Here is a 110,509-nt window from a genome sequence, read left to right as displayed (position 1 = left end):
GCTGCGCAAGACGCTCGAGCGCGAGTTCACGGCCGAGGAAAAGGCCAAGATCGAGAAGATGGGCTGGGACGAGCTCATGGAGACGCTGAAGAAGCGCTTCGAAGAGCAGAAGGACCGCCACGAAGGCGGCAACAAGTGGATCGGCACTGGCGGCACCTCGCCTTTCGGCCACGGCGGCTACAACCCGCAGGGCGTGCGGATCGGCGGCGCCGGCAAGAACAAGAGCGCGGTCAAGGTCTGGGACCAGCGCGCCTACAAGGACTACGACGACAGCCAGGAACTGGGCACCCGCAACATCAAGATCGCGCTGCGCCGGTTGCGCAAGTTCGCGCGCGAGGGCCACGAGGAAGAGCTGGATCTCGACGACACCATCCACTCGACCGCGGCCAATGCCGGCTACCTCGACATCAAGATGCGGCCCGAGCGCCACAACAACGTCAAGGTGCTGCTGCTGATGGACGTGGGCGGCACGATGGACGAGCACATCCAGCGCGTCGAGGAGCTGTTCTCGGCCGTCAAGACCGAGTTCAAGCACCTCGAGTTCTATTACTTCCACAACTGCGTCTACGACTTCATGTGGAAGAACAACCGGCGCCGCTTCTCCGAGAAGTTCGCGACCTGGGATATCATCCGCAAGTACAACAAGGACTACAAGCTGATCTTCGTCGGCGACGCCACGATGAGCCCGTACGAGATCCTGCAGCCGGGCGGCAGCGTCGAATACAACAACGAGGAGGCCGGCGCCGAGTGGATGCAGCGCCTCACGCACGCGTTCCCGAAGTTCGCCTGGATCAACCCCGAGCCGCAGGGTGTCTGGCAGTACCGCCAGAGCATCGCGGTGATCCAGCAGCTGGTGTCGCACCGGATGTACCCGCTGACCTTGCGCGGCCTCGAAGACGCGATGCGGATGCTCTCGAAGTAGCCCGCCCGCCGGTGCACCCCGCCGCCGGGGGGCCTCTGCGCATGCTGTCAAAATCCCCGCATGCTTAGGGTGGTCCGTCTTCATGCGCCGGCGTGGTGGCCGGCGTTTTTATTTGCAGCCGCTCTTCTACTGTCGGGTTGCAGCCTGTTGCCCCAGAAGGACGCAGCAGAATCGGACGCGACCCCGGGGGCCGTGGCGAGCGCAGGCGGCACTGCCGGCACGGCATTCACGGTCGATGTCCAGGCCGAGCCGGCCACGGTGCGCGAGTTCCTCGAACGCCACCTCGAGATCCAGCGCTTTCGCGAGCTCGACGACCTCGGGGCGGTCGAGATCTCGCGGCTGATGGTGGCGGCCGAGGCCAATGCGCGCGAACTGCTCAACACCCTGGGCTACTTCACGCCCACCCTGACGCTGGAGCTGCGCGAGACGCCCGGCGGCAAGGCGCCGCGGGAGGTCAGGATCACGGTCGAGCCCGGCCCGCTGACGCGTGTGAGCAGCGTGCAGATCGACTTCAGCGGGCCGATCGCCGAGAACCCCGCCGCCGAGGCGCAGCGCGACGCCATCCGCACCGGCTGGGCGCTGCGCGCCGGCCAGCCTTTCAACCAGCAGGCCTGGGACGCCGCCAAGACCGGGGCGCTGCGCACCCTCACGGCCCGGCGCTATCCGACCGGCAGCATCCTCGCCAGCAAGGCCGAGATCGACGCCGACCGCAGCGAAGCCAGGCTCGGCGCGACCTATGAATCCGGCCCGGCGTACCGCTTCGGGCCGCTGGTCGTGAACGGCAGCCAGCGCTATCCGGTCGACAGCGTGCGCCGGCTGGCGCGGGTGCCGACCGGCGCCGAATACGACCAGCAGCTGCTGCTCGATGCCCAGCAGCGGCTGGCCAGCAGCGGCTACTTCAACTCGGTGTTCCTGACGCTGGACACCACGACCGATCCGCATGCCGCCCCGGTGGTCGCCCAGCTGACCGAGGCGCCGCTGCAGCGCGTGGTGCTCGGCGTCGGCTTCACCACCGACAGCGGCGCCCGGCTGTCGATCGACCATTCGCACAACGACATGCCGCTGCTCGGCTGGCGCGCGGTGTCCAAGCTCACCATCGACCGCGACCTGCAATCGCTGGGCACCGAATGGACCGCGATCCCCGACGACAGCGGCTGGCGCTCCTTTGCATCGGGCCAGTTGAAGAGCGAAGTCTCGGGCAGCTTCACTGTCGACAGCGGTCGCCTGCGCGGCGGCCGCAGCCAGGGCGGCGACCACATCGACCGCAGCATCTTCCTGCAGTACGACTATGCGGTGAATCGAGGCTTCAACCCGCCGCCATCGGCCTCGGCCCTGTCCCTCAACTGGGGCTGGACCGGCCGCTACTTCGACAACGCGGCGGCGCCGACCCGCGGCCAGGGGGTCGCGCTCGAACTGGCCGGCGGCTACACGCTGTCGGGCGAGCAGCTGCCCTTCACCCGGACCTACGTGCGCTGGATCGGCTTCGTCCCGGCCGGCACCGTGAGCAACGACGACGACACGCAGCGGCGCAACGCCCGCATCCAGCTGCGCGCCGAGGCCGGCGTGGTGAGCGCGGCGGACCGGGCCCAGATACCGTCGACCTTGAACTTCCTCACCGGCGGCGACACCACGGTGCGGGGCTACGGCTACCGCTCGATCGGCGCGGTCAAGCCCGACGGCCAAGTCATCGCCGGGCGCTACCTCGGCGTGGCGAGCATCGAATGGCAGCGCCCCTTCGTCTACCAGGGCCAGCTGACCGCCTGGGACAGCACGGTCTTCATCGATGTCGGCGCGGTGGCCGACCGGCCGGCCGACATGAGCGCCAAGGTCGGGGTCGGCGTCGGCGCGCGCTGGGCCAGCCCGATCGGCCCGGTCCAGATGGACCTGGCCTACGGCATCGCCGTCCATGCGTTCCGCTTTCACCTCCGACTCGGATTCACTTTCTAGATGAGCGCCGACCACGCCACCGCCGCCGCAACCGCTGCGCCGCCGCCGCCGCCGCCGCCGCGCTCGCGCGGGCGACGTGCGCTGCGCGCATTCGCGTGGGGCCTGACCGGCCTGGTGGCGCTGGTGCTGCTGCTGGGCGCGGGCGCCTGGTGGTGGCTGGGGTCCGACCAGTCGCTGGCCTTCGCGCTGGCGCGCACGGCGCGCTACCTCCCGGCCGGTCAGACCCTGGAGAGCCGCGACGTGAGCGGGTCGCTGCGCGCCGGTGGCCGCATCGGCTGGCTGCGCTGGGAGAGCGAGAGCCTGGCGGTCGAGGTCCGGGATGCCCGCATCGGCTGGCAGCTGGCACCCCTGCTGCGGCGCCGGGTGCAGCTCGGCGAAGTCCACGCTGCGCAGCTGCTGATCGAGCGCCGCGCGCCGGCCGAAAGCAAGCCGGTCGAGCCGCTCGAGCAGCTGGTGCTGCCGGTGGAGATCGAGCTGCCCTTCACCATCGACGACCTGCGCTGGGCCGGGCCGCCGGCGCTGCAGGCGACCGGGCTGGCAGGCAGCTACCGCTATCGTGACGACCACCATCAGCTCGAGATCACCGCGGTCGACATCGCCGACGGCCACTACGGCGCCCAGCTGCGCCTGCAGGGGCCGGCGCCGATGGCGCTCGACGCCACGCTGAACGGCCGGGTGCGCGCGCTGCTGGCGCAGGACCGCAGCCTCGACGTGCGGGCCGAGGCGACCATCCAGGGCCAGCTCGCCGGCCCCGATGCACGCCTCGCGGTGACGGCCGATCTCCATCCGGTCGACGCCAGCGCCGACCAGCCCATGCAGGCGCAGCTGCAGGCCACCCTGGCACCCTGGCAGCCGCAGCCCGTGATCGACGCCAAGGCCGCGCTGCAGAACATCGACCTGGCCACCCTCTGGCCCGAAGCGCCCGCCACCCTGCTGAGCGGCGAGATCGAGGCCGGTCCCGACGCGACGGCCGCGCCCGGCGAGTCACTTTGGCAGGCCAGCGCGCAGGTTCGCAATGCGCTGCCGGGCCCCTGGGACGAGGCCAAGCTGCCGGTCGAGCAGCTGGACGCCCGGGCCCGTTTCGACGGCAGCACCTGGACGCTGCCGCAGCTCAGCGTGCGCGCCGGCGGCGGCCGCATCGACGCCGAGGGCAGCTGGGGCCCCGCGCCGGCGCCCTGGCAAGTCGACGCCACCGTGCGCGGCGTCAGTCCCGGCGCACTCCATACCCGGCTCGATGGTGCGCCGGTCAACGGCCGCATCCAGGCCGGCCAGACCGGCGATGCCTTGCAGTTCGACGTCGCGCTGCAGGCCGAGGGCGGCGCCGGCGGGACGGGCGAGCTGCAGGGCCTGCGGCTCGAACGGGCGCTCGCCAAGGGCCAGTGGCAGGACCAGGTGCTCGACCTGCGAAGCCTGCGCGTCGAGGCCCGGGGCGCCAGCATCGAAGGCCGGCTGCAGCTGCGGGTCGACGATCAAGCGGCGAGCGGCCGGCTGAACCTGGCCGTTCCCGGCGCCACGGCGCTGGTCGACGGCCGGATCGCGCCGAACACGGGCGGCGGCGACGTCCAGGCCCGGATCGACGACGCGGCGGCGCTGCAGGGCTGGATCGAAGGGCTGCCCGAACTCGGCCGCCTCTTCGGCGGCACCGCGCTCCAGGGCAGCGCCCGGCTGGACGCCAGCTGGAGGGGCGGCTGGCAGGCGGTCCAGCGCCGGCTGCAGGCCGTAAACGAACCCGCGCCGCGCGGCACCGCCGAACCCACGCTGCAGGCCACGCTGGCCATTCCAAGGCTCGAGGTCAAGCTGCCGCCCTCCGAGGCGGCGGCGCCGAGTCCGATCGTGCTCAACGGCGTGCGTGCCGAGCTGGCCGGCAGCCTCGCCCAGGCGACGCTGGCCCTGAAGGGCGAAGCCGTGACGGGCACCCGAAAGATCACGCTCGACACCCGGGCCAGCGCCGGCATCGAGCGCCGGGACCAGTGGGGTGCGGCGCTCGCCAGCCTGCGCGTGCAGGCATTCGACAGCGCGCGGCCGGATGTCGCCCCCTGGATGCTGGAACTCGGCAGCCCCGTCAGCGTGAAGGTGCGGACGGCTTCCGGCGCCAACCCGCGGCTCGACCTCGAAGCCTCCGCCGCGGCCGCGACCCTCAAGGGACCGGCGCCGGGCACGGTCAGGATCGACTGGCAGCCGCTGCGCTTCAGCCGCACCGGCACCGAGGTGGGGCGGGCCTTCCGGCTGCAGTCCAAGGGCCGGCTGCAGGGCCTGCCGATGGCCTGGGCCGAGCTGCTCGGCAACGGCGAGACGCTGGCCCAGGTCGGCTTCAGCGGCGACCTGCTGTTCAACGGCGACTGGGACATCGACGCCGGCGACACGCTGCGCGCCAAGGCCCGCCTGATTCGCGAAAGCGGCGACCTGCGGGTGCAGGCCGGGGAGGCCGCGCTGGTCACGCGCATCCGCAGCCATGGCACGGGCACCGCCAGCGAACGCACCATGGATGCCGCAGGCCCCGGCGCCAGCACGCCGGCCGGACTGAAGCGCGCCGAGTTCGTCCTCGACGCCGAAGGCGACACGGTGCGCGCCAACCTGGCCTGGGACAGCGAGCGGGCGGGCGAGATCCGGGTCGAGGCCAGCACCCGGGTGCAGCAGCGCCAGGGCGGCTGGCACTGGGCCGACGACGCCCCGCTGGCCGGCCGCGTCACGGCGCGGATGCCGAACCTGGGCGTCTGGTCGATGCTGGCGCCGCCGGGCTGGCGGATGGCCGGCACGCTCGACGCCGATGCCACGCTGGCCGGCAACCGCAGCGAGCCGCGCTGGAACGGCACCCTGGCCGCCGACAAGCTGGCGATGCGGGCGCTGGTCGAAGGGCTGGACCTGCGCGACGGCCGGCTCCGCGCCACCTTGGCGGGCAACCGGGTCGAGATCACCGAATTCACGCTCAAGGGCGGGGCCGGCGCGCAGACGCGCATCCCGGGCCAGAGCGGCAACCTCAGCACCGCGGCCAGCGAGGCCGCGCGCGACGGCGGCACCCTGTCGGCGCGCGGTGAACTGGGCTGGGGCGCGGCACCGGTGGCCGGCGCCGGCAGCGGCATCCGGATGTCGATCCAGGCCGATCTGCGGGCGCTGCGCGTGCTGGTCCGCGCCGATCGACAGCTCACGCTGTCGGGCAGCCTGCAGGCCCGGCTCGCAAGCGGCCAGTTCACGGTGCGGGGCGACATCAAGACCGACCGCGCGGTCATCATCCTGCCCGACGAGACCGCGCCCAGCCTGGGCAGCGACGTCGTGGTCCGCTCGGCGGCGATCGATCGCGAAGCCGCCGAGGAGGCGAAGCGCCGGGCCGCCGAAAACCAGAGCGAAGTCGCCCGGGCGGAGACCGCCAAGCCACCGGACATCGCGGTGAGCTTCGACCTCGGCGCCGACTTCGCGGTCCAGGGCCGCGGCATCACGACCCGGCTGGCCGGCAAGCTGGACATCCGCAGCACCGCCCTGAACGCACCGCCGCGCATCACCGGCGAGGTCCGGACCGTCGCCGGCCAGTACCGCGCCTACGGGCAGGCGCTCAACATCGAGACCGGGATCGCGCGCTTCAACGGCCCCTTCGACAACCCGCAGCTCGACATCCTGGCGATCCGTCCCAACATCTCGCAGCGCGCCGGCGTCGCCATCACCGGCACCGCGCTGTCGCCGCGCGTGCGGTTGTACTCGGAGCCGCAGTTGTCGGACCAGGAAACCCTCAGCTGGCTGGTGCTGGGCCGGGCGTCGGCCACCAGCGGCGGCGAATCGGTGCTGCTGCAGCAGGCCGCGCTGGCGCTGCTGGGAGGCCTTGGCGGCAGCGGCGGCGGTGGGTTGGCAAGCCGCTTCGGGCTCGACGAGATCGGCTTCAAGGGTCCGGGCAGCGGCGGCGACGTCCGCGACTCGACAGTCACCGTCGGCAAGCGCATCGCGCGGGACTTCTACGTCACCTACGAGCGCGGCCTGGGCGGCACGCTGGGCACGCTGTTCATCTTCTACGACCTGACCCGCCGGCTGACCTTGCGGGCACAGGCGGGGCAGCAAAGCGCCGTCGACCTGATCTTCACGGTGCAGTTCGACTAGCCGAACTGTTAAAGTTCGGGCGCGCTCGTCCTCGTAGTTCAATGGATAGAACGGGGTCCTCCTAAGACTCAGATACAGGTTCGATTCCTGTCGAGGGCACCAGCCAGTCACCGATTCGCAGTCACCGTTCCAGCATGCAGGACCTGATCAACCAAGCGACCGTGGTGGCCTACAGGTTCGCCGGCTATGCGCTGCTGAACTGGGCGGACGATGCCGCCATCCTGGCATTCATGTTCTGTTGACGCGCCGCCGGCCGGGCTGCGCCGTTCCCCAATTCAAGGCCATCTGTGCACACTCTCAAGCCATCGGACGCCGCGGTCGTCATTGGCCGCTTCCAGCCCTTCCACTGCGGCCATCTGTCGCTGGTCGAGCGGGCACTCGAAGCCGCGCCGGGCGTGGTCGTGGTGATCGGCTCGGCGTTCCAGGCCCGCTCGCCCAAGCATCCCTTCACCTGGCTGGAACGCGCCGAGATGATCCGCCTCGCGCTCCCCGAAGCGCAACGCCTGCGGCTGCACTGCGTGCCGGTGCGCGATCGTTTCGACGAGATCCGCTGGCTGGCGGACGTGCACCATGCGGTCGCGGATGCGCTGGGGAGCACCGAAGCGGCCCCGGCGCCCAGACTGACGCTGGTCGGCCACGCCCGCGATGCCACCCGCGACTACCTCGACGCGTTCCCGGCATGGACGCTGCTGCGGGCGGACGAAGTGCCGGTGCGCCGTACCAGCCGCATGCGCGACGCGCTGTTCGCCTCGCCGGACGAGGCACTGGCCACGCTCGCAGGCGAACTACCGCCTCGCACCATCGACTTCCTGCGTGCCTGGACCCACGGGCCGCATTTCGAGGCCCTGGCGCAGGAAGCGGCGCTGTTGAGAGCGTACGAGTCGTCCTGGGCCTCGGCGCCCTACCCTCCGGTCCTCGTGACGGTCGACTGCGTCGTCCGGTGCGCCGGCCACGTGCTCCTGATCCGCCGTGGGCAGGCGCCCGGCAAGGGCCTGCTCGCGATGCCCGGCGGTTTCCTCGAACAGCGCGAGACCACGAGGCAGGCGGCCCTGCGGGAGCTCGAGGAAGAGACCCATCTGGCGCTGCCTCCGGCGACCCTGCGCGCCTGCCTGAGGGCCACCGACGTGTTCGACCGCCCGGACCGCAGCGCACGCGGCCGCACCATCACCCATGGTCACTTCTTCGACCTCGGAGAGCGTGAGCTGCCGGGGCTGCGGGCCGACGACGACGCCGCCGCCGCGCACTGGACGCCGATCGGAGCGCTGGCCGCGCTGGAAGACCAGTTCCTGGACGACCACTTCCAGATGCTCGACCACTACCTGGACCTGTTGCCTGCCCTGTAGGCAAGCACCCACGCACGCCAATTGCTTTTTCCGGCACCCGATGCGCAGGCGCCGACCTAAGGTGCAAGCACTGACACCAACTGGAGACCCTCATGAAAAGCATCGTCCTCTGGCTCTGCGGCGTGCCGCTTGTCGTGATCATCGGATTGAAGGTTTTCGGGGTTCTCTGAACGACGATTCCTCCTCCCGGCGCCCTCGGCGCCGTTGCGCAGCACCCCTCGGGGTGCTGCTTTTTTTGGGCGGTGCGCCCTGGTCTATCTGAGTTCGCGGCGCAACGACTGGACGTCGGCATGCAGGGACTTCGCCCACCCCCGGCGATCGCGCCCCGTCGATGGCTGGGGCTCGCCGAAATGCACGATCGCCAAGAGCGGCGGGGCCTTCAGCGTGTTCCACAGCGAAGCCAGCAGGTTGTCGTCGTCCACATAGCGTGGCGCATCGCTGTTCTGGCCACTGGCCGCATCGGCGAAGCGCAGCGCCGCCGGCTGCACCGGCGCCCCCGACGAGATGGCCGCCTGCAACAGGTTGGCATGGAAGGGCAGCAGGCCGTGGCCGTCGCTTGTCGTGCCTTCGGGGAAGACCGCAATGATGTCGCCCGCGCGCAGCGCCTCGGTCATGTGGTGCACCACCCGCACCGCGTCGCGCCGGCGCTCGCGTTCGATGTAGAGCGTGCCGGCACCGGTCGACAGCGTGCCAATCACCGGCCAGTGCCGGACGCTGGCCTTGGAGACGAAGCGAACGTGCCGCGCGGCATGGATCGCCACGATGTCGAGCCACGACAGGTGGTTGCACACCACCAGCACCGGCCCGTGCGCGGGCGGCGTGCCGTGCACCGTGAGCCGGATGCCCATGATGTTGAGCAGGCGCTCGGCCCATTGCTGGACGCACTGGGCACGCTCGGCCGGCGACAGGCGCTCGAACCGGAAGCGGATCGTCCACCACCCTGAAAGCATGTGCGCGATCGCACGCAGCAGCCTCCAGCTGGCGGAGAGCGACTGCATCAGCCGTGCACCACCCGGCCGCCGACGAGCGTGAAGCGAGCCCGTCCGCGCATGGCGTAGTCGCCGAAGGGCGTGTGCTTGCCCTGACTCTTCAGCGCTTCGGGGGTGACCTGCCACTCGTGCACCGGGTCGACCACGCAGAGGTCCGCGGCACCGCCTGCGGCCAGGCTGCCGACGCCCGGAGCAGCCAGCAGCCGCGCCGGTGCCGCCGTGACGACCTCGATCGCGCGCATCAGTCCGGCGCCGCTCTGCTCGCCCCACTTGAGCGCCAGCGGCAGCAGCAGCTCGAGGCCGGTGGCCCCGGCCTCGCTCTCGGCGAACGGCAGCGTCTTGGCATCGGCCTCGACCGGCGTGTGGTCGGACACCAGCGCGTCGATGGTGCCGTCGGCCAGCCCGGCCGACAGCGCATCACGGTCGCGTTGCTGGCGCAGCGGCGGGTTGAGGCGGGCGCGGCTGTCGAAGAAGCCGATGTCGGTGTCGGCCAGGTGCAGCGAATTGATGCTGACGTCGCAAGTGAGCGGCAGGCCCTCGGCCTTGGCTGCTCGCACCTGCGCCACCCCGGCCGCACTCGACAACCGGCACAGGTGGACCCGCGCGCCGGTGCTTCGCATCAGCTCGACGATGGTGAAGATCGCGATGGTCTCGGCCGCCACCGGCACGCCCGCCAGGCCGAGCCGGGTCGCCAGCGGCCCGCTGGCGGCGACGCCGCGGCCGAGGTCGCGCTCTTGCGGGCGCAGCCAGACGGTGTAGCCGAAGGTGCTGGCGTACAGCAGCGCGCGCTGCAGCACCTGCGTGTTGCCGAGCGGCACCTCGGCCTGGCCGAAGCCGATGCAGCCGGCCTCGGTCAGCTCGGCCATCTCGGTCAGCACCTCGCCGGACAGCCCGCGGGTCAGCGCGCCGAGCGGGAACAGGCGCGCGCGCTGCATCTTCTCGGCCCGGAACTTGAGCATCTCGACCAGGCCGGGCTCGTCGAGCACCGGGTCGGTGTCGGGCGGGCAGACCAGGCTGGTGACGCCGCCGGCCACGGCCGCGCCCATCTCGCTCTCGAGCATGCCCTCGTGCTCGTAGCCCGGCTCGCGCAAGCGCGCCGCCAGGTCGACCAGGCCGGGCATCACGAGGCAGCCCTGCGCATCGAGCGTGCGCTCGGCCCGGAACTCGGGCGAGACCTCGCCGATGGACTGCACCCGGCCGTCGGCGATCGCGATGTCGGCCTGGCGGTCGAGGCCGGAGGCCGGGTCCAGCACCCGGCCGTTGATGATCAGGATGTTGCTCATGCTTCGTTACCCGCGACGATGCTCATGACGGCCATGCGGACCGCGATACCGAAAGTGACCTGCGGCAGGATCACGCTCTGCCGGCCGTCGACCACCGCCGAGTCGATCTCGACGCCGCGGTTGATCGGCCCCGGATGCATCACGATCGCATCCGGCTTGGCGAGCTGCAGCTTCTCGGGCGTGAGGCCGAAGGTCTTGAAGAACTCCTGCGACGACGGCAGCAGTGCGCCGCTCATGCGCTCGTTCTGCAAGCGCAGCATGATGATCACGTCGCAGTCCTTGATGCCCTCTTCGAGCGTGTGGCAGACGCGTACGCCCATCTGCGCCATGTCGCTCGGCACCAGCGTCTTGGGGCCGACCACGCGCACCTCGGCGCAGCCCAGCGTGGTGAGCCCGTGGATGTCGGAGCGCGCCACACGCGAATGCAGCACGTCGCCGACGATCGCCACCGTGAGGTTAGAAAAGTCCTTCTTGTATTGCCGGATCGTGTACATGTCGAGCAGGCCCTGCGTCGGGTGCGCATGCCGGCCGTCGCCCGCGTTCACCACGTGCACGTGCGGCGCGACGTGCTGCGCGATCAGGTAGGGTGCGCCCGACTCGCTGTGACGCACCACGAACAGGTCGGCCGCCATCGCGCTCAGGTTGGCGATGGTGTCGAGCAGCGACTCGCCCTTGGTGGCCGACGAGCGCGCGATGTCGAGGTTGATGACGTCGGCCGACAGCCGCTTGGCCGCGATCTCGAAGGTGGTGCGGGTGCGGGTCGAGTTCTCGAAGAACAGGTTGAACACGCTCTTGCCGCGCAACAGCGGCACCTTTTTGACCTCGCGGTCGCTGACGCTCGTGAAGTTGGCCGCGGTGTCGAGGATGTGGGTGACGATGTCCTTCGGCAGGCCCTCGATCGACAGCAGGTGGATCAGTTCGCCGTTCTTGTTGAGCTGGGGGTTTCGCTTGTAGAGCATCAGGTGTTTTCCTCCACTTTGAAGCTGAAGGCGCCGGTGTCGCCGCGGGCCAGGGCCAGCAGCTGGGTGGCGGGCAGTTCGAGCTTCTGGGCCGCGAAGTCGGCCGCCACCGGCAGCTGGCGGCCGCCGCGGTCGATCATCACCGCCAGCCGCACGCAGGCCGGACGGCCGAAATCGAACAGCTCGTTGAGCACGGCGCGGATGGTGCGGCCGGTGTAGAGCACGTCGTCGAGCAGCAGCACGTCGGCGCCATTGACGTCGAAAGGCAGCGTGGTCTGCGCGCTGGCGGCCAGGCCGCGGCGGGCGAAATCGTCGCGGTGCATGGCCGAGGAGATGATGCCGGGCGCGCCGGCCAGGCCCAGGTCCTTTTGCAGCCGCTCGACCAGCCAGGCGCCGCCCGAGGTGATGCCGACCAGGCGGGTGTCGGGTCGCAGCAGGGATTTCACGCCGCGCAGCAGCTCGATATAGAGCGCCTCGGCGTCGGGGATTGCGTTCACGGGAGACTCCTCAGGAACTGTTCAAGGATGATGCAGGCCGAGGCGGCATCGGCGTCGCGCGCGCCGCCAGCCAGCGCCTCGGTGGTGCTGTAGCGCTCGTCGACCTCGTACACCGGCAGGCGAAAGCGGCCGCGCAGCTGGCGGGCGAAGCGCTGCGCGGCCCGGGTGTTGTCGTGCGGCGCGCCGTCGGGGTGGTAGGGCACGCCGACCACCAGCGCATCGGGCTGCCACTCGCGGATCCGGGCCTCGACCTGGGCGAAGCGGGCGTCGCCCTCGGCCTTGATGGTGGCCTGCGGCGTGGCGCTGCGCAGCAGCCGGTTGCCGCTGGCGACGCCGGTGCGCTTCTGGCCGTAGTCGAAGGCCAGGAAACTTTGGAAATGGGCGGGAACGGGCGGGGAAGGCATGTTGCGGTCGGGCATCGCCGGATCGCTCATGCATGCCCCGCATCGGGCGACAAGGTCCAGGCCTCCAGGCCCAGCAGCGACAGGGCCTTGTCGTAGCGCTGCTCGACCGGGGTGTCGAAGATCACGGCCGGGTCGGCGCCGACCGTGAGCCAGCTGTTCTCGGCCAGTTCGGATTCGAGCTGGCCCTCGCCCCAGGCCGCGTAGCCGAGCGACACCAGCACCCTGCGCGGGCCGGCGCCAGTGGCCATGGCCTCCAGCACGTCCTTGGAGGTGGTCATCTCGAGGCCGCCGGGGATCGTCATGGTCGACGCGTAGACCGATTCGTTGGGCTTGTCGGCATCGGAGAAGACCGGCTCGTGCAGCACGAAACCACGCTCGGTCTGCACCGGCCCGCCCTGGAACACCGGCGCGTTGCCGAGTTCGGGACGCGACAGGTGGAGCTCGATCTTCTCGAACAGCACGCCCAGGTTGATGTCGCTGGGCTTGTTGATCACCAGCCCGAGCGCGCCGCGCTCGCTGTGCTCGCACAGGTAGACCACGCTGCGATTGAAGGCCTTGTCTTCCAGACCCGGCATCGCGATCAGAAAATGATGCGTGAGGTTCATCGGTGCAGAATCAAGGGCCATGCCGCCCATTTTACTGGCCGTCGACAAGATCTATCCCAAGGGCCTCATGTGGTTTCGCCGCGACCTGCGTGTGGACGACAACGCGGCCCTCTACCAGGCGCTGCGGGCATGCCGCCAGGTGGTGTGCGTGTTCGTGTTCGACCGCGCCATTCTCGACCCCTTGCCGCGCATCGACCGGCGGGTGGAATTCATCCGGGAGTCGCTGGTGGAGCTCGACGCCGAATTGCGCGCCCTCGGCGGCGGGCTGGTGGTGCGGCATGCCGTCGCCGAGGATGAGATCGCCTTGCTTGCGCGCCAACTCGACGTCCAGGCGGTGTTCGCGAACCGCGATGACGAGCCCGCGGCCCTGGCCCGCGACGCCCGGGTGCTCGGGGCGCTGGCCAATGCCGGCGTGGCCTTCCACAGCTACAAGGACCAGACCATCTTCGAGCGCGACGAGGTGCTGACGCAGACCGGCCAGCCCTACAGCGTGTTCACGCCTTACAAGCGCGCCTGGCTGGCCAAGGTCGACGCCTTCCACCTGAAGCCCTACCCGGTGCGCCGCCACGCCGATGCGCTGGCGCCGCCGCCCGACCCGCTGCGGGCGCCGGTGCCGGCGCTGGCCGACATCGGCTTCGAGAAGAGCAACCTGTCCGAGCTCGACATCCCGACCGGCAGCCAGGGCGGCGCCGCCCTGTTCGACGACTTCTTCCAGCGCATCGACCGCTACGACGCCGCCCGCGACTATCCGTCGGTGCGCGGCCCGAGCTACCTGGGGGTCCACCTGCGCTTCGGCACCGTGTCGATCCGCCAGCTGGCGGGCGTGGCGCACCAGCTGTCACTGCAAGGGGACGCCGGCGCGGCGACCTGGCTCAGCGAGCTGATCTGGCGCGATTTCTATTTCCAGATCCTGGCCCACCACCCACACGTGGCCGAAGGCGGCGAGTCACGCAGCTTCAAGCCCGAATACGACCGCATCCAGTGGCACCACGGCAAGCATGCCGACCAGCTGTTCGACGCCTGGTGCCAGGGCAAGACCGGTTATCCGCTGGTCGACGCCGCCATGGCGCAGATCAACCAGACCGGCTACATGCACAACCGCCTGCGGATGGTGGTGGCGAGCTTTCTCTGCAAGGACCTGGGGCTGGACTGGCGCCGCGGCGAGCGCTACTTCGCCCTGCATCTCAACGACTTCGAGCTGGCTTCGAACAACGGCGGCTGGCAGTGGGCGAGCTCCAGCGGCTGCGACGCGCAGCCCTACTTCCGGATCTTCAACCCGACCACGCAGAGCGAGCGCTTCGACCCCGAAGGCAAGTTCATCCGGCGCTACCTCCCGCAGCTGGCGAAGCTGTCGAATGCGGCGATCCACGCGCCCTGGACCGCCAGCCCGGTGGAGCTCGTGGCCGCCGGCGTCGAGCTCGGGCGGAACTACCCGAAGCCGGTGGTCGACCATGCCGAGGCCCGCGAGCGGACGCTGCAGCGCTATGCGGTGGTCAAGGCGCAGGCGCCGCGCCAGAAGCGCTGACGCCCTCCTCGGCCGACAAGATCAGGCCGCCAGCACGGCCGGCAGGTCGACCCCGGTATAGCTCCGCACCAGCCGCAGCAGTTCGTCTTCCGAGTACGGCTTGCCCAGGTAGTGGTTGACGCCCAGCGCCCGTGCATGGTCGTGGTGCTTCTCGGCGATGCGCGAGGTGATCATGATGATCGGCAGGTCGGCCAGCGACTGGTCGGCACGGATGTTGCGCGCCAGATCGAAGCCGTCCATGCGCGGCATCTCGATGTCGGACAGCACGACCGCCGGGCGCTCCTGCTGCAGCCGCTCGAGCGCCTGCAGGCCATCGGCCGCCAGCGCCACGCGGTAGCCTTCGCGCTGCAGCAGGCGCTGGGTGACGCGTCGCACCGTGATCGAGTCGTCCACCACCAGCACCAGCGGCACCTGCGGCACCACCGCCGCCTGCACGGCCACCGGCTCGGCACCTCGCAGCGCCGGCTGGCGGCGGGCGGCGGCCTGGAATTCGCGCGCCTGCTCGCCATGCACCGCGGCCAGTGCCACCGGGTTGTAGATCAGCGCGACCGCACCCGAGGCCAGGACCGAGATCGCCGCCATGCCGGGCAGCCGCGACAGCTGAGGCCCGAGGTTCTTGACCACCACTTCCTGGTTGCCCAGCACTTCGTCCACGTGCAGTGCGACACGCTGCGCCGCGCTGCGCACGACCACGATCGTGTTGGCCTTGGCCGGCGCACGCTCGCTGCGCGCCGAGGACTGCAACAGCGCGCCGGCCCAGTAGAACGGCACCTGCTCGCCGCCGAAGGGGTAGCGCTGCTCGATGTAGGCGGATTCGAGGTCCGAGGCGCTCGCGCGCAACACCAGTTCGACCAGGTTGGACGGCACGCCGATCGAGGTGCCGCCGGCGCGCAGCATGACCACGTGCGTCACGGCGGTGGTCAGCGGCAGCACCAGCTTGAAGACGGTGCCCTGGCCCGGTTGGCTGTGGGTCTCGATGCGGCCGCCGAGGGCGGCGACTTCGGCCCGCACGACGTCCATGCCGATCCCGCGGCCAGCCAGCTCGGAAACCTGATCCGCGGTCGAGAAGCCCGGCTGGAAGATCAGTTCGGCCGCTTCGGCGGGACTGAGCGACTGGCCTTGGGCCACCAGGCCGAGCGCCTGCGCGCGTTCGACGATGCGTGCATGGTTCAGGCCGGCGCCGTCGTCGCGGAAGCTCACCGAGACGTCGTTGCCTTCGTGGTGCAGCTCGATCGCGATCAGGCCGCTGGCCTCCTTGCCGGCCCGCTCGCGCGTGGCGGCGTCCTCGATGCCATGCGCCACGCAGTTGCGCAGCAGATGCTCGAAGGCAGGCGTCATGCGGTCCAGCACGCCGCGGTCCATTTCGATCGAGCCGCCGGTGATGTCCAGCCGCACCTGCTTGCCGGTGTCCTTGGAAGCCTGGCGCACCACGCGGTAGAGCCGCTCGGAGATGCCTTCGAACTCCACCATGCGGGTGCGCAGCAGGCCGCGCTGCAGTTCGCGCGTCTGGCGCGCCTGGGCGCTGAGGTCATCCTCGGTCGCCTGCACGGTCTTCTGCAGCGTGCGCTGCACGGTCGCCACGTCGTTGACCGACTCGGCCATCATCCGGGTCAGTTCCTGCACCCGGGTGAAGCGGTCGAACTCGAGCGGATCGAAGCCCTGCTGCGAATCCTTGGCCTGCGCCAGTCGCGACTGCATCTGGCTTTCGGCCTGGACCTCGATGTCGCGCAGCTGCTGGCGCAGGCGGTCGAGGTTGCCGGTCAGGTCGCTGAGCGAGCTGCGCAGCTGGCCGATCTCGGCTTCGAGCCGCGAGCGGGTGATGATGACTTCGCCGGCCTGCGCCACCAGCCGGTCGAGCAGGTGGGTGCGGATGCGCACCGCCTGGCTCGACACGCCGCGCAGCGGCGTCAGGGCCGACGGCGAAGGCAGCGCCACCGCGGCGCGGTCGGCCGCGGGTGCGGCCACGGCAGCCGGCGCTTCGGCCACGGCCACGGCCGCGAGCGGCGGCGGCTCGACCGGCTGAGGCGAGGCCGGCGCGGCCACCGCGCGCTGCACCAGTTCGGTCTGGATCGCATCGTCGGCGGCACGCAGCCCGTCGAAGGTGGCCTGCAAGGCGTCGAAGCGCACCAGCAGTTTCTCGATCGAGTCGCGGTCGACGCCCGCGGAACCGAGCATCTCGATCTCGGATTCCATGCGGTGCGCACGCTCGCCCAGGCGCATCGCGCCCGCGAGCCGGGCACTGCCCTTGAGCGTGTGCAGGGTGCGCAGCGTCGACGAACGCGGCGCCGTGTCCTCGGGGCGCTGCGCCCAGTCGCGCAGGGCGGCGCCGAGCTGCGGCAGCAGTTCGGCCGCTTCTTCCTCGAAGATCGGGAACAGGTCGACGTCGACCGCGTCGGCCAGGTCGATGGCGTCCTCTGAATCGTCGAGCGCCACGTCGGCCATGGCGTCGCGCACCAGGTGCGGATAGACCGGACGGGTGTCGAGCGGCTCGGCCGGCAGCACCGAAGCCGCCACTTCGCGCAGCGCGCGCAGCGTGCCTTCGACCGGATCCTTGAGGACGCCGGCGGCGAACTGGTGCAGCAGGCGGCGCAGCTCTTCGGCAGCGCCGACCAGCACCGCGCCCTGCTGGGGCGTGCCGCGGCCCTGCATCTGCAGATGCTGCAAGGCCGCCTCGAGCAGGCGCGCCATGCCCGACAGGCTCTGGAAGCCGACTGTTGCCGAGCTGCCGGCCAGCGAATGCGCGAGGCCGATCGTCGAGTCGGCGACCCGCTGGTGCGACTCGAGCGCCCATTCGCCGACTTCGGTGGCCAGTTGCCGCGACCACTCGTCGGCTTCGTTGAGATAGACGTTGTAGAGCGCGATGCCGATACGCAGCGGCCCGATGACCTTGACCTGCTCCTCGGCGCTAGGCAGGGCCGGGCGCTCGGGTTCGATCTCGATCGGCGGCGCGGCCGCGGGCGCTTCGACCTCGGCCGCCGCGGCTTGGACGACGGGCTCGGGCTCGGGCTCCGGTTGCGGTTCGGGCTCGACTTCCGTCTCGGCGGCTTGCGCCACCGGCGCCAGTGACAGCGGTTCGATCACGGGCTCGACCTCGAGCACCGGCTCGGGTTCCGGCTCCGGCATCGGTTCCGGTTCGGCCTCGGGCTCGGGCGCCGTTTCGACGGCCTGCGGCGGCTCGGCCGGCGCTTCGGGCTCCAACCTCAATTCGAAGGACAGCGCCGGTTCTGCTTCGGACTCGACCGGGGCCGGGCGTGCCACGGGCTCGAGCGAAGTATGGACGGTCTCCAGGAAATCAACGTCCTCCAGCGTGCCCAGGTCGAGCGGCGCCTCGGGCGCCGGCGTACCGTCGAAATCCAGAAAGTCGGTCGAGGCGAAATCGTCCGGGACCCGCGGCGCATCCTCTTCACGGGAGGCCTCCTGCAGGCCCGACCAGACGGTGGGCACTTCGGCGTCCGGCGCAGGCTCGACGGGCGCCGCCGCGACCGGCTGCTCGACCGCGGGCAGGTCGAGCTCGATCGGCCCGAGTTCGAGATCGGGAAGCTCTGGAAGCTCGAGCAGCGGCAGCGGTGCCTCGGGCACGACTGCGGGCGGCGCCGCCTCGGTCAGCGAATCGGCCGCGATGTGGCGCGCGGCGGCCACCAGCGCGTCGGCATCGGCCACGCGCGGCGTGGGCGCCAGCGGCTCGCCGGAGCGCAGGGCCTCGGCCATGCTGCGGAACGGCGCCGATTGCCAGCCGTGCGGCTGGTTGGCGGCGATGGCCTCGACCCACTTGGCGAAATCGGTCAGTGCGCTGCGCGTGCCGGCAATCAGTTCCGGCGTCGCCGGGCGCTGGTCGGCCAGCCAGGTGTTGAGTACCTGCTCGAACGACCAGGCGGCCTCGCCGAAGTCCATCAGCCCGACCATCCGCGAGCTGCCCTTGAGGGTGTGGAAGGCGCGGCGCAGCACGGTCAGCTCGCCATCGTCGTCCGGGCGCGACGAAAGCGCGGACACCGCGGCCAGGCCGTTGTGCAGCACTTCGCGCGCCTCGTCGAGGAAGATGTTCTGGAGGTCGTCTTCCTCGAGCTCCGTGACTTCGGTGTCGGGCATCAGCCCGTCGAGCGGTGCCGGTCCGGTGATCTTCGCGGTCCAGCTGGCGGTCGCGCGGCTGAACTCCTCGATCGGCGACGGCGCCGGCTTGCTGCGCCCGCCCGGGGCGGCGAGCGCCGCCAGCTTGGCCGCGATCTGCGCGTCGACTTCCTCGACGCTCAGTACGGTGTCGGTCACGGCGACCGGCCCGGAGGCCGATGCGAAGGACGGCGCCGGCGCCGCGGCCTCCGGCGCGCCGGCTTCGGCGGCTTGCCGGCCCATCAGGGGCTTGAGCTCGCCGAGTTCGGCATCGAACACGAACAGGCGCTTGGCCAGTGCCGGCTGGTAGCTCAGCATGTCGATCAGGAAGCCCAGCGCGCCCAGGTTGTTGCCGAGCGAATCGAAAGCGCGGATCTCGTCGGCGGGCGACTCCTCGGCCATCAGCTGGTCGACGTTCTCGCGCATGCGCTGCACGGTCTGCGCGGCCTGGTCGAGGCCGAGCACCGAAAACACGCCGCGCATCTGCAGCAGCTGGTTCGGCACGGTGCGCAGCAGGCTTTTTTCGGTCGGCCGGCGGAAGAACTGGTCGAGCGACTTCTCGAGCTCGCTCAGGTGGCTGCGCAGTTCCCCGACCACGGTGCCCATGGTCTGGCGGTCGCTGACGCGGCGGTAGAGCTCCTCCATCCAGGGCTCGAGCGGCTCCGAACGGCCGCCGTCGCGCGCTCGCTCGATGCGGCCCGCGAGCTGGACGGTGCGCGCCGTAAGCTGGCGATCGTGCGGATCCAGGTCTTCGAAGGCGGCCTCGAGGTAGAGCACCGAGGTCGCGACTTCCATCGCCAGCTCGGTCGCCGGCGGCTGGCCCGAACGCAGCGAAGCCTCGACCGCATTGTTGAGCGCCTGCACCATCGGCGCGCTCGGCGGATGCAGCTTCTGCAGCGATTCACCCAGCTGCACGAAGGTGTCGGCCACCTGCCGCGTGCGGCTCACGTCTCCGCCCGAGAGCGCCGACCACATTTCCTTGGCCGACTCGATGCGCTTGCGCGCCTGCGCCAGCACCAGCGGGTCGAAGCGGCCGAACTGTTCGATCGTGTAGTCGACGGTCTGCTCGTTGGCCACGCCCCAGGCGATGCGCACTGCGCGCAAGGTGGCGGCTTCGTCGCGCGGACCGGGCACGGCCTGGGCGCAGAAGAACAGCAGGTCCTGGCCCAGCCGGTCGGAGACCGTGTTGTCGCCGCGCGCCAGCGTGGCGTACTGCAGCAGCACGCGCGAGGCCGCCCGCTTCACGTGGGCATCGGCCGGGATCAGCGCCAGCGCCAGGGCCTCGAAGAAACCGGCCGCCAGGGTCCAGAAGCTTGCGACCCGCGGCACCGAGGCGCCGCGTCCGAGACCGAGGCACAGCGCCTGCAGCCGGCGGGCGGCGTGATCGTCGCCGCTCTTGACGACCTTGAGCACTTCGCGGTCGAGCTTGGAGCGCACCGCCGGGTCATAGACCAGCGCGGTTTGCGTGGGCGCCGGCTTGATCTCGACCCAGCGCCAGGTCATGCTCCAGAGGTCGGCCGGGTGGACCCGCTCGTTGCCGACCAGTTCGAGCACCTCGCGGTACTGCGGGAACAGCGCCACCGACGAGACCACCTTGCCGGCGATCATCGCGTTGAGGAAATCGGCGACCGCGAAGCCGGCGCGGTCGATCTTCTGGACCGCGGCCTCGTTGCAGCGCAAAGGCTCGCTGGCAAAGCTCTGGACCGCGAACTCCATCGCCCCCAGCACCAGGGCCGGCGCCGTATGGCCCACCATCTGGAGCGCGCCGACCGCCTGGTGCAGTTGCAGGCGCGCCTGACGCAGCGGCGCGGTGTCGAGCTCGGAACCCGGCAACGCCGTGGCCGCCTCGCGGGCGAAGCGGCGCAGCGTTTTGCCTACCCCGTCGAGCGTCTTCTGGATTTCTCCCAATACCCAGGCCAGCGGCCCAAGATCCTCGGTGGCCGGCGCGTTGCCGGCTGTGTGGGCGGTGGCGGGGCTTTGGATCGACACGTTGGGCGCTCGGCGTTCAGGCAATCTTGAAACGAGACACGGACTGGCGCAACTCTTCGGCCATGTGCGAGAGCTCGCGCACTTGCTGCGCGGTGGTCCGCGTGCCTTCGCCGGTCTGTTCCGTCACGGCGAAGATGTGCTGGATGTTGGCCGCCACCACGTTGGCCGAATCGGCTTCGCGGGAGGCCGACTGCGAAATCTGCTCGATCAGGTCGGCAAGGCGGCGCGACACGCGGTCGATCTCGGACAGCGCGGTGCCGGCATTGTCGGACAGCTTCGCGCCTTCGACCACGCCCTGGGTCGAGCGCTCCATGGCGCCGACCGCGTCCTGGGTGTCGGTCTGGATCGCCTTCACCAGCGCCGAGATCTGGCGCGTGGCGTCGGCGGAGCGTTCGGCCAGCCGCTGCACTTCTTCCGCCACCACCGAGAAGCCGCGACCGGCTTCACCGGCCGACGCGGCCTGGATGGCGGCGTTGAGCGCCAGCACGTTGGTCTGTTCGGTAATGTCCGAGATCAGCTCGGTGATTTCGCCGATCTCCTGCGAGGATTCGCCGAGGCGCTTGATCCGCTTGGAGGTTTCCTGGATCTGGTCGCGGATCGAGTTCATGCCGCCGATCGCGTTCTGCACCGCCTGCAGGCCCGACGAAGCGGCTTGCAGCGATTGCCGCGCCACCGTTGCCGATTCCTGTGCCTGCGAGGACACGCCGTTGATCCGCTCGGCCATGGTCAGCACCGACTGGCCGGTTTCGCGGATCTCGCGCAGCTGTTCGGTCGAGGCCGCCAGCAGCTCGGTCGAGGTGCTTTCCACCTGCGAGGTGGTCTGCGCCACGCGGGTCGCCGTGTTCTGCACGTTGCCCACCAGCAGGCGGAGTTCTTCCACCGTGTAGTTCACCGAGTCGGCGATCGCGCCGGTGATGTCCTCGGTCACGGTGGCTTCCTGCGTCAGGTCGCCTTCGGCCACCGTCTGCAGTTCGTTCATCAGCCGCAGAATGGCGGCCTGGTTGGCGGCGTTGACGCGGCTCGCGTCCTCGCTCACGCGCTCGGCCTCGACCCGGTCGCGTTCCGCCGCGGCGGCACGTTCGCGGCCTTCGCGCACCTGCACGAAACCGATCGCGCCGGCCAGTGCCAGGGCGGCCAGCGACAGCACGAACAGCATCACGACCGTGCCCGCGCCCAGGCCGGTGCGGGCCGAGAGCTTGTCCTGCAGGTCGCCGAGCGAGGTGCGCAGCGGTTCGCTGTCGGTCAGGATCGCGGCCTGCGCTTCGCGCGCGGCGACCAGGCCCTGCAGGTTGCCCAGGATGGCGCCGGCCTGCGTGCGGGTCGTTTCGTAGGTCTTCAGGATCGCTTCGAGCTGCTGGCGGGTCTGCGCGTCGCGGGTGCCCGGCAGGCGCTGCTGCGGGCTGCCGTCGAGCAGGCCGCGGGTGATTTCCTGGAAGCTGTTCAGGTCCTTGCCGAGCAGGAACACGGCGTCGGGGCTCACGCCTTCGACCGTCAGGAACTCGTTGGCCGACTTGCCGATGCGCTGGGTCAGCATCACGAGCTGGCCGGCGGCCGAGATCTCCGGGATCGTCGCGTTCTGCTGCATCTTGAGCGACGCCACGGTCTCGGCCATCTCGAGCAGGTCCGACGACTGGCGGTTGATGTCGCGCAGCGCGGTGCCGACCTGCGTCAGGATCTTCTGCTGCGCCAGCACGGCCTTGGCGCTCTTGTCGGCGCGCTCGACCAGCGGGTTGATCTTGCCGAGCTCGGTGTCGTACTGGCTGCCCACGCGCTCCAGCTTGAGCGCGTCGTCGCCGTTCGTCAGGCCCTGCACGCGTCGCGTCAGGTCGTCGGCGCTGTCGCGCACTTCGGTGAAGGCGCCGACGTTGCCGACCAGCGCCTGCGACACCGACTTGGCGAGCCGCTGCGACTGCATCAGCGACTGGCCGGTGGCGGCCACCTGCTGGGCCAGCCGTTCGGCGCGCAGGATGGCGGAGCCGGCCACAAGCAGCAGCAGCAGCACCACGCCGGCCAGGGCCAGCGCCAGGATCCGCTGCTGGCGCGCCGGGCTGGCGCGCTGCGAGCGCCTGGAGCGCGCGGCCGGCGGCCGCTCGGCACCGGTGCTCTCGACCGGCGCCGCCACCTCTTCGCTCTGCACCACCGTGTCCTCCAGCTGCATCGGCTCGGGCTCGGGCGCCGCGTCGCGTCGCACGTGCTCGACCCTGTCCTCGGCCGTCTGCACGGTTTCGATGCTGTCCAGCGACAGGGTGGCGGCGCTGTCGCCGCCCACCGCCACCGGGTTGCCGCCCTGCGGCATGAATTTCTTGAACTTGTCGGCGATCGAGCTCACGGTCGGTCCTTCAGGTTGTAAACGTGCACGGCTGGCCGCTCAGGCGCCAATGCTCAGGAACTGGGGTTGCTGGGACAGCGCCTGCAGGTTGATCTCCTGCCAGCGGCCTCCGGCGGCGTCTGTGTACGAATGTCCGAGCCAGGGCGGGGACTCTTCCTGCGGTGCCTCGGAGGCCACGAAGGCGTCCACGCCGCGCAGGCCGACCAGGCGGTCGATCAGCAGGGCGCAGTTGACTTCCAGCAGCTCGTTGAGCGCCACCAGCCGGGACTGCGCGCGGGTCGTCTCGTTCAGCACCGGTGGTGCGGCGGCGCCGGTGGCGAAGGTCGACAGCTGCACGACCCCGAACAGGCCGCCGCGCAGATTGGCCACGCCGAGAAACCAGGGCGCGGTGTAGGGCACGGACTGCGGCGCCACCCAGGGAAAGATCTCGCCGGCATGCCCGAGCGGGAACAGGTACTTCGCTTCACCGGCCTCGACGGCCAGCCACGAGGCGGAAACGTCCGAGGTGCGCGCGGCCTGCAGGCGGCTGGCGAGCCGGGACTGGAAAGCACGGAGAGCGTCGCGGTTGGCCATGGGCGGGTTGGATGGACGAGGGTTTCGATCGATCAGGCCAAGGCGCTGATCTTGGCCATGAGCTCGGTGGCATTCACCGGCTTGACGATGTAGTCGCGGGCGCCCTGGCGCATGCCCCAGACGCGGTCGGTTTCCTGGTTCTTGCTGGTGCAGAGAATGATCGGCACCGCAGCGTACTGCGGATTGCGGGCGATGGCACGGGTGAGCTGGAAGCCGTTCTGGCCCGGCATCACGACGTCCATCAGGATCAGGTCGGGCTGTTCTTCCTCGAGCCGACGCATCGCGTCGTCCGCGTTCTCGGCCGTCTTGACCGAGAAGCCGTTCTTCTGGAGCAGGTCGGTGAGGAACAAGAGTTCCGTCTTCGAGTCGTCGACCACGAGCACTTTGCGAATCGCCATTACGGGGTTTCCTGAACGAGACCGAACTGCTGCACGGCATGCAGCAGCTGGTCCTTGGTGAATGGTTTGGTGAGGTAGTCCTGCGAGCCGACCATGCGGCCGCGCGCCTTGTCGAAGACGCCGTCCTTGGAGGACAGCATGACGACCGGGACGTTGGAGAAAGTCGCGTTGCGCTTGATGATGGCGCAGGTCTGATAGCCGTCGAGGCGCGGCATCAGGATGTCGCAGAAAATCAGGTGGGGCTTGTGGTCGTTGACCTTCGAGAGGGCGTCGAAGCCGTCCTCGGCGAGCAGCACTTCATGGCCGCCCTGCTTCAGGAAGATCTCGGCGCTGCGCCGAATGGTGTTGCTGTCGTCGATGACGAGCACCTTGTAGCCGGATCCATTCGCGCTCATTCGCACCGCTCCTGTATGACACCTTGCAGACCGCTGCGCCCCCTCTCAGGATCGCAGGAAGCGCGGCCCTATGCCATGCTTCAGATCTCAACCATCTCGAAATCTTCCTTGCGTGCCCCGCATTCCGGGCAGGTCCAGTTCATCGGAACATCCGCCCATGCCGTGCCGGCCGCAATACCATCCTCTGGCACGCCGACCGCCTCGTCATAGATCCACCCACAAATCAGGCACATCCAGGTTTTCGTATTCATCGCAGCTTAAGGTCCCTGTTCATCAAATGCAACGATCGTATCCAAACGTATCAACAATTCGCGTGACAAGCGTCTCAGTTATGCCACCATCTGTTGAGCCCTGATTTGAGTATGAAAACTTATCTACTACCACCAGAGCACGACCGCAAAGTGAGCGATCTTACCGACCCCTCGGACGACACCGAAACCGACGACGCCGATTCGAACCCACCCTGCGTGCTGGTGTTCAATGCCAGCGACCCGAGCGGGGCCGGCGGCCTGGGCGGCGACGCCCTGGCCATGGCCTCGGTCGGCGCCCACATGCTGGCGGTGGTGACGGGTGCCTACGCGCGCGACACGGCCGAGATCTTCGACCACTTCGCCTTCGAGGAAGAGGCGGTGGCCGAGCAGGCGCGCTCGATCCTCGAGGATGTCGAGGTGCAGCTGATCAAGGTCGGCTTCGTCGGATCGCCCGAAAACCTCAGCACCGTGGCCGAGACCGCGACCGACTACCCCGAGGTGCCGGTGGTCGCCTACATGCCGAATCTCTCATGGTGGGAAGACGCCCAGATCGAGGCCTACCTCGATGCCTTCCGCGACCTGGTGCTGCCGCAGACCACGGTGCTGGTCGGCAACCACAGCACGCTGTGGCGCTGGCTGCTGCCCGACTGGAGCGGCGAGCGGCCGCCGACGGCACGCGACATCGCGATGGCGGCCGGGGAATTCGGCGTGCCCTACACACTGGTCACGGGGCTGATGCTGCCGGACCAGTTCATCGACAACGTGCTGGCCTCGCCGCAAGCGGTGCTCGCGAGCGAGAAGTACGAGCGGCTGGACGCCGTGTTCGCCGGCGCCGGCGACACCTTGTCGGCCGCGCTGGCGGCGCTGCTCGCCAGCGGCACCGACCTGGTCGCGGCCACCGCCGAGGCGCTCAGCTACATGGACCGCTGCCTCGACGCCGGTTTCCGCCCCGGCATGGGGCACGTGCTTCCCGACCGCCTGTTCTGGGCCCAGCCCGAGGAGGACGAGGACGAGGACAATGACGACCTCGCGTCCCCCACGGACTTCGCCCTTCCCCCGCACGACACCCGACACTGATGCCTGCCACCACCGACCAGAACGAGATCCTCTTCGAGCGCGCCCGCGCCGTCATCCCCGGAGGCGTCAATTCGCCGGTGCGGGCCTTCAAGGCGGTGGGCGGCACGCCCCGCTTCGTGAAGCGCGCCCAGGGCGCCTACTTCTGGGACGCCGACGACAAGCGCTACATCGACTACATCGGCTCCTGGGGCCCGATGATCCTCGGCCATGGGCATCCGGCCGTGGTCGAGGCAGTGCAGCGCGCCGTCATCGAAGGTTTCTCGTTCGGCGCCCCGACCGAGCGCGAGATCGAGCTGGCCGAAGCCATCCTGGCGCTGGTGCCGTCGATGGAGATGGTGCGCCTCGTGAGCTCGGGCACCGAAGCCGCGATGAGCGCGCTGCGCCTGGCCCGTGGCGCCACCGGCCGCAAATACATCATCAAGTTCGAAGGCTGCTACCACGGCCATGCCGACGCCCTGCTGGTCAAGGCCGGCTCCGGCCTCGCGACCTTCGGCAACCCGACCTCGGCCGGCGTGCCGCCCGAGGTGGTGCAGCACACGCTGGTGCTCGAGTACAACAACCTGGCCCAGCTCGAGGAAGCCTTCGCGCTGCACGGCCACGAGATCGCCTGCCTGATGATCGAGGCGATCGCCGGCAACATGAATTTCGTCCGCACCAGCGCGGCCTTCGCCAAGCGCTGCCGCGAACTGTGCACGCAGTACGGTGCACTGCTGGTGTTCGACGAAGTGATGACCGGGTTCCGCGTCGGCCTGCGCGGCGCCCAGGGCGTGCTCGGCGTCACGCCCGACCTCACGGTGCTGGGCAAGGTGATCGGCGGCGGCATGCCGCTGGCGGCCTTCGGCGGACCGCGCGCGATCATGGAACAGCTGGCGCCGATGGGGCCCGTGTACCAGGCCGGCACGCTGTCGGGCAACCCGGTGGCGACCGCCTGCGGACTGGCCACCCTCAAGGAGATCGCCAAGCCGGGCTTCTACGAAGCGCTGTCGACCAAGACCCGGTCGCTGGTCGATGGCCTGAAGGCCGCCGCAGCCGCCGAGCGCGTGCCCTTCAGCGCCGACAGCGAAGGCGGCATGTTCGGTTTCTTCCTGCTCGACGCGCTGCCGCAGAACTACACGGCGGTGATGAAGAGCGACGGCACGAAATTCAACACGCTGTTCCACGGCCTGCTGGAGCGCGGCGTCTACATCGCTCCGGCGCTCTACGAGGCCGGCTTCGTGAGCGCCGCGCACAGCGACGACGACATCGCCGCCAGCATCGAGGCGGCGCGCCAGATCTTCAAGACGCTGTAGGCGCCGTGAAGCTGCCATCGCTCCTGGCAGGCGCGTGCCTGCTGCTGCCCGGCCTTGCGCTGGCCCAGGCCGACATCAGCCAGGTCTGGATCAACCCGGGCTTCTATTCGCTGCATTTCGATCGCAACAAGGGGTTGGAAGACGCCAACCCGGGGATCGGCATCGAGTGGCCGATCGACAAGACCTTCTCGGCCACCGCTGGCCGGTTCCGCAACAGCGACCGCGACTACTCGAACTACATCGGCTTGTACGTGATGCCCTTCGAGTTCCACGGCGTGAAGCTGGGCGCCGTGGTGGGCGGCTTCGACGGCTACCAGATGACCAACAACGGCGGCTGGTTCCCGGCGCTGATCCCGACCGCGGCGATCGAGGGCAAGCACTGGGGATTGAACATCGCGATCATCCCCAGCATCAAGGACAAGCTCTACGGCGCCATCAGCTTCCAGCTGAAGTACCGCTTCTCCGACGGCAGCGATTAATGCCGGAAGTGGCGCACGCCCGATAGCACCATGACCACGCCGCGCTCGTCGGCGGCGTCGATCACTTCCTGGTCGCGCATCGAGCCGCCGGGCTGGATCACCGAGGTCGCACCGGCGTCCACCACTACGTCGAGCCCGTCGCGGAACGGGAAGAAGGCATCGCTCGCGACCGCGGTGCCGGCCAGCGACAGGTTCGCGTGCTGGGCCTTGATGCTGGCGATGCGCGCCGAATCGAGACGGCTCATCTGGCCGGCGCCGACGCCCATCGTCATGCCGTCGGCACAGAACACGATCGCGTTGCTCTTGACGAACTTGGCGACTTTCCAGGCGAACAGCAGGTCCTGCAGCTGCTGCGGGGTCGGCTGCTTCTTGCTCACGACCTTGAGCTCGCCGATCGACAGCTCGCGATTGTCGGCGGTCTGCATCAGCAGGCCAGAACCGATGCGCTTGACGTCGACCGCGTTGCGGCCGTTGTCCCAGTCGCTCTTGCCTCCCGGCGGCAGCGCGATCTCGAGGATGCGCACGTTGACCTTGCTCTTGAAGACTTCCAGCGCCTCGGCCGAGTAGCCCGGCGCCATCAGCACTTCGACGAACTGCTTGCTGACCGCTTCGGCCGCGGCCCGGTCCATCGGCCGGTTGAAGGCGATGATGCCGCCGAAGGCCGAGGTCGGATCGGTCTTGAAGGCCTTGCTGTAGGACTCGAGGGCATCCGTGCCGGTGGCGACGCCGCAGGGGTTGGCGTGCTTGACGATCACGCAGGCCGGCGTGTCGAAGCTCTTCACGCATTCCCATGCCGCGTCGGCATCGGCGATGTTGTTGTAGCTGAGTTCCTTGCCCTGCAGTTGCTTCGCCGTCACCAGCGAACCGGGCGCCGGGTACAGGTCGCGATAGAAAGCGGCCTGCTGGTGCGGGTTCTCGCCATAGCGCAGGTCTTGCAGCTTGACGAAGCGGCCGTTGCTCTGGGCCGGGAACAGCGCGTGGGCGCCGTCTTGCTGGATGCTGGAGAGGTAGTCGCTGATTGCGCCGTCGTACTGGCTGATGCGGTTGAAGGCAGCCACCGAGAAGGCGAACTTGGTCTTGTCGCTGAGCTTGCCGTCGGCCTTGAGTTCGGCCAGCGCCAGCGGGTACTGGGAGGCATCGGTCAGCACGCCGACATCCTTCCAGTTCTTGGCCGCGCTGCGCACCATCGCCGGACCGCCGATGTCGATGTTTTCGATCGCGTCCTCGAGCGTGCAGCCGGGCTTGGCGACCGTGGCCTCGAAGGGGTAGAGGTTGACCACCAGCAGGTCGATGGTGGCGATGCCGTGTTCCTTCAAGGCAGCCATGTGCGCCGGCACATCGCGCCGCGCCAGCAGGCCGCCGTGCACCTTCGGGTGCAGCGTCTTGACCCGGCCGTCGAGCATCTCGGGAAAGCCGGTGTGGTCGGCCACTTCGGTGACCGGCAGACCGGCGTCGGCCAGCAGCTTGGCGGTGCCGCCGGTGGACAGCAGATGGATGCCGAACGCATGCAGCGCCTGGGCGAATTCGAGGATGCCGGTCTTGTCGGATACGGAGATCAGTGCGTTCATCGGGAATTACTTCAAGAGTTTGTGTTCGACCAGCTTCTTGCGCAGCGTGTTTCGGTTGAGGCCGAGCCATTGCGCGGCCTTGGATTGGTTGCCCTCGGCGCGCGTCATGACGACGTCGAGCAGGGGTTTCTCGACCACCCGCACCAGCATCTCGTACATGCCGTCGGGTTCGGTGCCGCGGAGGTCGCGGAAATAGCTGTCCAGACTGCTGCGTACGCAGTCTTCGATGTGTTTCTTGCTCATGGCCTTCTCTTCTTCTCCTCTTGTTCTGCTTTTCTTACGCCAATGCGTCGGCCGCCTGTTCGTCCAGCTGATCGAGTTCGCCCTCGGCTGCGGCAGGAATGCGGTCCATCTGCCCCGCGAGCGTGTCGAAGAACCCGGCCACGGCGCGCCATTGCGCATCGCAATCCTCGATCGCGTTCATCGCAGTGCGGAACGCCTCGCCGCCGGGAAGCGCGCGCACATACCAGCCGATGTGCTTGCGCGCCGTTCGCACGCCGCTGTAGTCGCCGTAGAGGGCGTAGTGCTCCTTCAGGTGGTCCAGCATCAGTCGACGCACTTCGGCCACCAGCGGCGGGGCCCGATGCGTACCTGTATCGAGGAAGTGGGCGATCTCGCGGAAGATCCACGGCCGGCCCTGCGCAGCACGGCCGATCATGATGGCGTCCGCGCCGGTCAGCGCCAGAACGTCGCGCGCTTTCTCTGGTGAAGTGATGTCGCCGTTGGCGACAACCGGAATGCGCACCGCGGCCTTGACCGCCGCGATGGTGTCGTATTCGGCCAGGCCCTTGTAGCCCTGCTCGCGCGTGCGGCCGTGCACGGTCAGCATCTGGACGCCGGCCTGCTCGAAGCGGCGCGCCAGTGTCACGGCGTTGCGACTGTCGTCGCTCCAGCCGGTGCGCATCTTGAGCGTGACCGGCACGCCGTGCGGCAGCGCGGCACGGACCACCGCCTCGGCGATCTCGAGCGCCAGCGGCTCATCGCGCATCAACGCCGAGCCGGCCCACTTGTTGCAGACCTTCTTGGCCGGGCATCCCATGTTGATGTCGATGATCTGCGCACCGCGGTCGATGTTGTATTGCGCGGCCTCGAACATCATGTCGGCATCGGTGCCGGCGATCTGCACCGAGATGGGGCCGGGTTCGCCGTCGTGGTTGGCGCGGCGCGAGGTCTTCAGCGTGCCCCAGAGTTCCTTGCGCGAGGTGACCATCTCGCTGACCGCGTAGCCGGCGCCGAGCTCGCGGCACAGCATGCGGAACGGCCGGTCCGTGACGCCCGCCATGGGGGCGACGAACAGGCTGTTTTCCAGCGCGATATGGCCGATCTGCAGGGTCATGGAGGAGGTTGGCGCGCGCTGGGCTGCTGAAAAATGAGGCACGATTGTAGCGGCGCGGCGCTGCTTCGGCTGAAACGATTTGCACCCTCGCCGCGCAGGCGGGGCCCCTGAGATGAGGGTTCTCGCCTACGCCCGGGCCGGCCCGCGCCTTTCTATACTGCGCGCACACCTATGCAAGCATGGCTCGACTCCCTCCTGGCGCTCCTGGCGCTTCCTCAGTACGGGCTCAGTACGGTGTTCATCGCCGCCTTCGTGTCGGCGACGCTGCTGCCGGTGGGATCGGAGCCGGTGCTGTTCGGCCTGCTCAAGCTCAACCCGGACATGTTCTGGGAGGCCATCGCGGTCGCCACAATCGGCAACACCTTGGGCGGCGTCGTCGACTGGTGGATGGGCTACGGCGCCCACAAGGTCGCGGACAAGTATTCGCATTCGAAGCACCACCTGCGGGTGCTGGGCTGGCTGGAGCGGCTCGGCCCCAAGGCCTGCCTGCTGGCTTGGCTGCCGATCGTCGGCGATCCGCTGTGCGCGGTCGCCGGCTGGCTCAAGCTGTCGTTCTGGCCCTGCGTGTTCTATATGGCGGTCGGCAAGTTCGCACGCTACCTCACGATGACCGTGGCGCTGCTCTACATCTGGCCGAACAATTGAGTCGGCGTCAGCTCAACAGGCCGTAGGGGCCGCCGCGCTCCAGCGCCCGCTGGTAGGCCGGGCGCGCATGGATGCGTTCGAGCCAGGCCATCAGCTTCGGCCGCGAGGCATCGAGGCCGCCGCGGGCCCGCGCGGCCTCGACCGGAAAGCTCATCTGGATGTCGGCGCCGGTGAAGGCGTCGCCGGCGAACCACTCGCTCTTGCCGAGTTCGCCCTCCATGAAGTCGAGGTGGGTCTTGAGGCTCGGCAGGATGAAGGCCGCGCGGGCCTTGTCGGCGATGCCCTTGGCGATCGGCCTGGCGAAGAACGGCATCTTCGCCTTCTCGACCCGGTCGAACATCAGCTTGAGCAGCAGCGGCGGCATGGCCGAGCCTTCGGCGTAGTGCAGCCAGTAGCGGTAGCGCAGGGCCTCCGGCGTGCCGGCCACGGGCGACAGCCGGCCATCGCCATAGTGCTCGACCAGGGTCTCGATGATGGCGCCCGACTCGGCCAGCGTCATGCCCTCGTCGGTGGTGACCACCGGCGACTTGCCCAGCGGATGAACTTTCTTGAGCTCGGGCGGCGCGAGCATGGTCTTGGCGTCGCGCTGGTAGCGCACCACCTCGTATGGAAGCTCGAGTTCCTCGAGCAGCCAGAGCACGCGCTGCGAGCGCGAATTGTTGAGGTGGTGGACCGTGATCATGCAGGCGCTCAGGAGCTGAACAGGAAGTTCATCACGTCGCCATCCTTGACGACGTAGTCCTTGCCTTCGGCGCGCATCTTGCCCGCGTCCTTGGCACCTTGCTCGCCCTTGAAGGCGATGAAGTCGTTGAAGGCGATGGTCTGGGCGCGGATGTAGCCCTTCTCGAAATCGGTGTGGATCACGCCGGCCGCCTGCGGGCCGGTGTCGCCGATGTGGATGGTCCAGGCGCGCACTTCCTTGACGCCGGCCGTGAAGTAGGTCTGCAGGCCCAGCAGCGTGTAGGCGGCGCGGATCAGGCGGTTCAGGCCGGGCTCCTCCTGGCCGATCTCGGCCAGGAACATCTTGCGGTCCTCGTCGTCCATGTCGGCCAGGTCGGCTTCGATCTTGGCGCAGATCGCCACCACCGGCGCGTTCTGCGCCGCCGCGTATTCGCGCAGGCGGTCCAGGAAGGGGTTGTTCTCGAAGCCGTCCTCGGACACGTTGCCGACGAACATCGCCGGCTTGGCGGTGATCAGCGAGAACTGCTTGACCAGCGGCTTGTCTTCCTTGCTGAACTCGATCGAGCGCACCGGCTTGTTCTCGTTCAGCGCCGCCTGGCACTTCTCGAGCAGCGCCACCAGCTTGATGGCTTCCTTGTCGCCCGAGCGGGCGGTCTTGGTGTGGCGGTGCAGCGCCTTCTCGACTGTCGACAAGTCGGCCAGGCAGAGCTCGGTCTGGATCACCTCGATGTCGGAGATCGGGTCGACCTTGCCGGCCACGTGGATCACGTTGTCGTCCTCGAAGCAGCGCACCACGTTGACGATGGCGTCGGTCTCGCGGATGTGGGCCAGGAACTGGTTGCCAAGGCCTTCGCCCTGGCTGGCACCGGCGACCAGGCCCGCGATGTCGACGAACTCGACGATCGCCGGCACCACGCGCTCGGGCTGGACGATGTCGCTCAACTGGGCCAGCCGCGGATCGGGCACTTCGACCACGCCCACATTGGGCTCGATGGTGCAGAAGGGGTAGTTCTCGGCCGCGATGCCTGCCTTGGTCAAGGCATTGAAGAGGGTGGACTTGCCGACGTTGGGCAGGCCGACGATGCCGCACTGGAGGCTCATGGCGGGTGCTTTCAGAATTCTGGGGGTAACCGGGTATTTTAGGCGCCCGGCATGGGGCAGGTGCCGGGCGCTACTCGAAGCGCAGGTTGCCGCCGACCGGCTGGCCGACCCGCAGGGCATGCTCCAGCCCCACCAGCACGATCGCATTCATGCCGAAAGTGATCGCGCCATCGACCCGCGGGTCCGAGCGGTAGGTTCGCAGCATGTCGCCCACTTCGGGGCTGCGGACGGCGGTCTGGGGATCGATGTCGGGGATCGGGCACCGCGCGCAGGGCTTGACCGGCCGCATCAGCACCTCGCCCTCGGCAGTCGCGATGTGCAGGGTCTCGACGCGGTCCTCGTCGTGTGCTTCGACGCCCGCCAGCACGATGTTGGGCCGGAACCGCTCGATACCGACCGCCGGATGGCCGGCGGCCGCCAGCTTCGCGTTCAGCTCCGCCAGTGAGCCCTCGCTTGCGACAAGCAACGGGAAGCCGTCCGCGAACTGGTTCAGGGCCTCGACGCCCTCCGTCCATTTCAGGCTCGACAGGCGCCGCTGCTCGGGATCGAAGCGCACCATGCGCAGCTTCTGCGGCCGCCCGGGTTCCGACAGGAAGTCACTGAACCACTGGGCCGCGATGTCGCCCATGTCGTAGGCCGCCACCTCGTCCTTCCAGACCTTGACGCGGACCGGCTGCTCGACCCGGTCGAAGGCGATGTGCAGCGCCAGCATGCCGGGGGCGCGCAGCACCATCTCGGAGTGCTTGAGCTGCGGGCGGACCAGCGCCATGCGCGGCAGTTCGCGCTGGCTGACGAATTCGCCCTGGGCGTCCACCACCATCCAGGCGCGGTCGAATTCCAGCCCGGTCTCGATCAGCAGGGCTTCGTCCAGCTCGACCCCGGCGCAGGACTTGACCGGGTAGACGAACAGGCGGGCGATGGTGGCTTGGAGATCGAAATCGGCAGCATTCACGACAACGGGTCCTTTTTCAAGAACCGCGATTGTCCACCGACCCCGACGTCGGCAAAGGCTCCTCCTACAATCTGCCGATGGCTCTTCCCCCCGAAGTTTGCATTCGCGGCGCCGGCATCGTCGGCCGGACGCTGGCGCTGCTGCTGGCCCGCGAACGCGTCCGCGTGGCGCTGGTCGTGCCCGCCGCGCCGCCGGCCGGCCAGGATGTTCGCGCCTATGCGCTGAACAGTGCCTCGAAGACCCTGCTCGAATCGCTGCGCGCCTGGCCCGCCGCGGCCCATGCCACCCCGGTGCGCGAAATGCAGGTGCACGGCGACGAAGGCGGACGGGTGCAATTCTCCGCCGCCCGCCAGAAGGTCGATGCGCTGGCCTGGATCGTCGACGTGCCCGCGCTCGAGCAGCAGCTGAGCGACGCGGTGCGCTTCCAGCCCCGCGTCGAGGTCGTCGCCGCGCCGGTGGCCGCCCCCCTGACCGTGGTCTGCGAAGGCCGCATCAGCGCCACCCGCGAAGCGCTCGGCGTGGGCTACGAGGTCACGCGCTATCCCCAGCATGCGATCGCCGCCCGGCTCGAAGCCGAGCAGGCGCACGACGGCATCGCGCGCCAGTGGTTCAACGACAAGGGCGAGGTGCTGGCGCTGCTGCCGCTCGGTGACACCGACCGCTCGCTGGCGCTGGTCTGGTCGGTCGACCAGTTCCACGCCCCGACCTTGCTGGCGCAACCGGCCGATGTCTTCACCGCCGCCCTGCGCGAAGCCAGCCACGACGCGCTCGGCGCGTTCCGGCTCACCAGCGAGCGCACCGCCTGGCCGCTGCAGCGGGCCATCGCCGATCGCTGGACCGGCGCCTTCGGCGACGGCGGCGCCTGGGCACTGGCCGGCGACGCCGCCCACACGGTGCATCCGCTGGCCGGCCAGGGACTGAACCTGGGGCTGGGCGATGCCGCCGCGCTGGCCGAGGTGATCCGCTCCCGCGACTACTGGCGCAGCGTGGGCGACGCCCGGCTGCTGCGCCGCTACGAGCGCGCACGCCGCACCGACGTGCTGTCGATGAGCCTCGCCACCGACGGCCTGCAGCAACTCTTCGCCCACAGCGCCGACCCCCTGCCGGCGCTGCGCAACTGGGGCATGCGCGGTTTCGACCGCACACGGCTCGTCAAGAACTGGATCGCCCGCCAGGCCATGGGCCTGCAGTGATCCCCGGAACATCACCATGAAGCACCCTGTCCGCCCCCTGTTCGCCGCCCTGGCGGCCCTGATGTTCGGCATGGCGCTGAACGCCACCGCCGGCGAGGCCGAGATCCGAAAGAATCTCGCTGCGCGGATCCCGCAGTTCGCCAAGATCGACGAGGTCACGAAGGCGCCGATCCCCGGCCTCTACGAGGTGCGGGTCAACGGCTTCGAGATCTTCTACACCGACGAACAGGGCAACTACCTGCTGCAGGGCAACCTGATCGACGTCAAGGAACGCAAGAACCTCACCGAAGAACGCGTCGAGAAGCTCAGCCAGGTGGCCTTCGACAAGCTGCCCGGCAAGGACGCCATCAAGATCGTGCGCGGCAACGGCAAGCGCCGGCTGGCGGTGTTCGCCGACCCGAACTGCGGCTACTGCAAGCAGTTCGAGCGCGACCTCACCAAGGTCGACAACGTCACGATCCAGCTCTTCCTCTATCCGGTGCTCGGACCCGACTCGGTGGTCAAGTCGCGCAACATCTGGTGCGCCAAGGACAAGGCCAAGTCGTGGGACGACTGGATGCAGCGCGGCGTCGCGCCGGCGGCTGCCGAATGCGACACCACTGCCCTCACGCGCAACCGCGAGTTCGGCCAGAAATACAACATCACCGGCACGCCGACCTTGATCTTCAGCGACGGCACGCGCGCACCGGGCGCGATCCCCGCCGCGCAGGTCGAGAAGCAACTCGCTGCGCTCAATTGATGGCCACGCCGGCCGTCCACTGCCGCGTCGAGTGCGCGGATCGCAAGGCGCATCTGTTCGCCATCACGCTCACCGTCGCCGAGCCGGCCGCGCTGCAGCGCCTGGCGCTCGCGGCCTGGATTCCCGGCAGCTACCTGCTGCGCGAGTTCTCGAAGAACCTGCAGCAGCTGCGCGCCCAGCAGGGGCGCCGCAAGCTGGTCGTGCGCCAGCTCGACAAGGCCGGCTGGGAAGTCGACTGCACGCCGGGCAAGCCGCTGGTGCTGCGCTACGAGGTCTGCGCCTACGACAACTCGGTGCGCACCGCCTGGCTGGACGCCGACCGCGGCTTCTTCAACGCCACCAGCGTCTGCCTGCAGGTCGAAGACCAGGTCGACGCGCCGCATGCGCTCGAGGTGGTGGCGCCGCCCGCCGCCGCCGACGGCGCGCGCTGGTCCTGCGCCACCGCCTTGCGGCCGACCCGCGTCGACCGCCAGGGCTTCGGCAGCTACCTGGCCGCGAACTTCGACGAACTGGCCGACAGCCCGGTCGAGATGGGCCCCTTCTGGAGCGCCGAATTCGAGGCCTGCGGCGTGCCGCACCGCTTCGTGGTCGCCGGCGCCCCGGCCTCCTTCGACGGCGAGCGGCTGATCGCCGACACGCAGGCGATCTGCGAGACGCAGATGCGCTTCTGGCATGGCGACAGGGTCGGCAAGCGCGGCGGCCCGAAGCCGCCGCACGACCGCTACGTGTTCATGCTCAACGCCGTCGACGACGGCTACGGCGGTCTCGAGCACCGCCATTCGACGGTGCTGATCTGCACCCGGCGCGACCTGCCGCAGCTCGGTGTCCGCAAGCAGCCCGAGGGCTATACCACCTTGCTCGGCCTGGTCAGCCACGAGTACTTCCACACCTGGAACGTGAAGCGCCTGCGGCCGGTGGAGTTCGCCCGCTACGACTACGGCCGCGAGAACTACACCGAGCTGCTGTGGCTGTTCGAGGGTTTCACCAGCTACTACGACGACCTGCTGCTGCGCCGTGCTGGGCGCATCGACGACGCCACCTATTTGCGCCTCGTCAACAAGACGGTCAACCAGGTCCTGCAGACGCCGGGCCGGCTGGTGCAGTCGGTGGCCCAGGCCAGCTTCGACGCCTGGATCAAGTACTACCGCCAGGACGAGCAGACGCCCAACACCACGGTGAGCTACTACACCAAGGGCGCCCTGGTCGCCATGTGCTTCGACCTCACGCTGCGCGCCGAAGGCAAGGGCACGCTCGACGACGTGATGCGGCTGCTGTGGAAGCAGACCGACGGCGGCCCGATCGCCGAGTCCGACGTCGCCGCCGCGCTGGAGACCGTCGGCGGCCGGTCGTACGCGGCCGAACTCGCGCGCTGGGTCCACACCACCGACGAGCTGCCCCTGGCCGACCTGCTGCGCGCCCACGGCGTGGCCGCGCTCGACGACCCGGCGCAGCGGGCGCAGGAGCTCGGCCTGCGCGTCACCGAGACCGGCGGCAGCATCCAGGTCAAGGTGGTGCTGCGCGGCGGCGCCGCCGAACAGGCCGGCTTCTCGGCCAACGACGAATGGATCGGCATCGAGCTGCCGGCGGCCAAGGGCCGGCCGGCGCAGGGCTGGCGCCTGGCGCGGCTCGACGACCTCGCGCTCTACCTCGGGCCGCTGCGCAAGGCGACGGCCCTGGTCGCCCGCGATCGCCGCCTGCTGCGCCTGCCGCTCACGCTGCCCGCCGGCGTCACGACCTGGCGCCTGTTCGCGCAGGATCCGGCCCGGATGGCCGCCTGGCTGCATCCGCAGTAACCGCCGGGCCGCCTCAGATTGTTCGTTTCAAGGAGACACCCATGAGCTACGAGAACATCGAAGTGCGCGTCGAGGCCGAGAAGGTCGGCATCGTCACGCTGAACCGCCCGAAGGCGTTGAACGCCCTCAACGACGCGCTGATGACCGAGCTGGGGCAGGCGCTGAAGGCCTTCGACGCCGACCCGGCCATCGGCTGCATCATCCTGACCGGCAGCGAGCGCGCCTTTGCCGCCGGCGCCGACATCGCGGCGATGGCCAAGTACAGCTTCCAGGATGTCTACAAGGGCGAGTACATCACGCGGAACTGGGAGACCATCCGCCAGATCCGCAAGCCGGTGATCGCCGCGGTGAGCGGCTTCGCGCTCGGCGGCGGCTGCGAGCTGGCGATGATGTGCGACTTCATCATCGCGGCCGACAACGCGAAGTTCGGCCAGCCCGAGATCAAGATCGGCGTCATTCCCGGGGCCGGCGGCACCCAGCGGCTGCCGCGCGCGGTCGGCAAGTCCAAGGCCATGGACATGGCGCTGACGGCCCGCATGATGGACGCCACCGAGGCCGAGCGTGCCGGACTGGTGAGCCGCATCGTGCCGTACGAGAAGCTGGCCGAGGAGGCCCTCGGCGCGGCCCTGACGATCGCGAGCTTCTCGCAGATCGCGGTGATGGCGGCCAAGGAATCGGTCAACCGGGCCTTCGAGGGCGGGCTGTCCGACGGCGTGATGTTCGAACGCCGGCTGTTCCACGCGCTGTTCGCGACCGCCGACCAGAAGGAAGGCATGGACGCCTTCCTGACCAAGCGCACGCCCGACTTCAAGAACGAGTAGGCGTCAGGGATTGCGCGGCGGCTCCGGTGCGGCGGCCGCTTCGGGTGCCTTCACTGCCTCCTGCAGCGCCTGGCGCAGCGCCGCCAGCGCTTGCGGCGATGGCGCCCCCGTGGCTGGCGGCGCCCGGCCTTCGCGCCAGCGCACCTGGGCGCCGGAAATCTCGAACACGGCCAGCGAGTCCGGGCCGCGCTCCAGCGTGACCCGCCATTCGGGCGTGCCGCCGAGCGGCCGGGGTCCGACGGCTGACAGCGCGGCAGATCCCAGCAGCGCGTTGAGTTCGCGCGCCTCGGGCCGCGACAGGCTGCGGCTCTCGCCGCCGCGCCGGCTGATCGTGATGCGGCTCCAGGTCGCCAGCGCGTCGAAAGTCGGGGGGTCGGTCTCGTCGGTGCGGACGGTGGGCGGCGTCTTGCGGGCCGGATTGGGCGGCAGCGCGGCGGCGACGCCCGGGGCGACCTGCCCCGGCGCACGCTCGTCGATCGAGGGAAGCGTTGCAGGGCCGCGCGGCGGTGGCGGGATGGCGACTGGGGGCGCGACCCGGGCCGGCGGCAGCGTTCGCAGCGGCGCTGTTGCTGGCGGTGGTGGTGGTGGCGCTGGCGCTGGCGGCGGTGGCATAGGGATCGGCTCCAGCGACGGCAACAGCGAGGCGACCGGCCCGTCTGCAGGTGCAGATGCTGGCGCAGGCGGCTTCGGTGGCGCAGGCCGGGGTACATCTTTCGCGATCTCGGCATCGAGCTTTGGACCGGGCGGCTGGCGCTGCCAGAGCACGCCCGCGACGAGCGCCGCCAGGGCGATGGCGAAGACCGCGCCCCATCGTTTGCCGCGCCGACCGCGCCCTGTCGATTGCCACCACGGGCGGGCGGCACGCTCCAGTTCGGCGGCGTCGGTGGCCGGGTCGGTCGCGCCGACGGCATCGTGAGCGTCGCGCAGGATCGCCTTGCGCAGCCGCCAGTCGGGCGCCGCGTTCTGGTCAGGCGCGTGAAGCAGCGCCTTGCGCAGGCGGTCGTCGCGCAGGTCGTCGGGCGCGTCGTTGGCGGCACTCATGCGTGGGACACCCATACGGAAAGATAGCGCTCCATGCAGCCGCGCAATTTCTTCAAGGCGCGGCCCTGGTGGCCGCGAACGGTCTCGGCGCCGATGTCGAGGGTGGCCGCCATCGCCTCCAGCGTGAAGCCCTCCTCCTGGTGCAGCAGGAAGGCGGCGCGCTGGTCGTCCGGCAGTTCGTCGAGGCAGGCGAGCAGACGCCGCCCGGCCGCCTGCCAGAAGGCCAGTTCCTCCGGCGACGGCTGCGCGCCATCGTTGGCGGCGGCGGCGCCGTCGCGCAGCAGGCCGCGGCTGAAGAGCTGCGCCGCCTCCAGGCCATCGCCGTCCTCGTCATGGGCATAGAACGCGACCTCGCGGCCGCTGACCCGCAGCCGCTCGTTCGCCATGCGATAGGCGATCGTGAAGGCCCAGATACGCCAACTCGACTGCTTGGGCGAAAAACTGTCCCGCGCCGACACGATCCGCGACCAGGTCTCCTCGAACACCTCCCCCACCTCGGCCGCCAGCCGCAGGCCCAGCAGGCGGCGCACGAAGCGGAACAAGGCGCTCTCATGGCGCTCGTAGAGGGCGTCGAAGGCGTGGACGTTGCCGCCGGCGTAGGCCAGCATCAACTGGTCGTCGCTGAGGGCGTCGAAGGGGTCGGGGATCGCGGCGGCGGGCGAAGGCATCGGCGGATTTTGACCTGATGCGCTGCGGCCTGCGAAATCGCCGCCGCTCATAAAACTTTGGAGGGCTGGATCGACACGCCGCAGAAAACGCTATAATCCTGGGCTCGGCTCTTTAGCTCAGTCGGTTAGAGCGATGGAATCATAATCCACAGGTCCGCGGTTCGAGTCCGTGAAGAGCCACCACTCCCAGGAAAGCCTGCTATCCCACCGATAGCAGGCTTTCTTCTTTCAGCGCCTCGGCCCGCGCCAGGATGCCCTCCAGGATCCCCGGCAGTTCGAACATCGCCCGGTTGCGCACCTTGCGCGTCGCCTCCTGGTAGCGGCCCAACTGCCCGGTCAGCGCCTCGACCGCTTGGTCGACCTTGGCGAAGCTGCTGCACACCAGCCCGACCCCCTGCTCGCGCACCCACTGGGCGTTGTAGCGTTCCTGCGGCAGCGTCCAGCGGTTGCGCACCACGATCACCGGCAATTGCATCTGCACCGCCTCACTCAGGCAGCCCGGGCCCGGCTTGCCGATGAAGAAATCGGCCAGGCGCATGTAGTGCGCGATGTCGGGCGTGAATTCCAGCACCAGGCGAGGCGCCCGCGCCGGCAGCGCGCGCAGGGCCCGCGCCAGCGCCGCGTTGTGGCCGCAGGCGAGGATGAGCGGGGTCTCGGGCAGGCGTTTCGCGATCCCGAGCATCGCCTTCGAGCCCTGGCCGCCGAACAGCACCATGCCGGTCGGCCGGTCGGCGTCGAGGCCGAGTCGCACCCGCTCGACCGCCCGGTCGACCCGGGGCGGCTCGTGGAACGCCGCGCGCATCAGCATGCCCGAGCTGGCATGGATCCGCGCGTCCGCATAGCCCGCCGCGCGGGCCTGCTGCACCGCCTTGGCCGAGCCGCACACCAGGTGCTGGTCCAGCCCCTGCTCGATCCAGAAATGCGGCGGATGGTCGGCCAGGTCGGTCAGCACGGTCACGTAGGGAACGCCCGGCAAGGTCGAGCCCAGCGACTCGCACAGCGCGCGATTGAAGTTCGGGATCAGCGACACGACCATGTCGGGCTCGGTCGCCAGCCAGTGCTGCTGCAGCTGCCGCAGCAGCGGCGCGTGGCCCCAGCGGATCATGCCCTGCAGCAGCTTGAGTTCCTGCGCCAGGCCGAGCGTCCAGCCGCGCGCGAGCCGCTTGTTGTAGACGTCCTCGGGGTCCATGCCGGTCAGCTTGCGGAAGCTGTCCTTCGGGTCCAGCACCTCGCGCAGGTTGACCCGCCGCACGGTCCATGGCAGAGCGGCACGCGCGATCGCGGCTTCCAGTGCCAGCGCCGAAGCGCGATGGCCGCCGCCGGCATTGAAGTAGACGAGGTCGACGGTTCGCGCGCCGGACATCGCCGTCATGCGGGGACCGCCGCCGCGCGCCGCGAAGCCGCCGCCCCGAGGCCCGTCCGCGTCGGCAACTGGCCGGCCCAGTGCAGGATCTCGAGCGACCCGTCGGCATGCTCGGCCAGCGCCGTCAGGCTCTCGACCCAGTCGCCGTCATTGGCATAGAGGATGCCGTCGATGTCGCGAAGTTCCGCGTGGTGGATGTGGCCGCAGACCACGCCCTGCACGCCGCGCCGGCGGGCCTCCCGCGCCACCGCGCTCTCGAAGTCGCCGACGTAGCTGACCGCGCGCTTGACCTTCAGCTTCAGGTACTTCGACAAGGACCAGTAGGGCAGCCCCATGCGCGCGCGCAGCGAGTTGAGGTGCCGGTTCAGCTTCAGCGTGAACTCGTAGAGCGAATCGCCGACATGGGCCAGCCACTTGGCGCACTGGATCACGCCGTCGAACAGGTCGCCATGCATGACCCACAGCTTGCGGCCGTCGGCGGTCTCGTGGATCCACTCCTCCGCGACGTCGATGCCGCCGAAGTTGTGCTGCAGGTACTTGCGCGCGAACTCGTCGTGGTTGCCCGGGATGAAGATCACGCGCGTGCCCTTGCGGGCCTTGCGCAGCAGCTTCTGGATCACGTCGTTGTGCGCCTGCGGCCAGTACCAGTGGCGCCGCAGCTGCCAGCCGTCGATGATGTCGCCGACCAGGAACAGCGTCTCGCACTCCGTGTGCTTCAGGAAGTCGAGCAGCGCCCGCGCCTGGCAGCCCGGGGTGCCCAGGTGCAGGTCGGAGATCCAGAGGGTCCGGTAGGTCTGTGGCGGCCGCGTGACTTCTTCGTCATCGGTGGTGCCACCGGCCGGGCCGGTCGTGTCGCGCCATGCGCGAAGGAAAGCGTCGTCGCGTTGCATGGACGGACACGATCGCAGCCGCCCGTGACGCGCCGGAGGCACCGCGGTGACGCCCGCATGACAGGGGAACCCTGGGGTTGTGACAGTCGGGTTGCACCCGAGAATCCCGCTCATGCGACCCGGCCAGATCATCGTTCTCGCGACACCGTTCTTCTTCCTGCTCATCGGCATCGAATTCTTCGTCGGCCGGATGCGCGCGCGGCGCGGCAGCGGCCAGGACACCTACCGCCTGCCCGACACGCTCAACAGCATCGGCCTCGGCATGCTGAGCCAGATCAGCGCCGCCCTCACCGGGCTGCTGCGCATCGGCATCTACACCGCCGTCTGGTCGGCCTTCGCGCTGTTCCCCGACACCGACTTCTGGACCCGCTGGTACGGCTGGCTGCTGGCTCTGGTCTTCTACGACTTCTGCTACTACTGGCTGCACCGCTTCGGCCACGAGAGCGCCGTGCTGTGGGCGGCGCACGTGGTCCATCACCAGAGCCAGCACTACAACCTGTCGACGGCCTTGCGCCAGACCTCCAGCGGCGCGCTGTTCGGCTGGATCTTCTACCTGCCGATGGCGATCGCCGGCGTGCCGCCGCTGGTGTTCGGGGTGGTCGCGCTGGTCGACCTGCTCTACCAGTTCTGGGTCCACACCGAGCAGGTCGGCAAGCTGGGCTGGTTCGACCGCTGGTTCTGCTCGCCGTCGAACCACCGCGTGCACCACGCAGTCAACGACCGCTACGTCGACCGCAACTACGGCGGCGTGCTGATCGTCTGGGACCGCCTCTTCGGCAGCTTCCAGGAAGAAGGCGAGCGCTGCGTATACGGCACCCGCAGCCCGCTGCGCAGCTGGGACCCGCTGTGGGCCAACGCCGAGGTCTATGCATCGCTGGCGCGCGACAGCTGGCGCACCCGGCACTGGAGCGACAAGCTGCGGCTGTGGTTCAAGCCGCCCGGCTGGCGGCCGGCCGACCTGGCGGCGAACGATCCGAAACCGCCCTTCGACATCGCCGGCGTGCAGCGCTACGAGCCGCAGGCCTCGCGCGGCGTGCAGGTCTTCGCGGCGCTGCAGTTCATCGCGCTGCTGGGCGGCGCCACCGCCTTCCTGTGGTTCTCGGACACGCTCGCCTTCACCACCTCGCTGGTCTGGCTCGCTGCGCTGACCGCCGGGCTCTGGGCCACGGGCGCCGTGCTGCAGGGCCGGCTGCCGGTGATCGGCGTGCTGTTCGTCGATGCCGCCGCGCTGGCGGCCGCGAGCGGCGCGCTCGGCATCGCCGGCCTGCATGTCGTCGCCAAGCCGCTGGCGCTCGCGATCCTGATCGTCTTCGCCGGCCTGCGTGCGCGCAGCGACGCCATGCCGGGGCGCTTCGCCCTGCTGCTGCTCGCGGGGCTGGCGGCCTCGCTGGCCGGGGACGTCCTGCTGATGTGGCCGACGTTGTTCATCCCCGGCCTGGTCGCCTTCCTGCTGGCGCATCTGGCCTACATCGCGCTGTTCGCTGAAGGCGTGGGGCTCTTTCCGCGCCGTCGGGCGCTGGCCGCCACGCTGGCGGTGGGCGTCTCGATGTACGCCTTCCTGTGGTGGGGCGGGCTGCCGGCCGGCCTGCGGATCCCGGTCGGCCTGTACGTGGTGGTGATCGCCTGCATGGCGGCGCAGGCGCTCGGTCGCGCGGCCGTGCTCGGCGATGCGGGGGCGCGGCAGGTGGCGCTGGGCGCCTGCCTGTTCATGTTGAGCGACGCGCTGCTGGCCACCAACCGCTTCGTGCAGCCGCTGCCGGTGGCTTCATTGTGGGTGCTGGCCAGCTACTACGCGGCGCAATGGCTGATCGCGGCGAAGGTGCGCGCGCGCTGAAGCGGCGCCCGCTCAGCTGCCGAACATGTCCCCATCGCGCTGCGGCGGCGCCACGCCCAGGTGCCGGTACGCCGCCAGCGTCGCGATCCGCCCGCGCGGCGTGCGCTGCAGGTAGCCCTGCTGGATGAGGTACGGCTCAATCACGTCCTCGATCGTGCCCGACTCCTCGCCGATGCTGGCCGCGATGTTGTCGAGGCCGACCGGTCCGCCATCGAAGCGATGGATCACGGCTTCGAGCAGCTTGCGGTCCATCAGGTCGAAGCCCTGCGGGTCGACGTCGAGCATCGCCAGCGCCTTGTGCGCGACGTCGATGGTGATGCGACCGTCGCTCTTCACCTGCGCATAGTCGCGCACGCGGCGCAGCAGCCGGTTGGCGATGCGCGGCGTGCCGCGCGAGCGCTTCGCGATCTCGAGGCCGCCTTCATCGTCCATCGGCACGCCGAGCAGGCCGGCACTGCGCCGCACGATGCGCGCGAGTTCTTCCGCCGTATAGAACTCCAGCCGCGCCACGATGCCGAAGCGGTCGCGCAGCGGATTGGTCAGCATGCCGGCGCGCGTGGTGGCGCCGACCAGCGTGAAGGGCTGCAGGTCGAGCTTGATGCTGCGCGCCGCCGGGCCCTCGCCGATCATGATGTCGATCTGGTAGTCCTCCAGCGCCGGGTAGAGGATTTCCTCGACCACCGGCGACAGCCGGTGGATCTCGTCGATGAAGAGCACGTCGTTGCGCTCGAGGTTGGTCAGCAGGGCGGCCAGGTCCTTGGGCTTCTCGAGCACCGGGCCCGAGGTCTGGCGCAGGTTGACCCCGAGCTCGGCCGCGATGATGTGCGACAGCGTGGTCTTGCCGAGCCCCGGCGGGCCGAACAGCAGCACGTGGTCGAGCGCCTCGGCCCGATGGCGCGCCGCACCGATGAAGATCTCCAGCTGCTCGCGCACCTTGGCCTGGCCGACGTACTCGTCGAGCAGCTTGGGCCGCAGCGCGCGCTCGATGGCTTCCTCGTTGGGCGAAGCGGGTGCGGCCGAGACCACGCGTTGCGGGGCCGGGGCGAAGTCGTCGGTCTGGATGGTCATGGAGCGGATCGGAAGAGGACGCAGTTTAGAGCTTGTTCGGGGCCCCGCTGCGGCAGAATGCGCCAGCGAAAGGAGGCCGATTCGCCCATGAACGACAACGACCGCGCGCTCTGTGCCGCCACCGCGGGCCTGCTGCGCGCCAGCGGCGTGATCGCGGTCTGGGGCCTGGCGCTGGCCTTGATCGCCGGCCTGGTGCTGGCCCTGACCGGCCGCTCGCTGCCGGCAGCGTCCTGGGCCACCTTCGCGTTGATCGCGCTGGCCGGCCTGCCGGAGCGCTACCTGGCGCTGCGGCTGCGCGTCGACACCGCCCTGTTCGAGGGCCTGGCCCAGGGCACGATCGCCTCGCTCCCGGTGCTGGACCACACGCTCGAGCAACTGGGCCTGCGGCGCGGCAGCGAGGCCGCGCGGGCACTGGCCGACCGGGTCCTGGGCACGCGGCTGGCCATGCAGCGCCACGGCATCGTGGTGGTGCTGCAGACCGTGGTGTTCGCGCTCGCCCTGGCGCTGCAGGACAGCCGCTGAACCCGGCCGCTACTTCGCCAGCGCCCGCAGCGCCAGCTTGATGCCCTCGCCCACCGCCACGTCCTTCGGCAGTGCCTTGAGCGAGGCGGCCGCTTCCTTGTCGCTGTAGCCCAGCGCCACCAATGCCTGCAGGATGTCGGCCTGCGCGTCGGTCGCGGCATGGGCGGGCAGCGCGATGTCGGCGCCCAGCTTGCCCTTGAGCTCGAGCAGCAGCCGCTCGGCGGTCTTCTTGCCGATGCCGGGAATCTTCACCAGCCGGCCGGCCTCCTGCAGCGTGATCGCCTGCGACAGCTCACCCACGCTCATGCCGCTCAACACGCCCAGGGCGGTGCGCGGCCCGACGCCGGAGATCTTGATCAGCAGCCGGAAGGCGGCCCGTTCCTCGGCGGTGCCGAAGCCGTAGAGGATCTGGGCGTCTTCCCGCACCACGAAGTGCGTCAGCAGCGAAACCCGCTCGCCGGCACCCGGGAGGTTGTAGAAGGTGCTCATCGGCACATCGACCTCGTAGCCGACGCCGTTGCAGTCCACCACCACCTGCGGCGGATTGCGTTCGGCCAGGATGCCGGTGAGTTTGCCTATCATGGGTGCCCTTTTCGCTTTTGAAATGAAACTCGCGTGATTCTGCGACACACCTTCGCCCCGCCCAACAACACGCGCCTGGGCCACCTCTGCGGCCCGCTCGACGCGCACTTGCGGCGCATCGAGGAAGCACTCGACGTCAAGATCGCGCACCGCCACGAGCAGTTCAAGATCGACGGCTCCAAGGTCAACGCCCATCGCGCCATGGAAGTGCTGCAGGCGCTCTACGAGATCGCCCAGCGCGTGATCGACCCGGCGGTGGTGCAGCTCACGCTGGCCAGCGACAGTTCGATGGACGACGAGGACGCCCCGGTGCTCGCCACGCGGCGGCCCGACCTGCGCGCCCGCACCCCGACCCAGGCGCTCTACCTCGAGAACATCGCCAGCCACGACATCACGCTGGGCATCGGCCCCGCGGGCACCGGCAAGACCTACCTGGCGGTGGCCTGCGCGGTCGACGCGCTCGAGCGCAGCGCGGTGCAGCGCATCGTGCTGACGCGGCCCGCGGTCGAGGCCGGCGAGCGGCTCGGCTTCCTGCCCGGCGACCTGACGCAGAAGGTCGACCCCTACCTGCGGCCGCTGTACGACGCCCTCTACGACCTGATGGGCTTCGACCGCGTGCAGAAAGCCTTCGAACGCAATGCGCTCGAAATCGCACCACTGGCCTTCATGCGCGGGCGCACGCTCAACAACGCCTTCGTGATCCTCGACGAGGCGCAGAACACCACGGTCGAGCAGATGAAGATGTTCCTGACCCGGATCGGCTTCGGCGCCAAGGCGGTGGTCACCGGCGACGTCAGCCAGATCGACCTGCCCAAGACCCAGCCCAGCGGGCTGATCGACGCCGAGCGCGTCCTCAAGCGCGTCAACGGGATCGCCATCACGCGCTTCACGAGCGCGGACGTGGTGCGCCATCCGCTGGTGGCGCGGATCGTCGATGCCTACGACAACGCGCGCAAGCGCACCGCGGCGCACTGACATGGCACTCCCGGACCTGTCGCTGTCGCTCCAGTTCGCCCGCTTCAAGGGCGTCGAGCGCCATCGCGCCGCCCTGCCGCGGCACAGCGTCGCCCGCTGGATCCGGCACGCACTCGATGCCGACGGCGAGATCACGGTGCGGCTCGTCGATGCCGACGAAGGCCAGCAGCTCAACCGCGAGTTCCGCGGCAAGGACTACGCCACCAACGTGCTCACCTTCGACTACGCGCAATCCCCGGTTGTGATGGCCGACCTGGTGCTGTGCGCGCCGGTCGTGGCACGCGAGGCGAAGGAGCAGCGCAAGACGCTGGCCGCGCACTACGCCCACCTGCTGGTGCACGGCACCCTGCATGCGCAGGGCTGGGACCACGAGACCGGCGAGGCCGATGCCGAGGAGATGGAGGCGCGCGAGATCGAGATCCTCGCGGGCCTGGGGATACGGAATCCTTACTGAGACCTTGCGGGACCGCCTGAGACTTTGCGGGACAGACCAACAAACTGCGCAGCAGTTTTTGCTCTGTCCTCAACTGATCAGATCCGCATCTCCAACGGAATCGTCACCGGCCCATCGTTCACCAGCCGCACCTGCATGTCGGCGCCAAATTCCCCCGTCGCCACCACCGGATGCGCATCGCGCGCCCGGCCCACGAAGTACTCGTACAGCCGCCGCCCTTCATCGGGCGCCGCCGCCTGCGTGAAGCTCGGCCGGTTGCCGCCGCTGACGTCGGCCGCCAGCGTGAACTGGCTCACCACCAGCAAGCCGCCGCCGACGTCCTGAACGCTGCGGTTCATCTTGCCGGCGTCGTCCGCGAAGATGCGCAGCTTCAGGATCTTCGCCAGCAGCCGGTCGGCCACCGCATCGGTGTCGCCGCGCTCGGCGCACAGCAGCACCAGCAACCCCGCATCGATCGCGCCCAGGGTGCGCCCGGCGATGTCGACCCGCGCGCTGCCGACGCGTTGCAGCAGCGCCTTCACAGCGTCTCGGCCCTCGGCGTGGCGCGCGCCTCCATGCCCAGCGGCAGCAGCTGGATGGTTACGCGCAGGCCCGGCAGCGCGTCCATCAGCGCCTGCTCCAGGCCATCGCGCAGTCCGGCGGCGCGCTCCAGCGACCAGGCACCCGGCACGTGCATGTGGAGGTCGGCGAAGCGCCGCTGGCCGGCCCGGCGGGTGACGATGTCGTCGAAGCGCAGCTGCGCTCCCTCCGGCACGCCGGTCGCGAAACGTTCGAGCGTGGCTTGCAGCAAGGCCAGCGACTCGGGCTCGATCGCCTCGTCCATCAGGCCCTGCGACGAGCGCCAGACCAGCGACAGGCCTTCGCGCACGATGTTCAGCGCCACGCCGATGGCCAGCACCGGGTCGAGCCAGAGCCAGCCGGTCAGGTGGACCGCCACGATGCCGACCACCACTGCCGCCGAAGTCCAGACGTCGGTGACCAGGTGGCGCGCGTCGGATTCGAGCGCGATCGAGCGATGCACGCGCGCGGCCTTGAACATCACGAAGGCCAGCCACCCATTGAAGGCCGAGCTGATGATCGACAGCCCCAGCCCCCAGCCGAGCTGCTCGAGCGGCTGCGGCGAGAGCAGCCGCAGCACCGCCACCCAGATGATGGCGATCGCCGCGCCGATGATCAGGATCCCTTCGAATCCCGACGAGAAGTACTCGGCCTTGTGGTGGCCATACGGATGCTCGTCGTCCGCCGGGCGGGACGCGACCGTGACCATCGCCAGCGCGAAGGTGGCGCTCGCCAGGTTCACGAACGATTCCATGGCGTCCGAGATCAGCCCCATGGAGTTGGTGATGTAGCCGGCCGCGCCCTTCAGCACGATCGTGACCAGGGCGACCACGATCGAGACGCGCAGCAACTGTGCGGGAGTCAGCGAAGCGAATTTCAAGGGATGAAAGGTAACAACAATGCAAAGTGCGGACAAAGGCGCAATGACCGGGCGGGCCGCGCTGGTGGATTATCGGGGTCGGTCCGCCCCTCGCGTACCATCGACTGCAACGCCCAGAATCGTTGCGGAGGTCCAGTGAACAAGAATTCGAACCAGGTCCTGCGGGGCCTCGTCCTCGCCCTGGCCGGCGTCGGCGCCCCGATCATCCATGTCGGCAACGCCCTCGCGGCCGAGACGTCCAAGCCCTCGGCAGCCGAGGAACGCGCCGGCATCGTCAAGTCGGTCCGCGGCGATGTCCAGCTGCTCAGCGGCAGCGCCAAGGCACGGGCCGCGTTGGCCGGCGACGCCATGGCGCCGATCGACCGCCTGCAGACCGGCGCCGACTCCGGCGCCAGCGTGGTGCTGCGCGACGGCACCACCCTGGTCGTCGGCCCGTCCTCCAGGCTGGACCTCAAGCAGTTCCATTTCGACTCGACCACCCAGGACGGCGGCATGGTGGTCTCGCTGCTGCGCGGCACGCTGCGCATGGTCACCGGCCTGATCGGCAAGACCCATCCCGATGCCGTGCGCGTCGAGACGCAAAGCGCGGTCATCGGCATTCGCGGCACCGACTTCATCGTCGAGACGGATTCGCAGCCGTGACGCCTCGCTCCCACTGCCTGCTTGTCACGCTCCTGGCATCCGCCCTGCTCGCCGCCTGCTCCACGCCGCCGACCACCCGTGTCGTGCTGCTGCCCCAGGCCGACGGCAAACCGTCCGCGGTGGTGGTCAGCACCGAGGACGGCGAGGAAACGCTGTCGCAGCCCTACGAGCGGGCGACGGCCAAGCTGGGCGCCCACGGGGCGCCGAACGTCGACAAGGCCGACCCCGAGCGCGTCAAGCAACAGAACAAGACGCTGTTCGAGCTGATGCCGCCGCCCGCACAAAGCTTCACCGTCTACTTCGAAGTCGGCGGCACCGTGCTCACGGCCGCCTCGCAAGTCACCATGAACGAGGCCCTGGCGGCGGCCCTGGCGCGCAGCGGCGGCGAGATCGTGGTCACGGGCCACACCGACACGGTCGGCACGCAGGCACGCAACGACAACTTGTCGCTGACCCGCGCGCTGGAAATCCGGCAACTCTTCATCGCCCGGGACTTCCCGCCGGTCCGGATCGAGGCCGTGGGCCGCGGCGAGCGCGACCTGCCGGTTCGCACGGCCGACGAGGTCGCCGAGCCGCGCAACCGCCGCGTGACCATTGAAGTGCGATAGCCCGCAACGGGCCGGGCGGCTCAGCTCAGGGTGACCTTGGCGAACTTGCGCTTGCCCACCTGGACGACGTAGGTGCCCGCGGGCAGCTTCAGTGCCTTGTCGCTGACCACGGCTGAGTCGACGCGGACCCCGCCGCCGTCGATCAGGCGGTTGCCTTCGGAGGTCGAGGGCGCCAGGCCGGCCTGCTTGAGCAACTGGGCGATGCCCAGCGGGGCGCCGCCCAGCGCGACTTCCGGGATCTCGTCGGGCACGCCGCCCTTGCTGCGGTTGATGAAGTCCTGCTCGGCCGCCTCGGCCGCCGCGGCGCTGTGGAAGCGCGCGGTGATCTCCTTGGCCAGCGCGACCTTGGCGTCCTTCGGGTTGCGCCCGGCCTCGACCTCGGCCTTGAGGGCCGCGATCTCGGCCAGCGACCTGAAGCTCAGCAGGGTGTACCAGCGCCACATCAAGGTGTCGGAGATCGACAGCACCTTGGCGAACATGGTGTTCGGCGCCTCGCTGATGCCGATGTAGTTGTTCTTGCTCTTCGACATCTTCTCGACGCCGTCGAGCCCCTCCAGCAGCGGCATAGTAAGTATGCACTGCGGCTCCTGGCCGTATTCCTGCTGGAGATGCCGGCCGACGAGCAGGTTGAACTTCTGGTCGGTGCCGCCCAGCTCGAGGTCCGACTTGAGCGCCACCGAATCGTAGCCCTGCATCAGCGGATAGAGGAACTCGTGCACCGAGATCGATTGCCCGGCCTTGAAGCGCTTGCTGAAGTCGTCGCGCTCCATCATCCGTGCCACCGTGTACTTGGCGGCGAGCTGGATCATCCCGCGGGCGCCCAGCGGATCGCTCCACTCGGAGTTGTAACGGATCTCGGTCTTGGACGGGTCGAGTACGAGACTTGCCTGTTTGTAGTAGGTTTGCGCGTTGGCCTCGATCTGCTCGCGGGTCAGAGGCGGCCGGGTGCTGTTGCGCCCCGACGGATCGCCGATGGTGGTGGTGAAGTCGCCGATCAGGAAAATCACCGTATGGCCCAGGTCCTGCAGCTGGCGCATCTTGTTGAGCACCACGGTGTGGCCGATGTGGATGTCCGGCGCGGTCGGGTCGAGGCCCAGCTTGATCCGCAGCGGCGCCCCGGTCGCCTCGGAGCGCTGAAGCTTGCGCACCCACTCGTCCTGGGGGAGCAGCTCGTCAGTCCCACGGAGTGAAATTTCGAGGGCCTGTCCTACAACTTCGGACAGACTTGTGGATGTAACAAAACCGGGGTTCATGGGGCTCTTTGGCTGTTTTCTCTATGGCCGAAGCTATACTCAGCCCGACTTTTCCAAGCGCCGGATTCTAAGCGGCGCTGTGAACGCACCGTCCTGCCGCCCGTCCGACACGGCCCTCGCAGTACGGATTTGCTGAACCTGAGCTGGAATTCGAAGTTTGATCAACGGCATTCTTGCCGCCGAGGAGCTGATTGCTTCGCGCGTGGCTCACACATTCCGGACGTACCCCAAGCAGATCACGGCTGCGATCGCCGCGTTGCTGCTGTCCGCTGGTGGCGGTGCCTTCGCTGTCGCCTCGCTCGGCCCCGACGCGGCCGAGATCCCCGTCAAGCAGGTGTTCGAGGCCGTTGCGCCGTCCACCTCCTTCGCCGACCAGATCGAGGCGCTCGACGCCCACAGCTTCACGCTGTTCCGCACCGAAATCACGCGCTCGAGCGACACCGCCGAGGCCCTGCTGCAGCGCCTCGGCCTCTCCGACCCTGCGGCCGCCGCCTTCGTGCGCGGCAACGCCGACGCCCGGGCCGCGCTGTTGAGCCGTCCAGGCCGCACCGTGACCGCCGAGGCGACCCAGGAAAACGCCCTGAAGAAGCTCAGCGCCCGCTGGATTCCCGATGGCGACGGCGGCTTCAAGCGCCTGGTGGTCGAAAAGACCCCGACCGGCTTCCGTGCCCGCACCGAGACCGACGCCCTGACGCCCGGGACCCGGCTGGCCAGCGGCGTCGTGCGGACCTCGCTGTTCGCCGCCACCGACGACGCCCGCATCCCCGATCCGGTCGCCAGCCAGCTGGCCGACATCTTCTCGGGCGATGTCGATTTCCGCTCGCTGCGCAAGGGCGACCGCTTCGCCGTGGTCTACGAGACGCTCGACGCCGATGGCCAGACCCTGCGTACCGGCCGCGTGCTGTCGGCCGAGTTCGAGAGCAACGGCAAGCTCTACCAGGCGCTGTGGTACCAGGAGCCCGGCCAGAAAGGCGGCTACTACCGCCCCAGCGGCGACAGCCTGCGGCGCGCCTACCTGAGCTCGCCGGTCGAGTTCTCGCGCGTGACCAGCGGCTTCGCGATGCGCCTGCACCCGATCCTCAACAGCTGGCGCCAGCACCACGGCATCGACTTCGCCGCCCCCACCGGCACCCCGGTGCGCGCGGTCGGCGACGGCACGGTCGAGTTCGCCGGCACCCAGAACGGCTACGGCAACATCGTCATCCTGAAGCACCACAACAACCAGGAAACCGCCTACGCCCACCTCAGCCGGGTCGATGTCAAGGTCGGCCAGAGCGTCAGCCAGAGCCAGACGCTCGGCGCCGTCGGCTCCACCGGCTGGGCCACCGGCCCGCACCTGCATTTCGAGTTCCGGGTCAATGGCGAGTACCACGACCCGGCCACCATCGCCCAGCAGGACGGCGGCGCGCCCATCACGGCGGCCAACCGCCCCGCCTTCGAGCGGCTGGCGCTCGCCACGCGCACCGAGCTGTCGGCGGCCTTCTCGGTCGTCCAGGCCAGCGCCGACTGACGGCCGGCCGCGCGGCCTCATCCTCCGCCTGACCGCCCCATGGCTGAATTCTTCATCGGCCTGATGTCGGGCACTTCGCTGGACGGCGTCGACGGCGTCCTGGCGGATCTCTCGGACGGCGGCATCGCCGTCCAGGGCTACGCGACGGCGCCCTTCCCGGTGGGGCTGCGCACCGAGCTGATGGCGCTCAACACCCCCGGCAACAACGAACTGCACCGCGCCGCCCTGGCCGGCAACGGCCTGGCCCGGGTCTACGCGCAGGTGGCGCAGCAGTTGCTCGAAGACGCCGGCCTGGCGCCCGACGACATTGCCGCCATCGGCGCCCACGGCCAGACCGTCCGCCACCGCCCGGGCGAGTTCGACGAGGTCGGCTACACGCTGCAGATCAACAACCCATCGCTGCTGGCAGAGCTCACCGGCATCCGCGTGGTGGCCGACTTCCGCAGCCGAGACCTGGCGGCGGGCGGCCAGGGGGCGCCCCTGGTGCCGGGCTTCCACCGGGCCCTGTTCGCCCGCCCCGACGAGGCGGTGGCGGTTCTGAACATCGGCGGCATCTCCAACCTGAGCCTGTTGCCGGCCGGCGAAGGCACCGTGCTGGGCTTCGATTGCGGCCCGGGCAACGCGTTGATCGACCACTGGTGCCAGACCCACATCGGCCAGCCCTTCGACGCCGGCGGCCAGTGGGCCGCCAGCGGCCGGGTGCTGCCGGAGCTGCTGGCCCGGCTGCTCGCCGAACCCTATTTCGCCAAGCAGCCGCCGAAGAGCACCGGGCGCGACCTGTTCCATCCGAACTGGCTGGCCTCGCACCTCGGCACCTCCGAGGCGACGCCGGCCGACGTGCAGGCGACCCTGACCGAGCTCACCGCGAGCACCTGCGCGGCGCATCTGCAGCGCCATGGCGCCGACAGCCGGACCCTGATCGTCTGCGGCGGCGGCGCCCTGAACCAGCACCTGCTGGCCCGGCTGCGCGCCTTGTTGCCCGCGGTCGAGGTGGTGTCGTCCGCCGAGCGCGGCTTGCCGCCGCAGCAGGTCGAGGCCGCGGCCTTCGCCTGGCTGGCGCGCGCCACCCTGAACGGTGAAGCCGGCAACCTCGCCAGCGTCACCGGCGCCCGCGGCCCGCGGTCGCTGGGCGGCATCTACCCCGCCTGATCAGCCCTGGCCCGAGACCTCGGGCTGGGCCGGCTGCACCGCCCGGGCTTCGGGCGGCAAATGCCAGAAGATCAGGGCCGAAGCCAGCGTGACCAGCCCCATGCTCGCGAAGGTGGCCTCGAAGGCATGCAGGGTGGCCAGCGGGGTGGCGCTGCCGAACACCTCGGTGTAGCCGCCCAGCACCGCGCTGGCGGCCGCCACGCCCATGCTCATGGCCAGCATCTGGACCATCGACAGCAGCGTGTTGCCGCTGCTGGCCATGCTGCCGTCCAGGTCCTTGAGCGTGATCGTGTTCATGGCCGTGAACTGCAGCGAATTGACGGCGCCGAACACGAGCAGCTGCACGATCTGCAGCGCCGCCGGCTGGTCGGGCGTGGCCAGCCCGAAACTGGCCATCGTCAGGCCCACCAGCGCCGTGTTGACCACCAGCACGCGGCGATAGCCGTAACGCAGGATCAGCGGCGTGGCGAAGCGCTTCATCGCCATGCCGGCGAGCGCGATCGGCAGCATCATGAGCCCGGCCTTCAGCGGCGAATAGTTCATCGACACCTGCAGCAGCAGCGGCACCAGGAAGGGCATGCAGCCGCTGCCCAGGCGCGAGAACAGGTTGCCCAGCAGCCCGATGCTCAGGGTCGGGATGCCGAACAGCGCCGGCTCGAACAGCGGGTCGGGCCGCCGCTGCGCGTGCAGCCAGTAGGCCGTGATGCTGGCGAAGCCGAAGATCATCAGCACCACCACGCCGACGCCGTGCAGCCCGAGGCCCGACACGCCGTCGATCGCCAGCGAGACCGTCACCATGCCGAAGGCCAGCATCGCATAGCCCACGCCGTCGAAGCGCCGCTGCAGCGCGGCCCTCAGGTCGGGCATGAAGTAGAGCGTGGCCACGCAGCCGGCCAGGCCCACCGGCACGTTGATGAGAAAGATCCAGTGCCAGGAGGCGTACTGCACCAGCCAGCCGCCCAGGGTCGGCCCCAAGAGCGGGCCGATGAGGCCCGGGATGGCGACAAAGCTCATCGCCGCCAGGAACTCGGCCCGCGGCACCGAGCGCAGCAGCGCCAGCCGGCCGACCGGCAGCAGCAGCGCCCCGCCCATTCCCTGCACCACCCGCGCCGCGACCAGCTGGCCGATGCCGCGCGACAGCGCGCACAGCACCGAGCCGATCACGAACAGCACGATGGCCGAGAAGAAGACCCGCCGGGTGCCGAAGCGGTCGGCGATCCAGCCCGAGGCGGGGATCAGCATCGCCATCGTGAGCGCATAGGCCACCACCACCGACTGCATCCGCAGCGGGCTCTCGCCGAGGCTGGCGGCCATCGCCGGCAGTGCGGTGTTGATGATGGTGGCATCCAGCGTCTGCATGAAGAAGCCGACGGCCACCAGCCACAGCAGGCTCTTGCGCGGGGATTCGGGGGAAGTCATCGATCAGGGAAATGGGCAGGCAGCAAAAAGCCGCCCGAAGGCGGCTTTTTCACGGGCGGCGATGCGCCGGCACGTCAGGCCGAGAAGCTCGAGCCGCAGCCGCAGGTGCTGGTGGCGTTCGGGTTCTTGATCACGAACTGGGCGCCCTGCAGGTCTTCCTTGTAGTCGATCTCGGCGCCGACCAGGTACTGGTAGCTCATGGCGTCGATCAGCAGCGAGACACCGTTCTTGGTCATGGTGGTGTCGTCTTCGTTGGTGATCTCGTCGAAAGTGAAGCCGTACTGGAAGCCGGAGCAGCCGCCGCCCTGCACGAACACGCGCAGCTTGAGGTCGGGATTGCCTTCTTCGGCGATCAGGTCGGCGACCTTGGCGGCCGCGCTGTCGGTGAAGACGATCGGCTCGGGCATCATGGCCGGGGTCTGGATGGTTTCTGCAACGGCGCTCATTGTGAGGGGACTCCTGTGGGGCCGAACTTTGCGGCCGATCAACCAATGCTACTTCAACCAACAAAAAACCGCCCGAAGGCGGTTTCTTGACATTGCGAGCGGTAAGCCCAAACGCCTTAGCGCTTGGAGAACTGCTTGCGGCGGCGTGCGGAATGCAGGCCGACCTTCTTGCGCTCGACTTCACGCGCATCGCGCGTCACGAAACCAGCCTGGCTCAGCACCGGCTTCAGCGTCGCGTCGTAGTCGATCAGCGCGCGGGTGATGCCGTGGCGCGCCGCGCCGGCCTGACCCGATTCGCCGCCGCCGGCGACGTTGATCATGATGTCGAAGGTTTCGACGTTGTTCGTCAGGAACAGCGGCTGCTTCGCGATCATGATGGAGGTTTCCCGGCCGAAATAAGCCTGGATGTCCTTGCCATTGACCGTGATCTTGCCGGTGCCCTTCTTGATGAACACACGGGCGACGCTCGATTTGCGACGGCCGGTGCCATTGTTCCATTCACCAATCATTCTCAAGGCTCCTTACAGTTCCAGCACTTTGGGCTGTTGGGCGGTATGCGGGTGCTCTGCGCCACCGTACACCTTGAGTTTCTTGATCATCGCGTAGCCGAGCGGGCCCTTGGGCAGCATGCCCTTGACGGCCTTTTCCAGGGCGCGGCCCGGGTGCTTGGCTTGCATGTCGCGGAAGTTCGTCGCCGTGATACCGCCCGGGTAGCCCGAGTGACGGTAGTACACCTTGTCGATCGGCTTGGCGCCGGTCACGCGGAGTTGCGATGCGTTGATGATGACGATGAAGTCACCGGTGTCGACGTGAGGCGTGTAAATGGCCTTGTGTTTGCCGCGCAAACGGAGAGCAACTTCGCTGGCTACTCGTCCGAGGACCTTGTCGGTCGCGTCAATCACAAACCACTCGTGCGTCACGTCAGCGGGCTTGGCGCTGAACGTTTTGGTCATGAGTTTTCTCTTTTGAAGAGGGTTTGGCGGGCCCTTTTCCACGGTCGGCGTTCCTCTTGCGGGAATCTCTTAGGTGGTGGTGGTTGTCCTCCGCCGCGGGGCCACAAAAGCGCTGCGAAGCCCTCCATTATATGAAGAATCGGGCCTGGCGGGCAAATCCTGCCCTAGGGCGCTGGCGCTGGCCCTAGCGGAGCACCCGCACCAGTTCGAGGGATTCGTTCGAACTGCTCGAGTTGCCGCGCCGGTGCTCGGCCTCGAAACGCACCACCCGGCCCAGGTCGCGCGCATACCAGGCCGAGGCCCTGAACGGCGTGCCGACCGGCGAGGCGCCGGTGCCGTAGGAGGCGTAGATCCAGCCCGCGTAGTCGATCTGGACCACGTTCAGGTCCACGCCGTCGATGCGCATCGTCCGTTCGGAAACCACCGTGGCATCGAGTTCATGGCGCCATTTCTCGCCCGTGACCGCCACGTAGTCCAGGTGCCAGCGCATCCCGGGCTTGAGTTCCCTGCGCCCCCAGCCGCCGGGCGGCGACGAGACGTCGTAGCTGCCGCCGGCCGGCGAGGCGACCGAGACCACCCGGCCGTCGGTCTTCTCGACCCGCCCGCCCATGTTGAAGATCACCTCGTCGCCCGCGACCCGATCCACCCGGTAGACCACGGTCGACCGGTTGCCGGTCAGGCGGTCGACGCGCTGGAATTCGAGCCCGTCGCCGGGCCGCAGGGGCGCCGTGAGGGTGTTCGCCGGCGCGGCGCCGGCCGCGGCGGTTCGGACGTCCCCCCGCGGCCGCTGGGCGAGCGCGGCCTGGGCGCGGGCTGGAATCTCGGGCACGAAATCGGCGGGCACGGCGAAACCGGGTGCGCCAGGATCGCGGCCGGCGGCGCTGGTGATGCCCAGCAGGCGGCCTTCGGCGTCGAACAGGCCGCCGCCGCTAGCTCCCGCGGCGAGCACCGCGGCCAGCTGCAGCTGCCGGTCGTCGCCGTCCTCGCCGCGCAGGCCGGTGAGCATGGTCTCGCCCAGCGTGTTCTCGACGCCGCGCGGACTGCCGACCAGGTAGGCCTTCTGGCCCACCCGCGCCGCCCCGGCCGGCGCCAGCGGCACCGGCGCGGCATTGAAATTGGCGACCCTGATCTGGCACAGGTCGCGTTCGACGTCCGGGTGTTCGAGCGTTGCGCCGTAGGTCACGTTGTCCTGCCTGATCACGAAGCTGGCGGCCTTCGCGAGCACATGGCAGGCGGTCACCAGGCGGCCCGGCGCGATCACCACGGCGCTGCCGGTGCGCAGCGGACGCTCCTGCGCGTCGAGGGTGCGGACGGTCCAGACCGCAGGCGACACCCGCGCGAACAGCACGTCGGGCTCGAGCGCGAAGGCGCCCGAGGCGACCAAGGCGGCGGCCAGGAAGGCCGCCGTGCGGCCGATGCTTGCGGGGGTCATGGCGCGGCTCACTTCCGGGCCGGCAGCAAGGCGCCGAGATCGTCGAGCGAAACGCGTGAGACCGGCTTCGGCGCCGCCGCGGGCGTCGGATCGGGCGGCGGCGCGACTGCCGCGACCACGGGGGCCGGCGGGGGTGCCGTGGGGGCCGGCGCCACGACTTCGGCCACCGCGACCTTCGGCGGCGCGGCAGCAACAGGCACCGATGCAGCCATCCGCGTGACGCCCAGCGCCACGCCGGCGACCGGCTGGTCGCCCTGCTGCACGCTGCGGTCGTAGCTTCGCTCCTCGCCGAACACGAGTTGCATCCAGCTCGGATAGTTGTAGCCGGCGCCGCTGCCGACATCGATCGCGGCGCCGATCACGCCGCCGACCACGATGTTGCCGACCATCCCGGCGTTGACGCGCGACACCGCCTGACCGGTCGCCGGCGGCAGCCCGGCCTGGGTGCATTCGACCTTCAGGTTGGCGCCGGAACGCCGCACCAGCACGCTCTGGCCGGACAGCGTGAGTGCATCGCCCTTGTCGTTCGACAGCCGGCACTCGGCGCCCTCGATGGCCTTGCCGTCGGACGTCAGGGTCTCGACCTTGAGCGACTGGGTGGTACCGTGCGTGACCGACGCACAGCCGGTCAAAATAGAGAGGACGCCAGCGCATGCGCACAGGCCCCAGAATCGCCATCCAGCTCCTCGCATCCTCGATCCTTGTAATTTAATGTTACGGCGCGAGAGTCTAGCGTCGTCCCGTTCATCTTCCAGGCACTATTCCTCATGTTCAGTTACCGCCACGCCTTCCATGCCGGCAACCACGCCGACGTGCTCAAGCACACGGTGCTGATTGCCACGCTCGAACACCTGCTCGAGAAAGACACCGCCCTCACGGTGGTCGACACCCACGCCGGCGCCGGCCTCTACCGGCTCGACGGCGACTACGCCGGCACCAGCGGCGAGGCCGCCGACGGCGTGCTGCGGCTGGTCGGCGGCGGCGCCAAGCCGGCGCCCCCGAAGGGCGCCAAGGCCGTACCCGACGCCCAGCTGGCCGACGCCCTCGCCCGCTACCTCGAGGTGGTGGGCGACTTCAATCCCAAGGGCGGCGCCAAGATCTACCCGGGATCGCCGTTCATCGTCCATCACCTGCTGCGCGAGCACGACAAGCTCAAGCTGTTCGAGCTGCACCCGACCGATGCCCGGACGCTCGACGCCAACATCGCCCAGCTCGAGGCCGGCCGCCAGATCACCGTGCTGCGCGACGACGGCTTCGGCAGCGCCACCAAGTTCCTGCCGCCGCCCTCGCGGCGGGCACTGGTGCTCTGCGACCCCAGCTACGAGATCAAGAGCGACTACGCCCGGGTGCTCGACTTCGTGGGCGAGGCGCTCAAGCGCTTTGCCACCGGCACTTATGCCGTCTGGTATCCGATCATTCCGCGGCCGGAAGCGCACGACCTGCCGCGCCGGCTCAAGACGATGGCCACCAAGGCCGGCAAGTCCTGGCTGCATGCCACGCTGACCGTCAAGTCGAGCAAGATCACGACCGATGCGACCGGCGCCACGCACCGGCCGGGCCTGCCCGCCAGCGGCATGTTCCTGATCAATCCGCCCTACACGCTGAAGCCGCTGCTGGCGGCGGCCCTGCCGCAGATGGCCGAGCGGCTGGCGCAGGACCGCAACGCCACCTTCTCGCTCGACAGCGGCGGCTAGCGGCGGCTTGCGTCAGCGCCGCTTGCGAAGCGGCAGGAGCTTCCGCGCCGGCTTCGGCGCCGGCTCCGGCGCCGCCTGGGCCGGCGTCTCGACCGCGCCGACTTCCTTGCCGCCGCAGCGGTCGGTGTCCTTGTCGGCGATCGACAGCGCCACCGTCTTGATGCCCATGCCGAGCATCCCGATTTCTTCCGCCGCGGCCCGGCTGAGGTCGATGATGCGGCCCGAGGCGTAGGGGCCGCGGTCGTTGACGCGCACCAGCACCTCGCGCCCGTTGACCAGGCTGCGGACGCAGACGCGGGTGTTGAACGGCAGCGTCCGGTGCGCCGCCGTGAAGGCTGTCATGTCGAAGCGCTCGCCGCTGGCGGTCTTGCGCTGGTGGAACTGGATGCCGTACCAGGACGCGCCGCCGCGCTCGAAGATCTCGCGCCCGCCCTCGTCGCCCGGGATGCCGTCGTCGGGCCCGAGCTCGCCCGCGCCCGACACCGCCAGGTCGTAGCGCACCGACGGCACCGCGGAGCGCGGCGGAGCGCCGGGCGGCAAGGCCGGCTGCCGGGCCAGCGGCCGCAGCCGGATCGTTGCACCGCCGGCCTCATCGCCCGGCGCGGTGGGCTGCAGGGAACAGGCCGCAAGCCCGGCCGCGAGCAACGCCATCGACAGCGTCGCAACGCGGCGGCTCAAACTCATTCGGCCCAACCCAGCCGCTGCAGCACGCCGAGCGTGGCCACCGACTGGTTCATCGTGTAGAAATGCAGCGCCGGCGCGCCGCCGGCGCACAGCCGCTCGCACAGGGCCGCGACGACGTCGAGGCCGAAGGCCTTGATCGACGCCGTGTCGTCGCCGAAGCCCTGCAGCCGCAGCCGGATCCAGCGCGGGATCTCGGCGCCGCAGGCGTCCGAGAAGCGCATCAGCTGGGTCGAGCTGGTGATCGGCATGATGCCCGGCACGATCGGCGTGTCGAGCCCCAGGGCACGCGCGTCGTCGACGAAGCGCCAGTAGGCCTCGGGGCTGAAGAAGTACTGCGTGATGGCCGAGTCGGCGCCCGCGCGCACCTTGGCCGCGAAGGCCTGCAGGTCGGCTTCGGGCGAACGGGCCTGCGGATGCACCTCGGGATAGCAGGCCACCTCGATGTGGAAATCGCGGCCGGTCTCCGCGCGGATGAAGGCCACCAGGTCGCTCGCATAGAGGAACTCGCCGCCCACGCCATAGCCGCTCGGCAGGTCGCCGCGCAGCGCGACCAGGCGCTTGACGCCCATCGCCTTGAGTTCGCCCAACTGCTCGCGCACCGTCGCCTTGGTCGCGCCGATGCAGGAGAAGTGGCAGGCCGCGGCCACGCCTTCGGCGAGGATCTCGCGCACCGCGCCGAAGGTGCCGTCGTGGGTCGAGCCACCGGCGCCGTAGGTCACGGAGCAGAACTCGGGCGACTGCGCGTAGAGCTGCTGGCGCACCGCGCGCAGCTTGACCGCGCCCTCGGGCGTCTTGGTCGGAAAAAACTCAAAGCTCAGCGGAAGGCGCACGGCCGGCTCCTGGTTGGCCGTCCGCAGGAACAGCATGGATGAAGAATTCGCGGTTGCCGTCGCCGCCCTCGATCGGGCTGTCGAGCCAGCGCACGACGCGCAGCCCGAGCGCCGCGCAGCTGTCGCGCAGGCGTTGCTCGACCAGCGCGTAGAGCGCCGGGTCGCGCACGATGCCGCCCTTGCCGACCTGGCCCGGCTGCAGCTCGAACTGCGGCTTGACCAGCATCAGCAGGTCGCCGCCGGGCGCCAGCAGCGGCACCAGCGCGGGCAGCACCAGCGTCTGCGAGATGAAGGACAGGTCGCCGACGATCAGGCCGAAGCTGTCGCCGACCGGCGCCTCGTCGTCCTCGTCGTCCTCGGATTCGGCGGCCCAGGCCTCGGCCGTCAGGGTGCGCGCATTGACGCCCTCGACCGCGGTCACGCGCGCATCTTCGCGGATGCGGGCATGCAGCTGACCATGGCCGACGTCGACGCCGACCACATGCGCAGCACCGCGCTGCAGCAGGCAGTCGGTGAAGCCGCCGGTCGACTGGCCGACGTCGAGACAACGCCGGCCCGTCGGGTCGATGCCGGTGGCGGCCAGCGCGCCCTCCAGCTTGAGGCCGCCGCGCGACACGTAGCGGGCCTCGGCGGCGTCGAGCAGTTCGAGCTCGGCCGCTTCGGGGATTTCGTCGCGGTTCTTGCCCACGACGCGCCAGTCGGCGCCATCACGCCAGCGCAAGCCGCCGGCGATCAGGCGAACCGCCTGCGAACGCGAAGCGGCCAGGCCGCGTTCGACGAGCAACTGATCGGCACGCAAGGCGTGAGCCTCAGGCCGGCGCCGGGCCGCCCCAAGGCGGCCTGCGGCCCCCTCGGGGGGCAGCGACACCCAAAGTGAGGAGCGTGGGGGCCATATTCAGTAACGGTAGGTGTCCGGCTTGTACGGACCGTTCTTGTCGACGCCGATGTAGGCGGCTTGCGTGTCCGTCAGCGTGGTCAGCATGGCACCGACCTTCTTCAGGTGCAGGCGCGCGACCTTCTCGTCGAGGTGCTTGGGCAGCACGTAGACCTTGCCGGCCTGGTAGGCGTCGGGCTTGGTGAAGAGCTCGATCTGGGCGATGGTCTGGTTGGCGAACGAGGACGACATCACGAAGCTCGGATGGCCCGTGCCGCAGCCCAGGTTCACGAGGCGGCCCTTGGCCAGCAGGATGATCTTCTTGCCGTCGGGGAATGTGATGTGGTCGACCTGCGGCTTGATCTCTTCCCACTCGTACTTCTCGATCGAGGCGACGTCGATCTCGTTGTCGAAGTGGCCGATGTTGCAGACGATCGCCTGGTCCTTCATGGCGGCCATGTGCTCGTGGCGGATCACGTCGCGGTTGCCGGTGGTGGTGACGAAGATGTCGGCCTTGTCGGCGGCGTATTCCATCGTGACGACCTTGTAGCCTTCCATCGCTGCCTGCAGGGCGTTGATCGGGTCGATCTCGGTCACCCACACCTGGGCGCTCAGCGCCCGCAGGGCCTGGGCCGAGCCCTTGCCGACGTCGCCGTAGCCGGCCACGCAGGCGACCTTGCCGGCGATCATCACGTCGGTGGCGCGCTTGATGCCGTCGACCAGCGATTCGCGGCAGCCGTAGAGGTTGTCGAACTTGCTCTTGGTGACCGAGTCATTGACGTTGATGGCGCGGAACTGCAGCGTGCCCTTGGCCGACATCTCGTTCAGGCGGTGCACGCCGGTGGTGGTTTCTTCGGTCACGCCGATGATCTGGGCCGACTTGCGGGTGTACCAGGTGGGGTCGACCGCCAGCTTGGCCTTGATCGCGGCGAACAGGATGCGTTCTTCTTCGCTGGTCGGGTTGGCCAGCACGCCGAGATCCTTCTCGGCCTTCTGGCCCAGGTGCATCAGCATGGTGGCGTCGCCGCCGTCGTCGAGGATCATGTTCGGGCCTTCGTCCTTCGAGCCCTTGGGGCCGAATTCGAAGATGGCGTGGGTGTAGTCCCAATAGTCGGTCAGCGACTCGCCCTTGATCGCGAACACCGGCGTGCCGGCGGCGGCGATGGCGGCGGCGGCGTGGTCCTGGGTCGAGAAGATGTTGCACGAGGCCCAGCGCACGGTGGCGCCGAGGGCCTGCAGGGTCTCGATCAGCACGGCGGTCTGGATCGTCATGTGCAGCGAACCGGTGATGCGCGCGCCCTTGAGCGCCTGGCCCTTGGCGAATTCCTCGCGGATCGCCATCAGGCCGGGCATCTCGGTTTCGGCGATGCGGATTTCCTTGCGGCCCCAGGCGGCCAGGGACAGGTCGGCGATCGCCTGGTCGGCGGTCGAGACGGGGGTGGTTTTGAGAACAGCGCTCATGTGGGCTCCAAAGCGGGTTTGACAGTGGCCACTGCATTCGGGGAACGGACTCACCGCGAGAACAGCGGGTGAGCGTGGTTGCGATGATGGTCCGAGCCTCACGCCTGACGGCGCTGCAACGCTCCTCGGAACGGCGCATTTTAACGCCAGCCGCCGGACCGCCGCCAGCAAGGCGCGCCGGATCGGCCTAGACTGCGTTTCCCCTCCACTGCCGCACCGAATTCCGCCATGTCCAAAGCCAAGGTCCTCGCCCTGTCACTTGCAGCCGCCGCAGCGGCCGTTCTGTCCGCCTCGGCCTGGGCCCAGGGGGGCGCGGCCCAGCCCCCGGTGCGCGTGCGCGGCGTGATCGCCCATGTCGACGCCACCTCGCTGACCGTCAAGGACCGCAGCGGCGAAGTCGTCACGATGGTGCGTCCGCCCGACCTGCGGGTCGTCGAGGTACTGCCGGTCACGCTGGGCGCGATCAAGCCCAACAGTTTCGTCGGCGCCGGCTCGCTGCCCCAGCCCGACGGCACCCAGCGCGCGGTCGAGGTGCTGGTCTTTCCGGAGGCCATGCGCGGCACCGGCGAGGGTTTCCGGCCCTGGGACTACATGCCCAACGGCACGATGACCAACGCCACCGTCTCGGCCCTCGCCGCCGCACCGTCCTCGGTACCGGGCGGCCGCAAGCTGGTGCTGCGCTACAAGGACGGCGAGAAGACCGTGATCGTGCCCCGCGGCACGCCCATCGTCACCTTCAAGCCGGCCCAGGACGACCAGCAGGCGCTGGTGGTGCAGGGCGCGAAAGTCGTCGTCACGGCGCAGCTGAAGGACGGCAAGCCCACCGCCTCCAGCATGCTGGTGGGCCGCAACGGCTTCACGCCGCCGATGTGAACGGTAAAATTGCGGGCTTTGCCTTCAGCAGACCGCGCCCGTGAGCGCGCACCGCGTTCACTATGACCTTCGCCTCCGAAACCAAACGCCGCCGCACCTTCGCGATCATTTCCCACCCGGACGCCGGCAAGACCACGCTGACCGAGAAGCTGCTGCTGTTCTCGGGCGCGATCCAGATCGCCGGCTCGGTCAAGGCCCGCAAGGCCTCGCGCCATGCGACGTCCGACTGGATGGAGATCGAGAAGCAGCGCGGCATCTCGGTGGCCTCGTCGGTGATGCAGATGGTCTATCGCGACCACGTCATCAACCTGCTCGACACGCCCGGCCACAAGGACTTCTCCGAAGACACCTACCGCGTGCTGACCGCGGTCGACTCGGCACTGATGGTGATCGACGCCGCCAACGGCGTCGAAGCCCAGACCCGCCGGCTGATCGAGGTCTGCCGCCAGCGCGACACGCCGATCATCACCTTCGTCAACAAGATGGACCGCGAGGTGCGCGAGCCGCTCGAACTGCTCGACGAGATCGAGCGCGAGCTCGGCATGCCCTGCGTGCCGATGACCTGGCCGGTGGGCCAGGGCAAGACCTTCGGCGGCATCATCAACCTGCGCACGCAGGCGATGACGGTGTTCGAGTCGGGCCAGGAAAAGCTGCCGCAGGACTTCGAGACCATTCCCCTGACCGACCGCGAGGCGCTCCACAAGCGCTTCGGCCGCGAGTTCGACCACGCGATGGAAAGCATGGAGCTCGCCACCGGCGCCTCGCCGAGCTGGGACCGCGAGGCCTTCCTGGCCGGCAAGCAGACGCCGGTGTTCTTCGGCTCGGGCGTCAACAACTTCGGCGTCATGGAAGTGCTCGATGCGCTGGTCGACCTGGCGCCGCAGCCGCAGTCGCGCACCAGCACCACGATGGTCAACCGCCAGCCGGTGGTGAAGGAGATCCAGCCCGAGGACAAGGATTTCGCTGGCGTGGTCTTCAAGGTGCAGGCCAACATGGACGCCAACCACCGCGACCGCATCGCCTTCGTGCGCATGGCCTCCGGCCGCTACACGCCGGGCATGAAGCTGCGCGTGCAGCGCACCGCCAAGGAACTGCGCCCGACCAGCGTCGTGACCTTCATGAGCCAGCGCCGCGAAGCGGTCGAGGAAGCCTACGCCGGCGACATCGTCGGCTTCACGACCCATGGCGGCGTGCAGCTGGGCGACACCATCACGGACGGCGCCTCGCTGCAGTTCACCGGCCTGCCCTTCTTCGCGCCCGAGCTCTTCATGACCGTGATCCTGAAGAACCCGCTGCGGACCAAGCAGCTGCAGCAGGGCCTGGCGCAGCTCGGCGAGGAAGGCGCGATCCAGGTGTTCCGGCCCGAAATCGGCGGCCCGATGCTGCTCGGCGCGGTCGGGCAGCTGCAGTTCGAAGTGGTGCAGCACCGCCTGAAGACCGAATACGACGCCGACATCCGGCTCGAGGGCTGCCAGTACACCGGCGCGCGCTGGATCACGGCCGACACGCCGGCCGAATTGCGCGCCTTCGTCGATGCCTACCCGCAGCGCATGGCGCTCGACGCGGCCAACACGCTGGCCTACCTGTGCACCTCGCCCTACGACGTCCGGCTGGCACAGGAGCGCTTCCCGAAGATCCACTTCCACCCGCTGCGCGAGCACGCCGGCCTGGCGCTGCAGACCGCCTCCTGATGATTCCCCTTGGCGAGTGGCCGCTGGCGGCGCGGCGGGCGCTGGTCGGCGTCTTCACCGACATCGACGACACGCTGACCACCGAGGGCGCGATCAGCGCCGATGCGCTGGCGGCGCTGGCCGACCTGCGCACGGCCGGCTTGCACAGGGTGGCGATCACCGGCCGCCCGGTGGGCTGGAGCGAGCCCTTCGCGAACGTCTGGCCGGTGGACGCGATCGTGGCCGAGAACGGCGCCGTCGCCCTGCTGCCGCTGCCCGGCGGCGGCCTCGAGAAGCGCTACCAGCAGGACGCGCCCACGCGCGAACGCAACTTCGCCCGCATGCAGTCCGTGCTCGGCCGCATCGAGCGCGAGATCCCGGGTGCCCGGCGCGCCGCCGACTCGGCCGGCCGCGAATGCGACATCGCGATCGACCACAGCGAGTTCACGCAGCTCGGCGATGCGCAGATCGCCGCCGTGGTGGCACTGATGCAGAGCGAGGGCATGCACGCGACCGTCAGCAGCATCCACGTCAACGGCTGGTACGGCAGCCACAACAAGCTCGAAGGCGCGCGCTGGATTGTGCGCGAGCTGTGGGGCCGCCGGCTCGACGACGAGATGCCGCGCTGGGCCTACGTCGGCGATTCGACCAACGATGCGCTGATGTTCCAGCACTTCGACAACAGCATCGGCGTCGCGAACGTTCGCCGCTTCGAGGCCGCGCTGTCGCACCTGCCGCGCTATGTCGCCAGCCGGGAGCGCGGCGCCGGCTTCGCCGAAGCGGCGGCGGCGGTGCTCAGGGCACGTTGAAGGCGACCGGCCTGGCCCGCGCGACCACGTTGCCGGCCGCGGTGTTGCTCATCAGTTCGAGCCGCGCGTTGTAGCTGCCCTTGGGCGGATTGAGCCACAGCTCGGTCTGCCCGCCCTCCAGCTCGATGATCTCGGCCTTCTGCCCTGGGCGTTCGAGCACCAGCCGGAAGTGCCCGGTGTCGGGCACCTTGGGGGCGGCATTCGAGACATTCAGGCCGCTGGCATGGAACTGCACCCGCAGCGGCAATTGCACCGTGCTGCGGTCGGCCGGGCTCAGCAACTCGACGCGCGGCGTCCCCAGCAGGCTGGCCGGCGTGACGCCCTTGTTCTGCTTGCTGACCGTGAACTTGAGCGGCTTGCTGTAGACGAAATACGGGATGTGCCCCTGGTCGGCCAGCACCAGCCGCATCGTGTAGGTGCCCGGCGGCAGGTCGACCACGGTCTCCATCTGGCCCTTGCCGAAGTGGATGTAGTGCTCGGTGAAGGGCAGCGGCTTGGTGAAATCGAGCGGCAGCGGCTGATCGATCAGCAGGTGGTGATGGCCGGCCGAGCCCGCGGTCTTGCCGGCCGGCACGATGCCCCGCATGGAGAGGCCGAAGCGGGCGACGAACGGCGCCTCCGTGGTCGCGCCGTCCTTCAGGTTGGTGAAGTAGGCCTCGGGCGACCAGTTCGGCGGCGGCACCACCCAGGGGTGGACCACGACGTCCGTGCCGTCGGCTGCCGGCGCCGCGGCTGAGGGCGGCGCATCAGCGGCCTGGGCGGCGGCGCCACCCGCCCCCAGCATCAGCGCGGCCACCGCCGCAGCCTCGATCGCCCGCCTCCCCCGACGCTCTGGATGCCGCATATCTACTCCTTAAGTACTGATCTGATTGTGTATCAATGAGTACCAAACAGTGAACGCGCATGACCGGCGGAAGCGTGAAAAAGGTCTTCAGTAGTGCGGCGGCAACTCGTCGCGCAGGTTGCGGGCGCCGCCGGTGCCGGGCTCGGGGCTTTGCTGCCGCAGCAGTGCCACCTGCCGCAGCAGGCTGTCGATCTGTTCCTGCTGCCGGTAGATCGTCAGGTTCAACTGGTCCAGCAGGTCTTCGGTGAAGCTCGCCTTGATCTCGAGTTCGGTCAGGCGGCGGTGCGCGTCTTGCGAGGTGTCCATGCCGCTATTGGACAGGAAGCCGGCGCGGCGCCGGTCCAGAATGCGGAAATGGACCCGACGATTCGAACGCTCGGCCTCGCCGAGATGCCGCTCGTGATCGAGATGGCAGCCCGCGAAGGCTGGAACCCCGGCCTGCACGATGGCGCCTGCTTTCACGCCGCCGACCCCGGCGGCTTCCTGGTCGCCGAGCATCGCGGGGAAGCAATCGGCTGCATCAGCGCGGTCTCGTACGCGGGCCGCTTCGGCTTCATCGGCCTCTACATCGTCGCGCCGGCCTAGCGCGGCAAGGGTGTCGGGCTCAGGCTCTGGCGTGCCGGCATGGCGCGGCTGGCCGGCCATGTGGTGGGACTGGATGGCGTTCCGGCCCAGCAGGACAACTATCGCCGCAGCGGTTTTGCGCTGGCCTGGAAGAACGCCCGCTTTGCCGGCGTTGCCCGAGGGGGCGGCAGTGTGCCGCCGCAGATCGTCCCCCTGGCCACTGTCGACCCCCGCTTGCTGGCGGCCGACGATCGCCGCGTGTTCCCGGCACCGCGCGACGCCTTTCTGCGCGCCTGGGTCGGCCTGCCCGATGCGACCGGCCTGGCCTGGCTCGAGGACGGGCGGCTCGCCGGCTGGGGGCTGGTCCGCCGCTGTCGCGAAGGCCACAAGATCGCGCCGCTGCTGGCCGACGACCCGCAGGTGGCACGCGCGCTGTTCGCCGCATTGAGTGCGGCGGTGCCGGCCGGTGACGTGGTCTACCTCGACGTCCCGCTGCCGAACGCCGACGCGGTGGCGATGGCGCGGGCCGAAGGGATGCGCAGCGTCTTCGAGACCGCCCGCATGTACGCCGGCGCCGCACCGCCCTGCGAGCTGCAGCGGGTCCATGGGCTCACGAGCTTCGAGCTCGGATAGCCCCGCTCACTGCGGCTTGGCCAGCCCCAGCTTCTCGATCAGCGCCTTCTCGCGGGTGAAGGTGGTCTGCGCGAACTTCGTGTAGTCGGCCGAGCTCATGTAGATCGGCAGCATGTCGTAGCGTCCGAGCGCGGCCAGGTAGCTGGGCTCTTCCATGGCCTGCTTGAAGGCGTCGTGCAGCTTCTTCACGACCTCGGGCGGCGTGCCCTTGGGCGCCCCGATGCCGAAGGGCGAGTTCTGCACGATGTCGAGTCCGAGTTCCTTCAAGGTCGGCGCGTCCGGGAACTTGGCCAGCCGCTTCTCGCCCCAGGTATTGAGCACGCGCAGCTTGCCCGACTCGACCAGTGGCGCGAAGCCGGTCGAATCGGCGATCGCCATCAGGTGGTTGCCGAGCACCGCCTGCGCCAGGTCGGCGCTGCCTTTGTAGGGCACGTGCTGCAGCTGGATGCCGAGCTGCTGGGCGATGAGTTCGGTCGTCAGGTGCGGACTGGTGAGATTGCCGGTCGAGCCGTAGGTGAGCTTGCCTGGATTGGCCTTGGCGTAGGCGACGAAATCATTCCAGGTCTTGAACGGGCTGTCGCCCGGCACCGCGATGCCGAAGGCGTAGCCGGTGACGTTGATGACGTAGCTGATGTCCTTGACCGGGTCCCAGTTGATCTTGGTCGTGTAGGGCAGGCGGAACACGCCGAGCGGAATCTGGCCGATGGTGTAGCCGTCGGGCGGCGCGGTCTGCAGCGCCTGCGCCGGCAGCGTCCCGCCGGCACCCGGCTTGTTGTCGACCACGATCGGCTGGCCGAGGATCTTGGACGCGTTGTCGGCCAGCTGCCGCATCGTGATGTCGGTCGGGCCGCCGGCCGGGAAGGCGATCACCAGCTTGATTGGCCGGGTCGGGAAGGTCTGCGCGTGGACCGCAGTGGCGGCGACGCCGAGCAGCGCGGCGCACAGGAGGGAACGACGAAACATGGGGCAACTCCGCAACGGATTCGAAAGGCAGCATTGGGCCGCAGGGCCATTCAGGGGGCAAGCGGGTATGTCCCCGGGTGGCGTCGCCACCGCGTCAGCCGGATTGCTGCATGAAGCCTTCGAGCACGTTGACCGCGTTGGCGCCGACCTCGGCCACGGCATAGCCGCCCTCGAAGACGAACACGGTCGGCAGGCCGGCCCGGGAGAGGTCTTCGCCGACGCGCAGGTAATCGGCTGTGGCGAGCGTGAAGCCGGCGATCGGATCGCCCGCGAAGGTGTCGAGCCCGAGCGAGACCACCAGTGCGCCCGGCTTGAATGCGGCGATGCCGCGCAGCGCCGTCGCCAGCGCCTCGCGCCACTGCGCGAAGCCGCTGCCGCGCGCCAGCGGCAGGTTGTGGTTGAAGCCCAGGCCCTCGCCGGCACCGCGCTCGTCGGCGTAGCCGAGGTAGTACGGATACTCGGTGTGCGGATCGCCGTGCAGGCTGGTGAACTGGACGTCGGCGCGTTCGTAGAAGATCGCTTGCGTGCCGTTGCCGTGGTGGTAGTCGATGTCGAGCACCGCGACGCGCTCCACGCCGGCATCGCGCAGCGACTGCGCCGCGATGGCGGCGTTGTTGAGGAAGCAGTAGCCGCCGAAGAAGTCCACGCCCGCATGATGACCGGGCGGGCGCGTGAGCGCGAAGGCCGCACGATCGCCCTGCAGCACGCGCGCCGCGGCGGTCAACGCGCAGCAGGCGCCGGCGCGGGCCGCGGTCCAGGTGCCCGATGTCAGCGGCGTGCCGGCGTCGTACGAGAACAAGCCCATGCGCGCGGGGAAGCTCGCCGGCAGCACGTCCGAGCGGAAGGTGCGGATCGGCCAATAGGAAGGCAGCGCATCGCGCGTGGCGTTGGCCGGGTCCAGGGCGACCCATTCATCCCATGCGCCAGACAGGAAATCGAGGTAGCGCTGCGCATGCACGCGTGCGATCGCTGCGTCATCGAATGCAGAGGGTTCTTCGATGGGGCCGAGCCTGCGCTGCTGCAATTCCTGCAGGACGTAGTCGGCACGGGCCGGGACCTCGAAGCATGGCACGAGTTCGCCGCGGAACATCTCGAGCTTGCCGTGATGCAGCGCGTGGCGGTCGTTGTAGATCGTGAGCATGCGGTAGGGTAACGCTGAAGTTTCGGGACGGCGATGGCGGGCGGTATGCCCTGGACCGCTGAGACGTCGGGGTTGCATCGGCGTGGGAGAAGTTTGGATTGTTCGCACACCCCTGCGCCCGGCATGCGGTGCGGGACGGGCGATCCCCTCTGCGCCGCTGAGGAGCGCAGCTTCAGGCGGAAAAAGGGCCGCGCGTGTTTGAGCGCAGCGAGTTTGCGCGGACCCCGCCTGAAGCGAGCACCGCAAGGAAGCCCGAAGGGCCGGCGCAGTGGGGTCGCTCGGCCCGCACCGCATGCCGGGCGCCCCCTCCAAAGCCAACGAAAAAACAGCCGTCAAGCTTCCCTGCGGACCTTCACAGAAGACCCCGCCGCTTCCTGCACCGGCAGCGTCAGCACCACATGCTGTTCCCGAGAACGCGCCAGCACGGGCCCCAGCGCCACGCCCGTATGCGTGCCCAGCTCCACCACCTCTTCCGGCGGCGCCGCAGCCACGACGCGCCCGCCCCCGTTGCCGCCTTCCGGCCCGAGGTCGATCAGCCAGTCGGCCTCGGCGATGACATCAAGGTCATGCTCGATCACCACCACGCTGTGGCCGCCGTTGACCAGCCGGTGCAGCACGTGGATCAGCTTCTCGACGTCGGCCATGTGCAGGCCCACCGTCGGCTCGTCGAGCACGTAGAGCGTGTGCGGCGCCTTGTTGCCGCGCCGCGTGACGTCGTCGCGCACCTTGCTGAGTTCGGTCACCAGCTTGATGCGCTGCGCCTCGCCGCCCGACAGCGTCGGCGACGGCTGGCCCAGCGTCAGGTAGCCGAGTCCGACGTCCTTCAGCAGCTGCAGCGGATGGCTGATGTTGGGCATCGAAGCGAAGAACTCGACCGCCTCGTCGACCTCCATCTGCAGCACATCGCCGATGCTCTTGCCGCGCCAGCTGACCGCCAGCGTCTCGGGATTGAAGCGCGCGCCGTGGCAGACCTCGCAGGCCACCTTGACGTCGGGCAGGAAGCTCATCTCGATGGTCCGCACGCCGGCACCGTCGCAGCCCGGGCAGCGGCCTTCGCCGGTGTTGAAGCTGAAGCGTGCGGGGCCGTAGCCGCGCGCCTTGGCTTCCAGCGTGTCGGCGAAGAGCTTGCGGATCGTGTCCCAGAAACCGATGTAGGTCGCCGGGCAGCTGCGCGGCGTCTTGCCGATCGGCGTCTGGTCGACCTCGAGCACACGGTCGATGGTCTCGTAGCCCTCGACCGCGCTGCAACCCACCCACTTCGGATGCTTGCCCGCGGCATCTGCATCGCGGCCGGCCTTGGTCATGCGCTGCACCACCACCGCGTACACGTTGGCCAGCAGGACGTCGCGCGCCAGGGTCGACTTGCCCGAGCCGCTGACGCCGGTGACGGCCACCAGGCGATGCAGCGGCAGCGAGACCGCGACATCCTTCAGGTTGTGCAAGTCGGCGCCGCTCACGCTGAGCCAGCCCGGGGCACCCGGCTCGGGCGAAGGCACGCCGCGCCGGGGCTGCAACGGATGCCTGATCGCGTCGCGCAGGTAGCGACCGGTCTGCGAATCGCCGGCGCCCTCGATGTCGGCCACGCTGCCTTCGGCCACCAGCCGGCCGCCGCGCTTGCCCGCGCTGGGCCCGATGTCGATGATGTGGTCGGCGCGGCGGATCGTGTCCTCGTCGTGCTCGACCACCACCAGCGTGTTGCCCTTGTCGCCGAGCTTGTGCAGCGCGTCGAGCAGGATCTGATTGTCGCGCGCATGCAGGCCGATGGTCGGCTCGTCGAGCACGTAGCAGACGCCCTGCAGGTTGCTGCCGAGCTGCGCCGCGAGCCGGATCCGCTGCGCCTCGCCGCCGCTCAAGGTCGGCGCGCCGCGATCGAGCGTGAGGTAGCCCAGCCCGACCTCCTCGAGGAACTCGAGCCGGCTCTTGATCTCGGGCACCAGGTCGCGCGCGATCTCGGCCTGGCGGCCGCTCAACACCACGTTCTCGAACCAGACGCGGATGTCGGTCACGCTCATGCGCGCGAGCTCGGTGATGCCGATGCCGCCGCCCTCGCCGAACAGCACGGCGCGCGCGGTCGCATTGAGCCGCGTGCCTTCGCAGGTCGGGCAGGCCACGTCGCCCACGTCCTCCGCCTCGGGCTCGGCGAAGGTCTGCTCGCGGCCCTTCTGGTCGTCGGCCATCACCGAGTCGTCATAGACCTTGCGCTGCTCCTTCGTGAGCTTGACGCCGGTGCCGACGCAGTCGGGGCACCAGCCGTGCTTGCTGTTGTAGGAGAACAGCCGCGGATCGAGCTCCGCATAGCTGGTGCTGCACACCGGGCAGGCGCGCAAGGTCGAGAACACATGGGCGTGGCCGATGCCGAGCGTTGGTGCGCCGGCCATCATCGCGGCGCGCAGGCCCGTGAGGTTGCTCAGCACGTGGACCACGCCCTTGCCGTGCTCGAGCGCCTTGGTCAGCGCCTGGCGCAGCTCGGTCTCCTGCGCCGGCAGCACGTCCAGGCTGGCCACCGGCAGCTCGATGCTGTGCTCCTTGAAGCGATCGATGCGCGGGAAGCCCGTGGTCGGCAGGAATTCGCCATCGACCCGAAGATGGGTGAAGCCGCGCGGCCGCGCCCAGTCGGCCAGCTCGGTGTAGACGCCCTTGCGGTTGCTCACCAGCGGCGCCAGCAGGCCGATGTGCTGGCCCTTGAAGTTCTTCAGCAGCTGCGCCGCGATGCTGTCGGGCGTCTGCGGCTGCACCGCGGCGCCGTCGTGGATGCAGTGCTGGATGCCGAGCTTGACGTAGAGCAGGCGCAGGAAGTGCCAGACCTCGGTGGTGGTGCCCACCGTGCTCTTGCGGCCGCCGCGCGACAGGCGCTGCTCGATCGCGACCGTGGGCGGAATGCCGTAGACCGCATCGACCTCGGGCCGGCCCGCGGGCTGCACGATGCTGCGCGCATAGGCGTTGAGCGATTCGAGGTAGCGCCGTTGCCCCTCGTTGAACAGGATGTCGAAGGCCAGCGTCGACTTGCCGGATCCGCTGACGCCCGTGACCACGCTGAACTTGCCGCGCGGGATGTCGACCGACAGGTTCTTGAGGTTGTGCTCGCGCGCATTGACGATCTGGATCGCGTCGCGCCCCTGCGCCGGCTGCACCCGCGCCGCATAGCTTCGCGCCGCGCGCTCGGCCACCTTGTAGGCGCCCGGCCCGACCGCGAGTTCGTAGTCGGCCAGCGCCGCGCCGGTCAGCGAGACCGGGTTCTCGCGCACTTGCTCGGGCGTGCCGACCGCCACCACCTGACCACCGCCCTCGCCGCCTTCGGGCCCGAGGTCGATGATCCAGTCGCTGGCCCGGATGACGTCGAGGTTGTGCTCGATCACGACCAGCGAATGGCCGGCGTCGAGCAGCTTGCGCAACGCGCGCATCAGGCGCGCGATGTCGTCGAAGTGCAGTCCGGTGGTCGGCTCGTCGAACAGGAACAAGGTGCCCTTGCGCGCCAGCGGCTGCTTGCTGGCGCTGCCGCTCTTGGCCGCCTCGGCCAGGAAGCCCGCGAGCTTGAGGCGCTGCGCCTCGCCGCCCGAGAGCGTGGGCACCGGCTGGCCCAGCTTCACGTAGTCGAGGCCGACGTCGACGATCGGCTGCAGCACGCGCAGCACCTCTCGGTCGGAAGCAAAGGCCGCAGCGGCCTCGGCCACCGTGAGGTCGAGCACGTCGGCGACGTTGAGGTTGCGGCCGGCCCGCTCGATCGTCACCTCGAGGATCTCGGGCCGGTAGCGCTTGCCGTCGCAGTCCGGGCAGCGCAGGTAGACGTCCGACAGGAACTGCATCTCGACATGCTCGAAGCCCGAGCCGCCGCAGGTCGGGCAGCGGCCGTCGCCGCTGTTGAAGCTGAACTTCGAGGCCGTGTAGCCGCGCTGGCGCGACAGCGCCGCGGTGGCGAATATCTCGCGGATCGCGTCCCAGGCGCCGACATAGCTCGCCGGATTGGAGCGCGCCGTCTTGCCGATCGGCGACTGGTCGACGAAGACCACGTCGCTCAGGTGATCGGCGCCCAGCATGCGGTCGTGCGCGCCCGGGCTTTCGGTCGCCTTGCCGAAGTGCCGCATCAGGGCCGGCGCCAGCACGTCCTGCACCAAGGTCGACTTGCCCGAGCCGCTGACGCCGGTGATGCAGACCAGCCGCGACAGCGGCAGCTCGACCGTGATGTCCTGCAGGTTGTGCTCGCGCACGCCTTCGAGGATGAGCCGCGGCGTGTTGTCGCTGACCATGCGGCGGAAGCCCATGCCGATCTGCTTGCGCCCGCCCAGGTACTGGCCGGTCAGCGTCTCGGCATCGCGCAGCGCATCGGTGCTGCCGTCGAACACGATCTGGCCGCCTCGGATGCCCGGGCCCGGCCCCATGTCGATCACCCGGTCGGCCGCCAGCATCACGGCCGGGTCGTGCTCGACCACCACCAGCGTGTTTCCGGCGTCGCGCAGCCGCAGCATGGCCTCGGTGATGCGGTTCATGTCGCGCGGATGCAGGCCGATGCTGGGCTCGTCGAGCACGAACAGCGTGTTGACCAGCGAGGTGCCGAGCGCGGTCGTGAGGTTGATGCGCTGCACCTCGCCGCCCGACAGCGTGCGGCTCTGGCGATCGAGCGTCAGGTAGCCGATGCCGACGTCGTGCAGGTAGCGCAGGCGGGTCGTGATCTCCTCGAACAGCAGCTTGAGCGCCTGGATGTCGCCCTCGCTCGCGGTGCTGCTGTTGCCGTGGCTCTCGATGCGGTCGAAGAGGCGGCGCAGGCGCTCGATCGGCAGCAGCATCAGGTCGTGCAGGCACAGGCCCGGCAGTGCCTCGAGCTGCTCGCGCGACCATTTCGCGCCGACCGGCATGAAACGCCTGGACGGCGCCAGCACGGCGTCGGCGTCTTCCTTGCTGCCGATGCGCCACAGCAGGCTCTCGAGTTCGAGCCGCGCGCCGGCACAGGTGGGGCACGGCGTGTAGCTGCGGTACTTCGACAAGAGCACGCGGATGTGCATCTTGTAGGCCTTGCTCTCGAGGTAGGCGAAGAAACGGCGCACGCCATACCACTGCTGGTTCCACTTGCCCTTCCAGTTCGGCGAGCCCTCGATCACCCAGTGGCGCTGCTCGGCCGTGAGCTTGTTCCAGGGCGTGTCGCGCGGAATGCCGGCGTCTTCGGCGTGGCGCATGAGGTCGTCCTGCGCCTCCTTCCAGGCCGGCGTCTGGATGGTCTTGATGGCGCCGGCGCGCAAAGTGAGCTTGTCGTTCGGAATCACCAGCCCGAGGTCGACGCCGATCACGCGGCCGAAGCCGCGGCAGGTCTCGCAGGCGCCCACCGCCGAGTTGAACGAGAACATCGAGGGGATCGGATCGGTGTAGCGGATGTCGCTCTCCGGGCAGTGCAGGCCGGTGGAGAACTTCCAGATATCGGGCTCGACGCCCTCCTCGGCCGCCACCGCATACACGGTCAAGCGCCCGCTGCCGCGCTTCAGTGCGACCTCGATCGCCTCGACCACGCGCGCCCGCTCGGCGTTGGCCATGCGGAAGCGGTCGGCCACGACGTCGAGCACCTTGCGCGGGCCGGTCGGGGTCGCGACCTCGCGCTCGGCCTGCACCCGCGTGAAGCCGCTGGCCGACAGCCATTGCGTCACCTCGTCGGCCGAGGTGCTGGCCGGCAGCTCGACCGGGAAGGTCAGGACGACCCGCGGATCGCCCGCCGCAGCGGCGCGCGACTGCAGTTCGGCGTAGATCGAATCGGGCGAGTCGTGCCGCACCGGCAGGGCGGTCTCGCGGTCGAACAGCTGCGCCGCGCGGGCGAACAGCAGCTTCAGGTGGTCGTTGAGCTCGGTCATGGTGCCGACGGTCGAGCGCGAGGAACGCACCGGATTGGTCTGGTCGATCGCGATCGCGGGCGGCACGCCCTCCACCTTGTCGACCGCCGGCTTGTCCATCCGGTCGAGGAACTGGCGCGCGTAGGCCGAGAAGGTCTCGACATAGCGCCGCTGGCCTTCGGCATAGAGGGTGTCGAACACCAGGCTCGACTTGCCCGAGCCGCTCGGCCCGGTGACCACCGTCATCTCGCCGGTGCGGATGTCGAGGTCGAGGTTCTGGAGGTTGTGCTGACGTGCACCGCGAATCCGGATGGAGCCCTGTGTCATGAATGCCTTGCGGGGTGGGGCAGACATTCTAGGAAGCTGCCGCGGCCCGCGCCGGCGTGGGCGTATGGTTGCGCGCTATGCGGGGGCTTCCTCGCCGGACCGTGCACGAAATAATTACACACGGACACATATGACCTTCCTCGTCGACGAAGAAATCACCTTCCGCAAGCTCGAGATCCTGCTTGCCTTCATGGAAACCGGGAACCTCGCGCGCACCGCCGAGCGGCTCGACATCAGCACGGTCAGCGTGCACCGGGCCTTGCATTCGTTGGAAACCGGCACCCGCTGCGCGCTGTTCCGGCTCGAGGGCCGCAACCTGCTGCCCACGGACGCCGCCAAGACGCTGGCCGACGTCGCCCGGGACGTGGTGCGCACGCTGTCGGAAGGCATCCGGGCGACGCGCGAGGTGGCGGGCTATTCGGCCGACCGGATCCGCATCGGGTCGCTCTATTCCCTGACCAGCCGGACCGTGCCCAAGGTCATCATGGGGATGAAGCAGCGCCTGCCCGAACTCCACACCGAGCTGGTGCTCGGCTCGAACGCCGATCTGCTGCAGAAGCTGCGCGACGGCGGCGTCGACGCGGTGCTGATGGCGATCCCCGGCGAGGCGCCCGACGTCGAATCGGAGCCGCTGTTCGAGGACGACATTTTCTTCGCCGCGCCGGTCGACTCCCGCTACGCCGGCATGAAGGAGGTCGACCTCGGCGCCTGCGCCGACGAGCATTTCGTCAGCCTGTCCGAAGGCTTCGTGACCTACAGCGGCTTCATGGAATCGTTCCGCATCGCCTCGTTCGCACCCCGCGTGGTGATGCAGACGGGCGACATCTTCTCGCTGATGAACCTGGTGGGCGGCGGCGTGGGCTACACCTTGCTGCCCGGACGGGTGCGCGGCGCGCTGCCGCACAACGTCCGGCTGGTTCCGCTGCAGGCGAAGTACCTGGTGCGCCAGACCATCGCGGTGAACTTCCTGCGCACGCGCGAACGCGACCCCAATCTGCTGGCCCTGCTGGCGCTTTGCCGCAGCTCCAAGGCCGATCTCTCCTGAAACTGCCGCCCCGGGTTTACCCGCGACCGTTTCACGCGGCGTAAGCGTCGCCGTCCTCCGTTAATTGATCGGGACGGGGGCCGCCGGTACCGTTCGTCTCCACAGCGCCGCGATTCCGGACGGCGAATCCAAGGAGACAAGCGGATGATCATTTTCGGTACCGCCCTGCTGGCCGTGTGCCACCTGCTGGGCATCTTTCTCGGGGACCTGCTGGGCCAGGCGCTCGGCGTCAAGACCAATGTCGGCGGCGTCGGCATCGCCATGCTGCTGCTGATCTTCGCCCGCATCTACATGCAGCGGCGCAACATGCTGCCGAAGCTGACGGAACTCGGCGTCGAGTACTGGGGCGCGCTCTACATCCCGGTCGTCGTCGCCATGGCGGCGCAGCAGGACATGGTTTCTGCGCTGCGCGGCGGCCCGGTCGCGCTGCTGTCGGCCATCGCCGCGGTGGCGGTCTGTGCCTGCGTGATCGCCGTGATCAATCGGACCGAGCGGCCGCAGGCGCAGACCGACGGCGCACCGATCCTGCACGACAACCCCCTCCTGACCGAAGCGGAGTGACACCATGATCGAAATCCTCGAAAAAGCCGCGATCCAGAACGGCCTCGTGACCGCCTTCGCGGTGGTCGGCCTGATCATCCTGCTGTCGGGCCAGATCTCGCGCCGGCTGACCTTCGGCCGCGTGCACGGCTCGGCCATCGCGATCGTGATCGGGCTGGCGCTGGCCTACTGGGGCGGCACCCAGACCGGCGGCCACAAGGGGCTGGCCGACATGACGCTGTTCGGCGGCATCGGACTGATGGGCGGCGCGATGCTGCGCGATTTCGCCATCGTCGCGACCGCGTTCGAGGTGCAGGCCACCGAGGCGCGCAAGGCCGGGCTGATCGGCGTGGTGTCGCTGCTGCTCGGCACGGTGCTGCCCTTCATCGTCGGCGCCGCCATCGCCTGGAGCTTCGGCTACTCGGACGCGGTGAGCATGACCACCATCGGCGCCGGCGCCGTGACCTACATCGTCGGCCCGGTGACGGGTGCGGCCATCGGCGCCAGCCCGGACGTGATGGCGCTGAGCATCGCCACCGGACTGGTCAAGGCCATCCTCGTGATGGTGGGCACGCCGATCGCGGCGCGCTTCCTGGGCCTGAAGACGCCGCGCTCGGCGATGGTGTTCGGCGGCCTGGCCGGCACGGTGAGCGGCGTGTCGGCGGGACTGGCCGCCACCGACCGCAAGCTGGTGCCGTACGGCGCGCTGGTCGCCACTTTCCATACCGGCCTCGGCTGCCTGCTCGGCCCGTCGCTGCTGTTTTTCGCCACCAAGGCACTGGTGGGTTGAGGGCACACCATGGAACGCACGAACTGGAACACCAAGGCCGACAACCGCGCCGCGCGCCTCGCGCGGGCGGCCGGCGCACTGGGCACGCAACTCAGCGGCAAACGGGTCGCCACCGAAGCGATCGGCAGGCTGCTCGAAGCCGTGCTGGAGCCGGGCGACCGGGTCTGCCTCGAAGGCAACAACCAGAAGCAGGCCGACTTCCTGGCCAAGGCGCTGGTGCAGGTCGATCCGGCGCGGGTGCACGGCCTGCACATGGTGCAGTCGGTGCTGGCGCTGCCGGAACATCTCGACGTGTTCGAGAACGGCGTCGCGGCGCGGCTGGACTTCAGCTTCTCGGGACCGCAGGGCGCGCGGCTGGCCAAGCTGGTGTCGGCGGGGCGCATCGAGATCGGCGCCATCCACACCTACCTCGAACTCTTCGCGCGCTACTTCGTCGACCTCACGCCCCAGGTGGCGCTGGTCGCGGCGCACGCGGCCGATGCCGAGGGCAACCTCTACACCGGTCCCAACACCGAGGACACGCCGGTGATCGTCGAGGCCACGGCGTTCTCGGGCGGCATCGTGATCGCGCAGGTGAACGAACTGGTGGACGGCAAGACCACCACGCTGCCGCGCGTCGACATACCCGCCGGCTGGGTGAACTTCGTCGTCAAGGCGCCGCGGCCGAACTTCATCGAGCCGCTGTTCACGCGCGATCCGGCGCAGATCAGCGAGATCCAGGTGCTGATGGCGATGATGGCGATCAAGGGCATCTACGCCGAGTACGGCGTGCAGCGCCTCAACCACGGCATCGGCTTCGACACCGCGGCGATCGAGCTGCTGCTGCCGACCTACGGCGAATCGCTGGGGCTCAAGGGCAAGATCGGCAGGCACTGGGCATTGAACCCGCATCCGGCGCTGATTCCCGCGATCGAAGCCGGCTGGGTGCAATCGGTGCACTCCTTCGGTTCGGAGCTGGGCATGGAGGACTACATCCGCGCCCGCTCCGATGTGTTCTTCACCGGGCCCGACGGCAGCCTGCGCAGCAACCGCGCCCTGTGCCAGGCCGCGGGCCACTATGCCTGCGACCTGTTCATCGGCTCGACCCTGCAGATCGACCTCGACGGCAACAGCTCGACCGCCACGCTGGGCCGCATCGCGGGCTTCGGCGGCGCGCCCAACATGGGCGCCGACGCGCGAGGCCGGCGTCACGCGAGCCCGGCGTGGCTCAAGGCCGGGCGCGAAGCGCGCGCCGGACGCAGCGGCGCCGCCGGGACACCGCGCGGGCAGAAGCTGGTGGTGCAGATGGTCGAGACTTTCCGCGAGCACATGCAGCCGGCCTTCGTCGACCGGCTCGATGCCTGGACCTTGCAGGAGCAGGCCGGCATGGACCTGCCGCCGATCATGATCTACGGCGACGACGTCACGCACATCCTGACCGAGGAAGGCATCGCCAACCTGCTGCTGTGCCGCACCGACGCGGAACGCGAGCAGGCGATTCGCGGCGTGGCCGGCTACACGGCGGTCGGCCTCGCGCGCGACCGGCGCGCGGTCGAGAACCTGCGCGACCGCGGCGTGATCCGCCGGCCGGAAGACCTCGGCATCGATCCGCGGCAAGCCACCCGCAACCTGCTGGCCGCGCGCAGCATGCGCGACCTGGTGCGGGCCTCGGGCGGCCTCTACCAGCCGCCCAAGCGATTCAGAAACTGGTGACCAGGAGAACGACCATGACCATTCCCGCGGGGCTCGAAGCCCTCGATTTCTCCTTCACCGGCACCCGACCCGCCGGCGCCTTCGCGCCGGTGCTCGTCGGCGTCGTCGGCTCCGGCAACCTGGAGGTGCTGCTCGAAGCGGCCGGCGGCGACGTCTGCACCGTCCGCATCGAGACCTCGGCACGCGGCTTCGGCCCGATCTGGGAAGCCGTGCTCGGCGACTTCCACGATCGGCATCCGCTGGCCGGCGTGCGCATCGCCATCAACGACATGGGCGCGACACCAGCGGTCGTCAGCCTGCGGCTGGACCAGGCCGTGGCCGAACTGCCGGCGGCGGCGCAAGGAGCACGGCCATGATCAGCTACGCCGAATGCTCGGCGCGCGAACGGATCGCGCAACTGCTGGACACGGGCAGCTTCCACGAATGGCTGCCGCCGGCCGAGCGCCTGACCAGCCCGCATCTGGCGCAGCTGGGCGTGCCGTCGTCCTTCGACGACGGCGTCGCGATCGGCCGGGCGACGCTGGGCGGGCTGGAGGTCTTCGTCGCCGCCCAGGAAGGCGCCTTCATGGGCGGCGGTGTCGGCGAGGTGCACGGCGCCAAGCTGGTCGGCCTGCTGCGCCGCGCGCTGCGCGACCGCCCGGCGGCGGTACTGCTGCTGGCGGAGTCCGGCGGCGTGCGGCTGCACGAGGCCAATGCCGGCCTGATCGCGGTGTCGGAGGTCATGCGCGCCGTGCTCGACGTCCGCGCGGCCGGCGTGCCGGTGGTGGTGCTGATCGGCGGCGCGAACGGCTGCTTCGGCGGCATGGGCATCGTCGCGCGCTGCGCGGACCACATCGTGATGAGCGATGTCGGGCGGCTCGCCATGTCCGGGCCGGAAGTCATCGAGGCCTCGCACGGGGTGGAGGAATTCGACTCGCGCGACCGCGCCCTGGTGTGGCGCACCACGGGCGGCAAGCACCGCTGGCTGACCGGCGATTGCGACGCGCTCGTGGAAGACGACGTGACCGCTTTCCGCGACGCGGCCATCGATGCGATCGGCGCCTCGAAGCCGGTGTCGCTCGCCACGCTCGAGGCCGAGCACGCCCTGCTCGCCGCGCGCCTGCGCGACCCGCTGGCGGAGGACGGCGGCGACGACGCCATTGCGCTTTGGGCCCACCTGGGCATTGCGGGCGCCGACCGCGTGCCCGACCTGGACGTGGCCGCGGTGCGCGCACTGCGGCCTGCATGAGGAGCGAATCGATGGACTGGAACCTTCTCGCCACCGGGCTCTTCGGCGCCGGACATGGCATCGTCGCCGACGGCGACTTCCTGCAAGGCACGGCGCACTTCGATGGCCAGCCGATCACGGTGATCGGCACCACGAACCACGCGCCGATCGGCGTCAGGCTGGCGCTGGCCCAGGCGCGGGTGGTGCTCGACACCCTCGCGCAGCACCCGGAGCGGCCGATCCTGCTGCTGGTCGACACCCAGGGCCAGCAGCTGCGGCGGCGCGACGAACTGCTCGGGATCAACCGCGCGATGGCCCACCTCGGCGCCAGCATCGATCTCGCCCGCCGACGCGGCCATCGCGTGATCGGCCTGGTGTACGACCAGGCGCTCTCGGGCGGCTTCATCACCTCGGGCCTGATCGCGGATGCCTGCCATGCGCTGCCCGACGCCGAGATCCGCGTCATGCGCATCCCCGCGATGGCGCGCGTGACCAAGCTGCCCGAGGACATGCTGACCGCGCTGTCGCAATCGAACCCGGTGTTCGCGCCCGGGGTATCGAACTACGTCGCGATGGGCGGCGTGCGCTCGCTGTGGCGGGGCGATCTCGCGGCGGCCCTGCGCGAGGCGCTGGCGCATTCGCCCCGCGACGACCTGCGCGCGATCGACGGCGCCGAGCGCGGCGGCCGCAAGCTCGCCGCGGCGGTCGCGCAGCGCGTGCTGGATGCGGCCTGAGGACGCGCCATGATGCCGCTGCGACGCCATAGACTGGCTTGCCTGACGGACGCGGGCTGGGCCGTCGTCCGCGCGCGGGCCTGGGACACCCAGGCGCAGGCCTGCATCGACCACTGGGCCGCGCACCGGCTGCCGCTGGTCGTGACCCGGCAGCCGCCGCACGCCGACCCGGCGCAGGCCCCGATCGCGCTGGGCCTCCCGACGCCGCTGCAATGGGACCGGCGGCGCCTGGCCATCCAGGCGCCGCGCAGCGCGCTCGCCTGGTTCGACGAGTTCCCGCGCGCCACCGATGTGCTGGGCCTGCTGCCGCGCGGACCCCGCGCCGCGATGCGCGCGCTCGGCCAGTCGCTCGCGGCCTGCCGCGCGCCGGGGCGCGTCTACGGCGGCTACGGCTGGCAGCTGCTGACCGGCCTCGCCTACCTGCGCGAGAGCTCCGACATCGACCTGTGGATCTCCGTCGACGATGCCGAGCATGCGGACGCGGTCGTTCGCCATCTCGAATGCTTCGCGCCCCGCCAGCCGCGGCTGGATGGCGAGCTGGTGTTCGAGGACGGCACGGCCGTGGCCTGGCGCGAATGGAGCGCCTGGCGCGCAGGCCGGGCCCGTCGCCTGCTCGTGAAGAGGCTGCATGGCGCGGCGATGGCGGATGCGTCGTTCCTGCGCCGCCATGCGCCGATCCTGGAGATGGAGGCATGAGCCCCCGCCCGGCCGCTCCGAAGGGGGCTCGCACCGCAGCGCGAAGCACGGAGGTTTCCCAATGAACGCCGCCCGTCTGCCGGCTCGACGCGCGGTGCGCCTGAGCGCGGCCGACATCGGACGCGCCGCCACGCTGGCGCTGCACGACGAGCTCGCGCTGGCGCCCAAGCCAGGCCTGGTGTCCTTCGTCGACAGCGGCAGCCACTCGGACATGGATGCCCACACCTTCATGCGCAGCCTGTTCGCATTGCGCCACTACTTCGTGCAGATCTGCGCCCTCGGCGAGGCCCATGCGCCGTTCGAAGCGCTGGAGCGTTGCGGCATCGCCGCCGAAGCACGGATGCTGGCGGCCACCGGCGGCATCAACACCCACCGCGGCGCCATCTTCACGCTCGGCCTGCTGTGCGCCGCGGCGGGCGCCCTGCTCCGCGACGGCGCGCCGCTCGACCCGCAGGCGCTTCGCCAGGCATTGCGCCGCCATTGGGGCGATGCACTGGCCGCGCGCACCCGGCGCGTCTCGGCCTTGCCCGGCGGCATGGCCGCGCGCCGGCATGGCCTGCGCAGCGCATCCGAAGAAGCGGCACTGGCCTTCCCGGTGCTGTTCGAAACGGCCGTGCCTGCCCTCGCCTCCGCGCTGCGGCGCGGCCTGAGCGCGCAGCGGGCCCGCATCGACGCCCTGTTCGCCACCATGGCCACGCTCGACGACAGCAACCTCGCGCACCGCGGTGGCATGGCCGGACTGCGCCACGCGCAACAGGCGGCGCGCGGCTATCTCGCGCAAGGCGGCGCAGCCAGCGACCACGGCTTCGCCGCCGCCCGGGCCTTGCACCGCGACTTCGTCGCCCGCCGCCTGTCGCCCGGCGGCGCGGCCGACACGCTGGCCGCCGCCTGCTGGATGCGGCGCGTCTGCGAAGACATCCGACCGCCTGCGCCATGAGCTTCGCGCTGATCTTTTCGGGCCAGGGCATGCAGCATCCCGCGATGCTTTCCTGGCTGGCCGACGACGAACTGCTGTCGGGCGTGGCGCGGGTGCTGGGCGCGGACTGGCGCCAGCACCTGCAGGACCGCGATTGGGCCAGCCGCAACGCGCATGCGCAGCTGCTCCTGACCGGGCTCGGGCTGGCCGCGTGGACACAGCTCGCGCCCCGGCTGCCGGAACCCGCGGTCGTCGCCGGCTACAGCGTCGGTGAAGTCGCGGCCTTCGCGGCGGCCGGCGTCTGCGCGCCGGGCGATGCGATCGAACTGGTGCAGCTTCGTGCCGCTCTGATGGACCGTGATGCCGAGCGATGTCCCGCCGGGCTGCTCGCGGTCAGCGGCCTCGCGGACGAGGCGATGGCCCGGCTCTGCAACGATTTCGGGCTGCTGATCGCCATCCGAAACGACCCTGTCAGCGTGGTGATCGGCGGCCCCAGGTCATCGCTCGCGCCGGCCGCCGATGCGGCATTGCGCCAGGGCGGCCACGTCACGGCGCTCCCGGTCGGCGTCGCCTCGCACACGCCGTGGATGGCCGAAGCCGCGCGGGCCTTCGAAGCGCGGCTGGCGACGCAGCCCTTCGCACCGCCGCGAATCCCGCTGCTCAGCAATGTCGCGGGCCGCGTGCGCGACGCTGCCCAGGCCCGGTCCGCCCTGGCCCGCCAGCTCGACCACACGGTGCGTTGGGACGAGTGCATGGAGGGCATCGCGGCGCGGCGGGTGCGCTGCGTGCTCGAGGTCGGCCCGGGCCAGGCCCTGGCGCGGATGTGGAACCAGCGGCACCCAGGCATCCCGGCGCGCTCCGCGGACGAGTTCCGCAGCGCCGGCGGCATCGTCGACTGGATCGGGCGGCACGCCGACTGATCGCTACTTCGATTCGCCGGCCGCGGCCGGCGCTGGCGCATGGGTCGCGTCGCCGCCGTGCTTCTCGCCCGACATGTCGACACTGCCGCCCGCCTTGGTGAGCACGTACAGCACGATGGCCGCGAAGACGGCGAAGCCGACGATGATCTTCCACATGATTGAGTCTCCTGAAACCTTGCTCTGTCTCAACTGATCAAGCCAAGAAAAAGGCCTCGCGCCGAGCCGGCGCGAAGCCTTTTTGTCGAACCGAGGGCCGAGGCCCTCGTGCCGTCGGGACGCTCAGTCGTTGGCGTAGATGTCGACGTCCTTGGTCTCGCGGATGAAGATCGTGCCGATCACCAGCGTCACCGCGGCGATCACGATCGGATACCAGAGACCGTTGTACATGTTGCCGGTGCTGGCCACGATCGCGAAGGCGGTGGTCGGCAGCAGGCCGCCGAACCAGCCGTTGCCGATGTGATAGGGCAGGCTCATCGAGGTGTAGCGGATGCGGGTCGGGAACATCTCGACCAGCATGGCGGCGATCGGGCCGTAGACCATCGTCACCAGCAGAACCAGCCAGAACAGCAGCACCACGGTCATGACCTTGTTGATCTGGGCCGGGTCGGCCTTGGTCGGATAGCCCGCCGTCTTGAGCTGCTCGGCGACCGCCTTCTTGAAGGCCGCGATCTCCTTGGCCGAGGCCTCGTCGAACTTGTGGTTGACCACGTTGCCCACCGGCGCCGTGATCGCCACCTCGCCGATCTTGACCACCGCCGGCGAACCGGCCGGGCCGTCGGCGCGCTCGTAGCTTACCGAGTTCTGCACCAGGTAGCGCTTGGCGATGTCGCAGGAGCTGCTGAAGTCGATCTCGCGCGCCACCGGATTGCCCTGGAACGAGCAGGAGCGAGGATCGGCCGTCACGACCACGCCGGCCGTCGCCTGGGCGCGGGCCAGTGCGGGGTTGGCGTTCTCGGTCAGCATCTTGAAGACCGGGAAGTAGGTCACCACGGCCAGCAGGCAGCCGGCCATGATGATCGGCTTGCGGCCGATCTTGTCGGACAGGGTGCCGAAGACGACGAAGAAGGGCGTGCCGATCAGCAGGGCGGCGGCGATCATCAGGTTGGCCGTCGTGGCATCGACCTTGAGCTGCTGCGTCAGGAAGAAGAGCGCATAGAACTGCCCCGAATACCAGACCACGGCCTGGCCGGCGGTCAGGCCGATCAGCGCCAGGATCACGATCTTGAGGTTCTTCCACTGGCCGAAGGATTCGGACAACGGCGCCTTCGAGGTCTTGCCCTCGGCCTTCATCTTCTGGAAGGCCGGCGACTCCGACAGCGACAGCCGGATCCACACCGAGATGCCGAGCAGCAGGATCGAGACCAGGAACGGAACCCGCCAGGCCCATTCGGCGAAGGCGGCCTCGCCCACGCCTTCACGCACGCCCAGGATCACCAGCAGGCTCAGGAACAGGCCGAGCGTGGCGGTGGTCTGGATCCATGATGTGTAGGCGCCGCGCTTGCCGTGCGGCGAGTGCTCGGCCACGTAGGTGGCGGCACCGCCGTACTCGCCGCCGAGCGCCAGGCCCTGCAGCATCCGCAGCGCGATCAGGATCACCGGCGCCGCGACGCCGATGGTCGCGTAGCTGGGCAGCAGGCCGACGATGAAAGTCGACAGGCCCATGATCAGGATCGTGACCAGGAAGGTGTACTTGCGGCCGATCATGTCGCCGAGGCGGCCGAACACGATGGCGCCGAACGGGCGCACCAGGAAACCGGCCGCGAAGGCCAGCAGCGCGAAGATGAAGGCGGCGCCGGCATCGAGGCCGCTGAAGAACTGGCGCGCGATCACGGGCGCGAGCGACCCGTAGAGGTAGAAGTCGTACCACTCGAACACGGTCCCCAGCGACGAGGCGAAGATGACCTTCTTCTCCTCCTGGGTCATGGGCCGGGGCGCGTGCGACGCTCCCCGTGAATCTAGGGTGGCTGACATGTCGTCTCCTGTAGAAATTTCCGCCCACGGCGTGGGACGTAACGCATTCTTGGAGGGGCGACTGACCCGAGGCTGTCGCGAAACTGAACGTCGGCTGACGGTTTAAGGTGCAACCCGCGCCAGGCGTTTCAGATCATGGAAAAACTACGATTTGCTGCGCAGCAGCAGGGAAGGACGCTGGTCGGCGGCGTCCCAGTCGGGGCCGTCGAACCAGGGCTCGCCGTGCAGGTAGGCGCGCAGCATCGCAAGGCCGTCGAAGCCCCAGAACAGCCGGTCGTCGACCTCGAAGGCCGGCACCCCGAAGACGCCGCGTGCGATCGCCGCGTCGGTGTTGGCCTTGAGCTGGGCCTTGACCGCTTCGCCGCCGGCGTCGCGCTGCGGCCGCAACGTGGCCGCCAGCGCCGCCAGGCGCGCCGGGTCGCCGGGCTCGCCGCCGCTGCGCCAGACTTCGCGAAACAGGGTCTCGGCCACGTAGCGGCTGATGTCGCCGCCGGCGCTGGTCGCCAGCGCCAGCCGCAGATGCGGCAAGGGGTTGTAGGGGTGGGTGGCGGGCATCCGGATCGGGATGCCGTGGGCATGGCCGAGCCACAGCACATGGCGGTAGGTCCAGCTGCGCTTGGCCGGGATCTCGGCCGGGCCGAGCTGGCCATGGTGCTTGAGCAGTGCCCCGAGCAGCACCGGCCGATACGCCACGCTGTAGCTCAGGCCTTCGAGCGCCTGCGGCAGGTGCTCGAAGGCCAGGTAGGCATAGGGCGAGATGAAATCGAGGTGGCAGGTGAGGTGCTTCATGGCGTGTCTCCGGCGGCGACGCCGAAGCCGGCTTCGGCACGCAGTTCGATCGCGCGCCAGACGCTGCGCTTGCCGGCGTCGTCCATCCGGCTCCAGGCCGCGATCTCGGCGATGGTGCGCAGGCAGCCCTCGCAGAAGCCCGTGGCCGGCACCATCCGGCAGATCGAGATGCAGGGCGACGGCAGGTCGCTGGCCATCGCGCGCGCGGCCGCGGCGCGCGCCGGCAGGGTCGACAACGAAGCGACATTCACACCACGTCCGCGACCGGTGCGCCGGTCAGGCCCTCGAGTTCGCGCGGATGCAGCCGAACCACCGCATGCGGATGGCCGGCCGCGGCCCAGATCTCCTCGAAGCGGAACAGCTCGCGGTCGATCAGCATCACCGGCGCCACGGCATGCGCGAACGGCGAGACACCGCCGATCGAGAAACCGGTCTTCGACTTGACGAACTCGGCATCGGCGCGGCCCAGCTTGCCGACCAGCGCCTCGACCTTCTTCTCGTCGACCCGCTTGTCGCCCGAGGTCACGACCAGCACCGCGGCGTCGTCCGACTTGCGGCGAAAGACGATGCTCTTGGCGATCTGCGCCACCTCGATGCCCAGGGCATCGGCTGCCTGCTGCGCGGTGCGCGCGGCGTCGTCGAGCATCTGCGGCGCGTGGGCGTGGCCCTTGTCCTGAAGGAGACGGGCGACGCGCTGCACGCCCTCTGGCAATGAAGTGAGCTCGGCACCACACATGTCAGTTGGCCCGCTTGGTGCGGATCGCCTTTGAGGCGCGCGAATTCGGCTCGCGCCCGAGCGCCTCGCTGATGTAGACGCCGGCGTCGATCAGGCGGTCGAGGTCGATGCCGGTCTCGATGCCCATGCCGTGCAGCATGTAGACCACGTCCTCGGTCGCGACGTTGCCGGTCGCGCCCTTGGCATAGGGGCAGCCGCCGAGCCCGGCGGACGAGGTGTCGTACTGCCAGACGCCCATCTCGAGGCTGGCCAGCGTGTTGCCCAGGGCCTGGCCGTAGGTGTCGTGGTAGTGGCCCGAGATGTCGTCGACGCCGTAGTGCTTGAGCGTGGCCTCGATGGCGCGCTGCACCTTCAGCGGCGTGCCGACGCCGATGGTGTCGGCCACGCCCACGTGCTGCACGCCGATCTCCTTCATGAGGCCGGCCAGCATGTCGACGCGCGAGGGCGCGATCTCGCCTTCGTAGGGACAGCCCACGGTGCAGGACATCGCGCCGCGCACGTAGATGCCGTGCTCGCGCGCCGCCGCCACCACGGGCCGGAAGCGCTCGATGCTCTCGGCGATCGAGCAGTTGATGTTGCGCTGGCTGAAGGCCTCGCTGGCGGCGCCGAAGACCACGATCTCGTCGGGCCATTCTTCGCGCGGCGCGGCGATCGCGGCCTCGAAGCCCTTCATGTTCGGCGTCAGCACCGAATAGCGCACGCCCGGCTTGCGACGGATGCCGTGCATCACCTCGGCGTTGTCGGCCATTTGCGGCACCCATTTGGGCGAGACGAAGCTGGTGACCTCGATCTCCTTGAGGCCGGCGTCCTGCAGCCGGTGCACGAGGCCGATCTTGATCTCGGCCGACACCGGCTGCTTCTCGTTCTGGAGGCCGTCGCGCGGGCCGACGTCAACGATCTTGACTTTGGGAGGGAGGTTCATGGGGCGCTCATGGTCGGATGAAGGGTCGGACGTCATTTTCTCCGCATCCGGAGCGCCCCGCGTGCCCAGTCTTGGAAGCGGGTTTCTACGAACCGACCCGCGGAAATCTGCGCCATAGTTCAGTTCCATTTCAGACAACTCAGTTCCATTTCATGGAACCACCAAATGACCATCCTGCAATCGGCCTCGAACGTGTTGCGCCTCATGGCCGGGAAAGGCCGTCCCCTGACCGTCAGCGAGGTCGCGGACGGCTTGGCGCTTCCCAAGAGCTCCACCTCCAGGCTTCTCAAGCAGATGCTCGAATGCGACCTGCTCGAGCGCGACCGCGTGACGCTGTCGTACGGCCCCGCGCTTCTGATGCTCGAACTGGGACGGTTGGTCCAGGCGTCGACGCCGATCCTGCAGCGCATGGAGCAGGAGCTCGAGGCGTTGGTCCAGGCCACGGGCCACACCGGCTACATCTCGGTGCTCGATGAAACGAAGCACAGCGTGGTGGTGCTTCGCGTCTTTCATGGACGGCACGCCTTGCGGGTGGTAACCGATCCGGGGCAGCGCGGGATCGCGTCCCGCACTTCGACCGGCCACGCGCTGCTGGCACGGCTCGACGATTCGGTGATCGACGCAGCCTTCGGCGGCGAGCCGGCAGCCGACGACGGGCCAGGCGCCCCCAGCCTGGCTCAACTCAAGCGACGGCTGCAGCGGGTGCGCCGGCGAGGCTGGGCCAGCGCCCTCAACGAATCGCTGCCCGACGTCGGCTCGGTCAGCTGCGCCGTCGGCAGTCCGGCCAGCGGCGAAACCTGGGCCTTCTGCCTGAGCTTCCCCGCCGCGCTGGCGGAACAGCAAGGCTTTCTCGAAGGCCTGGCAGAGCCCCTGGTTCAGAGCGCCCGCGCGCTGGGCCAGGCCGCGGGCGACCCGGCCTGGCAGGCCGCGGCGCCCGCGGTTTCACCGTCGGTCGACTGAAGGAGCGTCATGCAAAATCCCCCGTCTGCAGCATCTTCCTGAACACCAGATACGCATCGTCACCGCTTTCGTACGCGCGGAGGGTGCTGTCGTCATTCACCCACGCGAGGACGATCACCTTCGTCCTCGCGTGATACCTGAAGAGCAGCCGGTACTGCTGAAAGAACTTGGCTCGGAACCAATGCTTGTATGAGTCGCCCAGAGTGACCCCCTGGCGGTACTCCGGCCGCGACGGGTCCTGGGGAATCACTTCGAACGCCAGCTTGGCGATGGCGGCCAGCCGTTTGGTCGCGTTCTTCTTGCGATAACCGTCGGCGTCCTTGCGCCGCAGATCATCGACCTGGCTGAGCAAAGCCTCGAGTTGGTTCAGGAACAGCGGGTGCGCGAACAGCGTCCAGCCGTTGACGACCAGCGGAGCGACGGACTTCATTCATCGTCCGTCGGCAGCGGTGCGTCGAGGTCGACTTCGACATCGGCCACAAGCGCCTGAATGCGCTGGACCAGGGAGGCATCCATGGCGGCCACCCGCTCTGGATGTGCGGCGATGTCGCGCGCCAGAAAGCCAAGGAACTGCCCGAGCACCGGGTCGCTTTCATCGGCGGCAGCGCGCTTCAGCACCACTTCGCCGTCCGCACGGATGATGTAGTGGATCTTGTCGCGCTTGCCCAGGCGCAGCGCGCGCCTGACCGTCTCGGGGATCGTGGTCTGGTAGCGGTCGGTGAGGGTCGATTCGACTTCGAGCGTGGCGGCCATGTCGGCTCCGGAGGAGACTGCAAAGGCGAATGGTAATGCAATTGCATTGCCTTCGCAATCCGAGACCTCAATACCCCCGCCCTGCGTCCACCACCCCTGCCACCGCCTCCCCCCGCTCCATCGCCCGGATCTTCCCCGCGATCTGCCTGATCGAGATGTCGCGCTCGGTCCGCGCCGAGCCGTGCGGCGTCACCGTGATCTTGGGGTGCGACCAGAACGGATGCCTGGCCGGCAGCGGCTCGACGTTGAAGACGTCGAGCATGGCGCCCGCGAGCTGGCCGCTGTCGAGCAGCGGGATCAAGTCGTCGTCGACCAGATGGGCGCCCCGCGCGACGTTGATCAGGTAGCCGCCGGGGCGGCCGCCGTTCAACTTCGACAGCGTTTCGCGGTTCAGGATGCCGCGCGTCTCGCGGGTCAGCGGCAGCAGGTTCACGAGCACGCGGCTGGCGCCGAGGAAGTCGTCGAAGCGGGACTCGCCGGCGAAGCAGCCAACCCCATGGATCTGCTTCGGCGAGCGGCTCCAGCCGTTGACCGGAAATTCGAACTGCGCGACGGCCTTGGCCACGCGCTCGCCGAGCACGCCGAGCCCCATCACGCCGACCGCGAAATCCTGGCGTTCGCGTGGCTTGCGATAGCTCCAGCGGCCGGCTCGCGCCTCGGCCTCGTAGGCATCGAACTCGCGGAAATGCCGGATCAGCGCATGGCAGACGTACTCGGCCATCTGCACCGACATTCCGGCATCGTCGAGCCGAACGACCTGGGTCTGCGGCGCCACCTTGAGCTTGAGCAGCGCATCGACACCGGCGCCGATGTTGAATAGCCCGCGCAAGCCCGGTTGCTCGTCGAGGAATTGCTGCGGCGGCGCCCAGACCACGGCATGGTCGGCGGGTGCGGCGCCGGGGGTCCAGTTCTCCACCACGGCTTCGGGCAGGGCAGCGCGCAGGCCTTCGATCCAGGGATCGGGACGGTTGTCGGTCAGGCAGACGGTGATTCGAATAGGGGATGTCATCCCCGAAGCTTAAACAGTGATGCGCAAAAGCTCTGCGCCCTCGGCAACCTGATCGCCAGGCCCATAGAGAAGCTCCTCGACCGTGCCATCCGCCGGCGCCGCGATCGTGTGCTCCATCTTCATCGCCTCCATCACGGCCAGCGGCTGGCCGCGGCTGACCTTGTCGCCGGCCTTGACCGCGAAGGACACCACCTTGCCGGGCATCGGCGCAGTCAGCCGGCCGCCTTCGGCATGGGTCTCGCCCGCATGCGCGAGGCGGTCGATGGCGAGGATCCGGGTCGCACCCTCGGCGCCGAAGACATAGGCCGTGTCTTCGTCCTGGTAGACATCGAGCGTGTGGCGCTGGCCATTGAACTGCAGCTCGAGCTCGCCCGAGGGAAAGCTGCCGATCACCAGCGGGCCGGCCACGTCGCCGACCTGCAGCCACAGCGCGCCATCGTGCAGGTAGCGCAGCGTGGCGCTCTGCGGCTCGCCGCGGAACTCGAATTCGAAGGGCCGCGTCGCCACGCCATGCGACTGCCAGCCATCGCGCCGGCTGAACGGATCGCCATTGGCGCTCGCCGCTTCGGCCAGCAGCGTGCGCGCGATCGATGCCGCGGCCGCCAGCGGCAGGCCCAGCGGCTCCTGGTCGAACAGCACCGCGCGCTCGCGCTCGATCAGCGCGGTGTCGAGCCGGGCATTGGCGAACGAATCGGTGCGCAGGATGCCGCGCAGGAACTGCACGTTGGTCGACACGCCGACGATGTGCGTCTGCGCCAGCGCGAGGTCCAGCCGCGCCAGCGCCTCTTCGCGGGTCGCACCATGCACGATCAGCTTGGCGATCATCGAATCGTAGAAGGGCGAGATCACGCCGCCTTCGCGCACGCCGTCGTCGATGCGCACGCGGCTGCGCTGGAAGGCCGTGGCCTGTGGCTTGCGGTACACCCGCAAGGTGCCGGTGGCGGGCAGGAAGTTGTTGTCGGGGTTCTCGGCGCAGATGCGCGCCTCGATCGCATGGCCGTGGATCTGCAGCTGCTCCTGCTTCAACGGCAAGGCCTCGCCCGAGGCCACGCGCAGCTGCCATTCGACGAGATCGAGCCCGGTAATCGCCTCGGTCACCGGATGCTCCACCTGCAGCCGGGTGTTCATCTCCATAAAGAAGAAGTTCATCTCGGCATCGCCGCGCTGCTCGACGATGAATTCCACCGTGCCGGCGCCCACGTAGTTCACGGCCCGCGCCGCCGCCACCGCCGCCTCGCCCATCTGCCTGCGCATCGCCTCGGTCATGCCGGGCGCTGGCGCTTCCTCGAGCACCTTCTGGTGGCGGCGCTGCACCGAGCAGTCGCGCTCGAACAGGTAGACGTAGTTGCCCTGCATGTCGCCGAAGACCTGGATCTCGATGTGGCGCGGCCGCTGCACGTACTTCTCGATCAGCACCGCGTCGTCGCCGAAGCTGTTGATCGCCTCGCGTTGGCACGAGGCCAGAGCGCCAGCAAAGTCGCCGGCCTTCTCGACCACCCGCATGCCCTTGCCGCCGCCGCCCGCGCTGGCCTTGATCAGCACCGGGTAGCCGATGCGGTCGGACTCGCGCTGCAGCAGCGCCGGGTCCTGGTCGCTGCCGTGGTAGCCCGGCACCAGCGGCACACGGGCCTTCTCCATGAGCTGCTTCGACTCCGCCTTGAGGCCCATGGCCTTGATCGCCGACGGCGGCGGGCCGATGAAGACCAGGCCGGCATCGGCGCAGGCCTGCGCGAATTCCTCGTTCTCGCTCAGGAAGCCGTAGCCCGGGTGCACCGCCTCGGCACCCGTGGCCTTGGCGGCTTCGAGGATCTTCTCCCAGCGCAGGTAGCTGTCCTTGGGCGCGCTGCCGCCCAGGTACACCGACTCGTCGCAGGCCCGCACGTGGTTGGCGTGGGCGTCGGCGTCGGAGTACACCGCCACCGTCCGGATGGCCATGCGGCGCGCCGTCGAAGCCACTCGGCAGGCGATCTCGCCACGGTTGGCGATCAGGATCTTCTTAAACATTCGATGAGTCTCCAGGAGGATTTTTCTTGAGCTGGAAGGCGGGCACCACGCCGGGATCGGACCGGCCGCTGAAGATCCGCGCCACACGGCCGAACAAGGACTTGAGGAAGCGCCAGCTCTTGCGGATCAGCCAGACGCTGAGCACCAGCACGGCGATGAACAGCAGCCCGAACACCAGCGGATGCGCCACCGCCAGCCACAGGCCGACCGGCACCGCGGTGTCCTCGACCAGCGAGGCGCCCACGTTGGTGAAGGGCTCGGGCGAGGTGTTGATCGCGGCCCGCGTGGTGGCCTTGGCCGCATGCGCGGTGGCCGCAAAGCCGCCGCCGAGCAGGGCCGCCACCAGCGCCATCGCCGCGTGGTCGGCGCCGAACACGCCCGCCGCCAGCGCGGCGCCGGCCGGGATCCGGATCGCGGTATGGACCATGTCCCAGATCGAATCGAGGCCCGGGATCTTGTCGGCGAAGAACTCGACGAAGACCATGAAGCCGCTGGCCGCCAGCACCACCGGGTGCGCCAGCAGCTGCAGGCCGCTCGGCAACGGAATCCAGCCCAGATAGCCGGCGAGCCCGGTCAGCAGCACCACCAGGTACAGGCGCACGCCGCTGGCCCACCCCAGCGCTGCGGCCAGCGCGAGCAGTTGCGGCATGTCGAGCGAGTTCATGGATTCAACCAGGAAGGCTTGCGCTTCTGCAGGAACGACTGCACGCCCTCGCGCCCCTCGTCGCTGGCGCGGATGTCGGCGATGCCTTCGACCGTCTTCGCGATCAGCGCATCGTCGATCTCCCGGCCGGCGACATCGGCGATCAGCGTCTTGCAGGCCCGCACCGCGGCCGGGCTGGCACCGGTCAGCGCCTTCACTAGCTCGGCCACCTTGGCATCGAGCGCGTCGGCCGCCACCACCTCGTGCACCAGGCCGATGCGATGCGCCTCGGCCGCCGCGAAACGCTCGGCCGTGAGGAACCAGCGCTGCGCCGCCCGCGTGCCCATCGCGCGCAGCACGTAGGGGCTGATGGTCGCCGGCACCAGGCCGATCTTGACCTCGCTCAGGCAGTACCAGGCGCTGTCGACGCTGACCGCGATGTCGCAGGCGGCGACCAGGCCCATGCCGCCGGCATAGACGTCGCCCTGCACGCGCGCGATGGTGGGCTTGGGACAGTCGGCGATGGTTCGCAGCATCTCGGCCAGCTTGCCGGCGTCGGCGATGTTCTCGTCGCGCGTGTAGTCGGCCATGCGCCGCATCCAGTTGAGGTTGGCGCCGGCGCAGAAGGCCGGGCCGTTGGCGCCGAGCACGATGGCCCTGACCTGCGGCGCGGCGCCGGCCTCGGTGAAGGCCTGCGTCAGCTCGGCGATCACGATGTCGTCGAAGGCATTGCGCGCCTCGGGCTGGTCGAGCCAGATGCGCGCGACCGCGCCGTCGATCGACAGCTTCAGCTTGGTGAAAGACGTGCTCATGAGGATTTCGCTTCCTGTTGCAGCAGATAGACCCAGTCGAGCTCGGGGCCGGGCCGGGCCATGGCGGTCAGCGCGGCGCTGAGCTGGCCGCGATGGTGGGTTGCGTGGTTGAAGACATGGCCGAGCGCCGGTGCGAACGGAATGCGCACCGCGTCGCCGTTGTTGCGGGTGTAGGCGAGCTCGCCGTCGAAGCGCTCGGGCGCCTGCTCCGCCAGCCAGGGGCTCCATCGCTGCACGGCCTGACCCAGCGCCTGGCAGGCCTCGCCGCGGTCCGCATGCAGCTCGGTGTCCAGCGGCAGGCGCAGCGACCGGCCTTCGGCGAAACGAGCGAACCAGATGTCGTCGGTCACCAGAAGATGGTTGACCGTGCGGTGCACCGAGCGAAAGTAGAGGCCGCATTCGCGGTGCCAGTCCGCCTCGGACAGGCCCGCCAGGTTCGACCCGACCAGCCGCTCGGTCGCCCACACGTGGTAGCGCGCGAGGCTGGCGAAGTAGTTCGCGAGCGTCATGGCGCTCACATGCGGAAGATGCCGAACTTCGGCTCGGGGATCGGCGCATTGCGCGACGCCGCCAGGCCCAGCGCCAGCACGCGCCGCGTGTCGGCCGGGTCGATGATGCCGTCGTCCCAGAGGCGCGCGGTCGCGTAGTAGGGATGGCCCTGCACCTCGTACTGCTGGCGGATCGGCGACTTGAAGGCTTCTTCTTCGTCGGCGCTCCACTGCCCGCCCTTGGCCTCGATGCCGTCGCGTTTGACCGTGGCCAGCACGCTCGCGGCCTGCTCGCCGCCCATCACGCTGATGCGCGCGTTGGGCCACATCCAGAGGAAGCGCGGCGAATAGGCGCGGCCGCACATGCCGTAGTTGCCGGCGCCGAAGCTGCCGCCGATGATGATCGTGAACTTGGGCACATTGGCGGTGGCCACGGCCGTCACCATCTTGGCGCCGTGGCGCGCGATGCCCTCGTTCTCGTACTTGCGCCCGACCATGAAGCCCGTGATGTTCTGCAGGAACACCAGCGGCGTCTTGCGCTGGCAGCACAGTTCGATGAAGTGGGCGCCTTTCTGCGCCGACTCGCTGAAGAGAATGCCGTTGTTGGCGACGATGCCCACCGGCATGCCCTCGATCTCTGCGAAGCCGCAGACCAGCGTGCTGCCGAAGCGCGACTTGAATTCGTGGAACTCGCTGCCGTCGACGATGCGGGCGATGATCTCGCGCACGTCGAAGGGCTTGCGGGTGTCGGTGGGGATGACGCCGTAGAGCTCATCGACCGGGAAGGCCGGTGCGCGGATCGCAGCCGCCGGGGCCGCCTCGGCAGCCGCCTTGCGAGCATTCAGGTTGGCCACTGCCGAGCGCGCCAGCGCCAGCGCATGCAGGTCGTTCTGCGCCAGATGGTCGGCCACGCCCGACAGCCGCGTGTGGACGTCGCCGCCGCCCAAGTCCTCGGCAGTGACGACCTCACCCGTGGCCGCCTTCACGAGCGGCGGGCCGCCCAGAAAGATGGTGCCCTGGTTCTTGACGATGATGCTCTCGTCGCTCATCGCCGGCACGTAGGCGCCGCCGGCGGTGCAGGAGCCCATCACGACCGCGATCTGCGCGATGCCCTGCGCGCTCATCTGCGCCTGGTTGTAGAAGATGCGGCCGAAGTGGTCGCGGTCGGGAAAGACCTCGTCCTGGTTCGGCAGGTTGGCGCCGCCGGAGTCGACCAGGTAGATGCAGGGCAGCCGGTTCTGCTCGGCGATCTCCTGCGCCCGCAGGTGCTTCTTGACCGTGACCGGGTAGTAGGTGCCGCCCTTCACTGTCGCGTCGTTGCAGACGATCATGCAGTCGACGCCGCTGACCCGGCCGATGCCGGCGATCAGGCCCGCGCCGGGCGCTGCGCCGTGGTACATCGCATGCGCGGCGAGCGGCGCCACTTCGAGAAAGGGCGTGCCCGGGTCCAGCAGCTGGGCCACGCGGTCGCGCGGCAGCAGCTTGCCGCGCGCCGTGTGCTTGCTGCGCGCGGCCTCGCCGCCGCCGGCCTCGACCTTGGCGAACTGCACGTGCAGGTCGTCGACCAGCGCGCGCATCGCGGTCGCGTTGGCCTGGAATTCCGCCGAGCGGGCATTGAGTTGGGTCTCGAGCTTCATGCAGTCTTGTCCTCGTCCAGCCCGAGCTGGTGCTTCATTGCTTCGCGAATCTTGAACTTCTGGATCTTGCCCGTGACCGTCATCGGAAACTCGGTCACGAACTCGATGTAGCGCGGCACCTTGTAGTGCGCGATCTGCCCCTTGCAGAAATCGCGCACCTCGTCGGCCGTCACGCTCTGGCCCGGCTTGGCGATGATCCAGGCGCAGAGCTCTTCGCCGTACTTCTTGTCGGGCAGTCCGACCACCTGCACGTCCTGGACCTTCGGATGGCGATACAGGAACTCCTCGATCTCGCGCGGGTAGATGTTCTCGCCGCCGCGGATCACCAGGTCCTTGATGCGCCCGACGATGTTGACGTAGCCCTCAACGTCCATGGTGGCGAGGTCGCCGGTGTGCATCCAGCCCTCGGCGTCGATCGCCTCGCGGGTCTTCTCCGGGTCTTCCCAGTAGCCGTGCATGACCGAGTAGCCGCGGGTGCAGAACTCGCCCGAGCTGCCGCGCGGCACGATGGCGCCGTCGACCGGATCGACGATCTTGATCTCGAGGTGCGGTTGCACCGTGCCGACGGTCGACACCCGCTTCTCGAGCGGCGTGTCGGTCGAGCTCTGGCAGCTCACCGGGCTGGTCTCGGTCATGCCGTAGGCGATCGTGATCTCGCGCAGGTGCATCTGCTCGACCACCCGCTTCATGACCTCGGTCGGGCATGGCGAGCCGGCCATGATGCCGGTGCGCAGGGTGCTGAAGTCGAACTCCTTGAAGCGCGGATGGTCGAGCTCGGCGATGAACATGGTCGGCACGCCGTGCAGCCCGGTGCACTTCTCGTCCTGCACCGTCTGCATCACGGTGAGCGGATCGAAGCCGTCGTTCGGATAGACGATGGTCGCGCCGTGCGTCAGGCAGGCCAGGTTGCCCAGCACCATGCCGAAGCAGTGGTAGAGCGGCACCGGGATGCACAGCCGGTCGACCGGCGTCAGCTTCATGCACTCGCCGATGAAGAAGCCGTTGTTGAGGATGTTGCGATGGGTCAGCGTGGCGCCCTTGGGGAAGCCGGTGGTGCCGCTGGTGAACTGGATGTTGATCGGATCGGTGGCCTTGAGCGTCTTTGCGATGACGCCGACCTGCGGATCGTCTGCCGTGCCGCTGTCGTGCAGCGCCGAGAAGCGCAGCAAGCCCGGGAGCTCCCCTTCGTCGCCCGCCGCATCGATCCAGGCCACGGTGCGCAAGTGCGGCAGGCGAGCCGAATGCAATGCGCCGGGTGCCGCGCCAGCCAGCTCGGGCGCCAGCTCGCGCAGCATGCCGACGTAGTCGCTGGTCTTGAAGCGCTTCATCGTGACCAGCGCCTTGCACGCCACCTTGTTGAGCGCGTACTCGAGCTCCGAAGTGCGGTAGGCCGGATTGATGTTGACCAGCACGATGCCGACCTTGGCCGTGGCCAGCTGCATCAGCACCCAGGGCGCGTTGTTGTGCGACCAGATGCCGACCCGGTCGCCCGGCGCCAGCCCCAGGCCCAGCAGGGCGCTGGCGAGGCGGTCGACTTCGCGCTGGAGTTCGCGGTAGCTGTAGCGCTTGCCCTCGTGCACGCTGACCAGCGCTTCGTGGTCGCCCTGCCGGGCCGCCATGTCGTCGAAGAAGTCGCCGAGGGTCTGTTCGATCAGCGGTGTGTCGGTGGCGCCCTGCGCCATGCTCAGCGTCGGGTTCATCGCGCCTCCGTCAGGCAGTCTCGGCGAACAGTTCGCGGCCGATCAGCATGCGCCGGATCTCGCTGGTGCCGGCGCCGATCTCGTACAGCTTGGCGTCGCGCCAGAGCCGCTCGACCGGGAAGTCCTTGGTGTAGCCCACGCCGCCCAGCGCCTGGATCGCCTCGCCGGCCATCCAGGTCGCCTTCTCGGCCGAGTACAGGATGGCGCCGGCCGCGTCCTTGCGGAAGGTGCGCGCGTGGTCGCTGCGGTCGCAGGCCTTGCCGACCGCGTACACGTAGGCGCGCGTGGCCTGCCAGGTCGAGTACATGTCGGCCAGCTTGCCCTGCATCAGCTGGAATTCGCCGATGCTCTGGCCGAACTGCTGGCGCTCGTGCACGAAGGGCAGAACCGCATCCATGCAGGCCGCCATGATGCCCAGCGGGCCGCCCGAGAGCACCGCGCGCTCGAAGTCGAGGCCGCTCATCAGCACCTTGGCGCCCATCCCCTCGCCGCCCAGCACGTTTTCCTCGGGCACCTCGCAGTTGTCGAAGTAGAGCGGGAAGGTATTGGAGCCGCGCATGCCGAGCTTGTCGAGCTTGGTGCCGGCCGAGAAGCCCTTGAAGCCCTTCTCGACGATGAAGGCGGTCATGCCGCGGGCGCCCATCTCGGGCTCGGTCTTGGCGTAGATCACCAGCGTGTCGGCGTCGCCGCCGTTGGTGATCCACATCTTGCCGCCGTTGAGTACGTAGCGGTCGCCCTTCTTCTCGGCCCGCAGCTTCATGCTGACGACGTCGGAGCCGGCATTCGGCTCGCTCATCGCCAGCGCGCCCACGTGCTCGCCGCTGACCAGCTTGGGCAGGTACTTCTTCTTCTGCGCCTCGCTGCCGTTGCGGTGGATCTGGTTCACGCACAGGTTGGAATGCGCACCGTACGAGAGCCCGACCGAGGCCGAGGCCCGCGAGACTTCTTCCATCGCCACGATGTGCGCCAGGTAGCCAAGCTCGGTGCCGCCGTATTCCTCCTTCACGGTCATGCCGTGCAGGCCGAGGTCGCCGAGCTTCTTCCAGAGGTCGGCGGGGAACAGGTTCTCGCGGTCGATGTCGGCGGCGCGCGGCGTGATCTCGTGGGCGGCAAAGTCCTGGATCGCGTCACGCAGCGAATCGATGGTGTCGCCCAGGTCGAAGTTCAGGCCGGGATCGTGCATGGGTTTGTCTCCTTGGTCGGTCAGGCCCGCGCCGGAACTTTCCGAGGCGGAAGTTCGCAGCTTACGCCGTGTGTCGGCGCATTTGGCGCCACAATGGTTGCAAATCACGCCAGCTGGACCCCACGGCGACATGTCCTCATCCCCGCTCCAAAGCACCCGCCGCGCAGCCACGCCGATGGCCTTCGTGCGAGCGATCGTTAGTGGCTACGAACGCTATGGCGTCGACCCTTCCGAGGCCCTGGCACAGGCACAGATCACGCCGCGCGAACTGGCCGATCCCCAGGCGCGCGTGACCGCGGTGCAATTCGAGGTCCTGTCGGGCTTCGCGATGCAGGAGCTCGATGACGAGGCGCTGGGCTGGTTCCGGCGCAAGCTGCCGTGGGGCAGCTACGGCATGCTGTGCCGGGCCTCCCTGGGCGCGCCCGATCTGGGGGTGGCGATCAAGCGCTGGTGCCGCCACCTGCGGCTCCTGACCGACGACATCACGCTCGCGCTGTCGCAGGCCGACGGCCTGGCGACCGTCTCGATCACCGAACACCGGCCGCTGGGCGATTTCCGAGAGTTCTGCCTGGTGTCCAACCTGCGCTTCCTCCACGGCTATGCCTGCTGGGCGATCGATTCGCGGGTGTCCCTCAGTGCCACCGCCTTTCCGTTCGAGGCACCGCCCCACCGGGAGGCCTATCCGCTGATGTTCGGCGGCAGCCTGCGCTTTGGCGCCGAACACGCCAGCTACAGCTTCGACCCGCGCTACCTCGCGCTGCCGCTGCGGCGCGACGAGGCGGCGCTGCGCACCATGCTGCGCCGCGCCCTGCCGCTCACGGTGCTGCAGTACCGGCGCGACCGCCTGCTGGGCCAGCGGGTGCGCGAACTGCTGCGCACCCGCGCCGCGGAGGCCACGACCGCCGAGGCCCTGGCGGCCCTGTTGAACCTGTCGACCCGCACCCTGCACCGCCAGCTGATGGATGAAGGCGTGTCGCTGCAGGCCCTCAAGGACGAGATCCGCCATCGAACGGCGGCCGACCAGCTGCGCCGGACCGACCGGCCGATCAAGCAGATCGCGCTGGCGGTCGGATTCCGCAATGAGAAAAGTTTCTCGCGCGCATTCAGGGCCTGGTCAGGCGCCACGCCGGGCGAAGTGAGGCGCAACGGCCTGCCGCCGGCCAGCGGCACGGCGAATCCGTGAAATAGTGCGCTGGCGGGCACCCAATCAGTCCCTGTCCGACGCAACGGGCACGGGCCTCGGCCTACGATCGCCGCATGCAGCAGACTCTTGACACCGACAGCTCCGCCTTCGCCGACCTCATGGACTTCATCGCGACCTCGGGCCGCACCCGCAACGCCGGTTTCGTGACCGAGAACGCCGAGCAGTTGGTGTCGCACATGTGGGCGGACCGGGCCCGGGCGATGGTGGCATCGCTCACCACGATGGCCACGGCGACGCTGCCGCGCGGTAACGCCTGAGTCTCAGTCGGGCGCCGCGCCCAGCGACCGCTTCAAGGCCTGGAAGTCGGGCGAGCGCTGCAGCACGCTGCGCCCCGCCGCGATCAGCCGCGTCACCTCTTCATCGCTGATCGAGAACGCGGTCGGCACCTGCAGCAGGCGCTGACGCAGCTCGCCATCGGCGGCATCGCGCAGGTTGACCTGCACCACATGGATCTCGGCGTCGGGCGCGAACGCATCCGAGCCGTCGGCGCTGCGCGACTTGAGGTCCTCCCGCCATTGGCGCGCGGTGTCGAGCAAGAACTCCTGGGTCTCGAGCGTGGCGCGCGCGCCGGCACCGAACAGCAGCGTGTCGGCCACCGCGCGGACACCCGGCACCCGGTCGCTCTGGTCGATGTTGTTGGCCGGATCACGGGCCGAGTTGACGCTGATCACGATCAGCTTGCGCACGCTGCCGCGCGGGATGCCGACCTCCTCGAAGCTCTCGCGCAGGCCGCCACCGACCAGGGCGCGGTCGAGCAGCCGGCGCACCGCCAGGTTGTCGGCCACGCCGCCGTCGACCAGGTGGATGAAAGGGCGGCTCTGCGCATCGAGGTAGCTGTTGGCCTGCATGCGGAACATGCGGGCCCGGTAGTTGCCGCCGCCGCGCGCGGCGAGCCGCGGCACGATGCCGCGATCACGGCACTCCTGCGAATAATTCTTGAGCGTCAGCGGGCTCAGCAGGATCGGCACCGCCGACGAGGCCGCGACCGCGAACGACAGCGGCACGCTCTGCAGGTCCGAGCAGATCAGCTCGAACTGGTCGGCCGTGAATTCGAAGGACGTGCCCAGCGACATGTCGGTGGCCGCGATCACCAACTGCGGATGGCGCGCGTTGCGCTCGATGTCGGCGTAGGTCTTGCCCTCGTAGATCTCGTCGAGCCGGCGCGCCAGCAGGTGGCTGCGGCCATACCAGGGCGATGTCAGGTCATACAGGCTGCCCGGCCGCAGGGCCTGCAGGATCAGGCTGTTCTGGAAGTTCTGGCGCAGGAAGTCGCGCTCGAAGTCGGGCAGCTTGTCGGCACCGAAAGCCGCGTAGTAGGCCGCAAGGATGCTGCCGCCCGAAACCCCGCTGATCACGTCGGTGGCGTCGAGCAGGTCGGAGTGGCGGCCGTTCAGGTCGAACCTGGTGCGGCGCAGTTCCTCCAGCACGCCATAGCCGAAAGCGGCGGCACGCGCGCCGCCGCCGGAGAGCGTCACGGCGACCAGGATCGTCGGGTCGCGGCCCGACGCCGGCGCCATCAGGCTGGAAGTCGGCGGCGCCCGCTCGACCAGCGGCTCGTTGAGCCATGGCCGGATCGACGAACAGCCCGCCAGGCAGCCGGCGATCAGGAGACCACAGAGCGCGCGCAGGCCGGGCATGCGGTGGGTATCAGGCGAAGGCGGGGCGCCAGTCGGCCAGCAGTCCCGGCAGCTGCGCCATGTCGGTGAAGATCTGTGCCACGCCGACGGCCCGAAGCGCTTCGGGCCCGCTGTGGCCGAGATCGCTCGGGCTGTAGCCGAACACGGTGGCGCCGGCCGCGACGCCGGCCATGGCCCCGGTGACCGTGTCCTCGACCACCGCGCAGCGCGCCGGGTCGACGCCGAGCGCCGCGGCCGCCGCCAGGTAGACGTCCGGCGCGGGCTTGGAGCGCGGGGTTTCGTGGCCGCTGAAGATCCTGCCGGCGAAGCAGTCCAGGATGCCGATCTTCTCGAGCTGCAGCTCGACCTTGTGACGATCGGCGCCCGAGGCGCAGGCGATGCGGCCGTCCAGCGCCGCGTGCAGCGCGCGCACCGCCAGGGCGGCGTTGGGAATCGCGAGCAGGTCACGTTCCAGCGCCTCGTTGCGGCGGCCGCGGAAGCCGTGCAGCCACTCGGGCGTGATCGCGAAGCCGGTCCTGGCCTCGATCAGCGCGGCTTCGTCCTTGACCGCCTTACCGGTGAAGATCCGCATCGATTCCTCGGTGCTGATCGCCCAGCCGAGCTCGCCGAGCATCTCGGCGAGCACGCGGTTGGTGATGGGTTCGGAGTCGACCAGGACGCCGTCGCAGTCGAACAGGACGGCGTCGAAGGGAGGTGCTTTCATGGGAGCGATCGTAACAACGTCGCCCCCCGGAAGCATGACGACTCAGGCTGGTCGGATCGGAATGTAGATCTCGCCGCCGGCGGCCTTGAACTCGGCCGACTTGCCGGCCATGCCGTCCTCGACCGCGTCGGTCGCCTCGATGCCGCGCTGGGCGGCGTACTCGCGCACCTCCTGGGTGATCTTCATCGAGCAGAACTTGGGCCCGCACATCGAGCAGAAATGCGCCACCTTGCTGCTGTCCTTGGGCAGGGTCTCGTCGTGGAACTCGCGCGCGGTGTCAGGGTCGAGGCCAAGGTTGAACTGGTCCTGCCAGCGGAACTCGAAGCGCGCCTTCGACAGCGCGTCGTCGCGCGAGCGCGCGCCCGGATGGCCCTTGGCCACGTCGGCCGCGTGCGCCGCGATCTTGTACGCGATGATCCCCTGCTTGACGTCGTCGCGGTCCGGCAGGCCCAGGTGCTCCTTGGGCGTGACGTAGCACAGCATCGCGGTGCCGGCCCAGCCGATCATCGCAGCGCCGATCGCGCTGGCGATGTGGTCGTAGCCCGGCGCGATGTCGATGGTCAGCGGGCCCAGGGTGTAGAACGGCGCCTCGTGGCAGTGCTTCAGCTGCTCGTCCATGTTGGCCTGGATCAGGTGCATCGGCACGTGGCCAGGCCCCTCGATCATGGTCTGGACGTCGTGCTTCCAGGCGATCTGCGTCAACTCGCCGAGGGTGCGCAGTTCGGCGAACTGGGCCTCGTCGTTGGCATCCGAGGCGCAGCCCGGGCGCAGGCCGTCGCCGAGCGAGAAGCTCACGTCGTAGGCCTTCATGATGTCGCAGATGTCCTCGAAGTGCGTGTAGAGGAAGCTCTCCTTGTGGTGCGAGATGCACCACTTGGCCATGATCGAGCCGCCGCGCGAGACGATGCCGGTGCGCCGATCCGCCGTGAGATGGATGAAAGGCAGCCGCAGCCCGGCGTGGATGGTGAAGTAGTCGACGCCCTGCTCGGCCTGCTCGATCAGCGTGTCGCGGTAGATCTCCCAGCTCAGGTCCTCGGCCACGCCGCCGACTTTCTCCAGCGCCTGGTAGATCGGCACCGTGCCGATCGGCACCGGGCTGTTGCGCACGATCCAGTCGCGCGTGGTGTGGATGTTGCGGCCGGTCGACAGGTCCATCACGTTGTCGGCGCCCCAGCGGATCGCCCACACCAGTTTCTCGACCTCTTCCTCGATGCTGGAGGTCACGGCGGAGTTGCCGATGTTGGCGTTGATCTTGACCTTGAAGTTGCGCCCGATCGCCATCGGCTCGACTTCCGGGTGATTGATGTTGGCCGGGATGATGGCGCGGCCGCGCGCCACTTCGTCGCGCACGAACTCGGGCGTGATGATCTTCGGGATGCGGGCGCCCATCGGGTTGCCGGCCAGCCGCCTCTCGCGCGCCTCGTCGGCCATGTACTCGGCCATCCACTCGCGCCGGCCGTTCTCGCGCAGCGCGACATACTCCATCTCGGGCGTCACGATGCCGCGCCGGGCGTAGTGCATCTGCGTGACGTTGGCACCGGCCTTGGCGCGGCGCGGCGTGCGCTGCAGCGCGGCGGCGCCGGCGCGCAGTTCGGCGATGCGCTGGGCATCGCGGTCGGCATGGGTCGCGCCGTCGTCCAGCGCGAGATGCAGGCGGCCCTCGTAGCTCTCGGTGTCGTTGCGTTCGGAGATCCACGCATCGCGCACCCCAGGCAGACCGCGGCGGACGTCGATGTCTGCGGCCGGGTCGGTGTAAGGGCCCGAGGTGTCGTAGAGCGAGACCTGCTCGCCATTGGTCAGCGCCACTTCGCGCACCGGCACGCGCAGGTCGGGCCGGCTGCCGGCGATGGCGCCCTTGGTCGAGGCCGGGAAAGGCTCGCGCGTGAGCGTGAGCAGGGAAGCGAACTTGTCGATGGCATTCATGCGGGGCACTCCAGTTCTTGAAAACAAAGGGTGCTCCGCGATGCCTCTGAACGGCATCGCTCCGGGAAAGGGAGTGGGGGTGCCGGGGAGTCGCAGCTCTTCTTACGCTGGTATGAACCAGATCAAGTTCGCGGGTTCGGCCGCTTGGCCATCTCAGTACGCATCTGCGTGCACCCCGGAGCGGGGCCGATTCTAGGCGCCTTGCGGCCCCGCGATCAAGCGGAGTGCGCCGCCGCCAGCGGCGGAACCGTCCGCATCGGCTCGGCGGCATGCAGCGCCACCCAGGCGTCGAGCCCGCCCGCCAGCACGCGCACCCGCGGCAGGCCGGCGCCCATCAGCACGCGCGCCGCCGCGATCGCCGTGGCGTCGTCGGGGCAATCGCAGAAGACGACCACTTCGCGGCCATCGGCGAAGGTCGAGAGCCGCTTCGGCAGTTGCTTCAGCCCGATGCCGATCGCGCCCGGGATCGCCCGGGCGTCGAGCGCGCGGGCCTCGTCCGACCGGACGTCGATCACGGTCGGGCCGGCGCCCGCCGCCAGGGCCTCGCGCAAGGCTTCGACCTGGATGTGGACGATGTCGTCGACCTGCTGCGCCAGCCGGCGTTGCCGCCAGCGCCAACCGATGAAGGCCGCCAGCGCCAGCACGCCGATCGCCAGCGCGCCCAGGCCGATGTTGGAGATCACCGCCAGCACGTCCTGGATCGCGGCATGGAAGATCCGGCCCACGAACAGGCAAAGCAGGGTCCAGATCAGCGCGGCCAAGGTTTCGTAGGCCAGGAAACGCAGGTTCGACATGCCGAGGGCGCCGGCCATCGGCGGCGCCACAACCGAGACGCCAGGCACGAATTTGGCCGCGATCAACGACCATCCGCCCCAGCGCCCGAGGATCGATTCGCTGCGCCTGACGCAGGAGTCGGGCGACAGCGAGATCCGGCACAGCAGCCGCATCACGCGGTAGCCCCAGCGGCGCCCGGCCAGGAACCAGACGCCGTCGCCGAGGATGTTGCCGAGCACCGCCGCCAGCACCACCGCGACCACGGACAGCTGCCCGCCGACCGTCAACCCGCCCGCCACGACCAGGAACGGCACGGCCGGTACCGGCGCCCCGAGGCGCGTCGCGAGCGTGGCGGCGAAGACCAGGGCGGCGCCCTGGCTGGCGAGGAGCGAGACGAAGTCGTTCATGGTTGTAGTGACGTGGAGGCCGGGGCCAGGTGAGCCGCTATTGGCCCTGAGCCGGCCGTTCGACCGACGCTGGCGCGGGCGAGGCGGCCGCTGCGGCCGCCGGCGGGGGCGGATTGCCGCGGAGGTCGAGGTCCGAGAAGTAGGCGATGCCGTGGCCGTGGGTGTTGTCGGCGTCGGCCGAGACCGCCACCGCCGTCACGTCGGGCCGGATGTCGCCGGCCTCTTCGCCGAAGGCACGGCGGTAGTCCGACAGCAGGTTGCGGCGCTCGGACGTCCAGCTGCCCGGCTTGGCCGCGGCGCCGGATTCGAGCACCACCATGCGGATGCGCTTGGTGAAGGCGTTGTCGAACGCGTTGCCCTTGGCTTCCTTGTTGTCCCAGACGTAGCACAGGGTCTCGGTCGGCACCGCCTCGCCGGTGGCGCGGCGCGCCAGCGACAGACGGGTGCGCTCGCCGACGGACAGCCGGTCGGCCGGGAAATCGAAGAACACGCAGACCTTGGCCGCGCCATCGTCGCCGGAGCGCGTGCGCAGGTCGGCGCCCTCGACGAAAGACTCCACCCGCCAGCGCCAGGCCAGCGTGGCCTGCTCGTTGAGCTCCACTCGGGCGGGATGCACCAAGTTCCCGTAGGAGTTGTCGGCATCGACCTTGAGCACGCGCTGGCCGTCGAGCTGGTCGACCTCGAAGCGGGTCGGCGACTTGTTGGGCAAGGTGGTGAAATGCCACGGCGCGGGCGGCTGGGCTCCGGTCGCGCCCGAGAAAGGCGTGAGCAGGTTCTTGTCCTGCGCGCGCGCGTCCGGCGCGGCCAAGAGCAGCGCGGCCACGGCCGGCAGCGCCATCGCGGCGCACAGCCGCCCCCAATCCAGCGTGCGGTTCGTCCAGCTGCCCATGGTGCACCTCTTGGCCTGCGGCCGGTTGAGCGGATCGTCGCTGCGCCTTCGGCGCAACAATCACAGGGTACGGAGTGTGAGGCAGGAGCGGCGCAATATAAATAGCCCGGAAGGAATCGCTCTGTCGCCACAAGGGACACAATCCGTCGGGATTGCTACGAAATCAATAGCATCGATTCGAGTCCGCGCGCGGGCCAACGGACCTTTCCGACCAAATCTGTCAGTGAAGGTCGCCGTCGACGTAATACCAGCGATGGAGCCCCTCGTCATCCTCCTGGCGCACGAAGCGGCTGCGCTCGTGCAGCCGGCTCGCCACGCCGGCGCCGTTGCGCTGGCGGGCGACGAACTCGACCTCCGCGTGGTCGGCATCCAGCACCGAGCGCGAGCGGACGTCCAGGCCCAGCCATTTCACGGCCGGCTCGAAGTCGATGCTCGCCGGTCGGGTCGAGGCGTGCCAGGTGGCCAGCAGGTAGTCGGCGCGTTCGCGCACGAAGGCGGTGTAGCGCGAGCGCATTAGCGATTCGGCGTCCGGTGCCGGCGTGTGCGCAAAATCGTCCACATAGCGGCCGCAGCACTGCGCGTAGGCCAGGGGCAGCTCCCGCCGGTCACGGCGCCCGCAGGGGCAGGGGACACGGGCGGGGCTGGAGGGGGAAGCGGACATGAAAAGGGCGTGGGCGGCGGAAAGTTCCAGGGCGTATTGTGCAGAGCCCATCTGATTAGTTGAGAACAGAGCAACAGTTGCTGCGAAATTTCTTGGTCTGTCCCGCAAGGTCTCAGGCCAAGGCCCGCTGGATCAGCAGCTTCTGGATGTCCGATGTGCCTTCGTAGATCTGGCACACGCGCACGTCCCGGTAGATGCGCTCGAGCGGAAAATCGTTGACGTAGCCATAGCCGCCCAGCGTCTGGATCGCGGCGCTGCAGACCCGCTCGGCCATCTCGCTGGCGAACAGCTTGGCCATCGCCGCCTCCTTGAGGCAGGGCCGGCCAGCGTCGCGCAAGGCGGCCGCATGCCAGATCAGCTGCCGGGCCGCCTCGAGCTGGGTGGCGCATTCGGCGAGCCGGAAGCCCACCGCCTGCTGGTCGAAGATGCTGCCGCCGAAGGCCTGGCGCTCCTTGGCATAGGCGAGCGCC

Annotated in this window: 105 protein-coding genes, 2 tRNA genes and 2 riboswitches (1 of these 109 cut by a window edge); of the genes, 42 read left to right on the top strand and 65 right to left on the bottom strand. The window is 69.3% G+C overall.

Going from position 1 to position 110,509, the window contains the following annotated elements; all coding sequences use genetic code 11:
• The 5 genes from QZH52_RS08930 to QZH52_RS08910 form a co-directional block, all read left to right on the top strand.
• On the top strand, positions 1-922 hold the 3' portion of the coding sequence (locus tag QZH52_RS08930; protein WP_286534800.1) for a vWA domain-containing protein. It extends 266 nt beyond the left edge of the window; 922 of the gene's 1,188 nt are visible here — the last part of the coding sequence; its start codon lies off the left edge, out of view; its stop codon occupies positions 920-922.
• Between the two features lie 60 nt (positions 923-982).
• On the top strand, positions 983-2,869 hold the full coding sequence (locus tag QZH52_RS08925) for an autotransporter assembly complex protein TamA (RefSeq protein ID WP_301807053.1): 1,887 nt from the start codon (positions 983-985) through the stop codon (positions 2,867-2,869).
• The gene (locus QZH52_RS08920; RefSeq protein ID WP_301807050.1) at positions 2,870-6,952 is read left to right on the top strand and encodes a translocation/assembly module TamB domain-containing protein; all 4,083 of its coding nucleotides are present in this window, start codon (positions 2,870-2,872) and stop codon (positions 6,950-6,952) included.
• A 27-nt stretch (positions 6,953-6,979) separates the two neighbouring features.
• A tRNA-Arg gene (locus QZH52_RS08915) sits at positions 6,980-7,054 on the top strand.
• Between the two features lie 185 nt (positions 7,055-7,239).
• Positions 7,240-8,295, top strand: coding sequence for an NUDIX domain-containing protein (locus tag QZH52_RS08910; protein WP_301807048.1), 1,056 nt, complete (start codon positions 7,240-7,242; stop codon positions 8,293-8,295).
• Positions 8,296-8,549: 254 nt separating this feature from the next.
• Here the strand turns inward: QZH52_RS08910 and QZH52_RS08905 are convergent, their stop codons facing one another.
• From QZH52_RS08905 to QZH52_RS08880, 6 genes are read right to left on the bottom strand one after another with little or no spacing between them, the layout of a single operon-like run.
• The gene (locus tag QZH52_RS08905; RefSeq protein ID WP_301807464.1) at positions 8,550-9,296 is read right to left on the bottom strand and encodes a lysophospholipid acyltransferase family protein; all 747 of its coding nucleotides are present in this window, start codon (positions 9,294-9,296) and stop codon (positions 8,550-8,552) included.
• On the bottom strand, positions 9,293-10,567 hold the full coding sequence (locus QZH52_RS08900; protein ID WP_301807046.1) for a dihydroorotase: 1,275 nt from the start codon (positions 10,565-10,567) through the stop codon (positions 9,293-9,295). The genes QZH52_RS08905 and QZH52_RS08900 overlap by 4 nt, the downstream gene beginning before the upstream one ends.
• On the bottom strand, positions 10,564-11,526 hold the full coding sequence (locus QZH52_RS08895; protein ID WP_301807044.1) for an aspartate carbamoyltransferase catalytic subunit: 963 nt from the start codon (positions 11,524-11,526) through the stop codon (positions 10,564-10,566). The genes QZH52_RS08900 and QZH52_RS08895 overlap by 4 nt, the downstream gene beginning before the upstream one ends.
• Positions 11,526-12,023, bottom strand: a complete 498-nt coding sequence (gene pyrR / locus QZH52_RS08890; RefSeq protein WP_286525483.1) for a bifunctional pyr operon transcriptional regulator/uracil phosphoribosyltransferase PyrR — start codon at positions 12,021-12,023, stop codon at positions 11,526-11,528. Before pyrR ends, QZH52_RS08895 begins: the two co-directional genes overlap by 1 nt.
• Complete coding sequence (gene ruvX, locus QZH52_RS08885; RefSeq protein ID WP_301807042.1) at positions 12,020-12,457, bottom strand: Holliday junction resolvase RuvX; 438 nt, start codon at positions 12,455-12,457, stop codon at positions 12,020-12,022. Before ruvX ends, pyrR begins: the two co-directional genes overlap by 4 nt.
• Positions 12,454-13,053, bottom strand: a complete 600-nt coding sequence (locus QZH52_RS08880) for a YqgE/AlgH family protein (protein ID WP_301807041.1) — start codon at positions 13,051-13,053, stop codon at positions 12,454-12,456. Before QZH52_RS08880 ends, ruvX begins: the two co-directional genes overlap by 4 nt.
• On the opposite strand from QZH52_RS08880, the gene QZH52_RS08875 reads away from it, so the two are divergent.
• A complete protein-coding gene (locus tag QZH52_RS08875) occupies positions 13,052-14,557 on the top strand; it encodes a cryptochrome/photolyase family protein (protein ID WP_301807039.1) in 1,506 nt (501 codons plus the stop codon). The two genes, QZH52_RS08880 and QZH52_RS08875, sit on opposite strands and share 2 nt — an antisense overlap.
• A gap of 21 nt (positions 14,558-14,578) precedes the next feature.
• On the opposite strand, the gene QZH52_RS08870 is transcribed toward QZH52_RS08875, so the two are convergent.
• The 6 genes from QZH52_RS08870 to QZH52_RS08845 form a co-directional block, all read right to left on the bottom strand.
• Positions 14,579-20,650: a hybrid sensor histidine kinase/response regulator gene (locus tag QZH52_RS08870; protein ID WP_301807037.1), complete on the bottom strand. Its 6,072-nt coding sequence runs from the start codon at positions 20,648-20,650 to the stop codon at positions 14,579-14,581.
• A 16-nt stretch (positions 20,651-20,666) separates the two neighbouring features.
• Positions 20,667-22,946, bottom strand: a complete 2,280-nt coding sequence (locus QZH52_RS08865) for a methyl-accepting chemotaxis protein (protein WP_436411558.1) — start codon at positions 22,944-22,946, stop codon at positions 20,667-20,669.
• 72 nt (positions 22,947-23,018) lie between these two features.
• Positions 23,019-23,552 carry a chemotaxis protein CheW gene (locus QZH52_RS08860; RefSeq protein WP_301807034.1) on the bottom strand — a complete coding sequence of 178 codons (534 nt, stop codon included), beginning with the start codon at positions 23,550-23,552 and terminating at the stop codon, positions 23,019-23,021.
• Positions 23,553-23,584: 32 nt separating this feature from the next.
• Complete coding sequence (locus QZH52_RS08855; protein ID WP_286525490.1) at positions 23,585-23,950, bottom strand: response regulator; 366 nt, start codon at positions 23,948-23,950, stop codon at positions 23,585-23,587.
• Positions 23,950-24,345, bottom strand: a complete 396-nt coding sequence (locus tag QZH52_RS08850) for a response regulator (protein WP_286505950.1) — start codon at positions 24,343-24,345, stop codon at positions 23,950-23,952. Before QZH52_RS08850 ends, QZH52_RS08855 begins: the two co-directional genes overlap by 1 nt.
• A gap of 80 nt (positions 24,346-24,425) precedes the next feature.
• Positions 24,426-24,596 carry a rubredoxin gene (locus QZH52_RS08845; protein WP_007838397.1) on the bottom strand — a complete coding sequence of 57 codons (171 nt, stop codon included), beginning with the start codon at positions 24,594-24,596 and terminating at the stop codon, positions 24,426-24,428.
• Between the two features lie 111 nt (positions 24,597-24,707).
• Between QZH52_RS08845 and thiD the strand changes: the two genes are divergently transcribed.
• From thiD to QZH52_RS08830, 3 genes are read left to right on the top strand one after another with little or no spacing between them, the layout of a single operon-like run.
• The gene (gene thiD, locus QZH52_RS08840) at positions 24,708-25,673 is read left to right on the top strand and encodes a bifunctional hydroxymethylpyrimidine kinase/phosphomethylpyrimidine kinase (protein WP_301806964.1); all 966 of its coding nucleotides are present in this window, start codon (positions 24,708-24,710) and stop codon (positions 25,671-25,673) included.
• Complete coding sequence (gene hemL / locus QZH52_RS08835) at positions 25,673-26,962, top strand: glutamate-1-semialdehyde 2,1-aminomutase (protein ID WP_301806962.1); 1,290 nt, start codon at positions 25,673-25,675, stop codon at positions 26,960-26,962. The genes thiD and hemL overlap by 1 nt, the downstream gene beginning before the upstream one ends.
• 5 nt (positions 26,963-26,967) lie before the next feature.
• Positions 26,968-27,441: a hypothetical protein gene (locus tag QZH52_RS08830; protein WP_286525493.1), complete on the top strand. Its 474-nt coding sequence runs from the start codon at positions 26,968-26,970 to the stop codon at positions 27,439-27,441.
• Here the strand turns inward: QZH52_RS08830 and purH are convergent.
• The 3 genes from purH to dusB are packed head-to-tail and all read right to left on the bottom strand — an operon-like array spanning position 27,438 to position 30,345.
• Complete coding sequence (gene purH, locus QZH52_RS08825; protein WP_301806959.1) at positions 27,438-29,009, bottom strand: bifunctional phosphoribosylaminoimidazolecarboxamide formyltransferase/IMP cyclohydrolase; 1,572 nt, start codon at positions 29,007-29,009, stop codon at positions 27,438-27,440. The two genes, QZH52_RS08830 and purH, sit on opposite strands and share 4 nt — an antisense overlap.
• A 6-nt stretch (positions 29,010-29,015) precedes the next feature.
• Complete coding sequence (locus tag QZH52_RS08820; RefSeq protein ID WP_028249493.1) at positions 29,016-29,252, bottom strand: Fis family transcriptional regulator; 237 nt, start codon at positions 29,250-29,252, stop codon at positions 29,016-29,018.
• Between the two features lie 34 nt (positions 29,253-29,286).
• Positions 29,287-30,345: a tRNA dihydrouridine synthase DusB gene (gene dusB / locus QZH52_RS08815; protein ID WP_301806953.1), complete on the bottom strand. Its 1,059-nt coding sequence runs from the start codon at positions 30,343-30,345 to the stop codon at positions 29,287-29,289.
• Positions 30,346-30,516: 171 nt separating this feature from the next.
• On the opposite strand from dusB, the gene QZH52_RS08810 reads away from it, so the two are divergent.
• Positions 30,517-30,990, top strand: coding sequence for a YqaA family protein (locus QZH52_RS08810; protein WP_286534816.1), 474 nt, complete (start codon positions 30,517-30,519; stop codon positions 30,988-30,990).
• A 7-nt stretch (positions 30,991-30,997) separates the two neighbouring features.
• On the opposite strand, the gene QZH52_RS08805 is transcribed toward QZH52_RS08810, so the two are convergent.
• The 3 genes from QZH52_RS08805 to QZH52_RS08795 all read right to left on the bottom strand — a co-directional run bounded on the left by QZH52_RS08805 (position 30,998) and on the right by QZH52_RS08795 (position 33,724).
• Positions 30,998-31,672: a glutathione S-transferase gene (locus QZH52_RS08805; protein ID WP_301806948.1), complete on the bottom strand. Its 675-nt coding sequence runs from the start codon at positions 31,670-31,672 to the stop codon at positions 30,998-31,000.
• Positions 31,673-31,680: 8 nt separating this feature from the next.
• On the bottom strand, positions 31,681-32,772 hold the full coding sequence (gene ychF, locus QZH52_RS08800; RefSeq protein ID WP_301806946.1) for a redox-regulated ATPase YchF: 1,092 nt from the start codon (positions 32,770-32,772) through the stop codon (positions 31,681-31,683).
• A 70-nt stretch (positions 32,773-32,842) separates the two neighbouring features.
• The gene (locus QZH52_RS08795) at positions 32,843-33,724 is read right to left on the bottom strand and encodes an MOSC domain-containing protein (RefSeq protein WP_301806943.1); all 882 of its coding nucleotides are present in this window, start codon (positions 33,722-33,724) and stop codon (positions 32,843-32,845) included.
• A 77-nt stretch (positions 33,725-33,801) separates the two neighbouring features.
• Between QZH52_RS08795 and QZH52_RS08790 the strand changes: the two genes are divergently transcribed.
• The 4 genes from QZH52_RS08790 to QZH52_RS08775 all read left to right on the top strand — a co-directional run bounded on the left by QZH52_RS08790 (position 33,802) and on the right by QZH52_RS08775 (position 38,270).
• Positions 33,802-34,917, top strand: coding sequence for an FAD-dependent monooxygenase (locus tag QZH52_RS08790; RefSeq protein WP_301806940.1), 1,116 nt, complete (start codon positions 33,802-33,804; stop codon positions 34,915-34,917).
• Between the two features lie 61 nt (positions 34,918-34,978).
• The gene (locus tag QZH52_RS08785; protein ID WP_301807462.1) at positions 34,979-35,656 is read left to right on the top strand and encodes a DsbC family protein; all 678 of its coding nucleotides are present in this window, start codon (positions 34,979-34,981) and stop codon (positions 35,654-35,656) included.
• The gene (locus QZH52_RS08780) at positions 35,656-37,449 is read left to right on the top strand and encodes a M61 family metallopeptidase (RefSeq protein ID WP_301806938.1); all 1,794 of its coding nucleotides are present in this window, start codon (positions 35,656-35,658) and stop codon (positions 37,447-37,449) included. The genes QZH52_RS08785 and QZH52_RS08780 overlap by 1 nt, the downstream gene beginning before the upstream one ends.
• A 41-nt stretch (positions 37,450-37,490) precedes the next feature.
• The gene (locus tag QZH52_RS08775) at positions 37,491-38,270 is read left to right on the top strand and encodes an enoyl-CoA hydratase (RefSeq protein WP_286525507.1); all 780 of its coding nucleotides are present in this window, start codon (positions 37,491-37,493) and stop codon (positions 38,268-38,270) included.
• Positions 38,271-38,273: 3 nt separating this feature from the next.
• Here the strand turns inward: QZH52_RS08775 and QZH52_RS08770 are convergent, their stop codons facing one another.
• Both QZH52_RS08770 and QZH52_RS08765 read right to left on the bottom strand, forming a co-directional pair.
• Positions 38,274-39,311 carry a hypothetical protein gene (locus QZH52_RS08770; protein ID WP_301806927.1) on the bottom strand — a complete coding sequence of 346 codons (1,038 nt, stop codon included), beginning with the start codon at positions 39,309-39,311 and terminating at the stop codon, positions 38,274-38,276.
• On the bottom strand, positions 39,308-39,979 hold the full coding sequence (locus tag QZH52_RS08765; RefSeq protein WP_301806924.1) for an RNA polymerase sigma factor: 672 nt from the start codon (positions 39,977-39,979) through the stop codon (positions 39,308-39,310). Before QZH52_RS08765 ends, QZH52_RS08770 begins: the two co-directional genes overlap by 4 nt.
• Positions 39,980-40,085: 106 nt before the next feature.
• On the opposite strand from QZH52_RS08765, the gene QZH52_RS08760 reads away from it, so the two are divergent.
• Positions 40,086-40,162 (top strand) — tRNA-Met (locus QZH52_RS08760).
• Between the two features lie 16 nt (positions 40,163-40,178).
• On the opposite strand, the gene QZH52_RS08755 is transcribed toward QZH52_RS08760, so the two are convergent.
• Together QZH52_RS08755 and QZH52_RS08750 are read right to left on the bottom strand one after the other, a co-directional pair.
• Complete coding sequence (locus QZH52_RS08755; RefSeq protein ID WP_301806921.1) at positions 40,179-41,351, bottom strand: glycosyltransferase; 1,173 nt, start codon at positions 41,349-41,351, stop codon at positions 40,179-40,181.
• Positions 41,348-42,232, bottom strand: a complete 885-nt coding sequence (locus QZH52_RS08750) for a UDP-2,3-diacylglucosamine diphosphatase (RefSeq protein ID WP_301806918.1) — start codon at positions 42,230-42,232, stop codon at positions 41,348-41,350. Before QZH52_RS08750 ends, QZH52_RS08755 begins: the two co-directional genes overlap by 4 nt.
• Positions 42,233-42,344: 112 nt before the next feature.
• On the opposite strand from QZH52_RS08750, the gene QZH52_RS08745 reads away from it, so the two are divergent.
• The gene (locus QZH52_RS08745; RefSeq protein WP_301806914.1) at positions 42,345-44,066 is read left to right on the top strand and encodes a lysoplasmalogenase family protein; all 1,722 of its coding nucleotides are present in this window, start codon (positions 42,345-42,347) and stop codon (positions 44,064-44,066) included.
• Between the two features lie 12 nt (positions 44,067-44,078).
• Here the strand turns inward: QZH52_RS08745 and ruvB are convergent, their stop codons facing one another.
• A complete protein-coding gene (gene ruvB / locus QZH52_RS08740) occupies positions 44,079-45,134 on the bottom strand; it encodes a Holliday junction branch migration DNA helicase RuvB (protein ID WP_286525515.1) in 1,056 nt (351 codons plus the stop codon).
• A gap of 87 nt (positions 45,135-45,221) precedes the next feature.
• On the opposite strand from ruvB, the gene QZH52_RS08735 reads away from it, so the two are divergent.
• Complete coding sequence (locus tag QZH52_RS08735; protein WP_286534829.1) at positions 45,222-45,656, top strand: hypothetical protein; 435 nt, start codon at positions 45,222-45,224, stop codon at positions 45,654-45,656.
• A 9-nt stretch (positions 45,657-45,665) separates the two neighbouring features.
• Here QZH52_RS08735 and ruvA read toward each other — a convergent pair whose 3' ends face one another.
• Positions 45,666-46,238 carry a Holliday junction branch migration protein RuvA gene (gene ruvA, locus QZH52_RS08730; protein ID WP_286525520.1) on the bottom strand — a complete coding sequence of 191 codons (573 nt, stop codon included), beginning with the start codon at positions 46,236-46,238 and terminating at the stop codon, positions 45,666-45,668.
• 33 nt (positions 46,239-46,271) lie between these two features.
• On the opposite strand from ruvA, the gene QZH52_RS08725 reads away from it, so the two are divergent.
• Both QZH52_RS08725 and ybeY read left to right on the top strand, forming a co-directional pair.
• Complete coding sequence (locus tag QZH52_RS08725; RefSeq protein WP_286534830.1) at positions 46,272-47,213, top strand: PhoH family protein; 942 nt, start codon at positions 46,272-46,274, stop codon at positions 47,211-47,213.
• A gap of 1 nt (position 47,214) precedes the next feature.
• On the top strand, positions 47,215-47,667 hold the full coding sequence (gene ybeY, locus QZH52_RS08720) for an rRNA maturation RNase YbeY (protein ID WP_301806903.1): 453 nt from the start codon (positions 47,215-47,217) through the stop codon (positions 47,665-47,667).
• 77 nt (positions 47,668-47,744) lie between these two features.
• On the opposite strand, the gene dtd is transcribed toward ybeY, so the two are convergent.
• Positions 47,745-48,188: a D-aminoacyl-tRNA deacylase gene (gene dtd / locus QZH52_RS08715; RefSeq protein ID WP_301806902.1), complete on the bottom strand. Its 444-nt coding sequence runs from the start codon at positions 48,186-48,188 to the stop codon at positions 47,745-47,747.
• Complete coding sequence (locus QZH52_RS08710) at positions 48,185-49,105, bottom strand: cation diffusion facilitator family transporter (protein WP_301806901.1); 921 nt, start codon at positions 49,103-49,105, stop codon at positions 48,185-48,187. The genes dtd and QZH52_RS08710 overlap by 4 nt, the downstream gene beginning before the upstream one ends.
• Before the next feature lie 135 nt (positions 49,106-49,240).
• Between QZH52_RS08710 and QZH52_RS08705 the strand changes: the two genes are divergently transcribed.
• Positions 49,241-49,747 (top strand): FecR family protein, encoded by a 507-nt coding sequence (locus tag QZH52_RS08705; RefSeq protein WP_301806899.1) that lies wholly within the window; start codon positions 49,241-49,243, stop codon positions 49,745-49,747.
• Positions 49,744-50,355, top strand: a complete 612-nt coding sequence (locus QZH52_RS08700) for an OmpA family protein (RefSeq protein ID WP_301806895.1) — start codon at positions 49,744-49,746, stop codon at positions 50,353-50,355. Before QZH52_RS08705 ends, QZH52_RS08700 begins: the two co-directional genes overlap by 4 nt.
• Positions 50,356-50,375: 20 nt before the next feature.
• On the opposite strand, the gene tyrS is transcribed toward QZH52_RS08700, so the two are convergent.
• Complete coding sequence (tyrS, locus tag QZH52_RS08695) at positions 50,376-51,608, bottom strand: tyrosine--tRNA ligase (RefSeq protein ID WP_301806892.1); 1,233 nt, start codon at positions 51,606-51,608, stop codon at positions 50,376-50,378.
• Between the two features lie 157 nt (positions 51,609-51,765).
• Here tyrS and QZH52_RS08690 point away from each other — a divergent pair, with 157 nt between their 5' ends.
• Positions 51,766-53,118, top strand: a complete 1,353-nt coding sequence (locus QZH52_RS08690) for a M23 family metallopeptidase (protein WP_286534837.1) — start codon at positions 51,766-51,768, stop codon at positions 53,116-53,118.
• A 39-nt stretch (positions 53,119-53,157) separates the two neighbouring features.
• Positions 53,158-54,267: an anhydro-N-acetylmuramic acid kinase gene (locus QZH52_RS08685; protein ID WP_301806889.1), complete on the top strand. Its 1,110-nt coding sequence runs from the start codon at positions 53,158-53,160 to the stop codon at positions 54,265-54,267.
• Here the strand turns inward: QZH52_RS08685 and mdtD are convergent, their stop codons facing one another.
• The 6 genes from mdtD to QZH52_RS08655 form a co-directional block, all read right to left on the bottom strand.
• Positions 54,268-55,686: a multidrug transporter subunit MdtD gene (mdtD, locus tag QZH52_RS08680; RefSeq protein ID WP_286534839.1), complete on the bottom strand. Its 1,419-nt coding sequence runs from the start codon at positions 55,684-55,686 to the stop codon at positions 54,268-54,270. It lies immediately after the preceding gene.
• Positions 55,687-55,760: 74 nt separating this feature from the next.
• Positions 55,761-56,132, bottom strand: a complete 372-nt coding sequence (gene erpA / locus QZH52_RS08675) for an iron-sulfur cluster insertion protein ErpA (protein ID WP_286370102.1) — start codon at positions 56,130-56,132, stop codon at positions 55,761-55,763.
• A gap of 116 nt (positions 56,133-56,248) precedes the next feature.
• The gene (gene rpsI, locus QZH52_RS08670) at positions 56,249-56,641 is read right to left on the bottom strand and encodes a 30S ribosomal protein S9 (RefSeq protein WP_183027376.1); all 393 of its coding nucleotides are present in this window, start codon (positions 56,639-56,641) and stop codon (positions 56,249-56,251) included.
• 12 nt (positions 56,642-56,653) lie between these two features.
• Positions 56,654-57,085: a 50S ribosomal protein L13 gene (gene rplM, locus QZH52_RS08665; RefSeq protein ID WP_286370103.1), complete on the bottom strand. Its 432-nt coding sequence runs from the start codon at positions 57,083-57,085 to the stop codon at positions 56,654-56,656.
• Between the two features lie 184 nt (positions 57,086-57,269).
• The gene (locus QZH52_RS08660; protein WP_301806873.1) at positions 57,270-58,517 is read right to left on the bottom strand and encodes a S1 family peptidase; all 1,248 of its coding nucleotides are present in this window, start codon (positions 58,515-58,517) and stop codon (positions 57,270-57,272) included.
• A gap of 8 nt (positions 58,518-58,525) precedes the next feature.
• The gene (locus QZH52_RS08655) at positions 58,526-59,149 is read right to left on the bottom strand and encodes a hypothetical protein (RefSeq protein ID WP_286534841.1); all 624 of its coding nucleotides are present in this window, start codon (positions 59,147-59,149) and stop codon (positions 58,526-58,528) included.
• Between the two features lie 135 nt (positions 59,150-59,284).
• Here QZH52_RS08655 and QZH52_RS08650 point away from each other — a divergent pair, with 135 nt between their 5' ends.
• Positions 59,285-60,211 (top strand): 23S rRNA (adenine(2030)-N(6))-methyltransferase RlmJ, encoded by a 927-nt coding sequence (locus QZH52_RS08650; protein WP_301806870.1) that lies wholly within the window; start codon positions 59,285-59,287, stop codon positions 60,209-60,211.
• Positions 60,212-60,223: 12 nt separating this feature from the next.
• On the opposite strand, the gene QZH52_RS08645 is transcribed toward QZH52_RS08650, so the two are convergent.
• The 4 genes from QZH52_RS08645 to ahcY all read right to left on the bottom strand — a co-directional run bounded on the left by QZH52_RS08645 (position 60,224) and on the right by ahcY (position 64,060).
• Positions 60,224-60,895 carry a septal ring lytic transglycosylase RlpA family protein gene (locus QZH52_RS08645; RefSeq protein ID WP_301806867.1) on the bottom strand — a complete coding sequence of 224 codons (672 nt, stop codon included), beginning with the start codon at positions 60,893-60,895 and terminating at the stop codon, positions 60,224-60,226.
• Complete coding sequence (gene metF / locus QZH52_RS08640) at positions 60,892-61,725, bottom strand: methylenetetrahydrofolate reductase [NAD(P)H] (RefSeq protein WP_301806864.1); 834 nt, start codon at positions 61,723-61,725, stop codon at positions 60,892-60,894. Before metF ends, QZH52_RS08645 begins: the two co-directional genes overlap by 4 nt.
• The gene (locus QZH52_RS08635; protein WP_286534844.1) at positions 61,703-62,524 is read right to left on the bottom strand and encodes a TlyA family RNA methyltransferase; all 822 of its coding nucleotides are present in this window, start codon (positions 62,522-62,524) and stop codon (positions 61,703-61,705) included. The genes metF and QZH52_RS08635 overlap by 23 nt, the downstream gene beginning before the upstream one ends.
• Before the next feature lie 96 nt (positions 62,525-62,620).
• Entirely contained in the window at positions 62,621-64,060 is a 1,440-nt protein-coding gene (gene ahcY / locus QZH52_RS08630; RefSeq protein WP_286534845.1) for an adenosylhomocysteinase, read from the bottom strand.
• A gap of 63 nt (positions 64,061-64,123) precedes the next feature.
• A riboswitch (S-adenosyl-L-homocysteine riboswitch) is annotated at positions 64,124-64,193 on the bottom strand.
• A gap of 95 nt (positions 64,194-64,288) precedes the next feature.
• Here ahcY and QZH52_RS08625 point away from each other — a divergent pair.
• The 3 genes from QZH52_RS08625 (at position 64,289) to QZH52_RS08615 (ending at position 67,412) form a co-directional block, all read left to right on the top strand.
• Positions 64,289-64,933: a hypothetical protein gene (locus QZH52_RS08625; RefSeq protein WP_301806856.1), complete on the top strand. Its 645-nt coding sequence runs from the start codon at positions 64,289-64,291 to the stop codon at positions 64,931-64,933.
• A gap of 62 nt (positions 64,934-64,995) precedes the next feature.
• Positions 64,996-66,624, top strand: coding sequence for a peptide chain release factor 3 (locus tag QZH52_RS08620; protein WP_301806854.1), 1,629 nt, complete (start codon positions 64,996-64,998; stop codon positions 66,622-66,624).
• Complete coding sequence (locus QZH52_RS08615) at positions 66,624-67,412, top strand: HAD-IIB family hydrolase (RefSeq protein ID WP_301806852.1); 789 nt, start codon at positions 66,624-66,626, stop codon at positions 67,410-67,412. The genes QZH52_RS08620 and QZH52_RS08615 overlap by 1 nt, the downstream gene beginning before the upstream one ends.
• Here QZH52_RS08615 and QZH52_RS08610 read toward each other — a convergent pair.
• Positions 67,399-68,256: a DUF4399 domain-containing protein gene (locus QZH52_RS08610; RefSeq protein WP_301806850.1), complete on the bottom strand. Its 858-nt coding sequence runs from the start codon at positions 68,254-68,256 to the stop codon at positions 67,399-67,401. The two genes, QZH52_RS08615 and QZH52_RS08610, sit on opposite strands and share 14 nt — an antisense overlap.
• An 87-nt stretch (positions 68,257-68,343) precedes the next feature.
• Positions 68,344-68,562 (bottom strand): SlyX family protein, encoded by a 219-nt coding sequence (locus QZH52_RS08605; RefSeq protein WP_301806848.1) that lies wholly within the window; start codon positions 68,560-68,562, stop codon positions 68,344-68,346.
• A 48-nt stretch (positions 68,563-68,610) separates the two neighbouring features.
• Between QZH52_RS08605 and QZH52_RS38615 the strand changes: the two genes are divergently transcribed.
• Positions 68,611-68,841 carry a hypothetical protein gene (locus QZH52_RS38615; protein ID WP_366919278.1) on the top strand — a complete coding sequence of 77 codons (231 nt, stop codon included), beginning with the start codon at positions 68,611-68,613 and terminating at the stop codon, positions 68,839-68,841.
• A gap of 39 nt (positions 68,842-68,880) precedes the next feature.
• Positions 68,881-69,453 carry a GNAT family N-acetyltransferase gene (locus QZH52_RS08600; protein WP_366919277.1) on the top strand — a complete coding sequence of 191 codons (573 nt, stop codon included), beginning with the start codon at positions 68,881-68,883 and terminating at the stop codon, positions 69,451-69,453.
• A 6-nt stretch (positions 69,454-69,459) separates the two neighbouring features.
• On the opposite strand, the gene QZH52_RS08595 is transcribed toward QZH52_RS08600, so the two are convergent.
• The 3 genes from QZH52_RS08595 to uvrA all read right to left on the bottom strand — a co-directional run bounded on the left by QZH52_RS08595 (position 69,460) and on the right by uvrA (position 77,694).
• Complete coding sequence (locus QZH52_RS08595) at positions 69,460-70,416, bottom strand: Bug family tripartite tricarboxylate transporter substrate binding protein (RefSeq protein WP_286534851.1); 957 nt, start codon at positions 70,414-70,416, stop codon at positions 69,460-69,462.
• 94 nt (positions 70,417-70,510) lie between these two features.
• Positions 70,511-71,557 (bottom strand): histone deacetylase family protein, encoded by a 1,047-nt coding sequence (locus tag QZH52_RS08590; protein WP_301806840.1) that lies wholly within the window; start codon positions 71,555-71,557, stop codon positions 70,511-70,513.
• A 332-nt stretch (positions 71,558-71,889) separates the two neighbouring features.
• The gene (gene uvrA / locus QZH52_RS08585; protein WP_301806838.1) at positions 71,890-77,694 is read right to left on the bottom strand and encodes an excinuclease ABC subunit UvrA; all 5,805 of its coding nucleotides are present in this window, start codon (positions 77,692-77,694) and stop codon (positions 71,890-71,892) included.
• Positions 77,695-77,824: 130 nt separating this feature from the next.
• On the opposite strand from uvrA, the gene QZH52_RS08580 reads away from it, so the two are divergent.
• The 10 genes from QZH52_RS08580 to QZH52_RS08535 all read left to right on the top strand — a co-directional run bounded on the left by QZH52_RS08580 (position 77,825) and on the right by QZH52_RS08535 (position 86,234).
• Positions 77,825-78,739, top strand: coding sequence for a LysR family transcriptional regulator (locus tag QZH52_RS08580; RefSeq protein ID WP_301806837.1), 915 nt, complete (start codon positions 77,825-77,827; stop codon positions 78,737-78,739).
• 144 nt (positions 78,740-78,883) lie between these two features.
• Positions 78,884-79,300, top strand: a complete 417-nt coding sequence (madL, locus tag QZH52_RS08575; protein WP_286529556.1) for a malonate transporter subunit MadL — start codon at positions 78,884-78,886, stop codon at positions 79,298-79,300.
• Positions 79,301-79,304: 4 nt separating this feature from the next.
• Positions 79,305-80,069 carry a malonate transporter subunit MadM gene (madM, locus tag QZH52_RS08570; protein ID WP_286529555.1) on the top strand — a complete coding sequence of 255 codons (765 nt, stop codon included), beginning with the start codon at positions 79,305-79,307 and terminating at the stop codon, positions 80,067-80,069.
• Between the two features lie 9 nt (positions 80,070-80,078).
• Positions 80,079-81,761 carry a malonate decarboxylase subunit alpha gene (gene mdcA, locus QZH52_RS08565; RefSeq protein ID WP_286534854.1) on the top strand — a complete coding sequence of 561 codons (1,683 nt, stop codon included), beginning with the start codon at positions 80,079-80,081 and terminating at the stop codon, positions 81,759-81,761.
• Between the two features lie 14 nt (positions 81,762-81,775).
• Complete coding sequence (gene mdcC, locus QZH52_RS08560; protein ID WP_286534855.1) at positions 81,776-82,117, top strand: malonate decarboxylase acyl carrier protein; 342 nt, start codon at positions 81,776-81,778, stop codon at positions 82,115-82,117.
• Positions 82,114-82,989 carry a biotin-independent malonate decarboxylase subunit beta gene (locus QZH52_RS08555; protein ID WP_301806832.1) on the top strand — a complete coding sequence of 292 codons (876 nt, stop codon included), beginning with the start codon at positions 82,114-82,116 and terminating at the stop codon, positions 82,987-82,989. Before mdcC ends, QZH52_RS08555 begins: the two co-directional genes overlap by 4 nt.
• 11 nt (positions 82,990-83,000) lie before the next feature.
• A complete protein-coding gene (locus tag QZH52_RS08550) occupies positions 83,001-83,702 on the top strand; it encodes a biotin-independent malonate decarboxylase subunit gamma (protein WP_301806831.1) in 702 nt (233 codons plus the stop codon).
• Between the two features lie 9 nt (positions 83,703-83,711).
• Entirely contained in the window at positions 83,712-84,398 is a 687-nt protein-coding gene (gene mdcG / locus QZH52_RS08545) for a malonate decarboxylase holo-[acyl-carrier-protein] synthase (RefSeq protein ID WP_301806830.1), read from the top strand.
• Positions 84,399-84,459: 61 nt separating this feature from the next.
• A complete protein-coding gene (mdcB, locus tag QZH52_RS08540; RefSeq protein ID WP_301806828.1) occupies positions 84,460-85,335 on the top strand; it encodes a triphosphoribosyl-dephospho-CoA synthase MdcB in 876 nt (291 codons plus the stop codon).
• A complete protein-coding gene (locus QZH52_RS08535) occupies positions 85,332-86,234 on the top strand; it encodes an acyltransferase domain-containing protein (protein ID WP_301806827.1) in 903 nt (300 codons plus the stop codon). Before mdcB ends, QZH52_RS08535 begins: the two co-directional genes overlap by 4 nt.
• 3 nt (positions 86,235-86,237) lie before the next feature.
• Here the strand turns inward: QZH52_RS08535 and QZH52_RS08530 are convergent, their stop codons facing one another.
• From QZH52_RS08530 to QZH52_RS08505, 6 genes are all read right to left on the bottom strand, one after another.
• The gene (locus QZH52_RS08530) at positions 86,238-86,390 is read right to left on the bottom strand and encodes a hypothetical protein (protein ID WP_286534861.1); all 153 of its coding nucleotides are present in this window, start codon (positions 86,388-86,390) and stop codon (positions 86,238-86,240) included.
• 123 nt (positions 86,391-86,513) lie between these two features.
• Positions 86,514-88,205: an MFS transporter gene (locus QZH52_RS08525; protein ID WP_301806824.1), complete on the bottom strand. Its 1,692-nt coding sequence runs from the start codon at positions 88,203-88,205 to the stop codon at positions 86,514-86,516.
• Between the two features lie 144 nt (positions 88,206-88,349).
• On the bottom strand, positions 88,350-88,994 hold the full coding sequence (locus tag QZH52_RS08520) for a 2-hydroxychromene-2-carboxylate isomerase (protein ID WP_301806821.1): 645 nt from the start codon (positions 88,992-88,994) through the stop codon (positions 88,350-88,352).
• On the bottom strand, positions 88,991-89,245 hold the full coding sequence (locus tag QZH52_RS08515) for a DUF1289 domain-containing protein (RefSeq protein WP_436411554.1): 255 nt from the start codon (positions 89,243-89,245) through the stop codon (positions 88,991-88,993). The genes QZH52_RS08520 and QZH52_RS08515 overlap by 4 nt, the downstream gene beginning before the upstream one ends.
• A complete protein-coding gene (locus QZH52_RS08510) occupies positions 89,242-89,730 on the bottom strand; it encodes a YbaK/EbsC family protein (protein ID WP_286529544.1) in 489 nt (162 codons plus the stop codon). Before QZH52_RS08510 ends, QZH52_RS08515 begins: the two co-directional genes overlap by 4 nt.
• A 1-nt stretch (position 89,731) precedes the next feature.
• Positions 89,732-90,652, bottom strand: coding sequence for a hydroxymethylglutaryl-CoA lyase (locus QZH52_RS08505; RefSeq protein ID WP_301806818.1), 921 nt, complete (start codon positions 90,650-90,652; stop codon positions 89,732-89,734).
• A 165-nt stretch (positions 90,653-90,817) separates the two neighbouring features.
• Here QZH52_RS08505 and QZH52_RS08500 point away from each other — a divergent pair, with 165 nt between their 5' ends.
• Positions 90,818-91,612 carry an IclR family transcriptional regulator gene (locus tag QZH52_RS08500; RefSeq protein WP_301806816.1) on the top strand — a complete coding sequence of 265 codons (795 nt, stop codon included), beginning with the start codon at positions 90,818-90,820 and terminating at the stop codon, positions 91,610-91,612.
• 7 nt (positions 91,613-91,619) lie between these two features.
• Here QZH52_RS08500 and QZH52_RS08495 read toward each other — a convergent pair whose 3' ends face one another.
• The 10 genes from QZH52_RS08495 to QZH52_RS08450 all read right to left on the bottom strand — a co-directional run bounded on the left by QZH52_RS08495 (position 91,620) and on the right by QZH52_RS08450 (position 101,841).
• Entirely contained in the window at positions 91,620-92,042 is a 423-nt protein-coding gene (locus QZH52_RS08495; RefSeq protein ID WP_301806813.1) for a type II toxin-antitoxin system YhaV family toxin, read from the bottom strand.
• The gene (locus QZH52_RS08490; RefSeq protein WP_301806811.1) at positions 92,039-92,365 is read right to left on the bottom strand and encodes a type II toxin-antitoxin system PrlF family antitoxin; all 327 of its coding nucleotides are present in this window, start codon (positions 92,363-92,365) and stop codon (positions 92,039-92,041) included. Before QZH52_RS08490 ends, QZH52_RS08495 begins: the two co-directional genes overlap by 4 nt.
• Positions 92,366-92,432: 67 nt before the next feature.
• Positions 92,433-93,362, bottom strand: coding sequence for a 2-hydroxyacid dehydrogenase (locus QZH52_RS08485; protein ID WP_301807455.1), 930 nt, complete (start codon positions 93,360-93,362; stop codon positions 92,433-92,435).
• A 21-nt stretch (positions 93,363-93,383) separates the two neighbouring features.
• Positions 93,384-95,378 (bottom strand): acetyl/propionyl/methylcrotonyl-CoA carboxylase subunit alpha, encoded by a 1,995-nt coding sequence (locus QZH52_RS08480; RefSeq protein WP_301806808.1) that lies wholly within the window; start codon positions 95,376-95,378, stop codon positions 93,384-93,386.
• Complete coding sequence (locus QZH52_RS08475; RefSeq protein ID WP_286534865.1) at positions 95,371-96,042, bottom strand: DUF4126 domain-containing protein; 672 nt, start codon at positions 96,040-96,042, stop codon at positions 95,371-95,373. The genes QZH52_RS08480 and QZH52_RS08475 overlap by 8 nt, the downstream gene beginning before the upstream one ends.
• Positions 96,039-96,833: an enoyl-CoA hydratase/isomerase family protein gene (locus QZH52_RS08470; protein WP_286529540.1), complete on the bottom strand. Its 795-nt coding sequence runs from the start codon at positions 96,831-96,833 to the stop codon at positions 96,039-96,041. Before QZH52_RS08470 ends, QZH52_RS08475 begins: the two co-directional genes overlap by 4 nt.
• Positions 96,830-97,342, bottom strand: coding sequence for a DinB family protein (locus QZH52_RS08465; protein ID WP_301806791.1), 513 nt, complete (start codon positions 97,340-97,342; stop codon positions 96,830-96,832). Before QZH52_RS08465 ends, QZH52_RS08470 begins: the two co-directional genes overlap by 4 nt.
• Before the next feature lie 5 nt (positions 97,343-97,347).
• Positions 97,348-98,958 (bottom strand): carboxyl transferase domain-containing protein, encoded by a 1,611-nt coding sequence (locus QZH52_RS08460; protein ID WP_301806789.1) that lies wholly within the window; start codon positions 98,956-98,958, stop codon positions 97,348-97,350.
• Positions 98,955-100,658, bottom strand: a complete 1,704-nt coding sequence (locus QZH52_RS08455; protein WP_301806786.1) for an AMP-binding protein — start codon at positions 100,656-100,658, stop codon at positions 98,955-98,957. The genes QZH52_RS08460 and QZH52_RS08455 overlap by 4 nt, the downstream gene beginning before the upstream one ends.
• A gap of 10 nt (positions 100,659-100,668) precedes the next feature.
• Positions 100,669-101,841, bottom strand: coding sequence for an isovaleryl-CoA dehydrogenase (locus QZH52_RS08450; RefSeq protein ID WP_286370134.1), 1,173 nt, complete (start codon positions 101,839-101,841; stop codon positions 100,669-100,671).
• Between the two features lie 130 nt (positions 101,842-101,971).
• Here QZH52_RS08450 and QZH52_RS08445 point away from each other — a divergent pair, with 130 nt between their 5' ends.
• Complete coding sequence (locus QZH52_RS08445) at positions 101,972-103,024, top strand: AraC family transcriptional regulator (protein WP_301806779.1); 1,053 nt, start codon at positions 101,972-101,974, stop codon at positions 103,022-103,024.
• Positions 103,025-103,098: 74 nt separating this feature from the next.
• Positions 103,099-103,302 (top strand): hypothetical protein, encoded by a 204-nt coding sequence (locus QZH52_RS08440; RefSeq protein ID WP_301806777.1) that lies wholly within the window; start codon positions 103,099-103,101, stop codon positions 103,300-103,302.
• Positions 103,303-103,305: 3 nt separating this feature from the next.
• On the opposite strand, the gene QZH52_RS08435 is transcribed toward QZH52_RS08440, so the two are convergent.
• From QZH52_RS08435 to QZH52_RS08405, 7 genes are all read right to left on the bottom strand, one after another.
• Complete coding sequence (locus QZH52_RS08435; protein ID WP_301806775.1) at positions 103,306-104,682, bottom strand: patatin-like phospholipase family protein; 1,377 nt, start codon at positions 104,680-104,682, stop codon at positions 103,306-103,308.
• Positions 104,683-104,692: 10 nt separating this feature from the next.
• Complete coding sequence (locus QZH52_RS08430; protein ID WP_301806772.1) at positions 104,693-105,385, bottom strand: HAD family hydrolase; 693 nt, start codon at positions 105,383-105,385, stop codon at positions 104,693-104,695.
• A 42-nt stretch (positions 105,386-105,427) separates the two neighbouring features.
• Complete coding sequence (gene thiC / locus QZH52_RS08425; protein ID WP_301806771.1) at positions 105,428-107,308, bottom strand: phosphomethylpyrimidine synthase ThiC; 1,881 nt, start codon at positions 107,306-107,308, stop codon at positions 105,428-105,430.
• An 82-nt stretch (positions 107,309-107,390) separates the two neighbouring features.
• Positions 107,391-107,496: riboswitch (TPP riboswitch) on the bottom strand.
• A 27-nt stretch (positions 107,497-107,523) separates the two neighbouring features.
• Complete coding sequence (locus tag QZH52_RS08420) at positions 107,524-108,489, bottom strand: VTT domain-containing protein (protein ID WP_301806768.1); 966 nt, start codon at positions 108,487-108,489, stop codon at positions 107,524-107,526.
• A 37-nt stretch (positions 108,490-108,526) separates the two neighbouring features.
• The gene (locus QZH52_RS08415) at positions 108,527-109,378 is read right to left on the bottom strand and encodes a DUF3047 domain-containing protein (protein ID WP_301806765.1); all 852 of its coding nucleotides are present in this window, start codon (positions 109,376-109,378) and stop codon (positions 108,527-108,529) included.
• Between the two features lie 220 nt (positions 109,379-109,598).
• Positions 109,599-110,039, bottom strand: a complete 441-nt coding sequence (locus QZH52_RS08410; RefSeq protein WP_301806762.1) for a YchJ family protein — start codon at positions 110,037-110,039, stop codon at positions 109,599-109,601.
• Between the two features lie 112 nt (positions 110,040-110,151).
• Positions 110,152-110,509 (bottom strand): acyl-CoA dehydrogenase family protein (locus QZH52_RS08405; protein WP_301806759.1); only part of this gene is annotated, 358 nt, incomplete at its 5' end.

This window comes from Variovorax ginsengisoli, assembly GCF_030486595.1.
GTDB lineage: Bacteria > Pseudomonadota > Gammaproteobacteria > Burkholderiales > Burkholderiaceae_C > Variovorax > Variovorax ginsengisoli_B.
Note: the sequence above shows the minus strand (reverse complement) of the source record. Positions and strands in the feature narration are given on the sequence as shown.

Excerpts from the sequence above, each read along its gene's own strand:
- QZH52_RS08750 (WP_301806918.1), bottom strand. The coding sequence starts at position 42,232 with ATGCAACGCGACGACGCTTTCCTTCGCGCATGGCGCGACACGACCGGC.
- ruvA (WP_286525520.1), bottom strand. The coding sequence starts at position 46,238 with ATGATAGGCAAACTCACCGGCATCCTGGCCGAACGCAATCCGCCGCAG.
- ychF (WP_301806946.1), bottom strand. The coding sequence starts at position 32,772 with ATGAGCCTCCAGTGCGGCATCGTCGGCCTGCCCAACGTCGGCAAGTCC.
- QZH52_RS08550 (WP_301806831.1), top strand. The coding sequence starts at position 83,001 with ATGGACTGGAACCTTCTCGCCACCGGGCTCTTCGGCGCCGGACATGGC.
- QZH52_RS08600 (WP_366919277.1), top strand. The coding sequence starts at position 68,881 with ATGGCGCGGCTGGCCGGCCATGTGGTGGGACTGGATGGCGTTCCGGCC.
- tyrS (WP_301806892.1), bottom strand. The coding sequence starts at position 51,608 with ATGAACCCCGGTTTTGTTACATCCACAAGTCTGTCCGAAGTTGTAGGA.
- QZH52_RS08450 (WP_286370134.1), bottom strand. The coding sequence starts at position 101,841 with ATGCACGATCCCGGCCTGAACTTCGACCTGGGCGACACCATCGATTCG.
- QZH52_RS08535 (WP_301806827.1), top strand. The coding sequence starts at position 85,332 with ATGAGCTTCGCGCTGATCTTTTCGGGCCAGGGCATGCAGCATCCCGCG.
- QZH52_RS08420 (WP_301806768.1), bottom strand. The coding sequence starts at position 108,489 with ATGAACGACTTCGTCTCGCTCCTCGCCAGCCAGGGCGCCGCCCTGGTC.
- QZH52_RS08645 (WP_301806867.1), bottom strand. The coding sequence starts at position 60,895 with ATGAGTTTGAGCCGCCGCGTTGCGACGCTGTCGATGGCGTTGCTCGCG.
- QZH52_RS08790 (WP_301806940.1), top strand. The coding sequence starts at position 33,802 with ATGGCTCTTCCCCCCGAAGTTTGCATTCGCGGCGCCGGCATCGTCGGC.
- QZH52_RS08525 (WP_301806824.1), bottom strand. The coding sequence starts at position 88,205 with ATGTCAGCCACCCTAGATTCACGGGGAGCGTCGCACGCGCCCCGGCCC.
- QZH52_RS08845 (WP_007838397.1), bottom strand. The coding sequence starts at position 24,596 with ATGAATACGAAAACCTGGATGTGCCTGATTTGTGGGTGGATCTATGAC.
- rplM (WP_286370103.1), bottom strand. The coding sequence starts at position 57,085 with ATGACCAAAACGTTCAGCGCCAAGCCCGCTGACGTGACGCACGAGTGG.
- QZH52_RS08880 (WP_301807041.1), bottom strand. The coding sequence starts at position 13,053 with ATGGCCCTTGATTCTGCACCGATGAACCTCACGCATCATTTTCTGATC.
- QZH52_RS08505 (WP_301806818.1), bottom strand. The coding sequence starts at position 90,652 with ATGAACCTCCCTCCCAAAGTCAAGATCGTTGACGTCGGCCCGCGCGAC.
- rpsI (WP_183027376.1), bottom strand. The coding sequence starts at position 56,641 with ATGATTGGTGAATGGAACAATGGCACCGGCCGTCGCAAATCGAGCGTC.
- QZH52_RS08510 (WP_286529544.1), bottom strand. The coding sequence starts at position 89,730 with ATGTGTGGTGCCGAGCTCACTTCATTGCCAGAGGGCGTGCAGCGCGTC.
- ruvB (WP_286525515.1), bottom strand. The coding sequence starts at position 45,134 with ATGACCATCCAGACCGACGACTTCGCCCCGGCCCCGCAACGCGTGGTC.
- QZH52_RS08900 (WP_301807046.1), bottom strand. The coding sequence starts at position 10,567 with ATGAGCAACATCCTGATCATCAACGGCCGGGTGCTGGACCCGGCCTCC.
- QZH52_RS08555 (WP_301806832.1), top strand. The coding sequence starts at position 82,114 with ATGATCAGCTACGCCGAATGCTCGGCGCGCGAACGGATCGCGCAACTG.
- purH (WP_301806959.1), bottom strand. The coding sequence starts at position 29,009 with ATGAACGCACTGATCTCCGTATCCGACAAGACCGGCATCCTCGAATTC.
- hemL (WP_301806962.1), top strand. The coding sequence starts at position 25,673 with ATGCCTGCCACCACCGACCAGAACGAGATCCTCTTCGAGCGCGCCCGC.
- QZH52_RS08520 (WP_301806821.1), bottom strand. The coding sequence starts at position 88,994 with ATGAAGCACCTCACCTGCCACCTCGATTTCATCTCGCCCTATGCCTAC.
- mdcB (WP_301806828.1), top strand. The coding sequence starts at position 84,460 with ATGAACGCCGCCCGTCTGCCGGCTCGACGCGCGGTGCGCCTGAGCGCG.
- QZH52_RS08495 (WP_301806813.1), bottom strand. The coding sequence starts at position 92,042 with ATGAAGTCCGTCGCTCCGCTGGTCGTCAACGGCTGGACGCTGTTCGCG.
- mdcC (WP_286534855.1), top strand. The coding sequence starts at position 81,776 with ATGACCATTCCCGCGGGGCTCGAAGCCCTCGATTTCTCCTTCACCGGC.
- QZH52_RS08615 (WP_301806852.1), top strand. The coding sequence starts at position 66,624 with ATGATTCCCCTTGGCGAGTGGCCGCTGGCGGCGCGGCGGGCGCTGGTC.
- QZH52_RS08820 (WP_028249493.1), bottom strand. The coding sequence starts at position 29,252 with ATGAGCAAGAAACACATCGAAGACTGCGTACGCAGCAGTCTGGACAGC.
- thiD (WP_301806964.1), top strand. The coding sequence starts at position 24,708 with ATGAAAACTTATCTACTACCACCAGAGCACGACCGCAAAGTGAGCGAT.
- erpA (WP_286370102.1), bottom strand. The coding sequence starts at position 56,132 with ATGAGCGCCGTTGCAGAAACCATCCAGACCCCGGCCATGATGCCCGAG.
- QZH52_RS08620 (WP_301806854.1), top strand. The coding sequence starts at position 64,996 with ATGACCTTCGCCTCCGAAACCAAACGCCGCCGCACCTTCGCGATCATT.
- QZH52_RS08685 (WP_301806889.1), top strand. The coding sequence starts at position 53,158 with ATGGCTGAATTCTTCATCGGCCTGATGTCGGGCACTTCGCTGGACGGC.
- QZH52_RS08805 (WP_301806948.1), bottom strand. The coding sequence starts at position 31,672 with ATGATCACGGTCCACCACCTCAACAATTCGCGCTCGCAGCGCGTGCTC.
- QZH52_RS08850 (WP_286505950.1), bottom strand. The coding sequence starts at position 24,345 with ATGAGCGCGAATGGATCCGGCTACAAGGTGCTCGTCATCGACGACAGC.
- QZH52_RS08435 (WP_301806775.1), bottom strand. The coding sequence starts at position 104,682 with ATGCCCGGCCTGCGCGCGCTCTGTGGTCTCCTGATCGCCGGCTGCCTG.
- QZH52_RS08605 (WP_301806848.1), bottom strand. The coding sequence starts at position 68,562 with ATGGACACCTCGCAAGACGCGCACCGCCGCCTGACCGAACTCGAGATC.
- madL (WP_286529556.1), top strand. The coding sequence starts at position 78,884 with ATGATCATTTTCGGTACCGCCCTGCTGGCCGTGTGCCACCTGCTGGGC.
- QZH52_RS08875 (WP_301807039.1), top strand. The coding sequence starts at position 13,052 with ATGCCGCCCATTTTACTGGCCGTCGACAAGATCTATCCCAAGGGCCTC.
- QZH52_RS08530 (WP_286534861.1), bottom strand. The coding sequence starts at position 86,390 with ATGTGGAAGATCATCGTCGGCTTCGCCGTCTTCGCGGCCATCGTGCTG.
- mdcG (WP_301806830.1), top strand. The coding sequence starts at position 83,712 with ATGATGCCGCTGCGACGCCATAGACTGGCTTGCCTGACGGACGCGGGC.
- QZH52_RS08610 (WP_301806850.1), bottom strand. The coding sequence starts at position 68,256 with ATGCGGCATCCAGAGCGTCGGGGGAGGCGGGCGATCGAGGCTGCGGCG.
- QZH52_RS08775 (WP_286525507.1), top strand. The coding sequence starts at position 37,491 with ATGAGCTACGAGAACATCGAAGTGCGCGTCGAGGCCGAGAAGGTCGGC.
- QZH52_RS08415 (WP_301806765.1), bottom strand. The coding sequence starts at position 109,378 with ATGGGCAGCTGGACGAACCGCACGCTGGATTGGGGGCGGCTGTGCGCC.
- QZH52_RS08865 (WP_436411558.1), bottom strand. The coding sequence starts at position 22,946 with ATGCCGCAGGGCGGCAACCCGGTGGCGGTGGGCGGCGACAGCGCCGCC.
- QZH52_RS08475 (WP_286534865.1), bottom strand. The coding sequence starts at position 96,042 with ATGAACTCGCTCGACATGCCGCAACTGCTCGCGCTGGCCGCAGCGCTG.
- QZH52_RS08735 (WP_286534829.1), top strand. The coding sequence starts at position 45,222 with ATGAACGACAACGACCGCGCGCTCTGTGCCGCCACCGCGGGCCTGCTG.
- QZH52_RS08895 (WP_301807044.1), bottom strand. The coding sequence starts at position 11,526 with ATGCTCTACAAGCGAAACCCCCAGCTCAACAAGAACGGCGAACTGATC.
- QZH52_RS08860 (WP_301807034.1), bottom strand. The coding sequence starts at position 23,552 with ATGGCCAACCGCGACGCTCTCCGTGCTTTCCAGTCCCGGCTCGCCAGC.
- QZH52_RS08445 (WP_301806779.1), top strand. The coding sequence starts at position 101,972 with ATGTCCTCATCCCCGCTCCAAAGCACCCGCCGCGCAGCCACGCCGATG.
- QZH52_RS08430 (WP_301806772.1), bottom strand. The coding sequence starts at position 105,385 with ATGAAAGCACCTCCCTTCGACGCCGTCCTGTTCGACTGCGACGGCGTC.
- QZH52_RS08745 (WP_301806914.1), top strand. The coding sequence starts at position 42,345 with ATGCGACCCGGCCAGATCATCGTTCTCGCGACACCGTTCTTCTTCCTG.
- QZH52_RS08500 (WP_301806816.1), top strand. The coding sequence starts at position 90,818 with ATGACCATCCTGCAATCGGCCTCGAACGTGTTGCGCCTCATGGCCGGG.
- ruvX (WP_301807042.1), bottom strand. The coding sequence starts at position 12,457 with ATGAGCGATCCGGCGATGCCCGACCGCAACATGCCTTCCCCGCCCGTT.
- dusB (WP_301806953.1), bottom strand. The coding sequence starts at position 30,345 with ATGACCCTGCAGATCGGCCATATCGCGCTGGAAAACAGCCTGTTCGTC.
- QZH52_RS08755 (WP_301806921.1), bottom strand. The coding sequence starts at position 41,351 with ATGACGGCGATGTCCGGCGCGCGAACCGTCGACCTCGTCTACTTCAAT.
- QZH52_RS08590 (WP_301806840.1), bottom strand. The coding sequence starts at position 71,557 with ATGCTCACGATCTACAACGACCGCCACGCGCTGCATCACGGCAAGCTC.
- QZH52_RS08465 (WP_301806791.1), bottom strand. The coding sequence starts at position 97,342 with ATGACGCTCGCGAACTACTTCGCCAGCCTCGCGCGCTACCACGTGTGG.
- QZH52_RS08455 (WP_301806786.1), bottom strand. The coding sequence starts at position 100,658 with ATGAACCCGACGCTGAGCATGGCGCAGGGCGCCACCGACACACCGCTG.
- QZH52_RS08410 (WP_301806762.1), bottom strand. The coding sequence starts at position 110,039 with ATGTCCGCTTCCCCCTCCAGCCCCGCCCGTGTCCCCTGCCCCTGCGGG.
- QZH52_RS08780 (WP_301806938.1), top strand. The coding sequence starts at position 35,656 with ATGGCCACGCCGGCCGTCCACTGCCGCGTCGAGTGCGCGGATCGCAAG.
- ybeY (WP_301806903.1), top strand. The coding sequence starts at position 47,215 with ATGGCACTCCCGGACCTGTCGCTGTCGCTCCAGTTCGCCCGCTTCAAG.
- thiC (WP_301806771.1), bottom strand. The coding sequence starts at position 107,308 with ATGAATGCCATCGACAAGTTCGCTTCCCTGCTCACGCTCACGCGCGAG.
- QZH52_RS08580 (WP_301806837.1), top strand. The coding sequence starts at position 77,825 with ATGACCTTCCTCGTCGACGAAGAAATCACCTTCCGCAAGCTCGAGATC.
- uvrA (WP_301806838.1), bottom strand. The coding sequence starts at position 77,694 with ATGACACAGGGCTCCATCCGGATTCGCGGTGCACGTCAGCACAACCTC.
- QZH52_RS08770 (WP_301806927.1), bottom strand. The coding sequence starts at position 39,311 with ATGAGTGCCGCCAACGACGCGCCCGACGACCTGCGCGACGACCGCCTG.
- mdcA (WP_286534854.1), top strand. The coding sequence starts at position 80,079 with ATGGAACGCACGAACTGGAACACCAAGGCCGACAACCGCGCCGCGCGC.
- QZH52_RS08480 (WP_301806808.1), bottom strand. The coding sequence starts at position 95,378 with ATGTTTAAGAAGATCCTGATCGCCAACCGTGGCGAGATCGCCTGCCGA.
- QZH52_RS08470 (WP_286529540.1), bottom strand. The coding sequence starts at position 96,833 with ATGAGCACGTCTTTCACCAAGCTGAAGCTGTCGATCGACGGCGCGGTC.
- QZH52_RS08855 (WP_286525490.1), bottom strand. The coding sequence starts at position 23,950 with ATGGCGATTCGCAAAGTGCTCGTGGTCGACGACTCGAAGACGGAACTC.
- madM (WP_286529555.1), top strand. The coding sequence starts at position 79,305 with ATGATCGAAATCCTCGAAAAAGCCGCGATCCAGAACGGCCTCGTGACC.
- QZH52_RS08765 (WP_301806924.1), bottom strand. The coding sequence starts at position 39,979 with ATGCCTTCGCCCGCCGCCGCGATCCCCGACCCCTTCGACGCCCTCAGC.
- QZH52_RS08660 (WP_301806873.1), bottom strand. The coding sequence starts at position 58,517 with ATGACCCCCGCAAGCATCGGCCGCACGGCGGCCTTCCTGGCCGCCGCC.
- QZH52_RS08810 (WP_286534816.1), top strand. The coding sequence starts at position 30,517 with ATGCAAGCATGGCTCGACTCCCTCCTGGCGCTCCTGGCGCTTCCTCAG.
- QZH52_RS08920 (WP_301807050.1), top strand. The coding sequence starts at position 2,870 with ATGAGCGCCGACCACGCCACCGCCGCCGCAACCGCTGCGCCGCCGCCG.
- QZH52_RS08925 (WP_301807053.1), top strand. The coding sequence starts at position 983 with ATGCTTAGGGTGGTCCGTCTTCATGCGCCGGCGTGGTGGCCGGCGTTT.
- QZH52_RS08625 (WP_301806856.1), top strand. The coding sequence starts at position 64,289 with ATGTCCAAAGCCAAGGTCCTCGCCCTGTCACTTGCAGCCGCCGCAGCG.
- QZH52_RS08460 (WP_301806789.1), bottom strand. The coding sequence starts at position 98,958 with ATGAAGCTCGAGACCCAACTCAATGCCCGCTCGGCGGAATTCCAGGCC.
- QZH52_RS08595 (WP_286534851.1), bottom strand. The coding sequence starts at position 70,416 with ATGTTTCGTCGTTCCCTCCTGTGCGCCGCGCTGCTCGGCGTCGCCGCC.
- QZH52_RS38615 (WP_366919278.1), top strand. The coding sequence starts at position 68,611 with ATGGACCCGACGATTCGAACGCTCGGCCTCGCCGAGATGCCGCTCGTG.
- QZH52_RS08650 (WP_301806870.1), top strand. The coding sequence starts at position 59,285 with ATGTTCAGTTACCGCCACGCCTTCCATGCCGGCAACCACGCCGACGTG.
- ahcY (WP_286534845.1), bottom strand. The coding sequence starts at position 64,060 with ATGAGCGCTGTTCTCAAAACCACCCCCGTCTCGACCGCCGACCAGGCG.
- QZH52_RS08785 (WP_301807462.1), top strand. The coding sequence starts at position 34,979 with ATGTTCGGCATGGCGCTGAACGCCACCGCCGGCGAGGCCGAGATCCGA.
- QZH52_RS08490 (WP_301806811.1), bottom strand. The coding sequence starts at position 92,365 with ATGGCCGCCACGCTCGAAGTCGAATCGACCCTCACCGACCGCTACCAG.
- QZH52_RS08440 (WP_301806777.1), top strand. The coding sequence starts at position 103,099 with ATGCAGCAGACTCTTGACACCGACAGCTCCGCCTTCGCCGACCTCATG.
- mdtD (WP_286534839.1), bottom strand. The coding sequence starts at position 55,686 with ATGACTTCCCCCGAATCCCCGCGCAAGAGCCTGCTGTGGCTGGTGGCC.